General features: G+C 66.1%; 110 protein-coding genes, 2 pseudogenes and 1 riboswitch (2 of these 113 only partly in view). Of the genes and pseudogenes, 55 read left to right on the top strand and 57 right to left on the bottom strand.

The genetic code is table 11. The features are described 5' to 3' along the window. The 6 genes from QM707_RS03060 to QM707_RS03035 all read right to left on the bottom strand — a co-directional run. A protein-coding gene (locus QM707_RS03060; protein WP_415000402.1) for an isoaspartyl peptidase/L-asparaginase family protein crosses the window boundary here: on the bottom strand, positions 1-933 show its 5' portion. Its footprint begins 72 nt before the window's first position; 933 of the gene's 1,005 nt are visible here — the first part of the coding sequence; the start codon lies at positions 931-933; its stop codon lies off the left edge, out of view. A gap of 46 nt (positions 934-979) precedes the next feature. Continuing rightward, positions 980-2,215, bottom strand: a complete 1,236-nt coding sequence (locus QM707_RS03055; protein WP_415000401.1) for an ABC transporter permease — start codon at positions 2,213-2,215, stop codon at positions 980-982. Further along, complete coding sequence (locus QM707_RS03050; protein ID WP_415000400.1) at positions 2,212-2,910, bottom strand: ABC transporter ATP-binding protein; 699 nt, start codon at positions 2,908-2,910, stop codon at positions 2,212-2,214. Before QM707_RS03050 ends, QM707_RS03055 begins: the two co-directional genes overlap by 4 nt. Next, positions 2,907-4,400, bottom strand: a complete 1,494-nt coding sequence (locus QM707_RS03045) for an efflux RND transporter periplasmic adaptor subunit (RefSeq protein ID WP_415000399.1) — start codon at positions 4,398-4,400, stop codon at positions 2,907-2,909. The genes QM707_RS03050 and QM707_RS03045 overlap by 4 nt, the downstream gene beginning before the upstream one ends. A gap of 134 nt (positions 4,401-4,534) precedes the next feature. Beyond that, a complete protein-coding gene (locus tag QM707_RS03040) occupies positions 4,535-5,839 on the bottom strand; it encodes a sensor histidine kinase (protein ID WP_415000398.1) in 1,305 nt (434 codons plus the stop codon). Then, the gene (locus QM707_RS03035; RefSeq protein ID WP_415000397.1) at positions 5,836-6,549 is read right to left on the bottom strand and encodes a response regulator transcription factor; all 714 of its coding nucleotides are present in this window, start codon (positions 6,547-6,549) and stop codon (positions 5,836-5,838) included. The genes QM707_RS03040 and QM707_RS03035 overlap by 4 nt, the downstream gene beginning before the upstream one ends. A 121-nt stretch (positions 6,550-6,670) precedes the next feature. Between QM707_RS03035 and QM707_RS03030 the strand changes: the two genes are divergently transcribed. Then, entirely contained in the window at positions 6,671-7,021 is a 351-nt protein-coding gene (locus tag QM707_RS03030; protein WP_415000396.1) for a DMT family protein, read from the top strand. A gap of 7 nt (positions 7,022-7,028) precedes the next feature. Here the strand turns inward: QM707_RS03030 and QM707_RS03025 are convergent, their stop codons facing one another. Further along, the gene (locus QM707_RS03025; RefSeq protein ID WP_415000395.1) at positions 7,029-7,331 is read right to left on the bottom strand and encodes an Mpo1-like protein; all 303 of its coding nucleotides are present in this window, start codon (positions 7,329-7,331) and stop codon (positions 7,029-7,031) included. A gap of 128 nt (positions 7,332-7,459) precedes the next feature. Here QM707_RS03025 and QM707_RS03020 point away from each other — a divergent pair, with 128 nt between their 5' ends. The 3 genes from QM707_RS03020 to QM707_RS03010 all read left to right on the top strand — a co-directional run bounded on the left by QM707_RS03020 (position 7,460) and on the right by QM707_RS03010 (position 10,846). Next, positions 7,460-10,072, top strand: a complete 2,613-nt coding sequence (locus QM707_RS03020) for an ATP-binding protein (protein ID WP_415000394.1) — start codon at positions 7,460-7,462, stop codon at positions 10,070-10,072. 107 nt (positions 10,073-10,179) lie between these two features. Beyond that, positions 10,180-10,518, top strand: a complete 339-nt coding sequence (locus tag QM707_RS03015) for a DUF4242 domain-containing protein (protein WP_415000393.1) — start codon at positions 10,180-10,182, stop codon at positions 10,516-10,518. Between the two features lie 55 nt (positions 10,519-10,573). Then, positions 10,574-10,846, top strand: coding sequence for a DUF4242 domain-containing protein (locus tag QM707_RS03010; protein WP_415000392.1), 273 nt, complete (start codon positions 10,574-10,576; stop codon positions 10,844-10,846). Between the two features lie 38 nt (positions 10,847-10,884). Here the strand turns inward: QM707_RS03010 and mazG are convergent, their stop codons facing one another. From mazG to nudE, 3 genes are read right to left on the bottom strand one after another with little or no spacing between them, the layout of a single operon-like run. Further along, the gene (gene mazG / locus QM707_RS03005; RefSeq protein WP_415000391.1) at positions 10,885-11,706 is read right to left on the bottom strand and encodes a nucleoside triphosphate pyrophosphohydrolase; all 822 of its coding nucleotides are present in this window, start codon (positions 11,704-11,706) and stop codon (positions 10,885-10,887) included. Next, the gene (cysQ, locus tag QM707_RS03000; RefSeq protein ID WP_415000390.1) at positions 11,699-12,487 is read right to left on the bottom strand and encodes a 3'(2'),5'-bisphosphate nucleotidase CysQ; all 789 of its coding nucleotides are present in this window, start codon (positions 12,485-12,487) and stop codon (positions 11,699-11,701) included. The genes mazG and cysQ overlap by 8 nt, the downstream gene beginning before the upstream one ends. Then, positions 12,484-13,029 (bottom strand): ADP compounds hydrolase NudE, encoded by a 546-nt coding sequence (nudE, locus tag QM707_RS02995; protein ID WP_415000389.1) that lies wholly within the window; start codon positions 13,027-13,029, stop codon positions 12,484-12,486. Before nudE ends, cysQ begins: the two co-directional genes overlap by 4 nt. Positions 13,030-13,103: 74 nt before the next feature. On the opposite strand from nudE, the gene bioA reads away from it, so the two are divergent. After that, complete coding sequence (gene bioA / locus QM707_RS02990; RefSeq protein ID WP_415000388.1) at positions 13,104-14,498, top strand: adenosylmethionine--8-amino-7-oxononanoate transaminase; 1,395 nt, start codon at positions 13,104-13,106, stop codon at positions 14,496-14,498. Further along, positions 14,498-15,232 (top strand): 16S rRNA (uracil(1498)-N(3))-methyltransferase, encoded by a 735-nt coding sequence (locus tag QM707_RS02985; RefSeq protein ID WP_415000387.1) that lies wholly within the window; start codon positions 14,498-14,500, stop codon positions 15,230-15,232. The genes bioA and QM707_RS02985 overlap by 1 nt, the downstream gene beginning before the upstream one ends. 20 nt (positions 15,233-15,252) lie before the next feature. On the opposite strand, the gene QM707_RS02980 is transcribed toward QM707_RS02985, so the two are convergent. The 7 genes and pseudogenes from QM707_RS02980 to pilG all read right to left on the bottom strand — a co-directional run bounded on the left by QM707_RS02980 (position 15,253) and on the right by pilG (position 27,318). After that, positions 15,253-15,723 (bottom strand): chemotaxis protein CheW, encoded by a 471-nt coding sequence (locus QM707_RS02980; protein ID WP_415000386.1) that lies wholly within the window; start codon positions 15,721-15,723, stop codon positions 15,253-15,255. 22 nt (positions 15,724-15,745) lie between these two features. Beyond that, positions 15,746-17,539: a chemotaxis protein CheB gene (locus QM707_RS02975; RefSeq protein WP_415000385.1), complete on the bottom strand. Its 1,794-nt coding sequence runs from the start codon at positions 17,537-17,539 to the stop codon at positions 15,746-15,748. Next, a pseudogene (locus tag QM707_RS02970) lies at positions 17,532-20,369 on the bottom strand (response regulator); the annotation flags it as partial. The pseudogene QM707_RS02970 and the gene QM707_RS02975, both read right to left, overlap by 8 nt. A gap of 1,557 nt (positions 20,370-21,926) precedes the next feature. Further along, a pseudogene (locus QM707_RS02965) lies at positions 21,927-24,197 on the bottom strand (Hpt domain-containing protein); the annotation flags it as partial. 74 nt (positions 24,198-24,271) lie between these two features. Further along, positions 24,272-26,326, bottom strand: a complete 2,055-nt coding sequence (locus QM707_RS02960) for a methyl-accepting chemotaxis protein (RefSeq protein WP_415000384.1) — start codon at positions 26,324-26,326, stop codon at positions 24,272-24,274. Between the two features lie 43 nt (positions 26,327-26,369). Continuing rightward, on the bottom strand, positions 26,370-26,921 hold the full coding sequence (locus tag QM707_RS02955) for a chemotaxis protein CheW (protein ID WP_415000383.1): 552 nt from the start codon (positions 26,919-26,921) through the stop codon (positions 26,370-26,372). A gap of 7 nt (positions 26,922-26,928) precedes the next feature. Then, positions 26,929-27,318, bottom strand: a complete 390-nt coding sequence (gene pilG / locus QM707_RS02950) for a twitching motility response regulator PilG (protein WP_415000382.1) — start codon at positions 27,316-27,318, stop codon at positions 26,929-26,931. A 182-nt stretch (positions 27,319-27,500) separates the two neighbouring features. Between pilG and gshB the strand changes: the two genes are divergently transcribed. After that, positions 27,501-28,451: a glutathione synthase gene (gene gshB, locus QM707_RS02945; protein WP_415000381.1), complete on the top strand. Its 951-nt coding sequence runs from the start codon at positions 27,501-27,503 to the stop codon at positions 28,449-28,451. A gap of 92 nt (positions 28,452-28,543) precedes the next feature. Further along, positions 28,544-29,359 carry an energy transducer TonB gene (locus QM707_RS02940; protein WP_415000517.1) on the top strand — a complete coding sequence of 272 codons (816 nt, stop codon included), beginning with the start codon at positions 28,544-28,546 and terminating at the stop codon, positions 29,357-29,359. A gap of 25 nt (positions 29,360-29,384) precedes the next feature. Here QM707_RS02940 and QM707_RS02935 read toward each other — a convergent pair whose 3' ends face one another. From QM707_RS02935 to QM707_RS02925, 3 genes are read right to left on the bottom strand one after another with little or no spacing between them, the layout of a single operon-like run. Then, positions 29,385-30,335: an aspartate carbamoyltransferase catalytic subunit gene (locus tag QM707_RS02935; RefSeq protein WP_415000380.1), complete on the bottom strand. Its 951-nt coding sequence runs from the start codon at positions 30,333-30,335 to the stop codon at positions 29,385-29,387. A 6-nt stretch (positions 30,336-30,341) separates the two neighbouring features. After that, a complete protein-coding gene (gene ruvX, locus QM707_RS02930; protein WP_415000379.1) occupies positions 30,342-30,797 on the bottom strand; it encodes a Holliday junction resolvase RuvX in 456 nt (151 codons plus the stop codon). Then, complete coding sequence (locus QM707_RS02925; RefSeq protein ID WP_415000378.1) at positions 30,794-31,357, bottom strand: YqgE/AlgH family protein; 564 nt, start codon at positions 31,355-31,357, stop codon at positions 30,794-30,796. Before QM707_RS02925 ends, ruvX begins: the two co-directional genes overlap by 4 nt. A 68-nt stretch (positions 31,358-31,425) precedes the next feature. Here QM707_RS02925 and QM707_RS02920 point away from each other — a divergent pair, with 68 nt between their 5' ends. After that, entirely contained in the window at positions 31,426-33,111 is a 1,686-nt protein-coding gene (locus QM707_RS02920) for a dipeptidyl-peptidase 3 family protein (protein ID WP_415000377.1), read from the top strand. A gap of 80 nt (positions 33,112-33,191) precedes the next feature. Continuing rightward, on the top strand, positions 33,192-33,959 hold the full coding sequence (locus tag QM707_RS02915; RefSeq protein WP_415000376.1) for a glycoside hydrolase family 16 protein: 768 nt from the start codon (positions 33,192-33,194) through the stop codon (positions 33,957-33,959). A gap of 7 nt (positions 33,960-33,966) precedes the next feature. On the opposite strand, the gene QM707_RS02910 is transcribed toward QM707_RS02915, so the two are convergent. The 4 genes from QM707_RS02910 to QM707_RS02895 all read right to left on the bottom strand — a co-directional run bounded on the left by QM707_RS02910 (position 33,967) and on the right by QM707_RS02895 (position 37,892). Next, positions 33,967-34,794, bottom strand: coding sequence for a hypothetical protein (locus QM707_RS02910; RefSeq protein ID WP_415000375.1), 828 nt, complete (start codon positions 34,792-34,794; stop codon positions 33,967-33,969). 161 nt (positions 34,795-34,955) lie between these two features. Further along, a complete protein-coding gene (locus QM707_RS02905; RefSeq protein WP_415000374.1) occupies positions 34,956-35,456 on the bottom strand; it encodes a DUF6623 family protein in 501 nt (166 codons plus the stop codon). A gap of 150 nt (positions 35,457-35,606) precedes the next feature. Next, positions 35,607-36,737, bottom strand: a complete 1,131-nt coding sequence (locus tag QM707_RS02900) for a PilT/PilU family type 4a pilus ATPase (RefSeq protein WP_415000373.1) — start codon at positions 36,735-36,737, stop codon at positions 35,607-35,609. Positions 36,738-36,854: 117 nt separating this feature from the next. Continuing rightward, on the bottom strand, positions 36,855-37,892 hold the full coding sequence (locus QM707_RS02895) for a type IV pilus twitching motility protein PilT (protein ID WP_415000372.1): 1,038 nt from the start codon (positions 37,890-37,892) through the stop codon (positions 36,855-36,857). Between the two features lie 262 nt (positions 37,893-38,154). On the opposite strand from QM707_RS02895, the gene QM707_RS02890 reads away from it, so the two are divergent. From QM707_RS02890 to QM707_RS02870, 5 genes are all read left to right on the top strand, one after another. Continuing rightward, positions 38,155-38,838, top strand: coding sequence for a YggS family pyridoxal phosphate-dependent enzyme (locus tag QM707_RS02890; protein ID WP_415000371.1), 684 nt, complete (start codon positions 38,155-38,157; stop codon positions 38,836-38,838). A gap of 59 nt (positions 38,839-38,897) precedes the next feature. Next, entirely contained in the window at positions 38,898-39,749 is an 852-nt protein-coding gene (gene proC / locus QM707_RS02885) for a pyrroline-5-carboxylate reductase (RefSeq protein ID WP_415000370.1), read from the top strand. 79 nt (positions 39,750-39,828) lie between these two features. Next, positions 39,829-40,272, top strand: coding sequence for a DUF4426 domain-containing protein (locus tag QM707_RS02880; RefSeq protein WP_415000369.1), 444 nt, complete (start codon positions 39,829-39,831; stop codon positions 40,270-40,272). Next, positions 40,269-40,949 (top strand): histidine phosphatase family protein, encoded by a 681-nt coding sequence (locus QM707_RS02875; RefSeq protein WP_415000368.1) that lies wholly within the window; start codon positions 40,269-40,271, stop codon positions 40,947-40,949. The genes QM707_RS02880 and QM707_RS02875 overlap by 4 nt, the downstream gene beginning before the upstream one ends. Before the next feature lie 16 nt (positions 40,950-40,965). After that, positions 40,966-41,991, top strand: coding sequence for a phosphotransferase family protein (locus QM707_RS02870; RefSeq protein ID WP_415000367.1), 1,026 nt, complete (start codon positions 40,966-40,968; stop codon positions 41,989-41,991). A 16-nt stretch (positions 41,992-42,007) separates the two neighbouring features. Here the strand turns inward: QM707_RS02870 and QM707_RS02865 are convergent, their stop codons facing one another. Genes QM707_RS02865 through pdxH form a run of 3 tightly spaced genes read right to left on the bottom strand, consistent with a single transcriptional unit; the run spans position 42,008 to position 43,643 of the window. Then, the gene (locus QM707_RS02865; RefSeq protein ID WP_415000366.1) at positions 42,008-42,805 is read right to left on the bottom strand and encodes a cobalamin-binding protein; all 798 of its coding nucleotides are present in this window, start codon (positions 42,803-42,805) and stop codon (positions 42,008-42,010) included. 30 nt (positions 42,806-42,835) lie between these two features. After that, a complete protein-coding gene (locus QM707_RS02860; RefSeq protein ID WP_415000365.1) occupies positions 42,836-43,009 on the bottom strand; it encodes a hypothetical protein in 174 nt (57 codons plus the stop codon). 22 nt (positions 43,010-43,031) lie between these two features. Beyond that, positions 43,032-43,643: a pyridoxamine 5'-phosphate oxidase gene (gene pdxH, locus QM707_RS02855; protein ID WP_415000364.1), complete on the bottom strand. Its 612-nt coding sequence runs from the start codon at positions 43,641-43,643 to the stop codon at positions 43,032-43,034. A gap of 30 nt (positions 43,644-43,673) precedes the next feature. Between pdxH and QM707_RS02850 the strand changes: the two genes are divergently transcribed. Next, complete coding sequence (locus QM707_RS02850; protein WP_415000363.1) at positions 43,674-44,501, top strand: kinase; 828 nt, start codon at positions 43,674-43,676, stop codon at positions 44,499-44,501. A 13-nt stretch (positions 44,502-44,514) separates the two neighbouring features. On the opposite strand, the gene QM707_RS02845 is transcribed toward QM707_RS02850, so the two are convergent. Together QM707_RS02845 and QM707_RS02840 are read right to left on the bottom strand one after the other, a co-directional pair. Further along, a complete protein-coding gene (locus QM707_RS02845; RefSeq protein ID WP_415000362.1) occupies positions 44,515-44,724 on the bottom strand; it encodes a dodecin family protein in 210 nt (69 codons plus the stop codon). A gap of 40 nt (positions 44,725-44,764) precedes the next feature. Beyond that, positions 44,765-45,586 (bottom strand): NAD-dependent epimerase/dehydratase family protein, encoded by an 822-nt coding sequence (locus tag QM707_RS02840; RefSeq protein ID WP_415000361.1) that lies wholly within the window; start codon positions 45,584-45,586, stop codon positions 44,765-44,767. Positions 45,587-45,628: 42 nt separating this feature from the next. Here QM707_RS02840 and QM707_RS02835 point away from each other — a divergent pair, with 42 nt between their 5' ends. The 5 genes from QM707_RS02835 (at position 45,629) to QM707_RS02815 (ending at position 50,091) form a co-directional block, all read left to right on the top strand. After that, entirely contained in the window at positions 45,629-46,168 is a 540-nt protein-coding gene (locus tag QM707_RS02835; protein ID WP_415000360.1) for a shikimate kinase, read from the top strand. Next, entirely contained in the window at positions 46,168-47,235 is a 1,068-nt protein-coding gene (gene aroB, locus QM707_RS02830) for a 3-dehydroquinate synthase (protein WP_415000359.1), read from the top strand. Before QM707_RS02835 ends, aroB begins: the two co-directional genes overlap by 1 nt. Positions 47,236-47,265: 30 nt before the next feature. Next, entirely contained in the window at positions 47,266-47,520 is a 255-nt protein-coding gene (locus QM707_RS02825) for a WGR domain-containing protein (RefSeq protein WP_415000358.1), read from the top strand. Positions 47,521-47,548: 28 nt separating this feature from the next. Further along, positions 47,549-48,619, top strand: a complete 1,071-nt coding sequence (gene hemE, locus QM707_RS02820) for a uroporphyrinogen decarboxylase (RefSeq protein ID WP_415000357.1) — start codon at positions 47,549-47,551, stop codon at positions 48,617-48,619. 83 nt (positions 48,620-48,702) lie between these two features. Further along, entirely contained in the window at positions 48,703-50,091 is a 1,389-nt protein-coding gene (locus QM707_RS02815) for a S28 family serine protease (RefSeq protein ID WP_415000356.1), read from the top strand. A 48-nt stretch (positions 50,092-50,139) separates the two neighbouring features. On the opposite strand, the gene QM707_RS02810 is transcribed toward QM707_RS02815, so the two are convergent. Then, entirely contained in the window at positions 50,140-53,691 is a 3,552-nt protein-coding gene (locus tag QM707_RS02810) for a two-component regulator propeller domain-containing protein (RefSeq protein ID WP_415000355.1), read from the bottom strand. 89 nt (positions 53,692-53,780) lie between these two features. Between QM707_RS02810 and QM707_RS02805 the strand changes: the two genes are divergently transcribed. From QM707_RS02805 to QM707_RS02795, 3 genes are read left to right on the top strand one after another with little or no spacing between them, the layout of a single operon-like run. Beyond that, positions 53,781-54,413 (top strand): YceI family protein, encoded by a 633-nt coding sequence (locus QM707_RS02805; protein ID WP_415000354.1) that lies wholly within the window; start codon positions 53,781-53,783, stop codon positions 54,411-54,413. Then, positions 54,397-54,963, top strand: coding sequence for a cytochrome b (locus QM707_RS02800; protein WP_415000353.1), 567 nt, complete (start codon positions 54,397-54,399; stop codon positions 54,961-54,963). Before QM707_RS02805 ends, QM707_RS02800 begins: the two co-directional genes overlap by 17 nt. A gap of 1 nt (position 54,964) precedes the next feature. Continuing rightward, positions 54,965-55,519 (top strand): YceI family protein, encoded by a 555-nt coding sequence (locus tag QM707_RS02795; protein ID WP_415000352.1) that lies wholly within the window; start codon positions 54,965-54,967, stop codon positions 55,517-55,519. 9 nt (positions 55,520-55,528) lie between these two features. Here QM707_RS02795 and QM707_RS02790 read toward each other — a convergent pair whose 3' ends face one another. Beyond that, positions 55,529-55,756: a glutaredoxin family protein gene (locus QM707_RS02790; protein ID WP_415000351.1), complete on the bottom strand. Its 228-nt coding sequence runs from the start codon at positions 55,754-55,756 to the stop codon at positions 55,529-55,531. Between the two features lie 69 nt (positions 55,757-55,825). On the opposite strand from QM707_RS02790, the gene QM707_RS02785 reads away from it, so the two are divergent. Both QM707_RS02785 and QM707_RS02780 read left to right on the top strand, forming a co-directional pair. Then, on the top strand, positions 55,826-57,208 hold the full coding sequence (locus QM707_RS02785) for an L-serine ammonia-lyase (protein WP_415000350.1): 1,383 nt from the start codon (positions 55,826-55,828) through the stop codon (positions 57,206-57,208). A gap of 112 nt (positions 57,209-57,320) precedes the next feature. Next, positions 57,321-59,486: a putative bifunctional diguanylate cyclase/phosphodiesterase gene (locus QM707_RS02780; protein WP_415000349.1), complete on the top strand. Its 2,166-nt coding sequence runs from the start codon at positions 57,321-57,323 to the stop codon at positions 59,484-59,486. Here the strand turns inward: QM707_RS02780 and QM707_RS02775 are convergent. The 3 genes from QM707_RS02775 to metX are packed head-to-tail and all read right to left on the bottom strand — an operon-like array spanning position 59,483 to position 62,744. Then, positions 59,483-60,541 carry a homoserine dehydrogenase gene (locus tag QM707_RS02775; RefSeq protein WP_415000348.1) on the bottom strand — a complete coding sequence of 353 codons (1,059 nt, stop codon included), beginning with the start codon at positions 60,539-60,541 and terminating at the stop codon, positions 59,483-59,485. The genes QM707_RS02780 and QM707_RS02775 overlap by 4 nt on opposite strands. Continuing rightward, entirely contained in the window at positions 60,538-61,725 is a 1,188-nt protein-coding gene (metB, locus tag QM707_RS02770; protein WP_415000347.1) for a cystathionine gamma-synthase, read from the bottom strand. Before metB ends, QM707_RS02775 begins: the two co-directional genes overlap by 4 nt. Then, positions 61,722-62,744, bottom strand: coding sequence for a homoserine O-succinyltransferase MetX (gene metX / locus QM707_RS02765; RefSeq protein WP_415000346.1), 1,023 nt, complete (start codon positions 62,742-62,744; stop codon positions 61,722-61,724). Before metX ends, metB begins: the two co-directional genes overlap by 4 nt. Before the next feature lie 88 nt (positions 62,745-62,832). Further along, a riboswitch (SAM riboswitch) is annotated at positions 62,833-62,950 on the bottom strand. A gap of 108 nt (positions 62,951-63,058) precedes the next feature. On the opposite strand from metX, the gene QM707_RS02760 reads away from it, so the two are divergent. From QM707_RS02760 to trhA, 6 genes are all read left to right on the top strand, one after another. Then, positions 63,059-63,946 (top strand): M23 family metallopeptidase, encoded by an 888-nt coding sequence (locus QM707_RS02760; protein WP_415000345.1) that lies wholly within the window; start codon positions 63,059-63,061, stop codon positions 63,944-63,946. 87 nt (positions 63,947-64,033) lie between these two features. Then, positions 64,034-65,638 carry a peptide chain release factor 3 gene (locus tag QM707_RS02755; RefSeq protein WP_415000344.1) on the top strand — a complete coding sequence of 535 codons (1,605 nt, stop codon included), beginning with the start codon at positions 64,034-64,036 and terminating at the stop codon, positions 65,636-65,638. 129 nt (positions 65,639-65,767) lie between these two features. Next, positions 65,768-66,898: a proline iminopeptidase-family hydrolase gene (locus tag QM707_RS02750; protein WP_415000343.1), complete on the top strand. Its 1,131-nt coding sequence runs from the start codon at positions 65,768-65,770 to the stop codon at positions 66,896-66,898. Positions 66,899-66,902: 4 nt separating this feature from the next. After that, positions 66,903-67,292, top strand: a complete 390-nt coding sequence (locus tag QM707_RS02745; RefSeq protein ID WP_415000342.1) for a hypothetical protein — start codon at positions 66,903-66,905, stop codon at positions 67,290-67,292. Beyond that, positions 67,289-68,266, top strand: a complete 978-nt coding sequence (locus QM707_RS02740) for a lysostaphin resistance A-like protein (RefSeq protein ID WP_415000341.1) — start codon at positions 67,289-67,291, stop codon at positions 68,264-68,266. Before QM707_RS02745 ends, QM707_RS02740 begins: the two co-directional genes overlap by 4 nt. Positions 68,267-68,291: 25 nt before the next feature. After that, positions 68,292-68,933 (top strand): PAQR family membrane homeostasis protein TrhA, encoded by a 642-nt coding sequence (gene trhA / locus QM707_RS02735; RefSeq protein WP_415000340.1) that lies wholly within the window; start codon positions 68,292-68,294, stop codon positions 68,931-68,933. Between the two features lie 12 nt (positions 68,934-68,945). Here the strand turns inward: trhA and QM707_RS02730 are convergent, their stop codons facing one another. From QM707_RS02730 to QM707_RS02705, 6 genes are all read right to left on the bottom strand, one after another. Next, complete coding sequence (locus QM707_RS02730; protein WP_415000339.1) at positions 68,946-69,536, bottom strand: aspartyl/asparaginyl beta-hydroxylase domain-containing protein; 591 nt, start codon at positions 69,534-69,536, stop codon at positions 68,946-68,948. Between the two features lie 2 nt (positions 69,537-69,538). Then, on the bottom strand, positions 69,539-70,165 hold the full coding sequence (locus QM707_RS02725) for a sulfotransferase family 2 domain-containing protein (protein WP_415000338.1): 627 nt from the start codon (positions 70,163-70,165) through the stop codon (positions 69,539-69,541). Positions 70,166-70,238: 73 nt separating this feature from the next. Further along, a complete protein-coding gene (locus QM707_RS02720; RefSeq protein WP_415000337.1) occupies positions 70,239-70,667 on the bottom strand; it encodes a CBS domain-containing protein in 429 nt (142 codons plus the stop codon). 86 nt (positions 70,668-70,753) lie between these two features. Continuing rightward, entirely contained in the window at positions 70,754-71,689 is a 936-nt protein-coding gene (locus tag QM707_RS02715; RefSeq protein ID WP_415000336.1) for a glycosyltransferase family 2 protein, read from the bottom strand. 64 nt (positions 71,690-71,753) lie between these two features. Next, a complete protein-coding gene (gene mtgA, locus QM707_RS02710) occupies positions 71,754-72,476 on the bottom strand; it encodes a monofunctional biosynthetic peptidoglycan transglycosylase (protein WP_415000335.1) in 723 nt (240 codons plus the stop codon). Then, the gene (locus QM707_RS02705; RefSeq protein WP_415000334.1) at positions 72,477-73,316 is read right to left on the bottom strand and encodes a YybH family protein; all 840 of its coding nucleotides are present in this window, start codon (positions 73,314-73,316) and stop codon (positions 72,477-72,479) included. Between the two features lie 47 nt (positions 73,317-73,363). On the opposite strand from QM707_RS02705, the gene QM707_RS02700 reads away from it, so the two are divergent. From QM707_RS02700 to QM707_RS02680, 5 genes are all read left to right on the top strand, one after another. Then, a complete protein-coding gene (locus QM707_RS02700) occupies positions 73,364-74,272 on the top strand; it encodes an Hsp33 family molecular chaperone HslO (RefSeq protein ID WP_415000333.1) in 909 nt (302 codons plus the stop codon). A gap of 124 nt (positions 74,273-74,396) precedes the next feature. Beyond that, positions 74,397-75,344 (top strand): hypothetical protein, encoded by a 948-nt coding sequence (locus QM707_RS02695; RefSeq protein ID WP_415000332.1) that lies wholly within the window; start codon positions 74,397-74,399, stop codon positions 75,342-75,344. Positions 75,345-75,451: 107 nt separating this feature from the next. Continuing rightward, positions 75,452-76,861: a wax ester/triacylglycerol synthase family O-acyltransferase gene (locus QM707_RS02690; RefSeq protein ID WP_415000331.1), complete on the top strand. Its 1,410-nt coding sequence runs from the start codon at positions 75,452-75,454 to the stop codon at positions 76,859-76,861. Then, a complete protein-coding gene (locus QM707_RS02685) occupies positions 76,858-77,673 on the top strand; it encodes an esterase/lipase family protein (RefSeq protein WP_415000330.1) in 816 nt (271 codons plus the stop codon). Before QM707_RS02690 ends, QM707_RS02685 begins: the two co-directional genes overlap by 4 nt. A gap of 145 nt (positions 77,674-77,818) precedes the next feature. Further along, entirely contained in the window at positions 77,819-78,721 is a 903-nt protein-coding gene (locus QM707_RS02680) for a hypothetical protein (protein ID WP_415000329.1), read from the top strand. 28 nt (positions 78,722-78,749) lie between these two features. Here the strand turns inward: QM707_RS02680 and putA are convergent, their stop codons facing one another. After that, the gene (gene putA, locus QM707_RS02675) at positions 78,750-81,905 is read right to left on the bottom strand and encodes a bifunctional proline dehydrogenase/L-glutamate gamma-semialdehyde dehydrogenase PutA (RefSeq protein WP_415000328.1); all 3,156 of its coding nucleotides are present in this window, start codon (positions 81,903-81,905) and stop codon (positions 78,750-78,752) included. Between the two features lie 195 nt (positions 81,906-82,100). Between putA and QM707_RS02670 the strand changes: the two genes are divergently transcribed. From QM707_RS02670 to QM707_RS02645, 6 genes are all read left to right on the top strand, one after another. Continuing rightward, the gene (locus QM707_RS02670) at positions 82,101-82,607 is read left to right on the top strand and encodes a DUF2244 domain-containing protein (RefSeq protein ID WP_415000327.1); all 507 of its coding nucleotides are present in this window, start codon (positions 82,101-82,103) and stop codon (positions 82,605-82,607) included. Positions 82,608-82,613: 6 nt separating this feature from the next. Continuing rightward, positions 82,614-83,558: a cytochrome c oxidase subunit II gene (gene coxB, locus QM707_RS02665; protein WP_415000326.1), complete on the top strand. Its 945-nt coding sequence runs from the start codon at positions 82,614-82,616 to the stop codon at positions 83,556-83,558. Positions 83,559-83,620: 62 nt separating this feature from the next. Next, positions 83,621-85,249, top strand: a complete 1,629-nt coding sequence (gene ctaD, locus QM707_RS02660; protein WP_415000325.1) for a cytochrome c oxidase subunit I — start codon at positions 83,621-83,623, stop codon at positions 85,247-85,249. A 51-nt stretch (positions 85,250-85,300) separates the two neighbouring features. After that, positions 85,301-85,429 (top strand): hypothetical protein, encoded by a 129-nt coding sequence (locus tag QM707_RS02655; protein WP_415000324.1) that lies wholly within the window; start codon positions 85,301-85,303, stop codon positions 85,427-85,429. Next, entirely contained in the window at positions 85,426-86,004 is a 579-nt protein-coding gene (locus QM707_RS02650; RefSeq protein ID WP_415000323.1) for a cytochrome c oxidase assembly protein, read from the top strand. The genes QM707_RS02655 and QM707_RS02650 overlap by 4 nt, the downstream gene beginning before the upstream one ends. A 31-nt stretch (positions 86,005-86,035) precedes the next feature. After that, positions 86,036-86,908 carry a cytochrome c oxidase subunit 3 gene (locus QM707_RS02645; RefSeq protein WP_415000322.1) on the top strand — a complete coding sequence of 291 codons (873 nt, stop codon included), beginning with the start codon at positions 86,036-86,038 and terminating at the stop codon, positions 86,906-86,908. 173 nt (positions 86,909-87,081) lie between these two features. Here QM707_RS02645 and QM707_RS02640 read toward each other — a convergent pair whose 3' ends face one another. After that, positions 87,082-87,300, bottom strand: a complete 219-nt coding sequence (locus QM707_RS02640; RefSeq protein ID WP_415000516.1) for a twin transmembrane helix small protein — start codon at positions 87,298-87,300, stop codon at positions 87,082-87,084. Positions 87,301-87,357: 57 nt separating this feature from the next. On the opposite strand from QM707_RS02640, the gene QM707_RS02635 reads away from it, so the two are divergent. Genes QM707_RS02635 through cyoE form a run of 4 tightly spaced genes read left to right on the top strand, consistent with a single transcriptional unit; the run spans position 87,358 to position 90,801 of the window. Further along, a complete protein-coding gene (locus QM707_RS02635; RefSeq protein ID WP_415000321.1) occupies positions 87,358-88,062 on the top strand; it encodes an SURF1 family protein in 705 nt (234 codons plus the stop codon). Then, on the top strand, positions 88,059-88,622 hold the full coding sequence (locus QM707_RS02630) for a hypothetical protein (protein ID WP_415000320.1): 564 nt from the start codon (positions 88,059-88,061) through the stop codon (positions 88,620-88,622). The genes QM707_RS02635 and QM707_RS02630 overlap by 4 nt, the downstream gene beginning before the upstream one ends. 41 nt (positions 88,623-88,663) lie before the next feature. Beyond that, the gene (locus tag QM707_RS02625; RefSeq protein WP_415000319.1) at positions 88,664-89,797 is read left to right on the top strand and encodes a COX15/CtaA family protein; all 1,134 of its coding nucleotides are present in this window, start codon (positions 88,664-88,666) and stop codon (positions 89,795-89,797) included. Then, complete coding sequence (gene cyoE / locus QM707_RS02620; protein WP_415000318.1) at positions 89,794-90,801, top strand: heme o synthase; 1,008 nt, start codon at positions 89,794-89,796, stop codon at positions 90,799-90,801. The genes QM707_RS02625 and cyoE overlap by 4 nt, the downstream gene beginning before the upstream one ends. A gap of 12 nt (positions 90,802-90,813) precedes the next feature. Here cyoE and QM707_RS02615 read toward each other — a convergent pair whose 3' ends face one another. The 5 genes from QM707_RS02615 to rpsU form a co-directional block, all read right to left on the bottom strand. Next, on the bottom strand, positions 90,814-91,878 hold the full coding sequence (locus QM707_RS02615; RefSeq protein ID WP_415000317.1) for a DUF4892 domain-containing protein: 1,065 nt from the start codon (positions 91,876-91,878) through the stop codon (positions 90,814-90,816). 76 nt (positions 91,879-91,954) lie between these two features. Further along, positions 91,955-93,682: a DNA primase gene (gene dnaG / locus QM707_RS02610; protein WP_415000316.1), complete on the bottom strand. Its 1,728-nt coding sequence runs from the start codon at positions 93,680-93,682 to the stop codon at positions 91,955-91,957. Positions 93,683-93,708: 26 nt separating this feature from the next. Further along, positions 93,709-94,047 (bottom strand): hypothetical protein, encoded by a 339-nt coding sequence (locus QM707_RS02605; RefSeq protein WP_415000315.1) that lies wholly within the window; start codon positions 94,045-94,047, stop codon positions 93,709-93,711. A 63-nt stretch (positions 94,048-94,110) separates the two neighbouring features. Continuing rightward, complete coding sequence (locus QM707_RS02600; RefSeq protein WP_415000314.1) at positions 94,111-94,557, bottom strand: GatB/YqeY domain-containing protein; 447 nt, start codon at positions 94,555-94,557, stop codon at positions 94,111-94,113. Positions 94,558-94,680: 123 nt separating this feature from the next. Next, complete coding sequence (rpsU, locus tag QM707_RS02595; protein ID WP_002808376.1) at positions 94,681-94,896, bottom strand: 30S ribosomal protein S21; 216 nt, start codon at positions 94,894-94,896, stop codon at positions 94,681-94,683. A 129-nt stretch (positions 94,897-95,025) separates the two neighbouring features. Between rpsU and tsaD the strand changes: the two genes are divergently transcribed. From tsaD to QM707_RS02575, 4 genes are all read left to right on the top strand, one after another. Next, positions 95,026-96,039: a tRNA (adenosine(37)-N6)-threonylcarbamoyltransferase complex transferase subunit TsaD gene (tsaD, locus tag QM707_RS02590; RefSeq protein ID WP_415000313.1), complete on the top strand. Its 1,014-nt coding sequence runs from the start codon at positions 95,026-95,028 to the stop codon at positions 96,037-96,039. 26 nt (positions 96,040-96,065) lie between these two features. Beyond that, on the top strand, positions 96,066-96,419 hold the full coding sequence (gene folB, locus QM707_RS02585; protein WP_415000312.1) for a dihydroneopterin aldolase: 354 nt from the start codon (positions 96,066-96,068) through the stop codon (positions 96,417-96,419). Further along, on the top strand, positions 96,419-96,913 hold the full coding sequence (gene folK, locus QM707_RS02580) for a 2-amino-4-hydroxy-6-hydroxymethyldihydropteridine diphosphokinase (RefSeq protein WP_415000311.1): 495 nt from the start codon (positions 96,419-96,421) through the stop codon (positions 96,911-96,913). The genes folB and folK overlap by 1 nt, the downstream gene beginning before the upstream one ends. Positions 96,914-96,978: 65 nt before the next feature. Next, on the top strand, positions 96,979-97,809 hold the full coding sequence (locus QM707_RS02575) for a DUF6159 family protein (RefSeq protein ID WP_415000310.1): 831 nt from the start codon (positions 96,979-96,981) through the stop codon (positions 97,807-97,809). Positions 97,810-97,845: 36 nt separating this feature from the next. On the opposite strand, the gene QM707_RS02570 is transcribed toward QM707_RS02575, so the two are convergent. Further along, complete coding sequence (locus tag QM707_RS02570; RefSeq protein WP_415000309.1) at positions 97,846-98,586, bottom strand: pteridine reductase; 741 nt, start codon at positions 98,584-98,586, stop codon at positions 97,846-97,848. A 46-nt stretch (positions 98,587-98,632) separates the two neighbouring features. On the opposite strand from QM707_RS02570, the gene QM707_RS02565 reads away from it, so the two are divergent. Both QM707_RS02565 and QM707_RS02560 read left to right on the top strand, forming a co-directional pair. After that, complete coding sequence (locus QM707_RS02565; RefSeq protein WP_415000308.1) at positions 98,633-99,829, top strand: class I SAM-dependent methyltransferase; 1,197 nt, start codon at positions 98,633-98,635, stop codon at positions 99,827-99,829. Further along, entirely contained in the window at positions 99,826-100,233 is a 408-nt protein-coding gene (locus tag QM707_RS02560; protein ID WP_415000307.1) for a VanZ family protein, read from the top strand. The genes QM707_RS02565 and QM707_RS02560 overlap by 4 nt, the downstream gene beginning before the upstream one ends. Positions 100,234-100,247: 14 nt before the next feature. Here the strand turns inward: QM707_RS02560 and QM707_RS02555 are convergent, their stop codons facing one another. The 4 genes from QM707_RS02555 to QM707_RS02540 are packed head-to-tail and all read right to left on the bottom strand — an operon-like array spanning position 100,248 to position 104,373. Further along, complete coding sequence (locus tag QM707_RS02555) at positions 100,248-101,480, bottom strand: multifunctional CCA addition/repair protein (protein WP_415000306.1); 1,233 nt, start codon at positions 101,478-101,480, stop codon at positions 100,248-100,250. 1 nt (position 101,481) lies between these two features. Continuing rightward, the gene (locus QM707_RS02550) at positions 101,482-102,417 is read right to left on the bottom strand and encodes a complex I NDUFA9 subunit family protein (protein WP_415000305.1); all 936 of its coding nucleotides are present in this window, start codon (positions 102,415-102,417) and stop codon (positions 101,482-101,484) included. After that, the gene (locus QM707_RS02545) at positions 102,414-103,154 is read right to left on the bottom strand and encodes a transglycosylase SLT domain-containing protein (RefSeq protein WP_415000304.1); all 741 of its coding nucleotides are present in this window, start codon (positions 103,152-103,154) and stop codon (positions 102,414-102,416) included. The genes QM707_RS02550 and QM707_RS02545 overlap by 4 nt, the downstream gene beginning before the upstream one ends. Continuing rightward, the gene (locus tag QM707_RS02540; protein WP_415000303.1) at positions 103,081-104,373 is read right to left on the bottom strand and encodes a hypothetical protein; all 1,293 of its coding nucleotides are present in this window, start codon (positions 104,371-104,373) and stop codon (positions 103,081-103,083) included. Before QM707_RS02540 ends, QM707_RS02545 begins: the two co-directional genes overlap by 74 nt. 47 nt (positions 104,374-104,420) lie before the next feature. Here QM707_RS02540 and QM707_RS02535 point away from each other — a divergent pair, with 47 nt between their 5' ends. Beyond that, a complete protein-coding gene (locus QM707_RS02535) occupies positions 104,421-105,212 on the top strand; it encodes a sulfite exporter TauE/SafE family protein (RefSeq protein WP_415000302.1) in 792 nt (263 codons plus the stop codon). Between the two features lie 60 nt (positions 105,213-105,272). After that, the gene (locus QM707_RS02530) at positions 105,273-106,901 is read left to right on the top strand and encodes a tetratricopeptide repeat-containing sulfotransferase family protein (protein WP_415000301.1); all 1,629 of its coding nucleotides are present in this window, start codon (positions 105,273-105,275) and stop codon (positions 106,899-106,901) included. Here QM707_RS02530 and QM707_RS02525 read toward each other — a convergent pair. Then, the gene (locus QM707_RS02525) at positions 106,882-107,784 is read right to left on the bottom strand and encodes a DUF4097 family beta strand repeat-containing protein (RefSeq protein WP_415000300.1); all 903 of its coding nucleotides are present in this window, start codon (positions 107,782-107,784) and stop codon (positions 106,882-106,884) included. The two genes, QM707_RS02530 and QM707_RS02525, sit on opposite strands and share 20 nt — an antisense overlap. 20 nt (positions 107,785-107,804) lie before the next feature. Then, the gene (locus tag QM707_RS02520; RefSeq protein ID WP_415000299.1) at positions 107,805-108,281 is read right to left on the bottom strand and encodes a hypothetical protein; all 477 of its coding nucleotides are present in this window, start codon (positions 108,279-108,281) and stop codon (positions 107,805-107,807) included. Next, the gene (locus QM707_RS02515; protein ID WP_415000298.1) at positions 108,268-108,858 is read right to left on the bottom strand and encodes an RNA polymerase sigma factor; all 591 of its coding nucleotides are present in this window, start codon (positions 108,856-108,858) and stop codon (positions 108,268-108,270) included. Before QM707_RS02515 ends, QM707_RS02520 begins: the two co-directional genes overlap by 14 nt. Before the next feature lie 58 nt (positions 108,859-108,916). Beyond that, positions 108,917-110,482: a sulfotransferase gene (locus QM707_RS02510; RefSeq protein ID WP_415000297.1), complete on the bottom strand. Its 1,566-nt coding sequence runs from the start codon at positions 110,480-110,482 to the stop codon at positions 108,917-108,919. Continuing rightward, positions 110,479-110,482 carry the end of a tetratricopeptide repeat-containing sulfotransferase family protein gene (locus QM707_RS02505; RefSeq protein ID WP_415000296.1) on the bottom strand. Its footprint extends 1,571 nt past the window's final position, so the window shows 4 of its 1,575 coding nt (coding positions 1,572-1,575); its start codon lies off the right edge, out of view; the stop codon is at positions 110,479-110,481. Before QM707_RS02505 ends, QM707_RS02510 begins: the two co-directional genes overlap by 4 nt.

Raw genomic sequence — 110,482 nt, 5'->3', positions numbered from 1 at the left:
ATTGAAGGGCATGGCGATATTGCCTTCGCGGTCCAACGCGATCGCGCCGCCATCGCCGCCGAGTTTCGGCACGATGCCGTTCACCACTTCTTCCGCCGCGACCGCCAGCGCATCGCCGCGATAGGACACGCGCGCGCAGATGTCGTGCGCGACGACGGCGCGGATGTAGAACTCGCCCCAGCCGGTGCCGGAGACGCCGCAGCGGTCGTCGGCATAGGTACCGGCACCGATCACCGGCGAATCGCCGATGCGGCTCCAGCGTTTGTTGGTCATGCCTCCGGTCGACGTGCCGGCGGCGATATGGCCTTGCGCATCGAGCGCGACCGCGCCCACAGTGCCGAAATAGGTGCCGGGTACATCCAACGACGCCTGCGATTTCTCCAGTGCCTTCGCCTTCTCGAGCTGCAGGCGGCGTCGTTCGGTGTCGAAGTACTTCGGATCGACGCGCTCGATCTCGGCGCGCGTGTCGGCGAAGGCCTCGGCGCCATCGCCGGCGAGCATCACATGCGGCGAGTGCTCCATCACCGCACGCGCCAGTTCGATCGGATTCTTCACCGTGCGCACGCCCGCGACCGCACCCGCACGGCGCGTATGACCCTCCATCACCGAGGCATCGAGTTCGTGCCCGCCTTCATGATTGAACACGGCCCCTTTGCCGGCGTTGAACCAGGGCGAATCCTCGAGCACGCGGATGCTGGCCGCGACCGCGTCGAGCGCGCTGCCGCCGCGCGAAAGCACCGCGTTTCCGGCGTCCAGCGCACGATCGAGATCGGAACGGATCGCCGCTTCGTCGGCAGCACCGAGGTCTTCACGCATGATGACACCGGCACCGCCATGGATCACCAGCGCGGTGCGCGGGGTCGATGCGGAGGTCTCAGCCGCGCCGGCACTCATGGCGCAAGCAGCCAGCAAGGCGAGAATCGTCGAACGCATGGAGGGCTCCCGTCGGCATGACGGGAGCATAGCCTTTCGCGCCGCTCTATTGCTGTCGCAGCGCCTCGATCGGATCGAGCTGCGCGGCCTTGCTGGCCGGGTAGTACCCGAAGAACAGGCCGGTGGCGATCGAGAAACCCGCCGCCATGCCGATCACCTGGGCGTTCAATGCCACCGGCAGCGAACCGACCTTGCCGACCAGCAGGGCGCCGAGCACGCCGATGGCGATGCCGAGCGCGCCGCCGATCAGCGAGATCAGCATCGCCTCGGCCAGGAACTGCCGGCGGATGTCGCGCGGACCGGCGCCGACGGCCATGCGCAGACCGATCTCGCGGATGCGTTCGGTCACCGACACCAGCATGATGTTCATGATGCCGATGCCGCCGACGATCAACGAAATGCTGGCCACCGCGCCGAGCAGCAAGGACATCAGCTTCGTCGTCTCGGTGCGCGTGGCGACGATCTGCGCGATGTTGCGCACGTTGAAGTCGTCGTCGCTGCCTGGCTGGATCTTGTGCCGCTGGCGCAGCAGGGCTTCGACTTCGCCCTGGGCGTAGTCGAGATCCTTGGCATCGCCGACGCCGAGCGCGATCGATTGCACCGCGCCGGCCGGCATGTTGTTGGCGCCGCTGAGGCGGCGGCGCGCGGTTTCCAGCGGCACGACGACGAAATCGTCCTGGTCCTGCCCGAATCCGCCCTGGCCCTTGGATTTGAACACGCCAACGACGGTGAAGGGCACGCGACCGAGGCGCACGCTCTGGCCGATGGCCTCTTCGTCGCCGAACAGCTCGCGCCGCACGGTTTCGCCGAGGATCACCGTCTTGGCGGCCGAACCGTAGTCGCGGTCGGTGAAACCTTCGCCGCTGGCCAGTTCCCAGTTGTTGATCCCGAACCAGTCGGGCTGCACGCCCTGCCACTGGCTCGACCAGTTGTTCTCGGCGTAGACGATCTGCGAGCCGCCGCGAAGTTGCGCCGACACGTACTGCACCTCGGGAATCTCGGCGCGGATGGCCTCCGCGTCGCCTTCGCTCAAGGTCCAGTTGCTGCCGGCGCTGATGCGCACGCCGCCGCCGCCGAAACCGGCGCCGGAGAAAACGTCGAGGCGATTCGAACCCAGGCCGGAGACCAGCTTGTCGATCTCCGCCTGCGTACCCTGGCCGACCGAGACCATGACGATGACCGCGGCGATGCCGATGATGACGCCGAGCGAAGTCAGCGCGCTGCGCAACCAGTTGCCGCGCAGGGAGTAGACGGCGGTGCGCAAAACGTCGGAGAGCGTCATGCCGCCTTCTCCTCGTGCAATTCGCCGTCGCGCATGACGAAGGTGCGTCCCGCATGCGCGGCCACGCCCGGGTCGTGCGTGATCAGCACAATCGTATGTCCCTCTGACTGCAGGCGCGAGAACAACGCGAGGATCTCCTCGCCCGTGCGCGAATCGAGCGCACCGGTCGGTTCGTCGGCGAGCAGGATCGGCGGCCGATTGATCAGTGCCCGCGCGATCGCAACGCGTTGTTGCTGGCCGCCGGACAGTTCGCTGGGCCGGTGATCGGCGCGGTTGCCGAGACCGACGGCCTCGAGCGCCTGCCGCGCCTTGTCCAGGCGCTCGGACGGTGCGCTACGCGCGTAGGCCATCGGCATCGCCACGTTCTCCAGTGCGCTCATGCGCGACAGCAGGTTGAAACCCTGGAAGACGAAACCGATCTTGTCGCGGCGCAGGGCCGCACGCCCTTCCTTGTCCAGGCGCGAGATGTCCACGCCGTCGCAGAGGTAAGTGCCCGAAGACGGCGTATCCAGGCAGCCGATCAGGTTCATCAAGGTCGACTTGCCCGAACCGGAGGGGCCCATGATCGCGACGAACTCGCCGCGCCCGATGTACAGGTTGACGCCCTTCAGCGCGACCACCTCCGCCTCGCTGCCGGGCGAATAGACCTTGCCGAGGTTGCGCGTCTCGATCGCGCCGTGGATCGGTGACGTCATTGCGCGGCGCGTCCGCTGCCGGTCACCAGCACGTCGCCTTCGCGCAGGTCGCCGGTGATTTCAGTATGCGTGCCGTCCGATGCGCCGACGCGAACGACGACCGGCGTGGGCTTGCCGTCGACGAGCTTGTAGACCGGCGCACGGCGCGCGCTGATGAGGCCGGCGAGCGCGCTGTCCCATTGCGCCTGCTGCGCGGCGCTGAGCGTGGCGCGGAACGCGGCGAACTGCTGATTGAAGCGTTCCATCATGCGCTGACGCATGGCGCCGTCGTTGCCGCCGCCGCGGTTGCCGCCCTGCGAGCCGCCACCGGGGCCGCGGCCGCCCATGATGACGACGGAACCGCCGCCGCCTTGCGCCTGCGGCGCCGCCATGCGGGCCTGCATGCGCTCGCGCATCGCCGCGACCGCTGCATCCAGCGCGGCCTGCTGCTCGGCATTGAGCTTCAGCTCCGCCGCGATGCGCGGCAGTTCGTCGGTCATGCCGCCACGCATCTGCGGGCCGGCCGGCGTCGCCGCCGTCGAGCCGTTGTCGGCGGGCTTGTAGCGCAAGGCCGCGTTCGGCGCGCGCAGCACGCCGTCGCGGCGACTGACTTCGATCTCGGCGTTCACGGTCATGCCCGGCAACAGGGTCATGTCGCTGTTGTCGACCGAGACGACCACCGGGTAGGTGATGACGTTGGATGTGTTGGTGGCGGCCAGGCGCACCTGCTTCACTTCGCCTTCGAATTTCCGATCCGGGAAAGCATCGACGGTGAAGCTGGCCTTCTGCCCGACTTTCACCTGGCCGATATCGGCTTCGTCGACCGCGAGCACGATCTGCATCTGGCGCAGGTCCTCGGCGATCTGGAACAACACCGGCGTCTGGAAGCTGGCGGCGACCGTCTGCCCGGGTTCGACCGCGCGCGCGAGGATCACGCCGTCGACCGGCGAGAGGATATCGGTATGGCCGAGGTCCACCCGCGCGCTTTCCACCTGCGCCTGTTGCTGGCGGATATTGGCCTGGGCCGAACTGAGTTGCGCCCGCGCCTGATCGAGCGCGGCGACGGCGAGGTCGTAATCGCTGCGGGCGATCAGCTGACGCTTCACCAGGTCGCTCTTGCGCTGGAAGTCGGCTTCGGCCTGCTTGAGCGATGCGCGCGCCTGCGCCAGCGAAGCCTGCGAACTGGCCAGCGAGGCATTGGCCTGCGTCACCCGCGCCTGCACCGTGGCCGGATCGATGCGGGCGATGATCTGCCCCTTCTTCACCGAATCGTTGAAGTCCACCAGCACCGTTTCGACCTGTCCCGACACCTGCGTGCCGACGTCGACCGTGGACAATGCGCTGAGACTGCCGGTGGCGGAGATCGCGACGCGGATGTCGCCGCGATCGACGGTCGCGGTACGGAAGGCTTCGGCGCTTTCCTTGTCGGAGGACATCCAGCGCCAGGCGACAACGAGACCGACGACGACGAGCAACGCGGCCAGCCAGCGGCCGTAACGGAATGACTTCATGTGCGGTAGGGACCCGGATGCAAAGGAGTGAATGATAGTCGGATGCGGCTATGGACAGGCATGCGGAGCAAAGGTTCTCGCCCCTTCTAGGCCGTTAGTCATGGTCGCCGCGGCGAAAAGCCGGGCGTCCGCACTCAACTCTGTAACCGGGATGCGCCAGGGAAGCGAATGGTCGCAAGCGTTCCGTGACCGGGTTGGCTTTCGAGCGTCACCGGCCAGCCATAACGCTCGGACAGGCGCCGCACGATCGACAATCCGATGCCCTGCCCATCCTTCTTGCCGTCGCCGCCGCGCTGGAACGGTTCGAATACGCGCGCCAGTTCCTCTTGCGACATGCCGACACCGGTATCGCTGATGCCGATGCGGCCATGCTCGATCGTCGCGACGATGCGGCCGCGATCGGTGTAATGGCAGGCGTTGCGCAGCAGGTTGCCGACCAGCACGGAAAGCACGCGCGGCGGCGCATGCAGGCCGAAATCCGCCTTCTGCTCGAGCACGAGTTCGACCGGCTTGTCGCCGAGCATCGTGCGCGCCTTGTCCACTTCTTCGAGCACGATCTCGCTGACCGGGAAATCCAGGTCCGGCAATCCGGTATCGCCTTCGCGCGCGAGGATCAGGAACGCCTCGATCAAGGCTTCCATGTCGCGCCCGGCGTTCTGGATGCGCACGAGCGCGCGGCGCGACATCGGCGAAAGCGTGGCATCGGCCGCCATCATGTCGCCGGCGACGCGGATCACCGTCAAAGGCGTGCGCAACTCATGCGAGGCGTCGCGGGTGAAAAGTCGCTCGCGCTCGACGAAACGCCCGAGGCGCGAACCGAATTCGTGCAGCGAGGACGCCAGCGTCAGCGTCTCGCCGGTCACGTCGCTCGGCAGGCGGTCGGGCCGAATGACATCGACATCCGGGTGATCGGGATCCCAGCGCTTGACCTGGTTGGCCAGCCAGATCATCGGCGATACGGCGCGTTTCGATGTCCGGTAGGTGCCCCAGGCAATCACGTACACGACGATCAATACCAAGGCCAGCGGCGCCATGCCGAACCAGAACGCCAGCGAATCGACCTGTTCCTGCTTGAAAAGCAGGAAAAGCCGCTCGCCGCCGCGATCTTCCACCAGCACCAGCGAACCGCCCTGCGAGCGCGGCAGCCCGTGAAAGCCGGGCGCCAGTTCACGCAACGGCTCCGGCAAGGAGCCGGCCGCCGATGCCACCGGCACCAGATAGCTGCTCATGTTGTAGGTGTCGGGGATCTGCGCCTGCGGATCGCGGTCGCGGCGCGCCCAGAAATGCTCGGCTTCCTCCTGCAGGGCGCGCTGGATCAGCACGTGCTTGAGCACCGCCGACGCGCCGTACACGCCCAGCACGGCCGCGAAACTGATCGTCGCCGCCTGCAGGATGAAGGCGACCCAGATCTTGCGACGCAGGCCACTGCGTTCGGTCATGCGCCCGGGGCGCCGTCCAGGTCGGCGATGCGATAGCCGGCCGTCTGCACCGTATGCAGCAGCGCCTTCTGGAACGGGCGATCGATCGCCTTGCGCAGGTTGTACAGATGGCTGCGCAGCGTATCGGAATCGGGCAGGCCGTCGCCCCAGATCTCGCGTTCGATGTCGCGACGGGTGACGACGCGCGGGGATTCGCGCATCAGGATCGTCAACAGCCGCAGGCCGATCGGCGAAAGCTGCAGCTCGGTGCCTGCGCGCGTCGCGCGCAGGCTGGCCGTGTCGAGCACGAGGTCGCCGACCTTCAGCACTTCCGCGCTCACCTGGCGGCGTTCGCGCCGGATCAGGGCGCGCACGCGCGCTTCCAGTTCCTGGATCGCGAAGGGTTTGACCAGATAGTCGTCGGCGCCGGCATCGAGGCCGTTGACCTTGTCCGACAAGGTGTCGCGCGCCGTCAGCATCAGCACCGGCGTCGCCTTCTTGGCCTCGTTGCGCAGTCGCCGGCAAAGATCCAGTCCATCCAGCCGGGGCAACATGAGGTCCAGGACGATGACGTCGTAACCGTTCTCCACGGCGAGCCGGTAGCCATCCAGGCCGTCGCTGGCGTAATCCACGCCGAAACCGCGGGATTCCAGGTACTCGCCCACCATTTCGGACAGGCTGCGATTGTCTTCGACCAGCAGGATCAGGCCAGCAGGGTCTTCATGACGCATGGGAAACCTCCGGTCCTTGGCTCTTCAGCTTTGTGAAGATTACACGCCGACCCGGGTGAGGCCCGCGTGAAAAACCGCGTCCCGGCTAGGATTGAACCTCGCCCGCCCCGGATTCCCGACGATGCCCGCCAGCCTCAACAGTTACCTGCTGCCGATCCTCCTGCTGATCGGTTCGAACATCTTCATGACCTTCGCCTGGTACGGCCACCTCAAGTACACCGACCGGCCGCTGTGGGGCGTCGTGTTGGCGAGCTGGGGCATCGCCTTCTTCGAGTACTGCCTGCAGGTGCCGGCGAACCGCTACGGCGTCCAGGTGTATTCGCCGGCCCAGCTCAAGGGCATGCAGGAAATCATCACCCTGCTGGTGTTCGCGGGTTTCTCGATCAGCTACCTCGGCGCCGCGGTCAAATGGAACCACATCGCCGGATTCGTGCTGATCGTGGTCGCCGCCTTCCTGATCTTCCTCGAATGAGCAAGGCTCAGAAGCGGATCTTGCCCGTCAGCATTTCCTTGTACATGACCCAGTCGCCGACGAAGGAATAGAACGGATGCTTGAAGGTGGCCGGCCGGTTCTTCTCGAAAAAGAAATGCCCGACCCAGGCGAAGCCGTAGCCGCACAACAATGCGTACAACAACCACCACGGGCTGCCGCTGCGCAGCAGCATGATCAGGCAGCCGATCACCAGCGAGGACCCGACGAAATGCAGGCGCCGGCAAATGCGGTTGCTGTGCTCGGCCAGGTAAAAGGGATAGAACTCGCTGAAGTTGGCGAACTGGCTCATCTTTGTTGGCCGGATCGGATCGGAAGTACCGTTCGATTCTGCGCCGAGTCCCCCTCGCCTTCAACGGCGGCGGGCCTGAGGCTTTCCCTCGACCCGTCGCACTCCCGCCGACCCGGACATCCCCGAACGTGAAACTGGTCGAACGCGATCTGCCGCTGAACTCCCTCGAAAACCTGCTCCGGGACGTGGCCGATGGCACGGGCCGCGTCGCGCTGGTTTCGGGCGAGGCCGGCATCGGCAAAACCAGCCTCGTCGCCCAATTCGTCGAGCGCGCCGGCGACGCACGCATCTGGTGGGGGGCCTGCGACGCGCTGCAGACGCCCCACCCCCTCGCGCCGCTGCAAGACATCGTTCGCGAGGCCGATCCGGGGTTCGGTCCCTTGCTCAATGCCGGCGCGGATCGCTCGCGCCTGTTCGAGGCCGTGCTGTCGGAGCTGCGTGCCAGTACGCGGGCGACGTTGTTCGTGGTCGAGGATGCGCATTGGGCGGACGATGCCACGCTCGATCTCCTGAAGTTCCTCGCGCGGCGGCTGCGCAACGTGTCGTGCCTGCTGGTGATTACCTATCGCGACGACGAAGTCGACGCGACGCATCCCTTGCGCCAACTGACCGCGCAGCTGCCTGCACCGCTCGGTACGAGGGTCGAACTCGCGCGACTGTCGCCCAATGCCGTGGCACAACTCGCGCGCAGCGCCCTCCGCTCGCCTGAAGGCATCCACGCAATCACGCAGGGCAACCCGTTCTTCGTCGCGGAGTTATTGCGAAACGAGGCCTACGACGTGCCTCGCGGCGTCCAGGACCTTGTACTGTCCAGGCTGTCGCGCCTGGACCCCGAAGCGCAACAAGTCATCCAGCTCGCTTCGCTGGTGCCCGCGCGCGTCGAGCGCTGGCTGATCGATGCGCTGCTATCGCCTTCGCTGGCGACGCTGGAAGAATGCCTGAACTCCGGGCTGCTGAATTCGACGGGAGCCGACTTCGCCTTCCGGCACGAACTCGCGCGCGTCGCGGTCGAACTGTCGCTGTCCCCGCCGACGTCGGCGACCCTGCATGCCCGCATTCTGGATGCGCTCGAACGGCCGGATGCGCCGACGTCTTCGCTGGCACGGCGGGCGCATCACGCCGCACGCGCCGGAGAACGCGACGCCGTGCTGCGCCTTGCGCCGGAAGCCGCGCGCCAGGCGCAGGCACGTGGCGCACACCGGGAAGCCGCTTCGCACTGGCGCATCGCGCTCGCGCATGCCGGTGGCATTCCGCAGCGCGAACGCGCGGCGATGCTCGATGCCTTGTCCTACGAAAGTTACGTCACCGGACGATCGGAGGAGTCGCTTTCGACGCGCGTGCAGGCGCAGGCCCTGTGGAGTGCGGCGGGCGATGCCCTGCGCGAAGGCGACTCCCTGCGTTGGCTGTCGCGCCTTTGCTGGTACAACGGCCGCAATGGCCCGGCGGAAGCGCATGCCGCGCGCGCCATCGAGTTGCTCGAGACATTGCCGCCAGGACCTGAGCTGGCGATGGCGTACAGCAATCGTTCGCAACTGCACATGCTGGTGGGCCAGTCCGACGAAGCGATCGTCTGGGGGCGAAAGGCGCTGGCGTTGGCCGAACGGCTCGCCGAAGCCGACGTCGAAGTGCATGCGCTCAACAACGTCGGCGCGGCCATGCTCAATCGCGGCGATCCCGACGGCCGGGCCTTGCTGGAGCGCAGCCTCGAGCGCGCGCTGAAGCATGGTTTCGGCGAACACGCGGCGCGCGCCTACACCAACCTTGCCTTCCATGTGCTCGCCGTGCGCGATTTCGCCGCTGCCTGGCCGTTGCTCGAGCGCGGCATCGCCTATTGCGAGGAACAGGATCTCGCCGCCTGGGGCGCTTATATGTCGGGCTATCGCGCCGAAGCCCTGCTGGCTACCGGAGACTGGACGGGTGCCTCCACTCAGGCCGAAGCGGTGCTGCAGCTCGCGAGCGTGCCGCCGATCAGTCGCGTACTGCCGCTGGTGGTTCTGGCGCATGTCCGCGCACGCCGCGGCGAACCCGCGGCCTGTGCGGGGCTGCTCGACGAAGCTCTGTCCCTGGCGCTGCCGATGTGTTCCCTGATGCGCGTGGGGCCAGTGGCGGCTGCACGGGCGGAAACCGCATGGCTGCAAGGAGATCTTGCGACCGTTGCCTCGGAAGCCGAGCGGACTGCGGCCTTGGCCATGGAAGGAAACTATCTACGTTGGACCGCCGGCGAGATCGCCTACTGGCAGTACCGCGCGGGAACGCTGGAAGCAGCGCCGGAGCGCTGCCCCGAGCCGTATTCCCTGCAGTTCGCCGGACGATGGAAGGAAGCGGCCGAGGCCTGGCAACGCATCGGCTGTCCGTATGAGCGCGCGCGCGCATTGGCGGATGGCGACGTGGCTGCCCAACGCGAGGCATTGGTCGTCTTCGAACGCCTCGGCGCCAGCATCGACGCCGAGCGCGTGCGCAAGTCCCTCCACGCCGCGGGCGTACGCGGCCTTCCGCGCGGGCAACGCGCGTCCACCCAAGCCAACCCGCATGCCCTGACCGCACGGGAAATGGAGATCCTGGGATTGCTTTGCGCAGGGCTGCGCAATGCGCAGATCGCCGAACGATTGCATCGCTCGGTGCGCACCGTCGACCACCATGTGGCCGCCGTCTTCGCCAAACTCGGCGTCGCTACCCGCGCCGAAGCCATCGCCACCGCGCATGCCGCCGGCCTCGCCCCGCGCGCCGCCCCCGGAAAATAGGTAGCTCCGACCGGCAATCTGGGTAGTTCCACCGAAGGCGCGAAACTCCCGTTTCCGGAAGATGAGCCTGCAGCTTCAAGGCTGCTTCACCCATCCACGGAGACATCATGAAAGCCCACCTGCTGGTCGCTGGTCTGCTGGTCATCAGCACAATGACCTATGCGGTCGACAGTTCGCCGCAGAACCAAAGGCATCGTTACCTCATCGAGCGCAACTTCGCGAAGGGCGCCATCGACGGGCTCGATGGCAAGGCGAAAGCCCGGGTCAACAGCACGAACGCCCGATACGGCGTGAAGTGGCTGCTGTCCTATTCCACCGCCGACCGCACGCGCACGTTCTGCATCTACGATGCCCCCAGCGAACAAGCTATTCGCGATGCCGCGAATGCCAACCACTTGCCGGTCGACGCGATCACCGAGGTCCCGGTAACGCTGGAATCACATTGATCCCCCACGCGCGGCGCCAACGCGCCGCGCTCAACTCCACCAGAAGGAAACAGCAATGCCCCGCTATCTGATCGAACGCACCTTTCCCACCGGCCTGCACATCCCGATGACCAACGACGGCGCCGCCGCCTGCGCCGGCGTCGTCGCCGCCAATGCCCAGGAGGGCGTGACCTGGGTCCATTCGTACGTCAGCAAGGACAAGAGCCGCACGTTCTGCGTCTACGACGGCCCATCGCCCGAGGCCATCCGTCGCAGCGCCGGCGAAACCAAACTGCCGATCGACCGCATCACCGAAGTCCGGGTCCTGGATCCCTACTTCTACGTCTGATGCATCCGCCGCGCCGTTGCAGAACGGCGCGGCGGCATTCAGGGCGCCTTGTCGGCAACCCGTTCTTCCGCTTTGGCGCGATCCCAGTACGCATCCTGCTGTGCCAGCGTCAGCACGGCGAGCGATACGCCATCGGCCGCAGCCAGGGCTTCCATGCGGCGGAATCGCCGTTCGAACTTCTGGTTGGCGCGGCGCAAGGCGGCGCCGAAATCGACCTTCGCGTGCCGGCTCAGGTTCGCGCAGACGAACAATACGTCGCCGATCTCGTCTTCCAGCGCTGCGTGCCCGGTGCCGCGGGCGAGTTCCTCGCGAACTTCGTCCAGCTCTTCGTGCAGCTTGTCGAACACCGGATTCACGTCGGGCCAGTCGAAACCGACCGCCGCCGCGCGCTTCTGCAGCTTCACCGCGCGCTGCCATTCCGGCAGGCCGCGGGCGATGCCGGCCAACGCGCTGTGATCGCCGCCATTCTTCGTTTCGCGCTCGCGCCGCTTCGTCTCTTCCCACGCCAGCGTCTGCGCCTCGGCGTTCTCGACGCGCGCGGCATCGCCGTCGCCGGCGGGAAACACGTGCGGATGGCGGCGAACCATCTTGTCGCAGATCGCCGCAACGACATCGTCGAAACCGAAATGCCCCGCCTCGCTGGCCATCTGCGCGTGGAACACCACCTGCAGCAGCAGATCGCCCAGCTCGTCCTTCAGATCGTGCATGTCGCCACGGTCGATCGCATCGGCGACTTCGTAGGCTTCCTCGATGGTATAGGGCGCGATGGTCGAGAAGTCCTGCTCGAGGTCCCAGGGACAACCGCCATCGGGATCGCGCAGCTTCGCCATGATGCGCAGCAGCTCGGCGACCTCAGTCATGCAACCAATCCATCCACGGCAAGTCGGGGTCGCCGAGCGCGATGAAATCGGGGTTGAGCAGCGACTCTTTGTGGTTGTAGCTCAAAGGACGCCCGTCCAGCCTCAGTACCGCGCCGCCGGCGGCCTCCAGCACGCATTGCGCGGCCGCCGTATCCCATTCCGAAGTGGGGCCGAAGCGCGGATAGACGTCCATGCGACCTTCGGCGATGCGGCAGAACTTCAACGACGAGCCCAGCCCCTGGCTCTCGACCTCGCCCATGCGGCGCATCGCCGCAGCCGTCCGCTCATCGAGATGCGACCGGCTGGCCGCCACCCGCAGCGGCGGCTGGGCCGGCCGGCGACTGAGGATCGGGACATCCTCGTCGCCATCGCGCACGAAGGCGCCGACGCCGCGCACGGCCCAGTGCAGTTCCTCCAGCGCCGGTGCATAGACGACGCCGAACACCGTCTCGCCGTTTTCGATCAGGGCGATGTTCACGGTGAATTCGCCGTTCTTCTTGACGAATTCGCGGGTGCCGTCGAGCGGATCGACCAGCCAGTATCGCGTCCAGGCACGGCGCTCTTCCCAGGGAATGTCGGCCGATTCTTCCGACAAGACCGGCAGTTCCGGCGTCAGCCGGCGCAGCCCGTCGACGATGAGGTGATGGGAAGCGAGGTCGGCCGCCGTCAACGGCGAACGGTCGTCCTTGTGTTCGACGGCGAAATCCTGCGAATAAATTTCCATGATCGCGGCACCGGCCGCGATGGCGATGTCGACGACAGCACGATGATCGATGCTCATCGACGCATCGCCAGCACTTCGCGCACGACCAACAGACCGGCGAGCGAACGGCCTTCCGAGCAGTCTTCCCGCAGCACCAGCTCGTGCAGGGCATCGAGCTTCCATGGCACCACTTCCAGTTCCTCGGGTTCGTCGCCGGGCAGGCGTTCGGGATACAGATCTTCGGCCAGCACGAGGTGGATCTCGTGCGTCATGTAGGTGGGCGCCAGGGTGATCGCCCGCAGCAGGGTCAGCTTGCGCGCACCGAAGCCGGTTTCCTCCTTCAGCTCGCGATTGGCGGCCTCCAGCACGCCTTCGTCGGCGTTCATGCGACCCTTCGGCAGGCCCAACTCGTAACGATGCGTGCCCGCCGCGTACTCGCGGATCAACAGCACGGTGCCGGGCTCGGGAATGGCGGCGACCATCACTGCGCCATGGCCCCGGCTCTTCAGGCGCTCGTAGCGGCGGCGTTCGCCGTTGGAGAACTCCAGGTCGATGGTTTCGCGCCGATAGGGACCGGCCTCGACTTCCTCGCTGGCGTGGATGGTCGGCAGGACGGGCATCAGTGCTCCTGCCCCGTGCTCGCCGCGTGACGCACGGCATGGACAGGAAGGCGGCGGCTCGGGATCATGGACGCATGCGGGAAGATCGGAACGACAGGACGATGCTAGCAGAGGCCGAGGCCTGGAGGTCGCGGGATCTCGCCGTCCTGTGGCATCCGTGCACGCAGATGGCCGAACATCCGGATACCCTTCCCCTGTTGCCGATAAGGCGCGGCCGGGGCGTCTGGCTCGAAGGCGTCGATGGCAAGCGCTATCTGGACGCGGTATCGAGCTGGTGGACGAACCTGTTCGGCCATGGCGAGCCGCGCATCGCCGAGGCCATCGCCGCCCAGGCGCGCGAGCTCGAACACGTAATCTTCGCCGGTTTTTCGCACGAGCCCGGGCTGAAGTTGGCCGAAGCCCTGCTGCGCATCGCGCCGCGGCAGGCGGGCCGCGCCGCGCTGGCGCGCGTGTTCTATGCCGACAACGGGTCGGCGGCGGTGGAAATCGCGCTGAAGATGAGTTTCCACAGCTTCGCCAACCGCGGACAATCGCGCCGCACGCGCTTCGTCGCGCTGGGCAACGGCTACCACGGCGAAACCCTGGGCGCGCTGTCGATGGGCGACCTGCCGCTGTATCGCCGCGTCTACGCGCCGCTGCTGCTGGAACCGCTGTTCGCGCCATCGCCGGACGCCTACGAGTGCGAGCCGGGCGAATCGGCCGAAGCGGTCGCCCTGCGTCGCGCCGACGAGTTGGAGGCGATCTTCGCCGAACACGGCGAGAGCATCTGCGCCCTGATCCTCGAACCGCTGGTGCAGTGCGCCGGCGCCATGCGCATGCACCATCCGGCCTACCTGCGCCGCGCGCGCGAGATCTGCGACTGGCATGGCGCGCATCTGATCGCGGACGAAATCGCGGTGGGCTTCGGTCGCACCGGCACGATGTTCGCCTGCGAGCAGGCCGGCATCGCGCCCGATTTCCTGTGCCTGTCGAAAGGCCTGACCGGCGGTTTCCTGCCGATGTCGGCGGTGCTGACGACGAACGATGTCTACGAGGCGTTCCTGTCCGAATCGCGCGATCGCGGCTTCCTGCATTCGCACAGCTACACCGGCAACCCGCTCGGCTGCGCCGCGGCGCTCGCTTCGCTGGCGATCTTCGACAGCGAGCCCGTGCTGGAGCGCAATCGCATCACTTCAACGCGAATGGCGGAACTCGCGGCTCCGCTGCGCGAGCATCCGCATATCGCCGATGTTCGCCAGACCGGCATGATCCTGGCGATGGAAATGGCCGCCGACGGACGTTCACGTACCGCGTTTCCCGCGAGCGAACGCCGCGGCCTGCGCGCCTACCGCGCCGGCCTCGAGCGCGGCGCCGTGCTACGCCCGCTCGGCGACGTGCTGTACTGGATGCCGCCCTACTGCATCGACGAACCGGCGCTGCAGCATCTCGCCGATGCCACATTCCACGCACTGAACGAGGCGACCCGCTGATGCGCAGCACCCGCAGCTATCTCGACATGCCGCTGGCCGCCGGACAGCATTTCGCCCTGCCGGAAGCCACGACCAATCACTTGGTGCGCGTGCTTCGGCTGCAAGTGGGCGACAGTTGCCTGCTGTTCAACGGCGACGGGTTCGATTACGAAGCGCGCTTCACCAGCCTGCTCAAGCGCGGCGCGGATGTCGAAATCGTCGGCCGACAGGAAGTCCGCAACGAATCGCCATTGCGCATCACGCTGGCGCAGGGAATCGCGCGTGGCGAGAAGATGGACTGGATCCTGCAGAAGGCCACCGAACTCGGCGTCGTTCGCATCGCACCCGTGGTCAGCGATCGCACCGAGGTCAAGCTCGACAGCGAGCGTTCCGACAAGAAGATGAACCATTGGCGTGGCGTCTGCGCGGCCGCCTGCGAACAGAGCGGGCGCGCGCGATTGCCCGCGATCCTGGAGCCGCAGCCGCTGGCGCAGTTCGCGGCTGGCGACACGAACGGCCGACGCTTGTTGCTCGACCCGGCGGCGGCCCTGCCCTTGTCGTCGCTGGATCTGGCGCCCGACGCGGAAATCACCATCGCCATCGGCCCGGAGGGCGGCTTCAGCGATCGCGACCTCGCCATGCTGAAGGCCGGCGGCTACGAAGGCGTGCGCATGGGGCCGCGCATCCTGCGCACGGAGACTGCGGGACCGGCGGCAATCGCCGCGATCAATGCGCTATACGGAGACTGGCGCTAGATGTAGCGCCGTGAGCGCTATCAGGCGGCTTGGTTCAGCGCCTTGTCGATCAGCAATTCGAGGCTGACGAGGTCGGGAACGATCGCCGGATCGTCGTTGAGAACGACTTTCGAATGGATGCCGAGCGGTAGTTCCTTGATGTCGTGCGATTCGGCCAAGGCGGCACGCGACACGGTGACGAGTCGCGGGAAGCCCTGCGACAGCACCGCGAAATACGGCAGCTTGGGATTGCCGCCGAGCGCCTTCAGCACGGCCACTTTCGCGCCGAGCTGACCCTCTTCCTCGGACCAGCCGGCGAATCGCGAGAACGACAGCAAGGGCAGACGCCAGCCGCGCCAACGGATGCGGCCGAGCAACCAGGTCGGCGCGTTCTCCACGGGCTCCGGTTCGGAGAAGGTAATGACCTCGGCGACCGAGGCGTTCGGCAGCAGGAGACGGCCTTCGCTGACGGCGATCAACACGCCTCGGATATCGCGCTGCGGAGCATTCATGGCATCGTCCTCGACATCTTGTTCATTCCGGCCAGCGTTGCGCGATCTGGCGCGCAAGACCGGTCGCGGGATAGCTGGGTGCGCCCTGCTTCTTCAAAGCCTGGGCGGCGGCGGGATCGAAACAGTTGTCGGGATCCTGGGCCAGGACCAGGGCGCCCGAATCGCGCTGGCGCAAGGCGGCCGGCACGAGATTGGCGTCGGCGCCGCTGAGCATCAGGATGGCACTGCTCGCCGGCGGCATGATGTCGATGATGTCGCCCAGGGCGCCTTCGTGGAAACGCATGTAGGCGCCTTCGTTGTGCACCGTCATGCCGGCGCCGAGCACGGAAACCTGACCGGCGGGCGGGACTTCGCCCGATTTCGCCAACAGAACCGGCAGCTTGCTGATCTTCGCCAGCTGGTCCACCAGGCGATCGTGCTTGCCGACCTCCAGGTGCTGGTAGAGCAGGACGGGCACCGGCAGGGATTCCGGCAGCGACGACAGCAGCTGGCGCACGGCGTCCGGACCACCAATGCCGGCGAGGATGAGCACGATGCCCTTGCCGGCGCTGACCGCGTGATGCCATTCGTCTTCGGGTACCAGGCTCAAACTCGACGTGTCGAAACTCGACGAGATGTCGCCGGCCGATTTCGGCGCGGCGCTCGCACCCACCGGCGCATGCACCGCATCTTCCGCGAGCAGGGAGAGATTGCTCAGGTCGACGGGAGCGGCAGCGGCACTGGCGGCGGCAGGCACCTCCTGCCGCGGTCGCGCCGCCGCAGGCTTCGGCGCCTCGTTGAAGGACATGGTGAAATCGGGCTCGCGTGCGGCCTCGCGCTTGTCGGCCTTTTCGAACGCTTCGAGCTGCGCCGCCAGCGCGGCGACATCGGCATCGAGGTCGCCGATTTCTTCCGGTATCGCATCCTGGTCGAACTGCGAGAAACGCACCGGCTCCACCGGCGGTTCGAAATCCGCGATCGTGCTGCTGGTGTCTTCCAGGTTCAGTCGCGACACCGGCTCCGGTGCCGGATCCGTCGACGGACCCGCCTCGAGATGACTCAGGTCGACATCGAGATCGAAACCGCTATCGAGCGTCAGCTCGCTCTCCGACATCGCCGGCGCAGACATGCCATCGTCGAGCTGCTGCAGCGACTTCTCCAGTTCGGCCGGGTCCATGTTGAACTCGAGGCCATCGTCCGCGGCTGCGGGTTCCGGCGCGGCGGCGACGACAGGCGCGGGCTCGTCGAGCGTAAACATCGCTTCGGCCTCGGCGGCTTCGAACGCCGGCTCCGGTTCTGCCGCAGGCGTAGGCGCAGCCGGTGCGGGCACATCCGTCAACGATGGGCTGCTCGGCACCCATTCCGCGAGCTCAGGCGCGTCCTGGGCGTAGTCCTCGAAACGGGCTTCGTCCATCAACTGCGCCGGCGTCGGCGGCGCGCCCGGCACGGGCGTCATGTCGAGTTCCGGCATCGCGTCCGACCCGCCCGGCGCCGGCGGCAGGACATCGCGGCCGAGCAATTTGGCGGCAAGATGGCGAGCCCAGCGATTGAGGTCCCAGCCATCGAGCTGGCGCGTCACTTCCGCGTCGTCGTACATGATTTCGACGTTCGGCAGCGACATCAATTCGTCGAAACGATCGAGCGCCGGCTCTATCGCCGGCTCGAGACTGACGACGACGAGCGTCGGCGATTTGCCGATGACCTCGGCCGGATCGAGTTCGGCGGGATCGCCTTCGGCCACCAGGCTCGCGCCCAGTTCGCCCAACGCCCGCCGCAACTGATCGCGGGCAGCGCCCGCGCGGGCCAGCAATGCGACCCGGACGTCAGCCTCAGCCATTCACCGGCTCCAGGCCCAGCATCTCGAAGACGTTGCGCATCAGTTCGGGCTCCTGATACGGCTTGCCGAGGTAACGATTGACGCCGATGTCCATCGCGCGCTGGCGATGCTTCTCGCCGGTGCGCGAGGTGATCATGATGATCGGCACGTCCTTCAGGCGCGGATCCGAACGCATGTTCTGCGCGACTTCGTAACCGTCCATGCGCGGCATTTCGATGTCGAGCAGGACGAGGTCGGGCACGCGCTCGGCCATCTTCTCGACCGCGTCCACGCCGTCCTTCGCCGTCAGCACTTCCATGCTGTGGCGCTCGAGCACGCGGCCGGTGACCTTGCGCATCGTGATCGAGTCGTCGACCACCATGACGACCGGGACGCGCTGCACGATCGGTGCCGGTGCCGGCGCGACCGGTGCGACCTGCTGCGCCAGGGCGACGGCGTGGCGACGCACGAGAGGCGCGACGTCGAGGATCACGACGACGCGACCATCGCCCATGATGGTGGCGCCGAAGATGCCCGGGACCGAGTTGACCTGCGGCCCGACCGGTTTCACGACGATTTCGCGACTGCCGAGCACTTGGTCGACGCAAATGGCGGCGCGCAGATCGCCCGAACGCGCCAGCAGCAACGGCATCTGCAGGCTGTCCTGCGCTTTCGCCGATGCATGGCCGATCAAATGGCCGAGATCGTGGATGCTGTATTCCTCGCCGGCGTAATCGAACACCGGCTTGTCGCCGCCGAGCTGCTTGTCGAGTTCGGCGCGCGAGATGCGGCCGACGCCCTGCACCGATGCGATCGGGACCGCGTAGCTGGTATCGCCGATCTTGACGAACACGGCCTGGGTGACCGCGAGGGTGAACGGCAGGCGGATGATGAACTCGCTGCCCTTGCCCTCGTCCGAACGGATCTGCAGCGAACCGCCGAGCTGGCGGATCTCGCTGTAGACCACGTCCATGCCCACGCCGCGGCCGGCGAGGCGGCTCACCGTTTCGGCGGTGGAGAAACCGGTTTCGAGGATCAGGCCGTACAAGGCCTCGTCGGACAAGTCGGCGTCGGCGGCGATCAGGCCGCGTTCGATCGCCTTGGCACGAATGGCTTTCTTGTCGAGGCCGCGGCCGTCGTCGGAAACCTTCAGCACGACTTCCGAGCCTTCGCGGGACACCGCGATGCGGACCGTGCCTTCTTCGGACTTGCCGGCGCGTCGACGATCGGCCGGCGCTTCGAGGCCGTGCGCCATCGAGTTGCGCAGCATGTGCTCGAGCGGCGCCGTCATGCGGTCCAGCACGTTGCGGTCCATTTCGCCGGACGCGCCGTCGACCTTCAGCTGCACCTGCTTGCCGGTATCGCTGGCGGCCTGGCGCAGCACGCGACGCAGGCGCGGCACCATCGCATCGAAGGGCACCATGCGCGTGCGCATCAGGCCTTCCTGCAGGTCCGAGCTGACGCGCGACTGTTGCAGCAGCAGCGTTTCGTACTGGCGGGTCAGGTCGTCGAGCACCACCTGCAGGTTGACCAAGTCGTTGGCCGACTCGGCCAGCGAACGGGACAACTGCTGCTGCGTGGTGAAACGGTCGAGCTCCAGCGGATCGAAGGTCTCGTCGTTGGTCTCGTCCTCGCGCTGGTAACGCGCGACGATCTGCGCTTCCGTCTCGATGTCGAGGCGGCGCAGCTGTTCGCGCAAACGATCGGTCGTCTGGTTGAGTTCGGCCAGGTTGGCGCGGAACGCACCCAGCTGCTGTTCCAGTCGTGCGCGATAGATCGCGACTTCGCCGGCGTAGTTGACGAGTCGGTCGAGCAGATCGGCGCGGATGCGAACCTGTTCCTGCGGCGCGCGCATGCCCGAGGTTTCGTCTTCCTCGGCCATCGCCTCCATCGGTGCCGACAGCGGCTTGAGCGGAGCCGGAGCGGCGGCAGGTGCGGGAGCCGCAGCGCGCACGGGCGCGCTCGGCGTTTCGACGACGCCGGTTTCGGTCGCCTCGGCCGTTTCCGGGGCGGCATCCGTTTCCAGCGGCATGCCAGCGGCAAGCGCTTCGACCTGCGCGATCAATCCGGCCGGAAGGGCGATCGCCTTGCGCTCGCCGATGCGGCCGACCATCGCGTGCAAGCGGTCGAAGCCGCGCTCCAGGACCACGATGCCGGTCTCGTCGAGATCGCGCCGGCCTTCGGCCACGGCCTCGAGCAGGGACTCCATCGAGTGACCGAGATCGCCGACGGCGTAGATGCCCGCCATGCGCGCACCGCCCTTGAGCGTATGCAGATCGCGCTGCAACCCGGTGACCAGCTCGCGATCATTGGCGTCGTCGCGCAGTTTCGCCAGCATGCCGTCCGAATGGTCGAGGATGTCGGTCGATTCTTCGAGGAAGATGTCAAGCAGGTCGGTATCGAGATCGCTGGTATCGAGCGCTTCGTCCGGATCGGCCGGGTCCATCGCCAGGGGAACGACGGCGCGCGGGGCGTGCGCCACCGGCGCGGGTACGGCGGTCTCGGTCTTTTCGGCAACCGCTTCTTCCGGTTCGTCCTGGATGAGCAGCTCTTCCGCTTCGACTTCGTCGACCGCTTCGGGCACCGAAGCGTCCGCAACCGCCTCTTCGACCGCGGGCTCTTCCGCCGGCGCTTCTTCGACCGCGTCGGTCTCGACGGTTTCGAATTCCGCGACGGCGTCGGCGCCATCGACGAATGCCTCGACCGAGTCGGCCGAAGGAACGTCGGCGGCTTCGGCGACCGGCGCTTCCGCATCGGCGCTGATGCTGCCTTCCGGCGTCAGGTCGGCGGCTTCCGGCACCTCGGCGTCCACCGGCGTTTCCATCGCCGGTGCCGTCAGGGCCTCGAGTTCGTCCAGGCTCATGCCATAGAAATCATCGCCAACCGGCGCAGCTACGCCGTCGACCGTTTCCGAAGCGGCTTCTGTCGATTCGGCGACCGCGTCGGACAACAGCGGCTCGGCATCCGCGGTTTCGGGCGCAGCGGGTTCGCTCGGCACGACGGCGGCAGCGGGCTCGCTGGCGAACGCGGCGATCATCGATGCCAGGGCATCGTCGGATTCGAGCGCCGGCAGCGATTCTTCGCTCTCCTGCGCCGACTCGGCAACCACCGGTTCGGGCGCGGCCTCTTCAGGCGCGGCTTCGCTCGACCCAAGTTCGGCGGCTTCGTTTTCGGTCGCTTCTTCCTCGACCGCCGTCGGCGCTTCGACGACCGGCAACGCAACTTCCTCGATGTCGCCTTCGTCGAACGAGAAATCGCCGAGATCGGCCTTTTCCTCGACGGCGAAATCGTCCAGCGAAAGCAATTCCGTCGGCGGCAGCAGATCGGTTTCGGTCAGCTCAAGGCTGCCTTCCTCCGCTGCGGGTTCGATATGTTCGGCGGCGAACGCCGGTTCCGCTTCCTCCGGCTCCACCGGCAACAGGGCTTCTTCGGCTTCCGGCAGCGCCTCGGAAACCACCGGCTCGGCTTCGACCGGGGTTTCTTCCGGAACGGTCGCGACGGGCTCGGCGGCGGCTTCGGCTTCCTGCAGCGGCTCTTCGACCGGGATCGAAACCGGTTCAATCGCGGCGGCCGCTTCGATGACCGGCGTTTCCTCGACCGGCTCGGACGGCAGGCTCAGATCGATATCGACCTCGGTGACGGGCGCGTCGGCGAAATCCGGGATCGCCGATACGTCCGGCGTTTCCAGCACGACCGCCTGCGGCATGATCCCGATCTCGTCCGCATCGGTCGGCACCGGCACCATGGGCGAGGACGCATCGGGCAGCGCATCGCGCAACGCATGCGCACGCGCCGAAAGATCCTCGAACTGGGGCAACTGCGGTCGCGACGCTTCAAGCGCGGAGATCGTCCGGCGGATCGCCGCCGCCGTGTCGGCGATGACCGCGACTCCCTCGGCATTGGGCGTCTGATGGTGCGCCAGCGCACGCTTCAGGTAACCCTCGACCGGGGCGGTGACATCGGTAATGACGGAAATCTCCGTCATCGCGAAAGCGCCGTTCATCGTATGGATGGAACGCAGCAGCGGATCGGTGATCGGCTGCGGACCACGTGCCACGCATTGCGCCAGCCAGGCGTCGACCGTTTCGAGATGGCCGGCGACCTCGGGCTTGAGGATTTCGAACAGTACCGGATCGATCGCGAAAGCCGGCGTGGGTTCGCCGCCCGCATCGACGACCTCGACCGGGGCTTCGACCGCAGCGACCACTTCCACGACTTCCGGCTCCGCCGGCGTACCGCCGATATCGGCACCGGTGGGAATATCGGCCGCCGCGAGGGCAAGCGCCGAGGGCTGGTACAACGCGTCTTCGCCGGCCGCCAGGCGTTCGGCCACCCCCTGGATGCCCTCCAGGTCGGCATGCACCGTTTCCCCTTGCAACGCAGCGCGCAGCAACGGCAACTGGTTGAACGCATGTTCGATCAGGGCGATGACGGCGGGCGATGCCGGGCGCGTGCCATCGAGCACGCGATTGAGCATGTTCTCGACCTTCCAGCTGAATTCGCCGAGCGTCTTCGCGCCGACCAATCGGCCGCTGCCCTTGAGGGTATGGAACACGCGACGGATCGGGCGAAGCAGTTCGCCGTTGTCCGGCGCATTGCGCCACGGGGGCAGCAATTGCTCGAGATTGCCGATCTCTTCCTCGAACTCTTCGAGGAAGACTTCGCGGATCTCGTCGTCGATCTCTTCGCTGCTGGCGCCATCGAAGCCGGGCACGACCGGCAAGTTCGAGGCTGCGGCCAGTGCGGCCGCCACCGGTGCGATCGGCGTCGCGACCACCGGCGCCGCGGCCACGGGAATGGCTACCGCCTCCACCCTCGGCGCGGCGACGGGTTCGACCACGGGCGCGGGCGCCGGAGCGGGTTTCGCAGCTGGCGCGGGCGCCGACTCGGCAGCAACCGACGCCGGTGCGGCGGGCGCCGCGACCGGAGCTGGCGTCGCCGGCTTCGGCGGCAGCGGGGCCGCCGCTTCTTCGGCCGGCAGGGGCCAGTAACCCAGGGATTCGAGACTCTTGCGCGCGACGTCGAGGATCTGATCGCGATTCGGACGCCGGTCACGCAGGGCTTCGAGGAAGTATTCGAGACTCGCCAGGGTGTCGGCGAGACGGTCCATCTGCTGGCCGTTCGGCACGCGATGGCGCTGCAGCAGTTCCTTCTCGGTGAATCGACGCACCGCGGTCAGGTATTGCGAGGGCGGCTGGATATCGAGAATGCGCAATGCACCCGAAACTTCCTCGAGCAGGCGCGGAACGTCGGCCAGCTGCGCATGGTCCCAGTGCGTTTCCACGAAAGCTACGAAGCACTGGCGGGCCTGGGCGAAATTGCCGATGGCTTCCTTCAGCAGCACTTCCATCACCTTGCGCGCTTCGCTGTCCGGCAGCGGCGTCGCGGTGGTTTCGGTGGCGCCGGCGTCGCCCCGGCCCAGGCGTTCGACCTGGTCGTCGAGACTGGCTTCGACGTAAAGCAGCGCGCCGGCGATATCGAGCAGGGTCGCCTCGTCGTTGCGGCGCTGGCCGGTGGTGACGTCATGGATGGCCGTGCGCTGTTCCTGCACCACGCGCCTCGGTACGCCGAGTCCGATCATGCCCAAGGTATCGGCGATGCGATCGAGCGCTTCGACCTGACTCAGCAGATCGGCGGGTGCGGCATCGCTCGTGCGCAGGTGCAGATCGAGCGCGTCCTTGACGCGCATCAGGTCTTCCTTGATCGCGCCGGCAACCGTTTCCAGCAGGGCGCGGTTGTGGCCGGTCAGGCTGCCGCGCGCGTGCGCGAGTTCGGCTTCGCTCGGCACATTGGCGCTGAGCCCGAAGACTTCCCGGATCTCGCCGATGCGGCCGTGGTCGCTCGACTCGTGCGCGACGAAGTAAAGCAGTTGGCGCGTCAGGTCGATCGGCGGATCGGAGCGGAAGGCATTGTCGGCGCCGTCGGCCAGGCGCTTGATCTCGCGCTCGACCTTGGAAAGCGCTTGTTTCAGGGGCGTACTGACCGGGAACGCGTTCTTGCCGAGCGCATCGAGCGTACCGGCCGCGACCCAGAACAGGCGACGCGCCGATTCGGCACTCGTGATCTGGACGAGTTGCTCGCAGACATCGGTCAGGTCGCGTACCGTGGCCGCGCTGTTGTCGTCCTTCAGCCAGCGCAGCAACGCGCCCTGATACAGATTGCGCAGCGCTTCGGCGCGGCGGCGCAGTTCGTCGTGCGGCATCGGCGTGGCCGGACCGCTGGCCGAGGCAGGCAGGGGGCGCGAAAGATCGGGCGAGAACAGAACATCCTCGGCCAGGCCCTTCTCGCCGCGCGCATCGCGCAGTTGGTTGAGCAGGGGCAACAGGACGATCGGGATATCGCGGTGGCCGCTCTGCAAACGCTCGAGATAGTCCGGCAGCTGCACGATGCCCTGCATCAACACGGCATAGGCGTCGTCGCGCTTTTCGACCTTGCTGTCCACCAGCGCCTTGGAAAGTTGCTCCATTTCCTCGGCGACCATGGCCGCGCCATACAGCTCTACCATGCGCAAGGTGCCCTGCACCTGGTGCAGGAGACCGGCGCAGGCCTTGAGTTCGGCGGGGTTCTCGCCTTCCTCGACGTAGGACTGCAGCGCGTTCCGCGCCTGCCTGAGCGTCTCGTCGAGCTCGGGCTTGACCCAGGTCAGCGTGGTGAAATCGATGTTGTCTTGCGGCCTCATGCCCGGATCCTGTCAGTGCCGGGCTGCCGTCGCCGGCAGCCTTGCCAAACCATTGCCCATCAAACCCGCAACGATCACTCCGACGGCAGCTTGAAGTCGGCGACCGAACGACGGAGGTCGGCGGCGAGCTGCGCAAGGTTTCCGATCGACTCCGCCGTCTGGCTGGCGCCCTGCGACGTCTGCGTGGTGATTTCCTGAATCACGGACATCGTCGCGGTGATGTTGGTAGCGGCGGCCGACTGCTGGCGGGCCGCGGTGGAGATGTTCTGAATGAGGTCGGCGAGGTCGTTCGACACCTTTTCGATCTCGCCCAGCGCCAAGCCCGCGTCCTCGGCGAGTCGGGCACCGGCCACCACTTCCGCGGTGGTCTGTTCCATCGAACTCACCGCTTCGTTGGTATCGGACTGAATCGTCTGCACCAGCGCCTCGATTCGCTTCGTCGCGTTGGACGCGCGTTCGGCGAGTCGCTGCACTTCGTCGGCCACGACCGCGAAGCCGCGGCCCGCTTCGCCGGCGGATGCCGCCTGAATAGCGGCGTTAAGCGCGAGAATGTTCGTCTGTTCGGCGATGTCGTTGATCAGTTCCACGATCGAGCCGATTTCCTGCGAGCTTTCGCCGAGGCGCTTGATTCGCTTCGAGGTTTCCTGGATCTGGTCACGGATGTTGTCCATGCCCTGGATCGTCTGGCGCACCACGTCGGCGCCCTTGGCGGCGATTTCCACCGATCGATGGGCCACGTCGGCCGACTCGGCCGAGTTCTTCGACACCTGGTCGATGCTGGATGCGATTTCGTTGATCTTGGCGGAAGCGGAGGTGATCTGCTGCGCCTGGTGTTCGGCGGCGTCGGCGAGGTGCATGGCGGTCGCCTGCGATTCCTGCGCCGAGGCGGCTACCTGCACGGCGGTGTCGTTGATCGTACCCACCAGTCGGCGCAGCTCGTCGACGGTGAAGTTGATCGAGTCCGCGATCGCGCCGGTGATGTCCTCGGTGACGGTGGCCTTGACGGTCAGGTCGCCCTCGGCGAGCGATCCCATTTCGTCGAGCAGTCGCAGAATGGCTTCCTGGTTACGCTGGTTCAGCTCTTGCGTGCTGATGAGGCGCTTGCGCTGGTCGCGGTTGATCGTCCAGAGCAGGCCGGCGATGGCCAGGATGGCGACGATGCCGGAGCCGATCGCCCAGAGGTTGTTCGGGAAGACGCGCTTGAGGCTGGAGCCGAAGCTGGAGAACAGCGCCTGGCTGTCTTCCAGCAGGACGTTCGAATCGCCGGAGATCGTGCTGGCGGCCTGCTGCACTTCGAACAGGTCGGTGGACGCCTGCAGGATGTTGTCCATGTTCTTCTGCAGGTCGGCGTACAGCTTTTCGACCTCGCCTACCGCGTTCAGGGCCGCCGCACTGCTGACCTTGGTCACGCCGAGGTCGGGGTTGCCCTGCTTCAGGCCGGTGAGCACCTGGCTGAACACCGCGGCGTCGCGCTGGAGCGCGTCGGCCGCCATCACGGCGCGGTCGCCGCCGGACAGGATTTCCGTCACGCGGCGCGACATACGGTCGGCGAGCACGATCTGGCGGTTGGCGAAGTTGATCTGCGAGGCGGAGGAGCCGCTGTCCGACATGGCTCGCACCACTTCGTCGAGTCGGGCCGAAATCTTCGGGATGTTGCCGGTGAAGTTGGCGGCAGTGTCGGTCAGGTTGAGGATCTGTTCCTGACTCTTGCTGATGCGGTCGGCGTCCTGCGACATCTTGCCCCAGGTCGCCGTCACCTTGCCGAGCGCCGTTTTCACGCCAGGCTGCATTACCGCCTGGGTGCCCGATTCGTAGCTGGGCACGCCCTCGGTCACGCTGCCCTTGCGCAGCGCGTTGACGATGGCGTCGATGCGCGTCTTGGTGGCGGTGAATTCGCCGAACGAGTCGGCGTTTCCTTCGACCGCTTCCTTCGCGTATTTCGCCAGCTGCTGCGAGAGCACCTGCATTTCCGCCGAGAGGCCGCGGGCATTGTTTTCCTGCCCGGACAGGTAGGTCGCGTAACCGAAGTTGGCTGCGAACACCAAAGCCGACAGGATCAGGATCATGGTCCATGCCCTGATGCCGAATTGGCTGACTTTGCCGGTGATCCCGCTGGACGTCGTGCTCATTTGAAACCTCACCCCTGATATGAGAATGCTGCCTGGACTGCCGTTACGCCGTTGCCTGTCGGAACTCCGGAGTGCGGGTCAGCGTGGACATGCTGAAGACACTCCAGTTGATGTCGGCCAGGCGATACATCTGGCTGACGAAATGGCCGTAACGGCCGTCGTTATCGCCGGACAGTTCGGTCCGGTGCGAATCGTTGAACGTGCGCTGGCCGAACAGCTCGTCGATGATGACCGCGACGTTGCCGCCGGACTGACGCACCACCAGCACGCGCTGGCCTTCGTGCACGAGGGTGCGTTCGCCCTCGAGGAATTGCTTGAGATCGACGACCGGCAACAGGTTGCCGCGCACGTTGGCGACGCCGAGCATCCAGGGCTGCGAGCCCGGCACCGGCGTGACCGGCGGCAGGGGCAGGATCTCGACGACTTCGTCGAACGAAGACACGAGCCGGCGTTGCCCCAGGCGGAAACCGACGCCGCGCCAATGGCCGGGCGCCTCGATCATTTCCGGGCTGCCAGCCACGTGGGCCAGCGAGCGCTGCTCGTAATCGATCAGGGTGTCGAAGGAGGAGATCCGCTGGCTGGCCGACTTGCTCATGCGTTCCTCAACCGGCCGGTACGAACTTGCGGATCGCGACGAGCAATTCGTCGCGGGTGAACGGCTTGGTCAGGTACTGCTCGGACCCGACGATGCGGCCCCGCGCCTTGTCGAACAGGCCGTCCTTCGAGGACAGCATGATCACCGGCGTGGCCTTGAACATCTGGTTGTTCTTGATCAGCGCGCAGGTCTGGTAGCCATCCAGGCGCGGCATCATGATGTCGACGAAAATGATCTGCGGCTGATGGTCGGCGATCTTCGCCAGGGCCTCGAAACCGTCCGTCGCGGTCACGACGTCGCAGCCTTCCTTCTTCAGGAGGGTTTCGGCGGTACGGCGAATGGTCTTCGAGTCGTCGATGACCATGACCCGCAAGCCATTGAGATTGCTTTCTTCCATCGCTCCCCCGTTGCTCGGCCAAAAAGCGCCATCCGCTGGCGCCCAGCCACGTAGCTTATATCCCAGCGGCGGGCAAATGTGTCAAGCAAAAGCACGGCGCATAAGGAAATCCGTGACACCCTGCACGGCGGGGCGGTGGCCCTGCTAGTCTTAGGCTCATTCGCGCGCTACCGGAAGTACGAATGTCGCTGCACGTCGCCGTGGTGATGGACCCGATCGGCGCCATCAAGATTGCCAAGGACAGCAGCTTCGCCATGCTGCTGGAAGCGCAACGGCGCGGGCATCGGCTCGAATACGTGCTGCCGGGCGGCCTCGGGGTCGATGGCGCCCACCCCGTTGCCAGGATGGCCCCCCTGCAGGTCGCCGACGACCCGGCCGGCTGGTACCGCCTTGGGGAAGCCCGCACCCTGCCCCTGGCGGAACTCGATGTGATCCTGATGCGCACCGACCCGCCGGTCGATGCCGCCTATCTGCATGACACCCATATCCTGAGCCTGGCGCAGGACGCCGGCGTGCTGGTGGTCAACGACCCGCGCGGTCTGCGCGACCTGAACGAGAAGCTGGCGGCCCTGCTGTTCCCCCAATGCATCCCTCCCACCATCGTCAGCCGCGACGGCGCGGCGCTGCGCGCCTTCGTGGCCGAGCACAGTCATTGCGTGCTCAAGCCCCTGGACGGCATGGGGGGGCGGTCCATCTTCCAGGTCCGGCACGGCGACCCGAACCTGAACGTGATCCTGGAAACGCTGCGCGGCGATGGCCGCCAGCTGGTCATGGCGCAACGCTATCTCCCTGAAATCGTTGCGGGCGACAAGCGCATCCTGCTGATCGAAGGCGAACCGGTCCCCTACTGCCTCGCGCGCATCCCCCAGGGCGAGGAGTTCCGCGGCAACCTGGCGGCCGGCGGCAAGGGCGAGGGACGCCCGCTGTCCGAGCGCGACCGCTGGATCGCCGCCCAGGTCGGTCCCGAGCTACGTCGCCGGGGCATGATCTTCGTCGGTCTCGACGTCATCGGCGACTACCTGACCGAGGTCAACGTGACCAGCCCGACCTGCATCCGGGAACTGGACCAGCAGTTCGGGCTCAATATCGCTGGCCAGTTGTTCGACGCCATCGAGGCCCGACGCCCGCAGTGAACTCCACCGCTTCCCCCGAAAGCGCCCCGCCGCCCCCCAACTCCCTCGGCCCCGGTCCGGTGATCGGACCGCGCGAACGCCTGTCCGCCACGATGACGCTGTCGTTGGTGTGCTTCGGCGTCGTGATCCTGGGCGTGGGCTTTGCCCGCAACGACGCGGCGCCGGTGGTGCCGACGCTCGACGTAATCCTGACCCAGACCTCGACCCAGGACCCGCCGAAGCAGGCCGACTTCATCGCCCAGGCCAACAACCAGGGCGGTGGCGAGAGCGACAAGGCTCAGCGCCCGCGCGACGCACAAAGCGCGATGGTGCCCAAGCCCGATCCGGGCATCGCGCCGCAGCCGGTCACGGCGCAAGCCCCGGCGCCGGCGCCCGACCCGACGCAACGCCTGCTGACCACGGTGGGTGCCAGCGATCGCCTGGCGCCGCGGCCGGAGGAGCAGCCGCGCACTAGCGAAACGCCGCTGCCCCTGGGGCGCGAACTGATGCAGCAGAGCCTGAAGATGGCGAGGCTGACGGCCGAGCGAGACCGCATGCAAGCCGCCTACGCCAAGCGACCGAAGCGCAAATTCATTTCCGCCAGCACGCAACAATATGAATACGCCGCCTACATGCGCGCCTGGGTCGAGAAGGTGGAACGCGTCGGCAACCTGAACTATCCGGACGAGGCACGCCGCCGCAATCTCGGCGGCCGGCTCGTCATGACGGTCGTCGTGCGCCCCGATGGCAGCGTCGCCGACATCCTGCTGAACACGCCGAGCGGCCAACGCCTGCTCGATGAGGCCGCGCAACGCATCGTGCGCCTGTCGGAACCCTTCGCGCCCCTGCCGAAAACGGGCGAGAGCGTCGACGAGCTGCACATCACCCGTACCTGGGATTTCCAGAACGGTGGCATCGAAACCGAGTGAAGTAAGGCCGCGGCAACGCCCTGCTTCAACCCGCCAGCAGCGCCTGCATCACCGCCATGCGGACCGCCACGCCGTTGCTGACCTGATCGAGGATGACCGACTGCGGACCATCGGCGACGGCGTCGCTGATCTCGACCCCGCGGTTCATCGGTCCCGGGTGCATGACGATCGCATCGGACTTCGCGCGGCGCAGCCGCTCCGGCGTCAGGCCGTAGTCGCGGAAATACCGTTCGAGCGAAGGCACCAGGCCTTCCTCCATGCGCTCGCGCTGCAGGCGCAACATCATGACCGCATCGACGCCATCGAGAGCGGCATCGAAGTCCTGCGTGACCGTGCAGTCGCGCAGCGTGCCGTCGTCGGGCAACAGGCTGGCCGGACCGCAGACGCGGATCTCGCCGGCACCGAGCGCGCGCAGCGCGTGCAGGTCCGAACGCGCGACGCGCGAATGTTTGACGTCGCCGGCGATCAGTATCTTCAACCGGGAAAAATCCCCGCCCTTTCGCTGGCGCAAGCTCAGCATGTCGAGCAGGCCCTGGGTCGGATGATTGCTGCGTCCGTCGCCGGCGTTGATGAATCGCGTTGCGGCGCCCGCGCCCGCCGCCAGGGCGGCGACGGCGCCGTTCTCGGCGTGGCGCACGACGAAACAGTCCACGCCCATCGCTTCCAGATTACGCATGGTGTCCATCGCCGTCTCGCCCTTGCTGGAGGACGATGTGGCGACATTGAAGTTGAGCGTATCGGCGCCGAGGCGCTTGGCGGCAAGTTGGAACGAACTGCGCGTACGCGTGCTCGGCTCGAAGAACAGGGTGCAAACGGTACGGCCGGCCAGGACGTTTCGCTGGGACAAGCCCGACATCGCCTGCGGCCGCAATGACTCGGCGGCATCGAGCAAGCCGCGCAGCATGGCCGCGTCCATTCCTTCGAGCGTGAGCAGGTGGCGCAGGCGGCCATCGGAGTGCAGTTGCGGGGAACTCATGCGGATTCAGTCCGAAGGAAGGGCGATGCGGGCATCGGGTTCGCTTAGCCAGCGCTCGAGGATGATGACGGCAGCCAGAGCATCCAGCGTAGAAGCCTGGTGGCGCTTGCGCGCACCGGCGGCGCGTCCGGCGGCGAAACGCTGAGCCGCCTCGATCGAGCTGGTGCGCTCGTCGACTTGTTCGACCGGCAGGCCGTAACGCCTTCGCACCTCGCGGGCGAAAGCGCGTGCGCGTTGGCGAATGGGCTGGTCGCCGCCATCGAGCGTGGCGGGGTCGCCGACGACGAGGCCGTCAGGTCGCCATTCGCGCATCCAGCGATCGAGGGCCGGCCAGTCGGGACCCGCCTCGAACACGTCGAGCACGCCGACTTCGCGCGCGCTCATCGAAATGGTATTGCCCACCGCCACGCCGATGCGGCGAGCGCCAACATCGAAGGCCAGCAGGGTGGATGCCTGCATCATGCGTGCCCGGCGCCGTCCGAAAGCAGGCTGAGGTCGACGCCGAGCGAACGCGCCGCAGCCGACCAGCGCGATTCCACCGGCGTGTCGAAAATGATGGCCTGGCTCGCCGGCACGGTCAGCCAGGCGTTCTCGCCGAGCTCCTGCTCCAGCTGTCCCGCGGTCCAGCCCGCATAGCCGAGGGCCAGCAGGCAGCGCGCCGGCCCGTCGCCGCGCGCGAGCGCCTCGAGGATGTCGCGGGAGGTGCTGACCGCCAGTCCCTGGCCGAAGCGCAGGGTCGACCCCCACTCCCGCGGATCGTCATGCAGGACGAATCCACGATCCGGTTGCACCGGCCCCCCCAGCAGGACGGGCCGACCGGACAGCCCCTGCACTTCGGTGCGCAGATCCATCTGCTCGAACACGTCGCCGAAGGTGAAGTCGGACAGGCGATTGATCGTCAGTCCCATCGCGCCGCTCTGGTCGTGTTGGCAGATCAGCGTGACGCCGCGCGCGAAATTGGGATCCGCCAGCGCGGGCATCGCGATCAGGAAATGGTCGGCCAGGTAAGTCGGTGCGGACATGGGACTATTGTAACTCCCGGCCCATGTGCCCGCCGCGCTAACATCGGCCTCCCCTGCCGGAGCCCGTCATGCGCCTCAACCCCCTCGCCCTGCTGATTCCTGCCCTGCTGCTCGGCTTGGGCGCCTGCAAGAACGCCGACGCGCCGACCGCCCAAAGCAAGTCCGTGCCCACTGCCGAGTCGTACGCGACGACCCATTTGCGCGACTACGTGACCGTGCCGCTGAAAGCCGATCTCTCCGCGTTCGACGAACAGGAAAAGCAGATGATCGCCCTGCTGGTCCAGGCCAGCGAAGTGATGAACGACATCTACTGGCAACAGAGTTGGGGCGACAAAGCCGCCTTGCTTGGCAAGATCGAAGATGCCGATACGCGTCGCCTGGTCGAAATGAACTTCGGCCCCTGGGATCGCCTGAACGGCGACACGCCCTTCGTCGATGGCGTCGGCGCCCGTCCGGCGGGCGCGCAGTTCTATCCGGCCGACATGACGAAAGAAGAGTTCGAAGCCGCCGAGCTGAAGGACAAGGCGAGCTGGTACACCCTGCTGCGCCGAGACGAAGCCGGCAAGCTGGTGACGGTGCCTTTCCATGAAGCCTACAAGGCCGATCTCGAACGCGCGGCGGCCCTGCTGCGCCAGGCCGCGCCGCTGAGCAAGGACAAGGCCTTCGGCGACTACCTGCGCATGCGCGCCGACGCATTGTTGTCCGACGATTTCCAGCCCAGCGATCTGGCCTGGATGGACATGAAGGGCAATCCGGTCGACATCGTCATCGGCCCGATCGAAACCTACGAGGACCAGATCTTCGGCTACAAGGCCAGCTACGAAGGGCTGGTGCTGATCAAGGACCTCGAATGGAGCGAAAGGCTGGCGCGATTCGCGACCTTCCTGCCGGAACTGCAACGCGGCCTGCCGGTGCCGGACAAGTACAAGGCGGAAAGGCCCGGCACCTCCGCCGACCTCAACGCCTATGCGGCGGTGTACTACGGCGGCAATGCCAACGTCGGCGCCAAGACCATCGCCATCAACCTGCCGAACGACGAAGTGGTGCAGCTCAAGAAGGGCACGCGGCGCCTGCAGCTGGAGAACGTCATCCACGCCAAGTTCGACAACATCCTGCTGCCGATCGCCAAGGTGCTTATCGCCGAGGACCAGCTGCAGCACGTGACCTTCGACGCCTTCTTCGAGGACACGATGTTCCATGAGGTCGCGCACGGTCTCGGCATCAAGAACACGCTCGACGGCAAGGGCACGGTCAACGATGCGCTGAAGGAGTACGCCTCCAGTTTCGAAGAGGGCAAGGCCGACATCCTGGGCTTGTACCTGATCACCAAACTGGCCGAGAAGGGCGAACTCGACAAGACCAAGCTGATGGACAGCTATGTCACCTTCCTGGCCGGCATCATGCGTTCGGTGCGCTTCGGCGCAGGCGACGCCCATGCCAAGGCCAACATGCTGCGCTTCAATTTCTTCGAGCAGCAGGGCGCTTTCAGCCGGGACCCGGCGACCGGCCGCTATCGCGTCGAATTCGACAAGATGCAGGCGGCGATGAACGCGCTGAGCGAGAAGCTGCTGACCGTGCAGGGCGACGGCGACTATGCGACCGCCAAGCAGATGACCGACAGCATGGGCGTAATCCCGCCGCAGCTGGCGGCCGATCTCAAGCGCCTGGAAGCCGCGAAGATTCCGGTGGACGTAGCCTTCGAGCAGGGATTGAACGTGCTCGGCCTGCAGGCCCCGCCCCCGCCGGCCGACTGATCCTCGCCGCAGCGTGCGATTGCCGGCGCGCCACGACCGGCCTAACCTGCATCGAAGAATCCGACCCGCTGGAGCGTCGCATGAAGACCGCATTGTCCCGCCTCGCTATCGCACTCGCCCTCGGCAGCGCTTCCGTCGCCCAGGCCGCCGGCACCGTGGTGTTGCGCGACGACTTCAACGGCGTGCGCCTGGATCGCAAGCGTTGGGAGGTCGCCAACTGGACGCTCGGCCGCACTGACCTGAAGAACGCGCCGGTGGTCTCGGGCGGATTCGCGCAGCTGCGTTTCGACACGTTCCAGTTCGCCGGCACCGAGATGTTCACCAAAGCCAGCTACGCGCGCGGCAATGGCATCGAGTTCGAGGCGCGCGTGCGCATGAACCAGCTGCCCGACGGCCTCGTCACGGCCATGTTCACCTACCAGGCGAGCAACGGCACGTCGGACGAGATCGACTTCGAAGTACTGAGCAAGCAGGTGAACCTGAGCAGCGGCGGCGCCCCCCTGTTGCTGAGCACCTGGAACAACTGGGACGAGGCGAATCCGACCTACGACGACGGCATCCACCATTCCTCGCGCACGGTGAAGGTGAACGGGCTGGACGTGAACGCCTTCCACACCTATACGGTGCGCTGGCTGCCAACACGCACGGAATGGCTGGTGGACGGCGTGCTGATCGCCAGCTCGACGCAGGCGCAGCCCGATCTCGCCACGCCGTTCCGGATCAATCTCTGGGCGCCCGCCTCGGGCTGGACCGATGCCTACGCCGCCAGCCTGCAGCCGGCGACGCAGCGGCGCAAGAACGTCAGCTACTACGTCGACGTGGACTGGGTGGAGATCCGCAAGCTTTGACGCGCGATCAACGCACCTGCTTGCAGTTCTCCAGCCAGACCATCTTCTTGAAGTCGTCGTAGCGGTAGAAGGTTCCGGCGAAGGTAACGCTCTGCTTCTCGCGCAGGGTCAGCACGGTGGCGAGTTGGTTCGGTCGGAACAAGCAGGCGACGCCGACGCGGAAATTCGCCTGGCCCGGCAACGGGCCGAGCGGGCGTTCGCTCATTTCGGGAATATGGAAGGAGACGTTGTAGTCCTCGCCGTCTTCCTGGATGTTGTCGATCTTGCCGCTAAGCGTGTACTGCCGGCCCTTGTGCCTGGCGTTGAGCGCGACGGCATTGGCCTTGGCTTCGCGCGCGATCTCCATCGAGAAGATGTACGCGTCCTTCTTGCCGGCAGCGAGGTTGTTCTTGGCCTGCGCGCCGCTGGCCCCGGCCGCCTTGCCGGCCGCGCCGCCCTTCACCTTCGCCAGCAGTTCGCACATGTAGGTCCTGATGTTCTCCTGCTTCGCGAACACGCCCTTGTCGGTCTTCACCGCCATCTCGACTTTGGCGTCGGCGCCTTCCGCCGTGACGGTGATGATGGTCGGGATGGCGCGCGTCGTGCCGGTCGAGGGCTGCTCGACCAGCAAGGTGCCGGCCTCGGCGTCCTCGGCGATCACCTGCATTTTTTCCGCCAACATGATGCCGCGCATCTGGCCGAGCGCATCCTGTTGCGACAGGTTCGCCACGCGCACGTGGCTGGAATACCGCGTGCCGCTGAACGCGCTGCCGTCCTTGCCGAAATTGCTTTCGCATTCGCCGGCCGCAGCCATCGCCGGAACCAGCAGCATCGTCCATGGCACCCATCGCTTCATCGCTTCTCTTCCTCTAGCTCGAACGGAAGCTACGATTGTGTCCGAAGCGCCATTGCGACCGGAAGCCCGACGCCCCGCCCCTCATCGCATTCGGGACGAACGCATCGAAAGGCGGGACGAAAAAAACGCCCGGCGCTGAAGAATCGAGGACCCTGGCCGCCTCAGGGCATCGTCCAGTCGGCGCCGGCGGCGAAGAACTCGATCTTGCCGAGGTCGCGCCTGGCTTCGAATTCGCCGCGCGAATCGAAGCGCACTTTCACCGAGACGCTGAGTCCCCGCGGCGTTTCCATCGGCCCCGCGAAGGCCGGCACCAGGTCGAATTGCGTCTTGCCCGGGAGGAAGGAGTTGCGGTCCACATCCGGCTGGTTGCGTACCGATCCGGCCTCCTGGATGACGTTGAACACCGCCAATCGCGAACTTCCGCTCCAGACATGCACCACTTCCACCGCCGCGAACTGCATCCGGTACAGGACGAAGACGCGTTCGAGCCGGGTCATGGCGCCGTCGTAAACGACGGGCGCGCAGATCGGGAAATGGAACCAGTTGAAGCTTTGGTCGATGCCGGTGAACCAGGCCGAGCCGGCCATGCGAAGTTGCGCGATAGGTGGGAACTCGGGCTGCACGCCATTGCCTTGCAGCCACATGGCCAGCTTGGTCGTCATCTGCGTTCTCCATGGGGGACTGGAAGCATCCGCGGGGGCGGGCTGCTTTCAGGCTTACGCAGGCGCGCACGGATTTCGGACAGGCGCGGGGGGCCAGAAAGAAAAACCCGGCCGAAGCCGGGTTTTCGCATCGCCAGCCGCCGGAGCGGCTTACTTCACTTCCGAAATCTCCACGCCGTCCATGCCCTGCGCCAGCGTCCGGGCGTCGCCGCCCTGGGCCAGCTTGATCTTCAAGCGCACTTCGTTGGCGGAGTCGGCGTAGCGCAGCGCGTCCTCGTAGGAGATCTCGCCGGCCTGGTACAGCTCGAACAGGGCCTGGTCGAAGGTCTTCATGCCGAGGTTGGTGGATTCCTTCATCACTTCCTTCAGCTTGTGGATCTCGCCGTCGCGGATGTAGTCCTGCACCAGCGGCGTGCCGAGCAGGATTTCCATCGCCACGCGGCGCGACTTGCCGTCCGGGGTCGGGATCAGCTGCTGCGCGACGACGCCCTTCAGGTTCATCGACAGGTCCATCAGCAGCTGGCTGCGACGGTCTTCCGGGAAGAAGTTGATGATGCGGTCCATCGCCTGGTTGGCGTTGTTGGCGTGCAGCGTGCAAAGCACCAGGTGGCCGGTTTCGGCGAACGCGATCGCGTGGTCCATGCCCTCGCGGGTACGCACCTCGCCGATCATGATCACGTCGGGCGCCTGGCGCAGGGTGTTCTTCAGCGCGTTTTCCCAGGAGTCGGTGTCGATGCCGACTTCGCGCTGGGTGATGATGCAGCCCTCGTGCTTGTGCACGAATTCGATCGGGTCCTCGATCGTGATGATATGGCCCGACGAATTCATGTTGCGGTAGCCGATCATCGCCGCCAGCGAGGTCGACTTACCGGTACCGGTCGCACCGACGAAGATGATGATGCCGCGCTTGGTCATCGCCAGCGTCTTGATCACCGCCGGCAGGCTCAGCTCTTCCACCGTGGGAATGCGCGTCTCGATGCGACGCAGCACCATGCCGACCTGGTTGCGCTGGTAGAAGCAGCTGACGCGGAAACGACCGACGCCCGAGACGCCGATGGCGAAGTTGCACTCGTGCGTCTTTTCGAACTCCTCGCGCTGCGAGGGGCTCATCACGTTCAGCACGAGGTCGCGACTTTGTTGCGGCGTCAGCGGGTTCTGCGTGATCGGCGAGATCTTGCCATGCACCTTCATCGACGGCGGCACGCCCGCCGTGACGAACAGGTCCGAAGCCTTCTTGTGCGCCATCAGCTTCAAGAAGGAGGTGAAATCGATGCTGCTCATTGCAAGGGCTCCGAAACGGTACTCGGGAAACAGGGGGAGGGTCGGCCTCGACCTCGGATACTACGCGAACCCGGCCGCGGACGACGCCCGGCCCCCTGTGGCCGCTTGTGCCGATGATCAGTCGAACAGTCGCTTGTCCTTGGCGTATTCGCGCGCCTGGATCTTCGTGATCAGACCGCGCTTGACGAAGTCCTGGAGGTTCTGGTCCAGGGTCATCATGCCGTACTGCTGGCCGGTCTGGATGGCCGAGTACATCTGGGCCACCTTGTCCTCGCGGATCAGGTTACGGATCGCCGGGATGCCCACCATGATCTCGTGCACGGCGATACGGCCGCCGCCCACCTTCTTCAGCAGGGACTGCGAGATCACCGCGCGCAGCGATTCCGACAGCATCGAACGCACCATCGGCTTTTCGCCGGCGGGGAACACGTCGATGATGCGGTCGATGGTCTTGGCGGCCGAGCTGGTATGCAGGGTCGCGAACACCAGGTGACCGGTCTCGGCGGCGGTCAGCGCCAGGCGGATCGTCTCCAGGTCGCGCAACTCGCCGACCAGGATGTAGTCGGGGTCTTCGCGAAGGGCCGAACGAAGCGCTTCGTTGAAGCCGTGCGTGTCGCGGTGCACTTCGCGCTGGTTGATCAGGCACTTCTGCGAGGTGTGCACGAACTCGATCGGGTCTTCGACCGACAGGATGTGCGCGAACTCGTTCTTGTTCACGTGGTCGACCATCGCCGCCAGCGTGGTGGACTTGCCAGAGCCGGTCGGACCCGTCACCAGGATCAGACCCTGCGGCTGCGCGATCAGTTCGGTGAACACGCGCGGGCAACCGAGCTCTTCCAGCGTCAGGATCTGGCTGGGAATGGTACGGAAGACGGCGCCGGCGCCGCGGTTCTGGTTGAAGGCGTTGACGCGGAAACGCGCCAGGCCGGGAATTTCGAAGGAGAAGTCGACCTCGAGGAATTCTTCGAAGTCGCGGCGCTGCTTGTCCGACATGATGTCGTACACCAGCGAATGCACTTGCTTGTGGTCCAGCGCCGGGATGTTGATGCGTCGCACGTCGCCATCGACGCGGATCATCGGCGGCAGGCCGGCGGAGAGGTGAAGGTCGGATGCTTTGTTCTTGACCGAGAAAGCCAGTAGTTCAGCGATATCCATGGCGGTATACCCCCTGGTGCGCAACGGTTCTGCCGTCGCGCGAGTCGTCGTTACCGCGCCAGGGCGATCCGGCCCCATCGCGACGCGTCGAGCCCCGGACCGTTCCCCCCTAGGATCGGGCCCGTTCTCGCTTGCCCGCACGCCGGCGCCGGAGCGACGGATGCAGGCGGGTGCAGCCTCCCTGCAGCACCCTTGAGCCCGCTGTCCCATGACAGGGGGCCGAGGGCAGTATAAACCTCCCGCAGTACGCGACAATCCCGGCATGAACCCGCCCCGCCAGGCCTATTCCCGCGTCCTTCAGACCCTGAACAACGCGGCCTCCGATGCCGGACGGCCACCCCCCGCGCTACTGGCCGTATCCAAGACCCAGCCTCCCGAGGCCGTGGCCGCGCTGGCCCGTCTCGGCCAGCGCGCTTTCGGCGAAAACTACGTGCAGGAAGGGGTGGCGAAGATCCTGTCCTTGGCCGACGCCGGGCTGGAATGGCATCTGATCGGGCACCTGCAGTCGAACAAGGCCCGCGAGGCCGCCGAGCATTTCGACTGGGTGCAGACGGTCGATCGGCCGAAACTGGTCGAGGCGCTGGACCGCCATCGGCCGCCGGCGCGCGGGCCGCTGAACGTCCTGCTGCAGGTGAACATCGACGACGAGGCGAGCAAGTCCGGCTGTGCCGCCGAAGACGTCCCGACGCTGGCCGAACTGGTCGCACAGGCACCGAGGCTGCGACTGCGCGGCCTGATGAGCATCGGTGCGCCGCATCCCGACTTCGAACGACGACGGGCGACGTTCCGGCGCATGCGCGAATTGTTCGACGACCTGCGCCAACGTCATCCGGAGGCCGATACCTTGTCGATGGGCATGAGCGAGGATTTCGCGCTGGCGATCGCCGAAGGCGCGACGATGGTGCGGGTCGGCAGCGCCCTGTTCGGGCCGCGCACTTCCCGCTGACTTCCGCTCGCTGACGCACCCAGCGCTTACACTTGCCGCATCGCTACTGGAAACCCGCCATGTCATCGTCCGCTTCACCGCAAGATACGAACGCCACCGACGCCATTGCTTTCGTCGGCGGCGGCAACATGGCGCGCAGCCTGATCGGCGGATTGGTGGCGCGCGGTCGCGATCCCGCTTCCATCCAAGTGGCCGAACCGAACGAAAGCCTGCGTGCCGCGCTGGTCGCCGACTTCGGCGTGATCGCGCATGCGGACAACGCCGAGGCCGTGACCACGGCCCATACCTGGGTGTTCGCGGTGAAGCCGCAGGTGATGAAATCCGTCTGCCAGGCCCTGGCGCCGATCGCGCAGAGCAGGCGACCGATGATTCTTTCCATCGCCGCCGGCATCACTGGCGAACAACTCGACCGCTGGCTGGGCGGCGGCCTCGCCGTGGTGCGCAGCATGCCGAACACGCCCGCCCTGCTCGGCGCTGGCGCGACGGGACTGCATGCCAATGCGCGCGTGACGAAATCACAACGCCATGTCGCCGAATCGCTGATGCAGGCTACCGGCATCACCGAGTGGATCGATGACGAACGCCTGATGCATGCGGTCACTGCGCTGTCCGGCAGCGGACCGGCCTACGTCTTCCTGCTGGCCGAAGCGATGCAGGCCGCGGGCGAAGCCCAGGGGCTGCCGCCCGAGTCGGCGCGCAAGCTGGCACTGCAAACCATCCTGGGCGCGGCACGCATGCTGACCGAATCCGGCGAACCGGCCGCCGTGCTGCGCCAGCGCGTCACGTCGCCGAACGGCACGACGCAGGCCGCCCTGGAGAGTTTCGAAGCCGGTGGATTCCGCGCCCTGGTCGACCAGGCCGTCTCGGCGGCGACACGCCGCGGGCGCGAACTGTCGGCGGCGAACGATTGAAGCGCGACGGCCGGATGACAGCTCCGCCCGATGGCGCGATGATCGCGGCGAACGACCTCTGCCCAGGAGCGATCGCGTCATGAACCTATTTCTTCGCCTGCTGACGCATGGCTTCGTGTTCCTGCTGTTTGGGTGCGGTGCGGCCAATGCGCAATCGGTCAGCTCGGGCGATATCACCGTGCACTACAGCGTCGTGCCGACCACGAGCCTGACGCCGGAGGTCGCGCGGCAGTACGGCCTCACGCGCTCGGCCAGCCGCGCCTTGGTGAATGTCGCGGTAAGGAAAGGCAAGCCCGGCGTCGATGCGGCAGTGCCGTCGCAAGTGACGGTCGGCGCCACCAATCTCAACGGACAGCGCCAGGCGCTGATGATGCGTGAGGTCAAGGAAGGCGGCGCGATCTATTACCTGGGCGAAGCGCGTGTTTCCGGGCAGGAAACCCTGAGTTTCGAGATCGAGGTGCGTATCGCCGGCCGCGCCGAACCGATCCGCGCTGCGTTCCGGCAGGAGTTCTTCCCGAAGTGAGCCTGCTCTTCGTACGCCACGGCCAGGCCAGCGCCGGCACCGACGACTACGACGTTCTCTCCGAACGGGGCTTCGCGCAATCGCGTCGTCTCGGCCAGTGGCTAGCAGCCACCGGGCATGAGTTCGACGAAGTGGTGATGGGCGGCATGCGCCGGCATCGGCAAACATTCGAATCGATCGCGTCGAGCTACGCCGAACAGGGCAAGGCCCTGCCCGCCGCGCGCATCGAACGCGGATTCGATGAATTCGACCATCACGCGGTGTTCGACGGCTTCATGCGCGGCAATGCCGATCATCCGGCGGTGGTCGGCAGCCATGCCGGTGGACTGATGGCCCTGGGCGCATTGATCCATGCCGCGCTCGGCGCCTGGGCCGAGGATCGCATTGCGGGCGTCCCCGAGAGTTGGTCCGACTTCGGCGCGCGCGTGCGCGATGCCGGCGAACGCCTGGCGGGTGGCCGCGAGCGCAAGGTGCTCGTGCTGACCTCGGGCGGCGTGATCTCGCGCCTGGCGCAACACGCTATGGGCCTGAACGATCGCGGCGCGATCGACCTGAACCTCTCGCTGCGCAACAGCGGCCTCTGCGAATTCCACCTGCGCCCCTATGGCATGGCGCTGGGCAGCTGGAATGCACTGCCGCATCTGCACGACGATCGCGGGCTGTGGACCTATTACTGAGGAAAAAGGACGCGGCATGCGCGAATCGCTGGAACTCGATCCTGTGGCGCTGGCCGCCTACCTGGAAACGCAGGTCGCTGGTTTCCGCGGACCGCTGACGGCGACCAAGTTCAAGGGCGGTCAGTCGAACCCGACCTATCGCATCGACGCGGCGAGCGGCAGCTACGTATTGCGGCGCAAGCCGCCCGGCAAGCTGCTGGCCTCGGCGCATGCGGTGGATCGGGAATTCCGCGTACTTCAGGCACTGAGCGCGCAGGCCACGGGCGTTCCAGTCGCGCGACCGCTGCACCTGTGCAGCGACGAGTCGGTGATCGGCTCGATGTTCTACCTGATGGAGTTTGTCGATGGCCGCATCTTCTGGGATCCTGCCCTGCCGGATGTCGCGGCGGAAGATCGCGGCCGCTACTACGACGCCATCGTCGATGCGATGGCAGCCCTGCACCGCGTCAATCCGGGTGCCGTCGGCCTCGCCGACTACGGCAAGCCGGGCAACTATTTCGCCCGCCAGATCGCCCGCTGGAGCGAGCAATACCGCGCCAGCGAAACGCAATCGATTCCGGCGATGGAAGCGCTGATCGAACGCCTGCCCGCGCGTTGCCCGGAAGACGACGGGCGCATCGCGCTGGCGCACGGCGATTTCCGCATCGACAATCTGATGTTCGATCGCGACGAAGCGAAGCTCGCGGCGATCGTCGACTGGGAGCTGTCCACGCTCGGCCACCCACTGGCCGACCTGGGCTATTTCTGCATGGCGCTGCGCCTGCCGCGCAATCCCGCCTTGCCGGGCCTGGCGGGTATGGATCGCGCTGCGCTCGGCATTCCCGACGAAGCGGCCGTGCTGCGCCGCTACGCGGAAAAGACCGGCTTCGGCATCCCGGGAGATTGGGACTTCGTCATCGCTTTCAGTTATTTCCGCCTCGCCGCGATCGCGCAGGGCGTGGCCAAGCGCGCGCAACAGGGCAACGCCTCCAGCGAACAGGCGATGCAGGCCGGCGCAATGACGGCATTGCTGGCGAAATCGGGTTTGAGCGCGCTGGGCTGATCGGCGTTGCGCGTCCTTACGCGCAACGGCCGGCCCAAGCACGGATGTGCGCGGCCATCTCGCGCACGCCTTCGGTCAGCGCGGCCGGGCCGGGCTGCAGGATGATCGGTGACTTGATCTCGAACAACTGTTCGTCGCTCACGGCCGGAACGTTTTCCCAGCCGGGGCGCGCGGCGACTTTGCCCGGCTGGAATTTCTTGCCGCACCAGGAACCGAACACGATGTCCGGCGCGCGCGCGATGATGTCGTCGTCGTTGGCGAGGATGCGGTCCTTGGCCAGCGATTTTTCCGCGCGCTCCGGGAAGATGTCGTCGCCGCCGGCGATGCGCAGCAGCTCGGCCACCCAACGGATGCCGGTGATGCGCGGCTCGTCCCATTCCTCGAAATAGACGCGCGGGCGCCGAGGCAAGGTCGACGCCTGCAATGCGATGTCGTCCAAGCCACGGCGCAGGGTATCGGCATAGTCCGACGCCTTGTCGGCCGCGCCGACCAGCGCGCCGAGCCGGCGGATGTAGTCGAGGATGCCTTCGACGCTGCGATGATTGCTGATCCAGACCTCGATGCCGTGGCGGATCAATTCGGCGGCGATATCGGCCTGGATGTCGGAAAAGCCGACGACGAAATCCGGTTCGAGTTTCAGGATCTCGCCGATCTTCGCGCTGGTGAAGGCGCTGACCTTGGGCTTTTCCCGTCGCGCGATCGGCGGGCGCACGGTGAACCCGGAGATGCCGACGATGCGATCCTGCTCGCCGAGCGCGTACAGCGTCTCGGTCGGCTCTTCGGTCAGGCAGACGATGCGGCGGGGCCCCGGCATGGACGCCACGCCCTCAGGCGCACACGCGGTTCAGGCCCAGAGCGTGCCCCGGCGATCCTCTTCGTTGCGGCGATCATGCTGCCGGCGGTCGCCCTGGCGGCGCTCGAGCACATTCCAGGCGATATCGGCACCGCGGCGCTCGCCCTGCCGGCGGTCTTCGCTGCGACGGTCGTTGCTGCGTCTTTCGAACAGACGTTCGGCCATGATTCGGCTCCCACCCCAAGGATCAGGGGTAGAGCATACGCCGATGCCAGCCGCCGTCCAGCCGCTCGTAGCGTTGGCGTTCGTGCAGGCGGAACCGGGCTCCATACCAGAACTCGATCAGCTCGGGCACGACCCGGAACCCGGACCAGTGCGGCGGCCGCGGCACGGGAGCGTCGGCGAATTTCGCTTCAAAGGCGGCGAACCGGGTCTCGAAGACCTCGCGCGACTCCAGGGTCTGGGATTGCAGCGACGCCCAGGCGCCCAGCTGGCTCTCGCGCGGCCGGCTGGCGAAGTAGGCATCGGCCTCGGCCGCCGACACCGGCTCGACCGTGCCCTCGATCTTGGCCTGGACGTGTTCGCTACCGCGCAGGCCCTTCCAGAGGAACAGCAGGGCTGCCTGTGGATTGGCGGCCAATTGCCGCCCCTTGCGACTGTCGAAGTTCGTATAGAAGACGAACCCGCGCCGATCGAACGCCTTCAGCAACACCGTGCGCGCGGAGGGTCGACCGCCCTGCCCGACCGTCGCCAGCGTCATGGCGGTGGGTTCGCAATCGCCTGCCGCCTTCGCTTCGTCCAGCAATTGCGCGAACGTGGTCAGCGCTTCTTCGTACAGATCCGGGCTCGCTGCGGTCATCGGCGCTTCCTTTTTCGCTATTGTCGCGCGATGAAAGCGCGCTTGCATCCGGCTCGTGGCGTCGGCTTCCCGCCGGCCTTCGTCGAACGATGCCTGGACGAGGCGTTGGCGGTTCGGCGCGGCATGCCGACGGCGCTCGCCATCGCCGGTGCCCAGGGCAGCGGCAAGTCCACGCTCGCGGCACAGCTCGTAGCCGCGGGCGCACATCGCGGCCTCGCCGTCATCGCTCTGTCCATCGACGATTTCTACCTGACGCGGCGCGAACGCCAGCGCCTCGCACGCGAAGTGCATGCGCTGCTGGCCACTCGGGGACCGCCCGGTACGCACGACATCGCGCTGGCCAGCGCCACGCTGGCCGCGCTCGAAGAGGGCGAGGCGCGCCTGCCGCGCTTCGACAAACTGGCCGACACGCGCCTGCCGCCGTCGCGCTGGCGCCAGGTCCTCCGCCGGCCCGACCTGATCGTGTTCGAAGGATGGTTCCTGGGTCTGCGGCCGCAATCGGATGCGCAACTGCGATCGGCCATAAATACGCTTGAACGCAGCGAAGACCCCGATGCCGCCTGGCGCCGCTGGTGCAACGCACGACTGGCCGACTATGCGCCGCTATGGCAGCGTTTCGATCGGTTGCTCTACCTGCAGGCGCCGTCGTTCGACGTCGTGCCCGGCTGGCGCGCGCGACAGGAGCGGAACCTCGCGATGAAGCGTTCGCGCCCCGGCATGGCACGCGCTGCCATCGATCGCTTCGTGCAGCACTTCGAGCGACTCACCCGGCATGGGATGAAAACGCTGCCGGGCATCGCCGATCGCGTCGTCCGGCTCGACGCGACGCACCGGATCGTGCACGACCCGATGCGGTGAACCCAAGGTCGGCTCAGGCGACGACGAAGCTGACGTTCATATGCACGCGCCACTCGGTGACGCTGCCGTCTTCGTCCGTCACGACCTTGATTTCCTTCACCCAGGCGCCCTTGATGTTCTTCACGCTCTTCGAAACCTTCTTCAAGCCGCCTTGCACGGCGTCCTCGATGCCCTTCTTCGAAGACGAGGAAATCTCGATCGTTTTCGCCACCGTGGTCGCCATGGTCCTGCTCCTGTGAGGTTTCGCCGGGTCGGCCGGGCGACTATACGCCCGGCTTCGCCAGCAGGGGCAGGTAGCCGCTGGCATAGTCGGGGAAACGCGGCGCCCAGCCGCCGATGCGCAATCGCGCATTGCTGACGCGACGGCCGCTTTGCGCTTCGTTCGCGACCGACAAGGCCTCCCGGCCTTCGTGCCGCCGAACCCAGGCGATCACTTCCGATTCCAATGCCGGCAAGTCATCGTTGCCGAGGTAATGGGTTTGCAGTTCTCCCAGGTCGAGCAGGTGCGACAGCGCGGCGGCGGCGTCTTCGACATGGATGCGATTGCTCCAGCGCGGCCGCGGCGACGCGCCGCTGCGCGCGCGTTCGAGCAAGGCGGTACGCCCTGGCCCGTACAAGCCGGACAGGCGCAACACCGCCGCTTCGCCATGCGCGGCGAGCTCGTGTTCGGCTTCCAGCAACACGCGGCCGTTGAAGGCCGAAGGTCGCGCCGGCGTGGCTTCGTCTATCCATTCGCCGGCGTCCTCGGAATAGACGGCGGTGGAAGACACGAAAAGAAAGCGTTCGGCGTCCACACGGTCAAGCAGGCGCCGCAGGCCATCGACGAACAAGGCACGATAAGCCGACTCGTCGCGCCGATCGGGCGCAGCGCAATACACCACGGCATCCGGGCGGCGCGGCAAGCGTTCGAAGCCCTCGCCGGTCACCAGGTCCACACGTAGGCTCCGTACTCGTCCGGACAGTTCGGCGTCGCGACGACGCAGCGCGATCACATCGTCTCCGAGCGCCGCGCGCAGGGCCGCGAGCCGTCCACCGACATCGCCGGCGCCGGCAATCAGCACGGTGCGCGCGCTCGTCATCGCCATCCTCGGCTCCGTCACGACCTTCGGCGATGCTAGCATTCGCCTATGAATCCCGCGCCCAACCTCGTGCTCGTCGGCCCTATGGGCGCCGGCAAGACATCGATAGGAAAACGCCTCGCGCAGCAGTTCGGGCTGGACTTCGTCGATGCCGACCACCGGCTCGAGGAAATCACCGGCGCGGCCGTGCCCCTGATCTTCGAATGCGAGGGCGAAGCCGGGTTCCGCCAACGCGAAGCGGCCCTGATCGCCGAACTGATGCGCGGCGAAGGACAACTCGTCGCGACCGGCGGCGGTGCCGTGCTGGCGGAAGGCAATCGCGACGCATTGGCGGCCCGCGGTTTCGTCGTGCATCTGCGCGTGGGCGTCGAGCAGCAACTCGATCGACTCGCTCGCGATCGTAGCCGGCCTTTGCTGGCTACCGGCGATCGGCGCGAAAAACTCGAGTCCCTGGCCCGCATCCGCACGCCCCTGTACGAGGCCGTGGCCGACCTGAGCTTCGATTCGAACGGATTGTCGGTCGGCCAGGCGGCCGAGCGCCTGGGCCAGTTGCTGGCGACGCATTGGCATCGCGCGGAGGCGGCCTGATGCGCGAGATCGAGGTCGAGCTCGGCGAACGTCGCTATCCGATCCGCATCGGACCGGGCTTGCTCAGCGGCGCGGACTGGAGCGCCGTGTTGCCGGGGCGACACGTATTGATCGTCAGCGATGGCAATGTCGCGCCGCTCTACCTGGCTCGCGTCGAACGCGCGTTGCACGACAGGCAGGTCGGCATCCTGGTGTTGCCCGCCGGCGAGCAGGAAAAAAACCTGCAACGCTTCGGCGAGGCGATCGACGCGCTCGCGGCGTTGGGCGCCAGTCGCGACGCGACCGTGGTCGCCCTCGGTGGCGGCGTGGTCGGAGACCTGGCCGGATTCGCCGCAGCGAGCTGGATGCGCGGCGTGCGTTTCGTGCAGTTGCCGACCACCCTGCTGGCGATGGTGGATTCATCGGTGGGTGGCAAGACCGCGGTGGACATTCCCGCCGGCAAGAACCTGGTGGGCGCGTTCCATCAGCCTTCGGCGGTGATCGCCGATACCGATACACTATCTACCCTGCCCTTGCGCGAACTCCGCGCGGGCTTGGCTGAAGTGGTCAAGTACGGCGCGATCGGCGATGCCGCCTTTTTCGACTGGATCGAGGCGCATGCCGGCGCCTTGCTGGCGCGCGATGCCGACGCGGTCGGCGAAGCGATCGAACGAAGCTGCCGGCACAAGGCCGGCGTGGTCGCGCGCGACGAAACCGAACAGGGCGAGCGAGCGCTGCTGAACTTCGGCCATACCTTCGGGCATGCGGTCGAAGCGGAACAGGGCTTCGGCGGATTGCTGCACGGCGAAGCCGTCGCCGTAGGCATGGTGCTCGCCGCACGGCTTTCCACGCACCTGCAGCGCGCGCCGGCGGTCGATGCCGACCGACTGCAGGCCTTGCTCGAGCGCTTCGGCCTGCCCGTGGCCATTCCCACGGGCCTGGACGCTTCGTCGCTGCTGTTCCGGATGAAGCTCGACAAGAAGGCCGTGTCTGGCCGGCTGCGACTGGTCCTGTGGCGAAGGCTGGGCCAGGCGGAAATCGTGGCCGATGTGCCCGAAACCGACGTTCTCGCCATTCTGGCTTCGTAGGGCGCGACTGGCCCGCTACAATGGCGCCCCATGCGCCTCCTGCTCCAGCAAAAGCCGCTAGCCGGCGAAAGCCCCCGTTACGTCCAGCTGATCCTGCAACAGGATCTGCTCGGCGGCTGGGCTCTGCTGCGAGAGACCGGCCATATCGGCGGCAAGGCGCAGCTCAAGCGCGAACAGTTCCTCGACCGCGACTCGGCTTTGGCCGCCTTCGAGAAAGCACGGGATGCCCAGGTCAAGCGCGGCTTCCTGGTGATGTTCACCCAAGGCGCGGACGCGCCGCGATGAAAACCCGCGCCCGTCACATGAAAACGCAATGACTTCGAAGAACGATCGTTTCCTGCGCGCGCTGCGCCGCGAACCAGTGGACTGCACGCCCGTCTGGCTGATGCGCCAGGCCGGTCGTTACCTGCCGGAGTATCGCGCCACGCGGGCGAAAGCCGGCAGCTTCATGGGACTGGCGACGAATCCCGAGTTGGCCTGCGAAGTGACGCTGCAACCACTCGAGCGTTTCGATCTCGATGCCGCGATCCTGTTCTCCGACATCCTGACGATTCCCGATGCGATGGGCCTGGGCCTGAGCTTCGCCGAAGGCGAAGGCCCGCGCTTTGCGCGGCCAGTGCGCAACGCAAGCGATGTGGCCAAGCTCGCCGTGCCCGACATGGAAACGGAATTGCGCTACGTGATGGATGCCGTGCGTCTGATCCGTCGCGAGCTCGGCGGGCGCGTGCCCTTGATCGGTTTCTCCGGCAGCCCGTGGACGCTGGCCTGCTACATGATCGAAGGCGGCGGCAGCGACAATTTTTCCCGCATCAAGGCCATGGCTTTCAGTGAACCGGCCTTGCTGCATCGCCTACTGAGCATCGTCACCGATGCGGTGATCGCCTATCTGTCGGCGCAGCGCGCCGCTGGCGCCCAGGCCCTGCAGGTATTCGATACCTGGGGCGGCGTGCTGGCGCCGCACCACTACCGCGAATTCTCCCTGCCCTACCTCGCCCGGATCGCGCGTGAACTGGCGCGGGGCGAAGGTAGCGAACGCACACCGCTGATCGTGTTCGGCAAGGGCAATGCTCCATATCTGGAAGAACTCTCCGATTGCGGGGCCGAAGCGGTGGGCGTCGACTGGCTGGTCTCGCTGGGCGAAGCCCGGCGGCGAACCGGCGGCAAGGTCGCGCTGCAGGGCAACCTGGATCCAGCGACGCTTTATGCCTCGCCGGAATCGATCCGGGCCGAGGCTCGGCGAGCGCTGGACAGCTATGCCGAGGTCGCGGGTTCGCGCTTTGGCCATGTCTTCAATCTCGGTCATGGCATGTCCCCGGACATGGATCCAGCGCATGTCGGCGTACTCGTCGACGCCGTGCACGAGTTCAGCCGCGCTGCCACCTGAGGTCCGCGCCGCCGGGAAGCATCCGCTTAACATTCGCCGTGTATGATCGGTCGCTCCATGACCGACCTCAGGGGAGTGTTCGCATGAAGCCGCTGCACGCCGTCCAACGTTTCCTGTTCGCGCTGGCCGTTTTCCTCGTCGCGGGTCCGCTGTTCGCGATCGATCCCGTGACCCTGCGCAACCAACTGCTTGCGCTGCCGAATGTCACGGCGGTCACCCAAGTCACCTCGCCCGCGCCGCCCGCCGGCACGTATTTCTATCGCATCAGCTTCCGCCAGCCGGTGGACCACAATAATCCGCTGGGTCCGACCTTCACCCAGCGCGTGACGCTTTTGCACCGGGATGAAACCAAGCCGATGGTGCTGGTCACCGACGGTTACAGCACCTCGATCAATCCGACCCAGACCGAGCTGACGTTCTATCTGCAGTCGAACCAGGTCCGCGTCGAACACCGCTTCTTCCTCGCATCGACACCCAACCCGGTCGACTGGAGCAAGCTCGACATCTGGCAAAGCGCCTCCGACCTGCATGCCATCACGCAAAGCCTGAAAGGCATCTACTCCGCCGGCTGGGTGTCGACCGGCGCCAGCAAGAGCGGCATGACGAGCACGTACTACCGCTACTACTTCCCCGACGACGTGGTGGCCACGGTGCCCTATGTCGCGCCGAGCAGCCACGGCACCAGCGACGCGCGCTATGTAACCTTCCTCAACAACGTCGGGCCGGCCGATTGCCGCCTCGCGATCCGCAACTTCCAGAAGGCCGCCCTGCAGCAACGCGAAGCCATCCTGCCGCTGATCCCGGACAGCGACGGCTATACGGTATTGGGCAAGGACCGCGCCCTGGAGTTCGCCGTTCTCGAGCTGCCGTTCGCGTTCTGGCAATACCAGGACCAGAGCATCTGCCCCTACGTGCCGTCGCCGACGGCGACGCCGCAGGAATTGCTCGACTTCATCGACGCGATCGTCGGCGTCGCCTTCTTCGCCGACCCGACGCTGGACTTCTACAAGGCCTACTTCTACCAGTCGGCCACCCAGCTCGGCGGGCCGAAGTACGACGAGCGCAACATCCGCGCCCTGCTTCGTTACCCGGGCCAGGACATTCCGGAGAACTACCCGCCGCTGGGCGTGACGAAGACCTTCGACCCGAACATCATGACCAAGGTCGAACAGTGGGTGCGTGCCAAGGGCAAGCGCTTCGTCTTCGTCTACGGCGCCAACGACCCCTGGTCCACCGGACCGTTCGACGTGAAACCGGCGAACGATTCCTACCGCTATTTCGTCTACGGCGATCTGGGCAACCACGGCGCCAACCTGACCAGGCTCTCGCAGCCCGAGCGCGACTTCATCCTGGCCAAGCTCAATACCTGGCTGGGCGTGCCGATGCCGCTGCAGAACGCCGCACGCGCGGCGACCGCGGGCAAGAAGCCGGCGTTCGACGAACCGACGCGCGAAGAACTGTTCCTGCGCTGACATGCAAGACACCAACGCGCCGATCGGTCGAACCGGTCGGCGCGTTTTTTATGGCGCAACCGGGGGCGACTCGGCGATAGCGTGCCGGGCTCGCGCTGGCGACACGGCCGCGCGGATCGCCGTATCCAGCGTTTCCGCCAAGGCAGGCTTGCGCACGAAACCATTCATGCCGGCCGCGAAAGCCTGGGGCTCGGCATCGGCATCGGCGCGCGCGGTCAGCGCGACCATCGGCAAGGTATGTCCGTTAGCGCGGATGAGTCGCGCGACTTCGAATCCGTCGAGTCCGGGTAGGTCGAGGTCGACGAATGCAAGGTCGGACTCGGTTGTCGACAATCTTGCCAACGCATCCAGGCCATGGGCGGCCTGTTGTGTTTCATGCCCGAGGTTCTGCAGTAGCCCGGTCACTACTTCGGCCACGATCGGATCGTCCTCCACGATCAGGATGCGAAGCCGGCCCGACGGCATGTGCGTAACCTCGACTGGCGCGACGATATGGGCGGGCTCGGCCACCGGAAGCGGCAGCAGGACATGGAAGGTCGCCCCTTCCCGGGGACGGCTGCTGATCTCGATGCGCCCGCCCATGGCGGCAGTGAGTTCGCGACAGATCGCCAAGCCCAATCCGCTGCCGCCGTAACGGCTCATCGTCTTGGCGCCCTCGGCCTGTTCGAAGCGCTGGAACAGCCGCGATTTTTGTTCTTCGCTAAGGCCCGGTCCGGTGTCGCTGACTTCGATCGCCAAGCCTTCTGTCGTCATGCGTCCGCGTATCGCCACTTCGCCACGCTCGGTGAATTTGATGGCGTTGTTTCCGAGGTTCAACAGGATCTGCCTTACCCTGTCCGCGTCTCCGCGCAATGCGCCGGGCAGCCCTGGATCAGTTTGCAGCGTGAATGCGATTTCTTTCGCCGCGGCCAGCGGAGACAGCATCTCGGCGCAGTCTTCCAACAACGAACGGGGATCGAAGGGCGCGTCGAGCAGATCGAGCTTGCCTGCTTCGATACGCGACAGGTCGAGCGAATCGTTCATCAGACGCAACAGGTGTTGACCGGACCGTCGGATCGCTTCGGCCTGCGCTTGCTGCCGTGCCGGCAACCCGGCGGCGAGCAGCAACTCGGTCATGCCGAGCACACCGGTCATCGGCGTTCTGATCTCATGCCCGAGCGTTGCCAGGAAATGCGTCTTGGCCTCGGAGGCGCGCTCGCTGAGTTCCCGTCGTTGTTCGCGCAGGGCATTGGTCTGCTTTTCCCGCGCGCGGGCGCGGTAAGCGCTTGCCACGGCCCAGAACACCACCAGCACAAGCAATGCCGCCAAGGCCCTGGCCCAGTTTGTGCGCCACCAGGGCGCTCGCACGGCGACTTCGAAGCCTTTGGGCTCCGACCATTCACCCGAGGTGCCTGTGGCAGAAACCTCGAGCCGATAATTGCCCGGCTCAAGACTGGAGAAGACGCGTTCGCCCTGTGAACCGGTTTCGACCCAATCGTTGTCGTAGCCATGCAGGCGGAAACGATAACGATGCGCGCCGGGATTGGTGTACGACAACAAACGGGCTATCACCGAAAGGTCGCGATCACCTGGCAGCCACTCAATACTAGATGATGAAGGAGAGAAGTCGTACGTATCCTCTCCACGATCAATGGAAATGGAATCAATTGCGAGACGCGTGGCGCTATACGCATCACCCATTTTAGATGGATCAAAGAACAGCATCCCGGCTCCGCTGGAAGCGAAGCCAAAGCCGTTGGCCACCATAGGTGGCTGCACCGTCTCAAACTCTTGACTTTGCAGCCCATCGCTGATGCCGTACATCCGTAGTCGATTGCTAGTCGGGTCGAATCGAAGCAATCCCCTAGTCGTCGTTAGCCACAAGTTTCCAGCGTAGTCGGCTGCCAATCCTCCAGACTCTACCGCCGGCATTCCCTGGCGGCTCGTAATCCTTCGCACCAGGCTGATGCGCTCGCCATCCCAGCGATATGCCTCTAGTAGACCCATACGATGCAACCACAGGGAATTGGGTTGGAGAAAAGTAAACCCAAAAACGCGATCTTTCGGCGCACCTGGTACTGGCTCAAAACGCCCGGCCGCGCCGTTCCATCGCCACAGCCCCCGTTGGGTCGATACCCACAGGAGTCCGTCTGGCCCTAGGCCAAGCTGTTCTGGCAGCGAATTGTCGATACCGCGTCCGTTGCCGGGGAGAATCGTCTGAATTACTTCTCCACCAATATCAATTGCTTGCATGCCACGGCCATAAACCACCACCCAGAGCAATCCATCGCGGGTCTCCAACATCTGATCGATTTCCCCTTCAAGGAGTTCACCGCCCCTCGTGTGGTCGTACCACCAGCTAACCTCGCCCGATACTGGATCAAAACGCTGCAGAACCCCTTGTCCACCGCTCCAGACAGTGCCGTCTTCGCGCTCGATGACCTGATAAACGCTACTGGGAAACGCCTTCTCGTTCCCTGGGTAAACACTCCTGTTAAGCTGGTTAACTGGATCCCATTGCTCAAGAAATCCTGCAGGTCCTGCCAACCAGAACCCTCGATCTAGGTGTGGGGTCACTGCAGTACGCTTTCTCCCATCGATCATGGGAGACAGGTTGCCCAGCTTGGAAAATGCCCGCCAACCAGGTGGCAAGCGTCTTATTCCTTCAGCTGTGGTGGCGAACCAAATACCACCCTCCTCATCTTCTTTCATCGCAAGTACAGACAATGGCGTTTCTCGCCCGCCTAGGACTGAGACCACCTCTTCGTCTACCCGCAGCACTCCCTTCAAAGTTGAAACCCAACGAGTCCCCTGCCGATCCCTCAACACGGCTGTCACCAGCGGGTGTGGCAACTCTTCTTTCCAAAGCCCTCGCGTGAGGACCCCATTTGGCAAGCGATGATCCAATCCACTACTCGTGCCTATCCAAAGACTGCCGTCTGTGTCGGCATAGAGGCTATGAATCACTGAATCACTGAGAGGTGCAGCAATCCGCTCAAAGCCCCGTACGCCCCACTGCGCCAGGCCAGCGTCGGTACCCACCCATAAACTACCGCGCGCATCCACTGCCAGCGAAACGACGTTGGCGGACGGCAGGCTATTCGGATTGCCGGTTTTCGGCACGAATCTCGTCAACCCACCGCGCCTGTCGATCCGGTACAAGCCGCCGCCGTAGGTTCCGAACCAGATATTTCCACGCCGATCTTCGACCACCGCCATGACATCAGCGTTCGTGATCAGCTTGTGGGTGTCGGGACGGTAATGCCTGAAGGCACGACGATCCGTGTCCAGCATGCTCAGGCCCTTGCCTTCGGTCCCGACCCAGATGCGATTCTTCGAATCCACCCACAGCGCGAACACATAGTTGCCTTGCAAGCTCCCCTCGTCGCCAGGCACGTAACGGTAGACGCGGTAGCTGACGCCGTCGTAACGGGCGAGGCCATCGCGCGTGCCGATCCACAGATAACCGTCCCGATCCAGGGCGAGGGCCGAGGTCGCGTTCGCGGGCAATCCGTCCATCACGTCGATGCGACGGAAGATCGGTCCAGCGTTCTGCGCCAGGGCATCGAAGGCGATCGCCGACCCGAGCACCAGGCCCAGCCAGAAGAACAGACTACGCATGGTTTTCCCCTTTCCCTGCCTGAATCCTCGCAACGATGAGTTCCGGCCACAAGCGCACGGGTAGGAAAATTGCGGCATAGAATGTAGGCATGCCCGGCTACCGACTCCCCGCTTTCTTCCTCGCGTCAGCGCTGCTGCCGTTATGCGCCGAAGCGAAACTAGAGCAATACCGGCTCGACCCGGTGCACACGCGCGTCGCGTTCCAGGTTAGTCATGCTGGCTTCTCGAATCCGGTCGGGAGTTTTTCCGGCGTGCAGGGCGAGTTGCGATTCGATCCCGACGATTGGGCCAGCAGCCGTGTCGAAGTGCGGATCCCGCTGGCGACGCTGTCGCTCGGCGATGCCGACTGGCAGAAGCGCATCCTCGACCCGACCTTCTTCGACGCCGAACGCTATCCGACGGCGACATTCCGCTCGCTGCGCGTGGAAAAAATCGACGATACGCACGGGCGCCTGCACGGCGAGCTGACGTTGCATGGGAAGACCCAGCCGGTTTCTCTCGATTTCGTCTTCAACGCACTCAAGCGCCACCCGCTGACCTTCCGACGCACCGCCGGCTTTTCGGCCTCGGGTACGCTCAGGCGCGGCGATTTCGGCATCGACGCCTGGAAGAACCTGGTCGGCGACGAAGTGAAACTGATCATCGAGGCCGAGGCGATCCGCGGCGGCCCGGACTCCAACGACAAAGACGGCGAGGAGATGCGCGATGCGAGTACGCAATGACGACGATCATTGGGGCCTGGTGAGCATCGGCCTGCATTGGCTGACCGTCGCGCTGGTGCTGGGCCTGGCCCTGGTCGGCCTGATCATGACCGAATTGCCCACCGGCACGTTCAAGGTGCAGGTCTACGCCTTGCACAAGAGCTTCGGACTGACGGTGTTAGGCCTGACGACGCTGCGCCTGCTCTGGCGCCTGGTTGCCGGCGCGCCGAAGCCCGTACCGGAAACGCCGCGTTGGCAGGATGTCATCGCCAAGCTGACGCATGGCGCGCTTTACGTCCTGCTGCTGCTGATACCGTTCAGCGGCTGGCTGTTCAATTCCGCGGCGGGTTTTCCGCTCAAATGGTTCGGCCTGTTCAATTTGCCGGCGCTGAGCAAGTACGATCCCGACTTGAAAGCGTTCGCGCACGACATGCACGAGACTCTGTTCTATGTGCTGGCTTTGCTCGTGCTGGCGCATGCGGCGGCAGCGCTGTTCCATCATTATCGGCTGCGCGACCGTACCCTGGCCCGCATGTGGCCGCGTATCGAACCGCCCAAACCAGGAGCCTGACGTGCGCAATCTGCTTTTCACCCTGGCACTGCTGGCCGGCAACGCGTCGGCGGCCGACTGGGCCATGCAGCCGGGCTCCAGCCTGGGTTTCAGCGCCAGCTATCAGGGCGAGGCCTTCAACGGAAGCTTCGGCAAGTTCGTGCCGACGATCCGTTTCGATCCGGCGAAGCTGGCCGAAAGCCGCTTCGACGTGCGCATCGTGCTCGCCAGCGCGGACACGAAGAACAGCGAACGCGACGACCTGCTCAAGAGCGGCGACTTCTTCGACAGCAAGCGCCAGCCGGAAGCTCGCTACATCGCCAGCAAGTTCCGGGCGCTCGGCGGCAACCGGTACGCCGCCGACGGCATGCTGAGCCTGCGCGGCGTCAGCAAACCCGTGGTGCTCACCTTCACCTGGACGCCAGGCGCCAAACCCGTGCTCGACGGCACCGCCTCGCTCAAGCGGCTGGACTTCGGCGTCGGCAGCGGCGATTGGACCGACATCGACCTCCTGCCGAATGAAGTGAAGGTCAAGACCCGCCTGGTCCTTGCGCCGGCGCCGATGAAGAAACCCTGAGCCTGCCGCTCAGCGACCGAGGAACGCGCTCACGGCGGCCGCGTCGAAAGGCCAGTCCAGCTCGTCGCCGTTGTCTTCCCGGCGCAGCACTGGAATGCGCAGGCCGTACCGGGCTTCCTGCGCCGCCAGCCCGTCGATCCAGACGGGCTCGAAGTCCGGGACACCGGCCGCCACGAGTACTTCGTAGGCCATGTCGCAGAGATGGCAATGGTCGCGCTGGAAGAGAGTCAGGCGCATGCGCCGGCGTACTGCTGGGATTCTGTCGTCAGGGACTAGAATACAACCTGCCTAACGGATCGTGCCCCCATGGCTGTCAGCACTTTCGACCTGTTCAAGATCGGTATCGGCCCTTCGTCTTCGCATACCGTCGGCCCGATGCGGGCGGCTGCGCGTTTCGTCAGCCGCTGGCTGGAAGAGAAAGGCGAACTGACGCGCACCGCGCGACTTCGCGCCGAGGTCTTCGGTTCGCTGGCGTTGACCGGACGCGGCCATGGCACCGACAAGGCTGTGTTGATGGGGCTGGAGGGTCATTGGCCGAACCAGATCGATCCCGACATCATTCCTGCCGCGCTCGAGCGTATCCGCAGCGAGAAGAAGATCCGCCTGCTCGGCAAGCACGAGATCGCTTTCGACGAAAAGAACGACCTGATCATGAACAAGCGGCAGAAGCTGCCGTTCCACACGAACGGCATGCGCTTCACCGCTTACGACGGCGAAGGCCGCGAGATCGCCACGCGCGATTACTATTCGGTCGGCGGCGGTTTCGTCGTCAACCAGGACGAAGCCGCCGAGGATCGCATCGTCGCCGACACCACGGACCTGGCGTATCCGTTCCATAGCGGCGCCGAGTTGCTTGCCCTTTGCGAAAAAACCGGGTTGAGCATCGCGCAGGTGATGGCGGAGAACGAGCGTGCCTGGCGCCAGCCCGAAGACGTGCGCAGCGCATTGCGCGAAATCTGGCAGGCGATGCAGGACTGCACCGCTCGCGGTATCCGCGAGAAGGGCACCTTGCCCGGTGGCCTGCATGTCGCGCGTCGCGCGCCGGCGCTGCACCACGAGCTTTCGTCGCGACCGGAAGCGGCGATGCGCGATCCGCTCACCGTGCTCGATTGGGTGAACCTGTATGCCTTGGCCGTCAACGAGGAGAACGCCGCAGGCGGCCGCGTCGTCACCGCACCGACGAATGGCGCCGCCGGCATCATCCCGTCCGTGCTGCATTACTACGACCGTTTCTGCCCGGGCGCGGACGAACAGGGCGTGTTCGATTTCCTGCTGACCGCCGCCGCCATCGGCATCCTGTACAAGGAGAATGCGTCGATCTCGGGCGCGGAAGTCGGTTGCCAGGGCGAAGTCGGCGTGGCCTGCTCGATGGCGGCCGCCGGGCTGACGGCGGCGCTGGGCGGGACGCCGGGCCAAATCGAGAACGCAGCCGAGATCGGCATGGAGCACAACCTCGGCCTGACCTGCGATCCGATCGGCGGCCTGGTGCAGATCCCCTGCATCGAACGCAACGCGATGGGCGCGGTCAAGGCCATCAACGCCTCGCGCATGGCGCTGCGTGGCGACGGCAAGCACAAGGTATCGCTGGACAAGGTCATCAAGACCATGCGCGACACCGGCCGGGACATGCAGGACAAATACAAGGAAACCAGTCGCGGCGGCCTGGCGGTCAACGTCATCGAATGCTGATCCCCTGAGGGCCGAACACCTGCGTTCTCCACCGGATCGCGGCCGGCATCACGCTTCCCCCTGACGAAAGCGCCCGGCCAGGGCGTACACTCGGTGCTCTGGGGGGCGCTCGATGCTGCGATTCATCCTGCTGACAGGTTTCTACCTGCTCGGAGCCTGGTACGCGACCGCGTTCATCAGCTCACCGAACCAGGTCACCCTGTTCTGGCCCGCCTCGGGCATCGCCTTTGCCGCCGCCTTGCGCTACGGCCCGCGCTGGGCCCTGTTCCCCATCGTCCCGATCCTGATCACGCATTACACCTTCAGTCCGGTACCGCCCGCGTTCCTGCCTTTTTCGGCCCTGAGCAACGTGATCGGCGCCCTGGCCGGCTACTACGCCGCCAATCTGCCCGACCGTCAGGCAAGGATGAGCGTGCGCAGCGGCTTCAGGCAGCTGCGCGGCGCCGTGGTCATGGGTACGGTCTCCGGCCTGATCGGCAGTACCGGCCTGGTCTGGTCCGGCATGTTGCCCCTGCACGAGTTCTGGCCCGCGTTCGCCAAGTGGGGCATGGGCGACCTGCTCGGCATCCTCTGCGTCGGCCCGAGCATGTTGTTGCTGTCCTCTCCGACCATCCGGCATCCCGACCTGCCGCGCGAGAGTGACTACTCGTCGATGCGCGAAAAGATCTTCTGGGTGGTCGCACTCGCGTTCTGCTACTCCGTTTTCTACGTCGGCGGCATGCGCAACAGCCTGTACTCGCTGGGCCTCGTGGCCCTGCCCCTGAGCCTGATGATCTGGAGCGCGGTGCGCTTCGAACCGATCTGGACCGTGCTCGGCACCGCCTTCGCGATCCTGTTCCTGACCTCGGTGATCGGACTGGGCCTGGCGGGATTCCAGCCACCGGAACAGCCGCAGGATGCTGCCGTGCTGCTCGGCTTCATGTGCCTGTTCGCGATCATCCCGCTGGTACTGGTCGCTTCGGTGCTCGAGCAACAGTTCGCTTCGCGGAAAGTATTGCGACGCGCGACCACCGATGCGGCCACCGGCCTGCCGAATCGCGCCGCCTTCGAAGAAGCGACGATGCGCGCACTGCTGATGTCGAACGGGCAGCATGGCCTGGCCTATCTCGATCTGGACCATTTCACCCTGATCAACGACACCGCCAGTCATGCCGCTGGCGACGCCCTGATCCATGGCATCGGCTCGCTGCTGAAGGCTCGCGGCGGCGGCGAATCGCAGGTGTTCCGTATCGGCGGCGACGAATTCGCGATGCTGCTGCAGGGCGAACCCGAAGCCATCCGACGGCAGATGGACGAAGTCCGGCACGCGATCGAGAGTTATCGCGTCGGCTGGCAGGATCACGTGCTCAATACCACCGTCAGCGTCGGTCTCGTCGTGTTCTGGCCCGGTCAACTGGATTTTTCCCGCCTGCTCTCGCTCGCCGACGCCGCCTGCTTCACGGCGAAGGAACTCGGCGGCAATCGCGTTTTCCTCGCCAGCCAGCAGCCGGGCGAACTGCAGGAGCGCACCGAAGCGATGCGCTGGGCCGTGCGCATCCGCGAAGCGCTGGACCGCGGCCTGTTCGAACTCGACTGCCAGGACATCGCGCCGTTGCGCGGACAACAGCTGGAGGGTCGGCATTTCGAGGTGTTGCTGCGTATGCGCGACCCCGCGACCGGCGAGCGCCTGGCGCCCGGCCACTTCATCCCGGCCGCCGAACGCTTCCAGCTCGGCGTCGCACTCGACCGCCACGTCGTGGAACTGGTGATGAGCTGGCTCGAATCGCGACCGGACGCGGCGGCGCAGGTCGGGCTCTGCGCGATCAACCTGACGGCCGCCTCGCTGGTCGATGAAGCCTTCCGTCATTTCCTGATCGAACGGGTGAAACGTAGCGAACTGCCGGCGCGCAAGCTCTGCTTCGAGATCACCGAAACCAGCGCCGTGCGCGACCTCGCGCGCGCGCAGGAGCTGATCATGCGCATGCGCCGCCTGGGCTGCGCCTTCGCGCTGGACGATTTCGGCACCGGCTTCTGTTCGTTCAACTACCTGCGCACGCTGGATGTCGACTACTTCAAGATCGACGGCAGTTTCGTCCGCGACCTCGACAATTCGCCGCTCTCCAATGCGGTGATCCGTTCGATCACGGACATCGCCCACGTCCTGAAGAAACGCACGATCGCCGAGCACGTGGAGAACGACATGATCTGCGAACAGCTGCGCGATCTCGGCGTCGACCTCGCGCAGGGTTTCGGCTTGCATCGCCCGGAGCCGATCGACGATTTCTTCCGACGCGGTTAGGCGCGACGCGTCAAGCGCAGCGCATCGTCGAGCAAGGCTGCCGCCGTGACCTCGGCGCCGGCGCCCGGCCCTTGTATCACCAGCGGTCGCTCGCGGTAGCGGCTGCTCCAGATCGCCACGCGGTTGTCGCAGCCGCCGCCTAGGGCCAGAGGATCGTCGGGGGCCATGGCCTCCAGACCGATGCGCGCGCCCTGCGCGTCGAAACGCGCGATGAAACGCAGACGGCGCCCGAGGCGGTGCGCAGCCTGGAAACGCTCGCGCAACGGAGTGTCCAGCAGGTGCAGGCCCGCATCGACATCGCGGCGACTCAACGCGCCCAAAGGCGATGGCACCAGCGACTCCACGACCACCTGCGCCGGTTCGAGCGGCGATCCGGCCGCACGCGCAAGGATCAGCAATTTCCGGCGAACGTCTTCGCCCGACAGGTCGAGGCGAGCGTCGGGCTCGGTGTAGCCGAGGCGCCCGGCCTCACGCACCAGCGCCGAAAACGGTCGCATGCCGTCGTAGGCATGAAACAGCCATGCCAACGACCCCGACAGCACGCCGGCGATGGCGATGACCTCGTCGCCGCCTGCGCGCAACTCGCGCAGACTGCGCAACAGCGGCAGACCGGCACCCACGGTCGCGCTGTCGCCGTAGCGATCAGAATGACGCGTGATGGCGCGGTAGCGCGCGAATTCGCCGCCGATGCCCGACTTGTTCGCCGTCACGACGTGCAGTCCTGCCGCCAGCCACGCGGCATGCTGCGCCGCCGTGTCGTCGCTGGCGGTAGCATCGATGACGATGCCGCCTTCGCCCAGGGCAGGAGCATCGAAAGCATCTTCTCGCGCGGGCGCCGGCGCCGTCGCGACCAGGGCCGCTGCGTCCAAGCCAGCAGCCGATTTCCAGCGCAAGCGCGTATTGCGCACCTCCTGCAGATCGAAGTCGCCCAACGACGAAGCGCGTTGCAGCCGTGCCCAGCGTGCCAGCAATGCCGTGCCAACGGTGCCGGTGCCCAGCAAGGCCACCTTGCGACGATGCACGCCCGAGGCGCGCGACTGCAGCAGCGCGCTCACGCCTGTTTCTCGCGGCAGCGATCGGCGCTGGCTTCGGCCCGCGCCAGCGCCGACAACAGATCGTCGGCGAGGTCGTTGAGGGCCTCGATGCCGACCGACAATCGCAGCAGACCGTCGCCGATGCCGGCCGCCCGCCGTGCTTCCGCGCTCATCGCTGCGTGCGTCATGGTTGCCGGATGCGCGACCAGGCTCTCCACGCCGCCGAGCGATTCGGCCAGCGTGAAGCAGGACAGACCGTCGAGGAAGCGCTTCACCGCCTCGACGCCGCCATCTAGTTCGATCGACAGCATCGCGCCGAAACCGCGCTGCTGGCGCGCTGCCAGCGCGTGCCCCGGATGCTGTGCCAGGCCCGGGTAATGCACGGCGCGCACGGCGGGGTGGGCAATCGCGAGTTCGGCCAACGCAATCGCGTTTTCCTCATGCACGCGCAGACGAGCGCCGAGCGTGCGCAGCCCGCGCAGCGTGAGGAAGCTGTCGAACGGACTTCCGGTCAAGCCCAATGCGTTCGCCCACCAGACCAGGCGTTCGTGCAGGGCCGCGTCGGCGGCGATGACGGCGCCGCCAACGACATCGCTATGGCCGTTGATGTATTTCGTCGTCGAATGCACGACCAGATCGGCGCCAAGCGCGATCGGCGTCTGCAGCGCCGGCGACAGGAAGGTGTTGTCGGCAACGACCAGGGCGCCGACGCGATGCGCCGACTCGGCGACGAAGCGGATGTCGGTAACGCGAAGCAGAGGGTTGGACGGCGTTTCGATCCAGACGATCTTCGGATTTTCGGCCAGCGCAGCGGCCAACGCGCGCGGTTCCGTCAGATCGATGGTCAGCAGGCGGAAATGGTTCTTCGTCGCCAGAGCATTGAAAAGACGCCAGCTGCCGCCGTAGCAGTCGTGCGGTACGACCAGCGTATCGCCGGGTTCCAGCAAGGCCAGCACGAGGGTCACCGCCGCCATGCCGGTGGCCGTCACGACGCTGCCGGCACCGCCTTCCAGCTCCGCCAGCGCGTCGGCCAGCAGGTCGCGCGTCGGGTTGCCGCTGCGCGTGTAGTCGTACTTACGCTTCTGTCCGAATCCGGCGAAGCTGAAATTGCTCGACAGTACGATCGGCGGCACGACCGCGCCGTACGCCACGTCGCTGTCGATGCCGGCACGCACGGCCAGAGTGGTAGCGGATTGGCGGCTCATGCGGCGGCTCCGCGCAGCGCATCGTTCAACACGCCGGCAATGCGTTGGGGCTCGGCGAGGAAAGCGTCGTGGCCTCGAGACGAGCGCAGGCGATGCAAGCGACATCGCGAGCCCAGGCGTTCGGCCAGCGCCTGCAAGGTCTCGACCGGCACCAGCCTGTCCTCTTCTATCGCGACCAGTTCCGTCGGCACCGTGATCCGCGCGGCATCCACCGCATGCAGGTCGATCGATTCCGACAGCCGCAGGAACGCGGTCGAGGATGTCTTCGCCACGTAGCGCTGGCCGCAGGTTTCGAGATAGTCGCGCGCCGCGCCGCGGGCCCGGTCGCCGATCAGCGCCACGGGGGCGTCGAAACGCTCGGCGAATTCTTCCGGCGTGCGATAGCTCAGCATGGCCAACTGGCGAGCGAGCGACAGGGCTTCGCGTCTACCGCCTTCGCTGCTGCCGAGATCGACGATGCGCCGTTGCAGTTCACGCCAGGCGGTCGCGAACGGATGCGGCCGGTCGGCGCCGCTGATCGCCACGAGGCGGGACAGCCTTTCCGGATGGCGCACGGCGAACTGCAGTCCGACCATCGCGCCATAAGAGCAGCCGACGAAGGCGGCGATGCGCACGATGCCGAGGCGATCGAGCACGAAAGCGATCGCATCGGCCTGGTCGCTACTGTCGATCGGTGCATCGAGGCTGCCGTCGCCACCGATCCAGTCGATGGCGACCAGGCGATAGCGGTCCGTGTCCAGCGCCTTGCCCGGCCCGGCTTGCTCCTCCCACCAGCCGGGCTCGGGATAGGCCTGGCTGGACGCGACATGGCGATGCGCCGAAATGCCGCCGGCAACGACGATGGCCGGGGCCCAGGACGGCCCCTGCCATTCGCACGCGATGCGAACCTCGCGTTCGCCGGCATGGCGCAAGGACTGCGCACGCCGAAACACGGCACGCCCGGAGTGCGAGGCCGTTTCAGCATAGGAGGGGAGGTTGCAGACGGCAGCGGCAGCGTGTCGGTCGTCGATGAAACTCATGTCGGTCTCCGCAGGGGATCGTGGATCACCCAGCTCTTGCGGAACGCGACAGCAGACGCCGCGGCGAAGCCAAGGCCTCGTCGCATGCGTTCCATCTGCCGGTGGGCCGAAGCCCGCCGCAGGAGTTGGCACCTTGCCAACGGATTGCTCCGTTGTCGGTTGCCCCGGCGTCATCGGGCCTGTCCCTCTGCCGGTCTGGATGGATTGCGGAGCAAGCATATCGATCACCGATCGTTTCTGTCAACACTTTCATCGCGATGAAGAGATGCGTTTGCGTATGGCCCTTCGGGACCGGTTCGACGCATACTTGCGCCATGAGGCTCCCCCCGGCTCTCCTGACCCTGGCGGCTGTCGGCATCGCCGGCGCCCTGTATCTCAACCCGCCCGCCGCACCGCGAGATCATGCGGCCCGGGTCGACGCCCGCGTGGGCGCCGGTTCGATCCGCTCCACGATCGCGCCCACCGAGGCCGATTCATTGGCCGAACTCGAACTCGTGCCGAACGGCGATGCGACCGACATCTACGTCAGCAACCGGCTCGCCGGCCCGGTGCAGGTCGAATTGCGCGCCTTCGACGCCGTGGACGTACGCTTCCTGCCCGAGCTGCCGCTGCGGCAACTGATCGCCGCGCGTACCCGCGTGCTGGTCAGCCGCGTCGACGGCACCGGCCCCGGCGCGTACTACGGCGTGAACATGATCATCGTCCCGGGCGACCCGAAGGCGCGCGTCGATGAAGTGTCGTACGCCTTGCCGGTGGACGAAAACAGCGACTGGCAACTGGGCCAGGATTTCCATGGCGGCTTCTCGCACAACGACGTGCAGAACCGTTACGCCGTCGATCTGATCGTTCCGGTCGGCACGCCGGTTCTCGCCGCCCGCGGCGGCATCGTCATGCAGGCCGAGAACGGATTCGATCGCGGCGGTACGAACCGCGAGAAGTATGTCGACCGCGCCAACTTCATCCGCATCCTGCACGACGACGGCAGCATGGGCCTGTACGCGCACCTGCAGGAGAACGGCGTACTCGTGCGCGTGGGCGAACGGGTCGAGCTCGGCCAGTTGATCGCCTACAGCGGCAACACCGGCTATTCCTCCGGGCCGCACCTGCACTTCAGCGTGCAGGTCAACGGCGGCATGACGTTGGCGTCGATCCCGTTCCGCATGGTCGGCCCCCAGGGTTACCTGCCGCTGCCGGGGCGTTGAAGGGCGGCGATACGGCGGTCGCAACAGTTTCGCCTGCTACAATCGCGCCTTCCCAGAGTCCCCTCGCGCGTTCCGCGCCGCCGTCCCATGTCCGAGCACCTGCGCGAAACCCATCGCCGCCGCACCTTCGCTATCGTTTCCCACCCCGACGCCGGCAAGACCACGCTGACGGAGAAACTGCTGCTGTTCGGAGGCGCGATCCAGATGGCCGGCTCGGTCAAGGGCCGCAAGGCCGCGCGCCACGCCACCTCGGACTGGATGGCGCTGGAAAAGGAGCGCGGCATCTCGGTCACATCGTCGGTGATGCAGTTCCCGTACGAGGGCCGCATCGTCAACCTGCTCGACACGCCGGGCCACGCCGACTTCGGCGAGGACACCTATCGCGTGCTGACGGCCGTGGACTCGGCCCTGATGGTCATCGACGTCGCCAAGGGCGTCGAGGAGCGCACGATCAAGCTGATGGAAGTCTGCCGCCTGCGCGATACGCCGATCATGAGCTTCATCAACAAGCTCGACCGCGAAGGCAAGAACCCGATCGAGCTGCTGGACGAAGTCGAATCGGTGCTCGGCATCCAGTGCGCGCCCGTGACCTGGCCGATCGGCATGGGCAAGCGCCTGAAGGGCGTCGTGCATCTGCTGACCGGCGAAGTGCATCTGTTCGAGCCGGGCCGCAATTTCACCCGACAGGACTCGACGATCTTCCCCTCGCTCGATGCGCCCGGCGTGGAAGAGCGCATCGGCGCCGAGATGCTGGCCGAGGTGCGCGAGGAACTCGAACTGGTCGAGGGCGCGTCGCATCCCTTCGACATCGCCAAGTATCTGGCTGGCCAGCAGACGCCCGTCTTCTTCGGCTCGGCGGTCAACAACTTCGGCGTGCAGCTGCTGCTCGATTTCTTCGTCGAACACGCCCCGCCGCCGAAGCCGCGCGCGACCACCGGGCGCGAAGTCGCGCCTGAAGAGGAGAGCTTCTCCGGCTTCGTGTTCAAGATCCAGGCGAACATGGACCCGCAACATCGCGACCGCGTCGCCTTCCTGCGCGTGTGCTCGGGCAAGTACGAGGCCGGCATGAAGGCCTTCCACGTGCGCAGCGGCAAGGAGCAGAAGCTCGCCAACGCGCTGACCTTCATGGCCAGCGACCGCGAGATCGTCGAAACCGCCTATCCGGGCGACGTCATCGGCCTGCACAACCACGGCACGATCTCCATCGGCGACAGTTTCAGCGCCGGCGAATCGATCAGTTTCACCGGCATCCCGAACTTCGCCCCCGAGCTCTTCCGCCGCGCGCGCCTGCGCGATCCGCTCAAGCTCAAGCAGTTGCAGAAGGGCCTGGCCCAGCTCAGCGAGGAAGGCGCGACGCAGTTCTTCCGGCCGCTGATGTCGAACGACCTGATTCTCGGTGCCGTCGGCATGCTGCAGTTCGACGTGGTGGCTTATCGCCTGAAGGACGAATACGGCGTCGACGCCATTTTCGAACCGGTGACCGTCGCCACCGCGCGCTGGGTGCGCGGCGACAATGCGAAAAAGCTGGAGGAGTTCCGCGAGAAAGCCGCGATCAACCTGGCGATCGATGCCGCCGGCGAGCTGGTCTACTTGGCGCCGACGCGCGTGAACCTGCAGTTGACCGAAGAGCGCTGGCCCGATCTGGTCTTCGCGGCCACGCGCGAACACGCGCACGCGCAATCCCTGGACTGACCGCCAAGGGTCGGTTGCCGGCTTCCCGACCCTCTGCCATGCTCCATCGATGCTAGGAAAGGCATCGAGCATCCGATCGGGTTCCGGGCTTCGTACAGCACGCGGACACCCGACTTCCTGGAGACCGGCATGAAACCCGATATCGAACTCGCGGGCGGCGCTTACGTTGGCCGCTGGACCACAGGGCTGTGCAGATTCGTCCTGATCGCCGCCTCGAGTGCGGCTCTCCTGGCGGGCTGCACTTTCAGCCTGCCGGGACCGGACGAATCGCAGGCCGCGAAGCCGCCGGCGATGCCGACAACGACGCCGAACGCCTACTTCGACAGCAGCGGCCGCGACGACGTGCTGTCCGGCGGCGTACGGATGATTCCGATCGACACGCCGAAGGGCAAGTTCCGCGTCTGGACCAAGCGCATCGGCAACAACCCGCGCATCAAGGTCCTGCTGCTGCACGGCGGCCCGGCGGCGACGCACGAGATTTTCGAAGCCTTCGACAGCTATTTCCCCGGCGAGGGCATCGAGTACTACTACTACGACCAGCTGGGCTCCACCTACAGCGACCAGCCGAAAGAGCCCTCGCTTTGGGAGATCGACCGCTTCGTCGACGAGGTCGAGCAGGTGCGCCAGGCGCTGAAGCTCGACAAGCAAAACTTCTACCTCTACGGCCAGTCCTGGGGCGGCCTGCTGGGCATCGAATACGCGCTCAAGCACCAGGACCATCTCAAGGGCCTGATCGTTTCGAACATGATGTCGAGCATCCCCGCCTACAACGAGTACGCGAAGACAGTGCTGATGCCGCAGATGGATCCAGCGGTCCTGAAGGAAGTGCTGGCGATCGAGGCCAAGGGCGACTACGCCAATCCGCGCTACGAAGAACTGCTGATCCCGAACTTCTACACCAAGCATTTCCTGCGCATGCCGCCCGAGCAATGGCCCGAACCGGTGATGCGCGGCTTCTCGCACCTGAACAAGGACATCTACGTTCCGATGCAGGGCCCGAGCGAAATGGGCGCCAGCGGCAAGCTGGTGAACTGGAACCGCAGCGCACAACTCAAGGACATCCGCGTACCCACCCTGGTCATCGGCGCACGCTACGACACGATGGATCCGGCGCACATGGAATGGATGTCGAAACAGTTCCCGCACGGGCGCTATCTGTATTGCCCGGAAGGCAGCCACCTCGCGTTGTACGACGACCAGGAGACCTACATGGCCGGGTTGATCGGCTTCCTGAAAGACGTCGACGGCGGGAAGTTCTGAGCCGATGCTGCCGCGTTTCGAGAAGAAGCATCACGCCTTGCTGAGCTGGCCGGCCTTCGTCCGCCGCATGCTGCTCAGCGCCCTGATCGGGCTGCTGCTGGTGTTGATCTCGCTGGCCGTCGGCATGCTCGGTTACCACGCCCTGGAAGGCCTTGGATGGATCGACAGTTTCCTGAATGCATCGATGATCCTGTCCGGCATGGGGCCGTTATGGTCGCCGCGTAGCGAGGCCGGAAAGATTTTCGCCGGCATCTACGCGCTTTACTCCGGCCTGGCCGTGCTGGCCATCGCCGGCATCACCTTCGCGCCCATCGTGCATCGCCTGCTGCACAGCTTCCATGCCGACGAAGCCGACATGAACGACAGCGCCAACGTCCACAGGAAAAAACCATGATCGACGCCACGGCCGCCACACCCGTGTGGTTGCGCATCCTGCGCAACCCGATCAGCCGAATCCTGTTGTTTTCGCTGCTTGCCTTTGGCCTCTACGCATTGATGTATCGGCTATTGCCGCCTCCGAAGATGACGATGAGCGAACTCGTGCGCATGGACGGCGCGGAGCTGTGGCGCTACTCGCTCCGCTCGCTCGTTCCCATCGCTCTCGCGTACTGGTTGATGGTCCGCGTCATCGAAGGCAGGAAAGTTTCGGAGCTGTCGCCGAGAAAACTGCCGCTGGCTGGCATCGGCTGGCTGGTGGGCATGGGCCTCATGCTGGCAGCCGCAGCACTGCTGGCCGCGTTCGGCGCCTATCGCGTGCATGGCATGAACGAGAGCGTCGAACTGCTCGCGCCTCTGGTCGTGCTCGGACTGTTGCCCGGCATCACCGAAGAAATCATCGTGCGCGGCGTACTGTTCCGCGTCGTCGAGGACGGACTTGGCAGTTGGGCAGCGCTGGTTCTTTCCGCGGCCATCTTCGGCGGCATGCACCTGGCCAATCCGAATGCGACGACCTGGAGTTCGATCGCGATCGCCGTCGAAGCCGGCCTGCTGCTCGGCTTCGCCTACGCGTGGACGCGATCGCTGTGGTTTTGCATCGGCCTGCACGCCGCCTGGAACTTCACCCAGGGCCCGCTGCTCGGCATCCCGGTCTCCGGTATCGAACAACGGGGCTGGCTCGATGCCACCCTGTCGGGCCCGACCTGGCTCAGCGGCGGCGAATTCGGTGCCGAAGCTTCGGTCCTGACGGTAGTCCTGTGCACATCGCTCGCCCGCCTGGTTCGGGTGGCGCGCGCATCGCAGCGGTCGCCTCCGTCGGCCGTTCTGGGCTCGCACCGATGCCACGCGCGAACGCCTCGAAGTCGAACCATCGGACCTGCTCGAAAGCAAGGTCGTTTAGAGTGCCGGCTCGGTCCGGTGCAGGCAGTCTGATGCGCTGGCGGAGAAATCGAGAGTGATGGAAGAAACCCACGACTGGCGCGAAGAGATCTGGAACGGCGCGAGCCACGGCATCGGCTTCCTGCTGAGCCTGATGGCGGGCGCCGTGCTGATCACGCTCGCCTCGCTGCGCGGAAACGGCTGGCAACTGGCCGGCGCCATCGTATTCGTCACTTCGCTGGCCCTGCTCTACCTGGCCTCCACGCTCTACCACTTCACGCCGCACCTGGGCGCGAAATCCCGGCTGAAGGTACTCGACCACTGTTGCATCTTCCTGCTAATCGCAGGCACCTACACGCCGTTCACGCTCATCAGCCTGCGCGGCCACGGCGGCTGGTGGCTGTTCGCGGCCATCTGGTCGCTGGCGGCGCTCGGCATCGTGTTCAAACTGTTCTTCACCGGCCGGTTCAAGGGCGCTTCGACCCTGATCTACCTGGGCATGGGCTGGATGGTGATCACGGCGATCAAACCCTTCCTGCAGCTGGTGCCGACGGCGACGATGCTGTGGCTATTGGCCGGCGGCCTGTCCTACACGCTGGGCACCGTCTTCTACATGAGCGAACGCCGCTACGCGCACGCGATCTGGCATCTGTTCGTGCTGGGCGGCAGCATCTGCCATTTCGTCGCCGTCAGCATGCAGGTGCTGACCAAGGTCGCCTGAGGCGAGTCAGGCTCAGGCCGCGGGTTGGGCGTCGAGCCAGCTCGGCTGGTCGCGGTCGAAATACTCGAAGATCAGGTGGATGCGATGGCTGGCGCCTTCGTTGGCGACCGCGTGCACGTCCAGGTTGTTGACCTCGACCGCTTCGCCGACCTTGAAGTGGTAGGTCTGCGGCTTGATGTAGAAACGCACCTTGTCGTTGGTGGTCAGCGGCACGTGGATCTTGTGCGGCCATTTCGCCGACGGCGAGGCATCGGTATGCGGGTGGATGATGCCGCCCGGGGCCATGCGCGCCAGCATGATGCGCGGGAAGCCGCCGTTGGCGTAGCCATACGGCCGCGTCGCCTGTTCGATCACCGGCAACAGACGATCCTTCCATGCGGCCCACATCGGCCGATCGTGCGACTCGCGCCAGTCGTTGAGCTTGTTCACGAAGCGGAAAACGATGTGCTGGGTCTTGTCGAGCGCCTCGAACCGGTTCGGCTTGTCGGTGTTTTCCTGGTCCCACACGTCCTGCGGGATGGCCAGCACGTCCTCGACCAGGCTGCCGAGTTCGATCGGACCGAGGTATTTGACGGAAGTGGTCTTGCGCGGATTGGCGTACATGATCATTCGAACCGGTAGTCGAACATCTCGAGATCCTTCTGGTACAGCTCGCCCACCCAGCCGACCAGTTCCTTATCGTAATACTCCTGCCAGGGCCGGTGTTTGGAGCTGTTCACCTTTTCCAGCACCGCCGAGGGCATGCCCAGGCGGCGGCAGACCTCGTCGTAGGAAGCCTGCATCGTCTCGTTGCGCCCGACGAAGTCCATCGCCAGGCGACCGTCGGCGTCGGTCAGGAAGCTGTGCTGCGGCCGGTAGAGCATTTCGTTGACCGGCTTGAGCACGCGTATCACGTGCTTCATGAACTGCACCGGCGCCACGTCCATGTAGTTCGTGTCGCGCGCCATGAAGGCGCAGTAGGACACGAATCGGTCGAAAGGATTGCGCACGAAAGCGAATTTCAGGTAGCTGCCGTACACCTCTTCGCCAAGCACCGGCCGGATCTCGCGCGCGCTGATATGCCCGTGCTGGATGTTGGCGAACTCGGGGAAAGGGAAGCGCTTCTTCACGAACAGGCCGACCTGCTCCAGGTCCTGCTCGCCCATTCCCGCACGCAGGGCGTGACGGATCGAATGGGTTCCTGTCTTGGGTACCGCGAAGAAGATGTAACGATGCTGGTGCGAGATGATCATCGGGGACGGCGGGACGGCAAACCGCGCCATCTTCCCATGCCCGGGACCCCCGGCGCCAACCGCAGGGGCCGGTTCAGCTGGCGATGTACTGCTGAAGTTGCTGGATTTCCTGCTGCTGCTCTTCGATGACCATGCGCACCAGATCGCCGATCGAAATCAGGCCGACGACCGCATCGCCCTCCCTGACCGGCAGATGGCGGATGCGGCGTTCGGTCACCAGCTCCATGCAGGCGGTGATGCTGTCTTCGGGCGAAACGCAGACCACCGGGCTGGACATGATGGTGCTTACTGGTGTTTCGGCCGACGAGCGCCCCTGCAGGATGACCTTGCGGGCGTAGTCGCGTTCGGTGGCGATGCCGATCAGTTCCGGCCCGCGCATCACCAGCACCGCGCCGATGTGATGCTCGGCCATCAAGCGGATCACTTCCAGCACCGGCGCTTCCTGCGGCACAGAGATGACCCGGCGACCCTTGCTGTCGAGGATATGGCTGACCTTGCGCATACGCCCTCCTGGCTGGAGCTTTCGCGGCCATCATAAACCCATGCGGGCAAGCCGGCGCGACCCGCGTAGCAAGGAAGCGACAGGGTTCAGGGCGCGGGTCGGAACTCGCTGACCAGATAAAGCGGTCGCTGCTTGGCTTCGAGGTACAGGCGGCCCAGATACTCGCCGATCACGCCCAACGCCATCAGCTGTACGCCGCCGAGGAAGAGGATCACCACCATCAGCGTCGGCCAACCCTGGACGTTCTCGCCCCAGAGCAGGGTCTTGGCGACGATCCAGGCGCCGTAAGCGAAGGCCGTCAGCGAGGCCGACAGGCCGAGATAGGTGGCGACGCGCAGCGGCATGGTGGAAAAACTGGTGATGCCTTCGAGGGCGAAATTCCACAGTTTCCAGTAACTGTACTTGCTGCGTCCCGCCAGGCGCGCCTCGCGGCGATAGGGGATTTCGACCTGCCGGAAACCGACCCAGGCGAACAGGCCTTTCATGAATCGCTGCCGTTCGCGCAGGCCGCGCAAGGCTTCCAGCGCCCGTGGCGACACCAGGCGGAAATCGCCGGCGTCGGCCGGCACCGGCGTCTGCGACAGGCCGTTGATGACGCGATAGAACATCGCGGCGGTCGCACGCTTGAACCAGCTGTCGCCCTCGCGGGCGACGCGTCGGCCGTACACGACATCGTGCCCTTCGCGCCAGCGAGCGACGAACTGCGGGATCAACTCGGGCGGATCCTGTCCGTCCGCATCGAGCACCAGCGCCGCGCCCTCTTCCACGCGATCGAGCCCAGCCGTCAATGCCAGCTCCTTGCCGAAGTTGCGCGCCAGCCGCAACGCCGACACGCGCGGATCGCGTTGCGCGATCTCCTGCAATACAGCCCAGGTGTCGTCGCGGCTGCCGTCGTCGACATAGAGCACGCGCGCGCGGAGATCCAGGCCGTCGAGCACCGGCGCCAGGCGCGCATGCAATGCGGGCAAGGCCTCCTGCTCGTTGAAAGCCGGGACGACGATAGTCAGCATCGGATCACTCATGCTGCGATGGTAGCCGGGAACACCGGGGCGACAAGCCGGCGATCCGCCGCCGATCGAGCCCTGCTCAACGCGTGGCTTCGGCCAGGTAGGCCGGACCGCCGAGCCGGCGGACCTGTCGCTCGATCCAGCGGGCGCGCCGCTGGACATAGGGCCCGGGCTTCTGCGCGCTGTATTTCTTCGGGTTCGGAAGCACGGCGGCGAGACGCGCGCATTCGCCCGACGACAGGGCCGAGGAAGACTTTCCGAAGAAACGCCGCGAGGCCGCTTCGGCGCCGTACACGCCATCGCCGAACTCCACGATGTTCGCGTATACCTCGAGAATGCGTTGCTTGGGCCAGAACAATTCGATCAGCACGGTGTACCAGGCTTCGAGTCCCTTGCGCACATAGCTGCGCCCGCTCCACAGGAACAGGTTCTTGGCCAGCTGCTGGCTGATCGTGCTGGCGCCGCGCACCTTGCCGCCGCGCTTGTTGTGCGCCATCGCCTTGTCGATCGCTTCGAAATCGAAGCCGTTGTGCTGTGGGAACTTCTGGTCCTCGGCCGCGACCAGCGAAATGGGAAGGCAGCGCGCGATGGAGGACTGCGCGCGCCAGTTGTACGCCGGCCGGAACCGCCAATCGCCGGCCACCCAGGCTTCGAATTGCCGGTCGGCCATGAAAGCGCTGCCGAGGGGCGGCACCCAGCGCAGGACCAACACCTGCAAGGACGTGAAAATCACGAAGGCGAGCGGCAGCCAGAGGAACAACCATCGCAACAGGCGCCGACGGCGCGATCGGGAAGCGGACATTCAATCGCCAGTGGTGGGAGCGGCCTGACTCATGTCCACCGCGAGGCGCCATCCTAACCCGGGCGGATCGCCGGCGACCGGCCGACGCCAGATGCGCAACCAGCTCGGCTCGCCTTTTCCGCCGCCCCAGGTCACCGCCATATCGCCTGCCTTGGCGATCACCGCCACGGATTCGACGCGACCGGCGATAGGCGCGGGAATCGCTTCGCCTTCGCCACGCGAATCCGGCAGACGGCCGTTGCGCAGGCGCAGGAAGTCCGAGGCGATCATGCTGTCGGTCACCAGGCCCGGCGCGACCAGATCGGCCTTGCGCAATTCCGCCATGCCTACCGGCCAGAGCGGCGCGGCGCCTGCGCTGATCGAACCGCGCCGTACCACCTTGTCCGGCATCGGCTGCTCGGCATGGCTGATGCCGTGATCGACCAGCACTTTCCATTGCCCGTCCGCCTGTTTCTGCCAGACCGACAGGTAGTGCCCGAACACGGTGGGCTTGTCGCTTCCTTCGGGCGTGTAGCGCCAGGGGCCGCTGGTGTAGCCGAAATCGCCGCCGGCCGAGACCTCCGCCCATTCCGGCGCCCATTCGAGTTTGGCCGTCGTAGCGGTTCGCGCTTCCCAGACGAGCTTGCCCGACGCTGGGCCCGGCGCGAACACGACCCCATCCGGCGCCAGCGCCGCGAGAAAGGCATCGCGCGTATTGCGCGCGACCGAATCGGCCGCGAACGCACGTTCGGCCGCGACCAGGTCCTCGAAGTCGCCGGCCACGGCAACCAAGGGCAGCATCGCGGCCAGTGCCGCCAACGGCTTGCGCAAACGGGCGGGAATCACCATATAAAGGTCCATGCGAAGGCGCGTTGCGCCGATTCTGACCCATCCAACAGGTTTTGCCGATGTCCGATTCCCAGCCTGCGGTCGCCGACCGCGACACGCTGACCCGATTCATGCTCGAGCGCTCCGGCGTGCGTGGCGTGCTTGTCCATCTCGACGAGACTTGGCGCAATATCCTCGAGCGCAGCCCCTACCCGACCGCGGTCGCGCAGAAGCTGGGCGAGACCTGCGCGGCCGCGGCGCTATTCACCGGCCACGCGAAAGTGGAAGGTCGCCTGAGCGTGCAGTTGCGTGGTACCGGCGCACTTCGCACGCTGTTCGCCGAATGCACGTCCGCCGGCACCCTGCGCGGCATCGCTCGCTACGAGGAGCCGCTGCCCGAACCCCTGACGCCGCGCGCGTTCGGCGAGGGGTCGCTGCTGGCGATCACGATCGAGAACCAGCCGGTGGGCGGGCGCGAGTTGCAGCGCTACCAGGGTCTGGTCGATCTGGCCGCCGACCAGATGGCCCAGGCCTTCGAAAACTATTTCGGCCAATCCGAACAGCTGCCGACCCGACTCCTGCTGGCCGCGGACGGCGAGCGCGCTGCCGGCCTGATGCTGCAGCAACTCCCTGAAGGCCATGGAGATACCGACGGTTGGCGGCGCAATGGCGCCCTGTTCGACACCCTGGGGCCGGGCGAGCTGTTGGCCCTGTCCGGCGAAACCCTGCTCTGGCGCCTCTTCCACGAGGAGCAGGTCCGGATCCTGCAGCAGGCGCCGCTGAGCTTTGCCTGCTCCTGTTCCCGGGCCCGGGTGGAGGACGTCCTGCGCAGCCTGGGGGCGGAGGAATCCCGTGCCTCGGCCGAATCCGGTATGGCCGAGGTCCATTGCGACTTCTGCGGCCAGGGCTATGTGTTCAGCCAGGAACAGATCGAAGCCCTGTTCCATGCCCCCGAGGCCAACGCCCCGGGCTCCGAGCGCCTGCAGTAAGCCACTGGAAATCGGGCCGATTTTTGGTTAAATTCCTGTAAAAGGCGACTCCAGCCAAGGGAACTTTTGCCCCGACCGGAGTTCTATCCGTCACCCTCACCGGATTGCCGAGATCACGAGAATGATGCGCCGCCTCACTGCCTGTCTGCTGTTCGCCGTTACGGCGATGGCTGCGCATGCCCAGACGACGCACAATCCCGCCACCGGCACGACCGTGTTGCCGGTGGTCAACAATCAGAACGGGCAGATCTCGGCCCTGCTCCTGATCGAACCTTCCTCGCTGCCGGCGCTGCCTTCGCAACGCGTCATCAGGCCCGCTGCCACGCCGAATCGCTGGCTCGATTTCGGCAACGGCCTGCAGTTGCGCGCCGGCCTGTCCTTCGAAGCCAATCCCGGCGTCGGCGTGTTGTGCAGCGGCAGCTCGGTGACCAGTGTCGGCGCCCTCGCCGGCCAATGCATGCTGACCGATTTCAATGGCCCGTCGACCTTCGCGCCGGGCAGCAGCACGAGTTCGCAGGCGCTGCTGCAGTTGCGGCGCAGCGGCTCCCAGCTCGATGCCGGCCTGGGCACGCGTCGCGATACCTTCGGCAACAGCAGCGCATCGCTGGGCAACCAGGCGATCGATCAGCGACTGTTGAACAGCTTGCTGGGTGGCGAGACCGCCAGCATCGACCAGCGCAATGCCAGCCTCGTCGGCCAGGTGAAGATCGGTTCGCAAGGTTGGGTCAGCATCGGCGGCACCGTGGCGCGGGCGCGACTGATTCCGGCGGGTCAATTGCCGGGCGGCCTGCCGCCGGAGTGGAACAAGGGCAGCCTGAACCTCTCGGCCGGCAGCGGCAATTTCGGCGGCGAAATCAGCGGTCAGGTGATCGAAGTCCCCGGACAGGGCGATCGCTACAGTTCGGTCGGCGCGGGCATGACCTGGCGTACGCCGTGGCGCGCGAAAGTCACGGTCGGCGCCGACAACATCGTCACCCGCGGCAAGAACCCCTTCACGCTTCCGGACGCATCGTCCGGCAACAAGAAGGACGAGGGCCGCGTGCCCTACGTGCGTTACCAGCAGGACCTCTGAGCTTTTCCGGTCGCAGTCCGGCATCCGGCGCTCCGCGGATGTGCGCTCGCGCACGTAACCGCCATTAGCCGACGTAACTGCCCGGAAACGGCGTATCTTCGGCAGGCATGCCGAAGCGCCTGATCCCCTTGAGCGGCCTCGATGCCGGTTTCCTTTACCTGGAAGCGGCGGGAACGCCGATGCACGTCGGCAGCCTGATGCTCATCGAGCCGCCGAAACGCCGCAATTACGATTTCCACGATGCGCTGCTCGCGCATGTCGCCCAGCGCTTGCCGCGCGCGCCCGCGCTTCGTCGCGTGCTACACGAAGCGCCCCTGGACATCGGCCATCCGCTCTGGAGCGAAGCCGAAACGCTGGACTTGCGTCGTCATCTGCGACGCCGTCGCCTGCCGGGACGCGGAACACGGCAATGCCTGATGCGCCTGGTCGGCCGATTGCATGCAGAGTCCTTGCCGCGCGACGAGCCGCTATGGCGTTTCGTCGTGATCGACAATGTCGAAGGCGGACTAGTCGCGCTCTATTCCAAGGTGCATCACGCCTTGCTCGATGGCCAGGGCGGTATCGCGCTGGCGCAGGCCCTGCTGGACATCGAACCCTCGCCGGCCCGTCGCAAGACGAGCAAGCCGCCTTCGAAGACGGCGAACGAACGCGTGCGACGACGCGACCTGGCCAGCACGGCAGGCCGCGCCAGTCTCGGTCAATTCGCCAAACTGCTGCGTGCCGTGCCGGCGACATTCAAGCTCGCGGGCAGCCTCGGCCAGGCAGCGCGCCTGGCCGGCAGCCTGCGCGAAAACCTATTGCTCGCTCCACGCACGCCCTGGAACCGGCAGATCGGTCCGGGCCGCGGCTTCGCCGCCATGTCGCTCCCGCTGGAGGATTGCAAACGCATGGCACGCACGGCCGGCGTCAGCCTCAACGACATCGTGCTCGCCGTCTGCGCCGGCGCTGTCCGCGAACTGCTGTCGAATTCGGGACAACTGCCGCGCAAGCCATTGGTCGCAGCGATGCCGGTATCGCTGCGCGAAAGCGGTAACCAGGACGTGAACAACCAGGTTTCGATGGTGCAGTGTTCGCTGGCCACCGATGTCGCCGACCCCTTGCAACGCCTGCGCGCGATCCACGCTTCGACCGCGCAGATCAAGCAGCGCGTCGCGAGCGTCAAGGACCTGATCCCGACGGATTTCCCCGGCCTGGCGGCGCCGTTGTGGGCGACCGGGCTATCGCGATTGTGGCGCCGCGGCCGCATCGCCGAACGCCTGCCTCCACTGGCGAACATCGCGATCTCGAACGTACCCGGTCCGCCGATGGACCTGTATCTCGCCGGCGCGCGCCTGCGGCACTACTATCCGGTCTCCATCGTCACGCACGGGCTCGCGCTGAACATCACCGTACAAAGCTATGCCGGCTCGCTCGAGTTCGGCCTGACGACCTGCTCGGACGCGATCGAGCGCCCCGAGCGCCTGGCCAATGCCATCGCCGCGTCCGCGCGCCAACTTTCCGAAGCTCTTTCCGCATGAAGCCAGCCGGTCGCCGTCGCCCCGCCACGCACGAAACCCTCAAGCCGCCTTCGGCCCTGTTGATGGCGATGGAAGGACGCGCGATCTTCGAATGGGCCTCGTTCGCCCTCGCCTGGCCCTTGTTGAAACAAGCGCCGCGCGGCGACGGACATCCGGTGCTGGTGCTGCCCGGGCTAGCCGCCGGCGATACCAGCACGCGCCCGCTCCGGCATTTCCTCGAACATCTCGGCTACGCCGCCTATCCCTGGAATCAGGGACCGAACTTCGGCCCGCGCGACCATGTCATCAAAGGCCTGGTCGATCGCGTGCGTGCGCTGCAGAAGAAGCACGACCGCAAAGTGAGCCTGATCGGCTGGTCGCTCGGCGGCGCGATGGCGAATGCGCTGGCCTTGCGCATGCCGGAACGCATTCGCCAGGTGATCACGCTCGGCTCGCCGCTGACTGGGCATCCGAAAGGCACCAACGTCTGGCGCGTATTCGAACTCGTCAGCGGGTTCCGCCACGACGATCCTCGTCTGATGGAACTCGTCAGCGGCGAAGCGAGCGTGCCGACGACGTCCATCATGAGCAAGACCGATGGCATCGTCAGCTGGCGCATGAGCCTGGCGCGCGAGAGCCGCATCGCCGAGAACATCGAAGTCAGCGCGACCCACCTGGGCATGGGCGCCAATCCGGCGGTGCTGTGGGTCATCGCCGACCGGCTGGCGCAGGCCGAAAATCGCTGGAAGCCGTTCAAGCCCAGCCGGGCCTGGCACAACCTGCTGTATCGCGATCCGCACCGTTTCCGATTGGCCGACCTGATCGCGCCCTGAGCATCCGCTCCAGGCCACTCCGAAAGAGCGCCGGCGTCCTGCCGCGCACGATTCGGCCTGGCAGGGAGGCATCCGCCTGACCGCTACCGGGACCGTGCCGCGTTCAGGCAGATACGGGCGAACGACTCGCCCAGGGGACATCGCCATGAACGCTACTGCCCGCCTGCTTCCGCTCGCTCTGTTGTTCGCCGTGACCAGCGCCGGGGCCGCCGTCAGCGGCCAGTGCAACTACAAGGGCAAACCCGTGCGATTCGTCGACGGCCGTGCCGCGATGGCCCCCGACACCTTCGACGAGAAGGGCCCGAAGTTCGCCACGATCTGGCTGGTTTCGGCCGCGCTCGATCACACGGAAATGAATGCGGTGCCGGTCGACAAGATCGAGGATGCCATCACCCGCCATGCCTTCGACAAGGACAGTGCCGAATTGCGACTGCGCCTCGACGAAACGGCCAAGCTGGTGGAGCAGTTCTATCTCTACCTGCCGCCGGGCACCAACCAGTCGATGTCGAGCAACGAGGTCGGCAGCCTGAAACTCAGCGCGCCGATCAGCAAGCGCGCGAGCGGCCGTTTCCAGCTCAAGGAAGACGAATACAGCTGCGATCTGCAATTCGACCTGCCGATGGGCGCTGTCGCTGCTGCGGCGGCGAAACCCGGCAAGCCGGGCGCAGTAGCGGCGCCGGCCAAGCCGGCCGGCCAGCCCCTGCCCGCAGGCGGCGGCGAACCGGGCAAGGCCTACCTCGCCTTGCGCAAGGCGACACTGGCCGGCGACGTCAACGGCATGCTGGCGCACGTGAAAAAGGAAAACGCCACGCGCATGCGCGCCGACATGGGCAAGCCGGAGTTCCCGCAGATGCTCGAGATGGTGAAAGCGATGGAGCCCAAGGAGGTGCGCATCGTTTCCGGCACCGTCAATGGCGACCAGGCCACGCTGAAGATCGCCGGCAAAGAAGCGGATGGCGCCGCGATGACCGGCGAGGTCCAGCTCGTCCGCGAGAACGGGCAATGGAAAGTCGGCAAGGTCAACACCGAGTCGAAGATCTCGAACTAGGCGTATCCCCGGCCGATCATCAACAATATCAATCGGCCAGCGTCAGCAGCGAAGCGTTACCGCCCGCCGCGGTGGTGTTGATCGTCAGCGTGCGTTCGCTGGCGAACTTCAGCAGATAGTGCGGGCCGCCGGCCTTCGGGCCGGTGCCGCTGAGGCCTTCGCCGCCGAAGGGCTGCACGCCGACGACGGCGCCGATCTGGTTGCGGTTCACGTAACAGTTGCCGACATGCACCGACTTGGCGATGTGCTGCACGGTCGCATCGATGCGCGAATGGATGCCGAGCGTCAGGCCGTAACCGGTCGCGTTGATCGAGGCCAGCACCTTGTCGAGATCGGCGGCATCGTAACGGATGACGTGCAACACCGGCCCGAATATCTCGCGCTGCAGCTGCGACAAGGACTTCAGCTCATAGGCGCGTGGCGCGAAGAAGCTGCCGTGGGCGCAGGAGCCGGGAAGCGGAACTTCCTTGATGAGCTTGGCTTCCTTGCCCATGCGCTCGGCATGCGCGACCAGGATGCCGCGCGCGTCTTCGTCGATCACCGGGCCGACATCGGTGGACAACAGGGCCGGATCGCCGACGACCAGTTCGTCCATCGCGCCGGACAACATGTGGATGACCTTGTCGGCGATGTCGCTCTGCACGAACAGGATGCGCGCGGCGGAACAACGCTGGCCGGCCGAGTCGAAAGCCGCGACCATCGCGTCCTTGACCAACTGCTCGGGCAACGCGGAAGAGTCGGCGATCAGCGCATTCTGGCCACCCGTTTCGGCGATCAGCGTCGCCAGCGGCGCATTGCGCGCGGCCAGGCTGCGGTTGATGGCCCAGGCGGTTTCGGTGGACCCGGTGAACACGACGCCGGCCACGCGCGGATCGCGCGTCAGCGCCGCGCCGACGGTGGCGCCGTCGCCGGGCAGGAACTGCAGCACCGATTCCGGCACGCCGGCTTCGTGCAGCAGCTTCACCGCGACATGCGCGATCAGCGTCGTCTGTTCGGCCGGCTTGGCGATGACGGTATTGCCTGCCATCAATGCCGCCGTCACCTGGCCCATGAAGATGGCCAACGGGAAATTCCACGGGCTGATGCAGACGAACACGCCGCGGCCATGCAATTGCAGTTCGTTCGATTCGCCGGTCGGACCCGGCAGCTTTTCGACGTGCCCGAAAAGTTTGCGGCCCTGCTGGGCGTAGTAGCGGCAGAAATCCACCGCCTCGCGCACTTCGGCGACCGAGGCCGACATCGACTTGCCGGCTTCCTTCACGCACAGCGCCATGAGTTCGGGCATGCGCTGTTCCATCAGATCGGCGGCGTGCTCGAGAATCTTGGCGCGGGCGGCAGCGGGCGTGCGGTCCCAGCCGTCGTAGGCGGCCTGCGCATTGACCAATGCGCGTTCGACCTGCGCGGCTTCGCCCGCCTGCCACTCGCCGACCTTCTCGCGGCGGTCGGCCGGATTGGTCACCGCGCTGACGGTGCCGCTGTTGCTGGAACCCGGTACCAGCGGCGCGGCGCGCCAGGGCTTGATCGCCGCATTGATGCGGTCGGCAAGCGCCTGCAGTTCTTGATCGTTGGCCAGATTGACGCCCATGGAATTTTTCCTTTCGGGGCCGAAGATGTCGGCCGGCTGCGGAATGCGCGGATGCGGTTTGCTATCGAAACCCGAGACGGTGGCGACCGGGTCGGCGACGAGTTCGGCCGGCGGCAGGTTCTCGTCGGTGATGCGGTTGACGAAGCTGGAGTTGGCGCCGTTCTCGAGCAGGCGGCGCACCAGGTAGGGCAACAGGTCTTCGTGCGACCCCACCGGCGCGTAAACACGGCAGGGAATGGCCAGTTGGTCCTTGCCGATCACTTCGGCATACAGGTGATCGCCCATGCCGTGCAGGCGCTGGTACTCGTAAGCGGGCATGCCGACGGCTTTCGCCATGGCGTGGATCGCGGCGATCGTCTGCGCGTTGTGCGTGGCGAACATCGGGTACAACGCATCGGTCGCGGCGAGCATCTTGCGCGCGCAAGCCAGATAGCTGACGTCCGTATTGGGCTTGCGCGTGAATACCGGATAGCCGCCGAGGCCGTCCATCTGCGCCTTCTTGATCTCCGAATCCCAGTACGCACCTTTCACCAGGCGAACCGGCATGCGACGTCCGGTCGTGCGCGCAAGATCGATCAGATAATCCAGCACGAAGGGCGCGCGCTTCTGGTAGGCCTGCACGGCCAGGCCGTAGCCTTCCCAGCCATCGAGCGACTTGTCCGCAAACGCCCCGCCGATGACATCGAGCGACAGTTCGAGACGTTCGGATTCCTCGGCATCGATCGTGAAACCGATGCCCTGCGCCTTCGCCAGCTGAGCGAGTTCGAGTACGCGCGGCGTCAGCTCGGCATACACGCGGGCGCGCTTGGCCAGCTCGTAACGCGGATGCAGGGCCGAGAGCTTCACCGAGATCGAGGGCGCGGCGAAGACATCGGGATATGGGCCACCGGCGCCGATCGCGGCGATGGCCTTGCGGTAGGCCTCGAGATAACGAGCGGCGTCCTTCGCCGTGAAGGCCGCCTCGCCCAGCATGTCGAAGGAATAGCGGTAATCGGCGTTCTCGCCCTTGCGCGAACGCTCCAGCGCCTCTTCGATCGTCCGTCCCATCACGAACTGGTGGCCCATGATGCGCATCGCCTGGCGCACGGCTAGGCGGATCGCCGGTTCGCCCATGCGGCCGATCAGGCGCTTGAACGAACCGAAGACATCGCGCTGGATGTCGCCGGCGAGCGTGACCATGCGGCCGGTCAGCATCAGCCCCCAGGTCGAAGCATTGACCAGCACCGAACTGGAACGGCCGACGTGCGAGTCCCAGTCGGCATCGCCGAGCTTGTCGCGGATCAGCTTGTCGGCTGTGGCCTGGTCGGGAATGCGCAGCAAGGCTTCGGCCACGCACATCAGCAGCACGCCTTCTTCCGACGACAGGTCGTATTCGCGCATGAAGGCTTCGACCATGGCCGGGTCGGCTGCGCGCACCCGCGTCCTGCGAACGAGGTCGACGGCCAGCGATTGGGCCGCAGCCTGATCGGCCTCGGGCAGGCGCGCAACCGCCAGCAGCTCGTCGAGGTGCTCGGTCTCGTCGCGAAGATAGGCGGCGGTGATGCGCTGGCGCAGCGGCGAAACCGCGTGCGGCAGCTCGGGGCTGAGGATGGGCGTCACGGCGTTCCCGGGGCTGTGGGGCGAGCGGCTGGACTCCCGCTGCGCGAGTTCGCGATTTTAGTGCGCCGGCGCACATCGGGCCAGCCTCGGCGAACCCGTGAGGACCGGCCTCCGTGGCTGGGGCTCGGCTTGCCCCCATCCGCCGCGGGGGCGTAAAATTCGGCCGTTTTCTGCCCGCCTTGCGTGGGAGTACGCGTGATTGAGCAGCTTCCGTCGGGCCTGGCCGGTACGGAGTCGCGGCTCTTGCTGCGGCCTCGCTGCGCGCTGACGGGAAGCCAGTTCGCGGGTTTGTTCGCGTTGCTGGCGGCGTTGATCTGGGCCCCGGCCCTGCTCGGCTACCGCCATGGCAATGCCTACGCTCCCGCATTCGCGCTGCTGGACTGCGCGATCGTGGCCGGCGCGCTGTACTGGAGCTGGCGGCTGGGTGGGCGGTACGAGTTGATAGCCTGCGGCAAGGACGGCCTGGAAGTACGCCGTTCCGACCAACGGGAACCGGCGTTCCGGGCGCATCCCTACTGGACGCGGCTGCGGGTGACGCAGGGGGACGGCGAGGCCCGGGTTCATCTGGGTTCGCGGGGAAAGGAAGTCGAAGTCGGCGCGTTCCTCGCCGGCGAGGAGCGACGCGACCTGGCCCGACGTCTGAAGGCATTGCTGGCGACGGCCATCGGGCCGCCGCCGATCACAGATCACTGTTTGAGGTAGGTTCCGATGAATTCAGCTTCCAAAGCCCCTCGCATCTGGCGCCTGGCCGCCGCATTGAGCATCTTCGCCGCACAGGCGGCATGGGCGACGTCCGAGCCCGTGCGCTGGCAGCTGAACATGCCGGAGGGCGTCACCGAAACTTCGAAGCACGCTTACGACGCGCACATGATCATGTTGTGGATCTGCGTCGTGATCGGCATCGTCGTGTTCGGCGCGATGGGCTATGCGATGTTCAAGTTCCGCCATTCGAAGGGCGCGGTGCCGGACAAGGATTTCACCCATAGCACCAAGCTGGAGCTGATCTGGACGGCGATCCCCATCGCGATCCTGGTGCTGTCCGCCATTCCGGCGACCAAGATGGTGATGGCGCAGTACAACGCCGACCACACCGCCAAGCAGGCGGAAATGACGGTGAAGGTCACCGGCTACCAGTGGATGTGGCGTTACGAGTACGTCGGCGAGGACGTGGCCTTCATCAGCCGCCTCGACCGCGAGTCCGACGCCCTGCGCCAGGACAAGAACACGACACAGGCGCAGATCGCCGCCAAGCAGCATTACCTGCGCGACGTCGACAAGCCACTGGTGCTGCCGGCCGACACCCGCATCCGTTTCGTACTGACCGCCGACGATGTCATCCACGCCTGGTGGGTGCCGGCCCTGGGCTGGAAGCAGGACGCCATCCCCGGCGTGATCAACGAGGCCTGGACCGAAGTGAAGACGCCCGGCGTCTATCGCGGCGTCTGCGCCGAACTCTGCGGCAAGGACCATGGCTTCATGCCGATCGTCGTCAAGGTCGTGCCGAAGGCCGAATACCAGGCCTGGCTGGCTTCGCAGAAGCCGCAGCCGGTCGAACCCGCGCCGGCCGCCGAAGCGCCGGCCGCCCCGGCTGCCGAAGAGGCGCCCGCCGCCGACGGCGAGCAGATCCCCGCCGACGACGGCCAGGCCGGTTGATCGGGCCAACACGCCCGTTCTCGCCGCATTAAACGAATCAAGTACGGATAGAGGCAAGCGACATGGCCAACCAAAGCGCCGCCCACGACGACCACGACCACGGTCACCAGCAGAGCTTCTTCCAGCGCTGGTTCAACTCCACCAACCACAAGGACATCGGTACCCTGTACCTGGTGTTCGCGCTGATCATGTTCTTCGTCGGCGGTGCGATGGCGATGGTGATCCGCGCCGAGCTCTTCCAGCCCGGCCTGCAACTGGTCTCGCCCGAATTCTTCAACCAGATGACCACCACGCATGCGCTGGTGATGATCTTCGGTGCGGTGATGCCGGCCTTCGTCGGCCTGGCGAACTGGATGATCCCGCTGATGATCGGCGCGCCGGACATGGCGTTGCCGCGCATGAACAACTGGTCCTTCTGGATCATGCCCTTCGCCTTCACCCTGCTGCTGATGCCGCTGATCCTGGAAGGCTTCGGCATCGGCGGCGGCGGACCGGCCGGCGGCTGGACCCTGTACCCGCCGTTGTCGCTGCAGGGCGGCAACAACACCGCCTTCGCGATCTTCGCCATCCACCTGATGGGCATCAGCTCGATCATGGGCGCGATCAACATCATCGCGACCATCCTCAACATGCGCGCCCCGGGCGTGGACCTGCTGAAGATGCCGGTGTTCGTGTGGACCTGGCTGATCACCGCCTTCCTGCTGATCGCGGTGATGCCGGTGCTCGCCGGCGCGGTGACGATGCTGCTGACCGACAAGTTCTTCGAGACAAGCTTCTTCAATGCGGCGGGCGGCGGCGACCCGGTGATGTTCCAGCACATCTTCTGGTTCTTCGGTCACCCCGAGGTCTACATCATGATCCTGCCGGCTTTCGGCGTGGTGTCGGAGATCATCCCGACCTTCGCGCGCAAGCCGCTGTTCGGCTACCAGGCGATGGTCTACGCGACCGCATCGATCGCCTTCCTGAGCTTCATCGTCTGGGCGCACCACATGTTCACCGTGGGCATGCCGCTGGGCGGCGAGCTGTACTTCATGTACGCCACGATGCTGATCGCCATCCCGACCGGCGTGAAGGTGTTCAACTGGGCGACCACGTTGTGGCGCGGCTCGATCAGCTTCGAGACGCCGATGCTGTTCGCGCTCGGCTTCGTCATCATGTTCACCATCGGCGGCTTCTCCGGCCTGATGCTGGCCATCGTGCCGGCGGACTACCAGTACCACGACACCTACTTCGTCGTGGCGCACTTCCACTACGTGCTGGTGACCGGCGCCGTCTTCGGCATCATGGCCGGCGTGTATTACTGGCTGCCGAAGTGGACCGGCCACATGTACAACGAGACGCTGGGCAAGTGGCACTTCTGGCTCAGCACGTTCTTCGTGAACCTGCTGTTCTTCCCGCAGCACTTCCTGGGCCTCGCCGGCATGCAGCGCCGCGTGCCGGACTACAACCCGGCCTTCGCCGACTTCAACCTGTGGTCGTCGATCGGTGGCTTCGGTTTCGGCCTGAGCCAGCTGCTGTTCGCCTACATCGTCTGGCAGGCCGCGCGTGGCGGTGCCAAGGCCGCCGACCGTGCCTGGGAAGGCGCCAAGGGCCTGGAATGGACGGTGCCGTCGCCGGCTCCGCACCACACCTTCAGCACGCCGCCGGTCATTCGCGACGGCGACCTGGCCCACGGCGACATCACGCACTGAGTCCGCTCGCGTCCCCGGTCCACCGGGGACGCCGCTGACGCGAATATCGCGATGACGACGAACTCCGCCTCCGCCGACCCGACCCGCCGTGCCGCGATCCGCCGCACGGCCTGGGCGATGGGCGTCTGCGCGGTGCTGGTCTACGCAGCCTTCCTCTATGCGGCGATGAGCGGCTCATGACGCAGCCCTTGTCCGGTACGCTGCGCCGCATCGCGCTGATCTCGGTCGGCTCGTTCGTGTTCGCCTTCTCGATGGTGCCGCTGTACAACATCGCCTGTGAGAAGGTCTTCGGCATCAAGCTCGAGAAGGGCCCGACCGGTCAGGCGCAGATGTCGGGCGTGAAGCCCGATCCGAACCGCACCGTGCGCGTGCAGTTCGACGGCACCGTCAATTCGAAACTGCCCTGGGCGTTCTCGCCCAAGCAGCTGACGATGGAAGTGCAGCCCGGCAAGCAGTACGAAGCCCTGTACGTGGCCCGCAACCAGTCCGGCGAGGCCATCGTCGGCCAGGCCGCGCCGTCGGTCGCGCCGGTGCAGGCTTCGAGTTTCTTCAACAAGACCGAATGCTTCTGCTTCACCCAGCAGACCCTGCTGGCCGGCGAGGAACGCCTGATGCCAGTGCGTTTCATCGTCGATCCGGCCCTGCCGGGCGACGTTGCCACGATCACGCTGTCCTATACTTTTTACCTCAACGACACGGCGACGGCGCAGTTGCATGCGGCGCAGCCGGCGGCGGCCAAGGCCTCGGCGCCGTAACCGCAACGAACTCAGGAATCGGGGAATCCCCATGGCTCAGACCCACGACGCGAACCAGTACTACGTGCCGCACCACAGCGGCTGGCCCTTCCTCGGCTCGATCGCCCTGTTCACGACGATGATCGGCGTCGCCAACTGGATGAACGGCCACGCCTGGGGCGAGGCGGTCTTCTTCATCGGCATCTTCATGGTGCTGCTGGTGCTGGGCCGTTGGTTCGGCGATGTCATCGGCGAATCGCTGCAGGGCAAGTACAACGCCCAGGTCGACACGTCGTTCCGCATGGGCATGATGTGGTTCATCTTCTCCGAAGTGATGTTCTTCGCGGCCTTCTTCGGCGCGCTGTTCTACGCTCGCATGTACGCCTTGCCGTGGTTGTCGGGCGAAGGCGACGGCGTGCTGACCAACCAGTTTCTGTATCCGGGCTATTCGGCCGGCTGGCCGGCGAACGGTCCGGCGGCGATCGGCGGCAGCTTCGAGACGATTCCCGCCTGGGGCCTGCCGCTGCTGAACACGATGCTGCTGCTGAGCTCGGGCGTGACGATCACGTTGGCGCACCATGCGCTGCGCGCCAACCAGCGCCGCTCGCTGCTGTTCTGGCTCGGTGCGACCGTCGCGCTCGGCGCGCTGTTCCTGTTCTTCCAGGCGGAGGAGTACATCCACGCCTACCATGAGCTGAACCTGACGCTCGGCTCGGGCATCTACGGCTCGACCTTCTTCATGCTCACCGGCTTCCACGGCATGCACGTGACCCTTGGCGCGATCATGCTGGCGGTGATCTGGCTGCGCTGCGCCAAGGGCCACTTCAGCAAGGACCATCACTTCGCCTTCGAAGCCGTGGCCTGGTACTGGCATTTCGTGGACGTGGTGTGGCTCGGCCTTTTCCTCTTCGTCTACGTTCTTTGATCGAGTTTCTCGCGCTGGCTGCGTTAATCGCCCACTCGCAAATGCTCATTGACGCTTGAGTCAACTCCGCTTTGCTCGTGGGCTCGCGCCTTGCCAGCGCTTCGCCTGAGAGGATTGGCTAGCAATGAAAAAGGCCGGCGATGCCGGCCTTTTTCTTCGGAGTTCGACCCGGCTCAGCCGTAGATGCCGTGCGGCTTGATCACGCCGGTGTAGATGCCGAGGGCGACGAGCAGGATGAGCGCAACCGAGATGCCGATACGCCAGCTCAGCGATTTCACCGTGCGGTTCGTCGTGCCCTTGTCCACCATCATGTAGTACAGGCCCGCCCCCAGGTTCCACAGGATGACGATCAGGAAGGCGATGATGACCAGTTTCTGCAGGCCGGGACTCATGGCGTCGCGCTCTAGCGAAAGTTGGACGGCATTATCGGTCATGCCGGGGCGCCTGTCTTGAAGACTCGCATCGCCCTGTGGCTGCTGACGGCCGCGTTGCTGTCGCTGCTGGTCGGTCTCGGACGCTGGCAGCTGCGCCGCGCCGACGAAAAACAGGTCATGCTCGACGGCGTCGCCGCCGCGCTGGAACAACGCCATGCGCAGCCGCTGGCGCAGGCATCGGCCCGCACCGCACTCGACTACGCCTGGGCACAGGGAAATGGTCGCTTCATCGACGGACCCGCGTTGCTGCTCGACAACCAGCGTCGCGGCGAAGCGGTCGGCGTCGAAGTGTTCCGCATCTTCCAGCCCGACGACGGCAGGCCGCTGCTGGTGGACCTGGGCTGGCTGCCGCTGGACGCGCAACGGCACCTGCCGCACAGCGATGCCCCCGCTTCGCCCTTGCTAGTACGCGGCCTGCTGTTGCCGCCGCCGTCCCCGGGCCTCGCGCTGGGACCCGCCTACGACGCCAGCGATCGACAGCGCTGGTTGCTCACGCGCATCGACATCCCCGCTCTGTCCGGCGCGCTCAACCAGGATCTGGGTCCGCGCGTGCTGCGTCTCGACCCGTCCCTTCCGATCGGCCACACGCGCGATCTCGACATCCTTCCGAACACCTTGCCGCCGGAGAAGCACCGCGCCTACGCGCTGCAGTGGTTCTCGCTGGCGGCGGCACTGCTCGTGCTCGCCCTGATGCAGCAATTCCGCCGGAAATCCGCATGAATCATCCCGCCCCACCCTCCCAATGGCGTTCGCGCCTCGTCCTGCTGCTGATCGTCGCGATGTTCTTCGGATCGTTCGGCGTGGCGGCCTTCCTGCGCTTCACCGGCTGGACGCCGGAGCACACGCGCAACTTCGGCGAGCTGCTCGAACCGCCGATCGACGTGAACGGCGTGAACCTGCTGCTCGCGGACGATACGCGCTGGGCATGGAAGAACGACGAACGGCGCTGGACCGTTCTGCTGCGCCTGCCGGCGCAATGCAGCGCGGAATGCTGGAACCGCGCTGCGATGCTGCCGCGCGTGCGCATGGCCATGGGCCGGCATTCGCCACGCCTGCCTCTGCTGTTGCTCGACGCCGCGCTGCCGGCCGAACAGCGCGAACGCCTGCAACCCCTGCAGCCCGCGCGTGCCGGTACGGCGCTGCCTTCGGCCCTGGCGTCGCCGCCGCAGTCCCTGCCCGAACTGTGGCTGGTGGATCCGCATGGCTTCGTCGTCCTGCACTATGCCGAGGGTTTCGACCCCAACGGCCTGCGCAAGGACCTCGGCCGGGTACTGAAGTGAGCTTCGGCCAAGCCCCCGGCGCATCCCGGTAGAATCCCGGCATGACTTCCCCGCATCGTCACTACCATCGCCTGGCCTGGGCGGCCGTGCTGCTCGCCTTCGCCATCGTGATCTTCGGCGCTTTCGTGCGATTGTCGAACGCGGGCCTGAGCTGCCCCGACTGGCCGACCTGCTACGGCCGCGCGACCTGGCCGGTGCACGATCACGAGATCGCGCAGGCCAATGCCACGTTCGAGCGCGCGGTCGAAACCGGCAAGGCCTGGCGCGAACAGGTGCATCGCCATCTCGCCGGCGGGCTCGGGCTGCTGATCCTGCTGCTGGCCTTGATCGCGGCGCAGAAGCGCCGTTTCGGCGTCGCTCAAATCGCCGGTGCCGCTGCGTTGGTCGCCGCCTCCATCCCGCTGTACATCGGGAAACACTACGAATACGCCGCGGCGATGGCGCTTGCCGGCGAAGCCTGGCTGTTGATCCAGGCGATACGCGGATCGAATTCCGACGCCTCGCGACTGAGCGCGATCGTACTGATGGTGGTCGTGTTCCAGGCCGTGCTCGGCATGTGGACGGTGACCTGGCTGCTGAAGCCCGTCGTGGTCATGGCGCATCTGCTCGGCGGCCTGGCGACGTTCTCGCTGCTGGTCTGGTTGGCCTGGGCGACGACGCCCGGCGCGGCGCTCGTGCAAGCCGTGGCGCCGAAACTGCGACGCCTGCTTTGGATCGGCCTGGCGCTGCTGGCGCTGCAGATCGCGCTCGGCGGCTGGACCTCGTCGAACTACGCCGCACTCGCCTGCGGCAGCGATTTTCCCAAATGCCTGGGACAGTGGTGGCCGCAACACGACTTCCGCGAAGCCTTCGTGCTGTGGCGCGGCATCGGCGTGGACTATGAAGGAGGCGTTCTGGACGGCCCGGCGCGCGTCGCGATCCAGCTCTCGCACCGCATCGTCGCCCTGCTCGTCTTCGGCCATCTGCTTGCCGTCGCGATACGCATGATCCGAACGCCAGGCCTGCTGTTCTGGGGCTGCGTACTCGCGGTTCTGCTGTGCGCGCAGATCGCATTGGGCATCGGCAACGTGCTGCTAAGCCTACCTCTGTGGGTCGCGGTCGCGCATACCGGTGGCGCTGCGTTGCTGCTGTTCGTGATCGTCGGCCTGCTGGCGCGCTTGCGGGCGCCGGAATGAAACTGCACCTGCGCGAGTACTACGAACTGACCAAGCCGCGCGTCGTCGCGTTGATCGTCTTCACGGCGGTGATCGGCATGCTGCTGGCGATGCACGATCCGCGCGGGCCGACCGGTTTCGCCTCGTTCGGCTGGCTGGTCGATCTCATGTTGCACGGCCAGCTGCCCGAAGGCGCGATGATCGCGCCCGACTTCGCCGCCGCCTGGCCTAGCCTGCTGGCCGGTGCGTTGGGCATCTGGCTTGCCGCCTCGTCGGCCGCCGCCATCAACCACCTGCTCGACCAGCGCATCGATGCGCTGATGGCGCGCACCGCGCATCGCCCCCTGCCTACCGGCTCGCTGCGGCCGATGCAGGTGCTGCTTTTCGCCGTCGTCCTCGGCACCGCGTCGATGTTGTTGCTGACGCTCTGCGTGAATGGGCTTACGGCCGCGCTGACCTTCGCTTCACTGATCGGTTACGCGATCGTCTATACCGGCTTCCTGAAGCGGGCGACGCCGCAAAACATCGTCATCGGCGGCCTGGCCGGTGCCGCGCCTCCCGCTCTGGGTTGGACTGCGGTCACCGACCAGCTGCATCCCCACGCGCTGCTGCTGGTGCTGATCATCTTCGTCTGGACGCCGCCGCATTTCTGGGCGCTGGCGATCTTCCGGCGCGACGACTATGCGCGCGCGATGATCCCGATGCTGCCGGTCACGCATGGCGTCGAATACACGCGCTGGCAGATCCTGTTCTATACGGTGCTGCTGGTGCTGGCGACCCTGCTGCCCTGGATCGCGGACATGAGCGGCGTGTTCTACCTCGGCGGCGCGGTCGTGCTCGGTGCCGTGTTCCTGTACTACGCCATCCGCCTGATGAACCCGCCTTCGGAAGCCTTCGCGATGCAGGTTTTCGGCTATTCGATCTGGTACCTGATGGCCTTGTTCGCCTTCCTGCTGATCGATCACTGGCTGCTGCCGGGTGCCGGCGCCGCACCGGCCGGAATCGAATTCCAGCCGGTGCGTTGAGCGCATTGAATCCTATTTCTTGACGAGTTCGACGCGGCGGTTCTTCGCGCGCCCTGTTTCGTCGTCGTTGCTGGCCAGGGGCGAAAGCATGCCGACGCCGGCGGCTTCCATCTGCGCGGCCTTGGCGCCGTAGGTCGAGGTCAGGGCCGCGACCACGGCATTGGCGCGGCGCTTGGACAGATCCATGTTCGCCGCCTGGCTGCCGACGTTGTCGGTATGGCCGACGATGAACACCTTCAGCGCCGGATCGCCCTTCAGCAGCGCGGCGATCTGTTCCAGCGCCTGCGAAGACTCAGGCTTGATATCGGTCTTGTTGGTGTCGAAATAGATGCCGTACAAGGCGATGCGGCCGGTACCGGACAGCGACTTCGCCATCTCCGCCGCCGTGACCGTCACCATCTTCTGCTCGCGCGCCTTCGCTTCGATCACCAGAACCATCGCCACCGTGCGATCGTTCAAGGCCTTGCAGTACAGGTCGTCCTGCACCGTATAGGCCAGCACCGCGACGCTGGCATCGCCATCGGGCGTCGGCAGCTTGAAGGCGACGAAACGCTGCTCCGCGACATCCATCGTGCTGGCGCAGTTGCCGTTGCTGAAGTCCGGCGCCTTCACGCGTTCCTGCGGATAGAGTTTCTCCAGCAGGCCCTGGGTGCCGCCGCCGTGGTCGTTGCCGTGCAGGTCGCCGCCGCAGCCATCGTCCTTGCACGAATACAGCGCCTTGCCGCCGGCGCCTTCGATTTCCTCGACATAATTCCGGATCACTTCGAGCGGCGACCGGCCCTCCGGCGCCACGTAAAGCAGGCGGGTGTAGCGACCTTCGGCGACGAGTTTCTTGTCGGGCGCCATCAGGCGGTTGTTCATGCGATCGGTCTTGTCCGGCACGGCCTTCAGCGTCGACAGCGGGATGACCAGCTGGTCGAAGGCCTTTTGTTCGTAGTTGACGATGAAACTGCCTTCGTAGCGTTTCAGGAAAGCCGGGTCGCGGGCGCCGTCGACGTCCTTGGTCGGAACGGTGGCATCGGCCCAGGCGAATGCGGCGGGCAGCAGCAGCGCGAAAACGAGCAACATCGAACGCATGGTCATCTCCCTCAAGATTCCAACTGGATGAAGTCCAACAGGCTAACGCGGGTGGCGGCGGCCACCGGACAGACCCTCATCGCCGCGATTGCAGGTCGCGCAGTTCGGCCTTTTCGCCGGCGCTGAGGCCGGTCATGCCGACTTCGCCGATGCGCGCGTTCAGTTCGTCCACGCGTTGCCGCCGCGTCTGCTTGTCGAGCTGAACCAGCGCATCGAGGAACTCGCCGCGCCAGGCGGCTTCGTCGCCGGGGAAACTCTGCGATGCCAGCTTCTGCAATGCCGCTCCCTCTTCGCGCTCGGCGAACATTTCGAGGATCGCGCCTGTACCGATGTCCGGCCGCTCGCGCACCAAGTCGATCAGCTCGACCAGCAGCGGCACGCCGGGCTGGTGCAGCACGCCGAACAGATAAGGCGGCTCGATCGCCAACGCCAGTTGTGGCTGCTGCAACAGCAAGGCGATCGCCGTGCGCACGAGGCTGCGCTTGGGCGCCGGCGCCCCTCGCGAAACCCTCATTCCCAGGCCTGGCGACGGGCTCTCGTTCACCGCACGCGCGCCCACCCCGGTCAGTTCAGTCACGCGCTGCTGCATCAGGTCGCGGAAGGCGCCGTCCGGCACGTTCGCGAGATACGGCTTCGCCCGTTCGGCCAAACGCGCCTTGCCCTCGAGCGAGCCGAGGTTCACGTCCTTCGACAGTTCGGTGAAGAAGAACTCGCTGAGCGAGGTCGCTGCGGCTAGACGCGCATCGAAACCGGCCGCGCCTTCCTGGCGCACGATGGTGTCCGGGTCCTCGCCTTCCGGCAGGAACAGGAAAAAAGCCTGGCGCCCATCGCGCATGCGCGGCAACACCGATTCGACCGCTTTCCAGGCCGCGCCACGGCCGGCGCGATCGCCGTCGAAACAGAAATAGACATCGGCGGCGTTGCGGAACAGCAGTTCGGCGTGATCGGGCGTGGTCGCCGTGCCCAGCGTCGCCACCGCCTGGCTGACGCCGTACTGGAACAGCGCCACGACGTCCATATAGCCTTCGACGACGATGAGTCGCGGAATCTTCGCGTGCGCCTGCCGCACCTGCCACAGGCCGTAAAGCTCGCGGCCTTTGTGGAACAGCGCGGTCTCGGGCGAGTTCAGGTATTTCGGGCCGTCGTCCTTTTCCAGCACACGTCCGCCGAACGCGATCACGCGACCACGCCGGTCGTGGATCGGGAACATCACGCGATCGCGGAATTTGTCGTAGGTTCGCCCGCTGTCGCTCTTCGACAGCATGCCGGTCTTGTCGAGCAGGCGCAGGCGACGCTCGTCGGTGCCGAGCGCGTCCTTCAATCCGTTGAAGCCTTCGGGGGCGTAACCGATGCCGAAGCGGGCGCGATTGTCGGCGTCGACGCCGCGCCGCTCCAGGTAGGACTGGGCCTTTGCGCTCTGCGCCAGCTGGTTCTGGAAGAACTTCGCCGAAGCCTCCAGCGCCGCGTACAGGTCGCGCGACTCGCCATCTTCGTTGCGCGCGCGCGTATCGCGCGGCACCTCGACGCCGATGCGCTTGGCGAGCTCCTCCACCGCATCGAGGAACTCAAGGCGGTCGTAGTTCATCAGGAAGGCGAGCGCGGTGCCATGCGCGCCGCAACCGAAGCAGTGGTAGAACTGCTTGGTCGGCGACACCGTGAACGACGGCGAGCGTTCGTCGTGGAAAGGGCAGCGCGCCGAGTACTCGCGCCCCTGGCGCTTGAGCGGCACGCGCGCGCCGATCAGCTCCACGATGTCCGTGCGTGCGAGCAGGTCGTCGATGAAAGCGTCGGGGATGCGGGCCATGGGCCTAGCTTGCCACGCCAGACGCGTCAACGTCGCTTGCCGTGGAACGGCTCGGCGACCACCTGCCAATCGTCCTCGTACACGACATAGCCCGGCCTGTCTTCCCGCAGGATTTCGACGGCATACCCGAGCCTCCGGACAAGTTCGGACATCGCGTGAAGCCGATCGACGATTTCACCGGCATCCGACTTGATCCACGAAAGCCCATGGGTCTCCTTGTGAGAGACGTTTCGCTTGCGGGCAAAGCGAGCGGGGATAGGAAGTCGCTGCTCCATCCACTTGAGGGACTCGCGCAGTTCGTCGCTGTCGGCGACAAAGAGGGAGTCTTCACGGATCAGCTCATACGCGAGCGTGAGCAGGCCCATGGGCTGCCCTGTACGCTGATCTCGGTGAGTGATGACGAACCGCAGGAACACCGTTTTCGGGCTTCAGCCCGCGAGCTTCTTCTTCACCAGACCCGACAACGCACCCATGTCGGCACGGCCGGCGACCTTCGGCTTCAGCACGGCCATCACCTTGCCCATGTCGGCCGGGCCGGTGGCGCCGGATTCGGCGATCGAGGCGACGACGGCCGCCTCGAGCTCGGCCTCGTCCATCTGCGCGGGCAGATAGGCCTGGATCACGCCCATCTCATAGCGTTCGACCGACGCGAGGTCTTCGCGGCCGGCGGCCTCGTACTGGCTGATCGAATCCTTGCGCTGCTTGACCATTTTCTCGAGCACGGCGAGCACGATGGCGTCGGTGATCTCGATGCGCTCGTCCACTTCGCGCTGCTTGATGGCGGCGTTGATCAGGCGGATGACGCCCAGGCGATCCTTCTCGCCGGCCTTCATCGCCGTCTTCATGTCTTCGGTGAGCTGGGCTTTCATGGACATGGGATTCTCCTGGGCATCCGCCGCTTCGATCGCGGCAACGGGGGTCGTTCGGAAATGGGTGGTTCAGAAGCACGAAAAGCCGGCGACGCTTGCGCGCGGCCGGCTTCTCGGAAACACCGCGGCTCAGTACAGGCGCTGGCGCTTGGTGACGTCGCGCGAGCTGCGGCGCAGCTGGCGCTTCACCGCGGCGGCGGCCTTGCGCTTGCGTTCCTGGGTCGGCTTTTCGTAGAACTCGCGCTTGCGGGTCTCGGCGAGCACGCCGGCCTTTTCGCAGGTGCGCTTGAAGCGACGCAGGGCAAACTCGAACGGCTCGTTTTCGCGGACTTTGACAGAAGGCATGGTTATTCCTGACTGGGATACCACCGGCCCGGGTGAACCCGGTTCGGCGAGCCGCGTATGATACCGGCTCCCCGATATTTGGCGCAAGCAAAGGCCGGGCTGGGCTGAACGCCCGCCCCGGAACCCCGGATGAAGGTCCTCGGCATCGAAACCAGCTGCGACGAGACCGGCGTGGCCGTGTACGACACGGACGCGGGCCTGCGCGCGCATGCCTTGTTCAGCCAGATCGACCTGCACGCCCAGTACGGCGGCGTGGTGCCCGAGCTGGCCAGCCGCGACCATGTCCGCCGCCTGCTGCCCCTGGTGCGCCAGACGCTGGCCGAGGCGGGCCTGGCCGTCGGCGAGCTCGATGGCGTGGCCTATACGGCCGGTCCGGGTCTGGTCGGCGCCCTGATGGTCGGCGCGGCGGCCGGCCGTGCCCTGGCCTGGTCGCTGGGCCTGCCGGCGATCGGCGTGCACCACATGGAAGGCCATCTGCTGGCGCCGCTACTGGAAGACCCCGAGTTGCGGCCGCCCTTCGTGGCCCTGCTGGTCTCGGGAGGTCACACCCAGCTCGTCGCCGTCGATGGCATAGGCCGCTACCGGCTACTGGGCGAAACCCTGGACGATGCGGCCGGCGAGGCCTTCGACAAGACCGCCAAACTCATGGGCCTGCCGTATCCCGGGGGGCCCGAACTGGCGCGCCTGGCGGAATCCGGCCGGCCCGGTCGTTTCAAGTTCTCGCGCCCGATGACCGACCGTCCGGGCCTCGATTTCAGTTTCTCCGGCCTGAAGACGCAGGTGCTGCTGGCCTGGCAGGGCAGCGACCGCAGCGATGCCACGCGTGCGGATATCGCCCGCGGGTTCGAAGACGCGGTGGTCGACACGCTGGCGATCAAGTGCGAACGAGCGCTGCGCCAGACCGGCATGCAGACCCTGGTGGTCGCCGGCGGCGTCGGCGCCAACACGCGGCTGCGCGAAAAACTCGCGGCGGCCACGCGCAAGCTCGGCGGCCGCGCCTGCTTCCCGCGCAAGGAGTTCTGCACCGACAATGGCGCGATGATCGCGTTCGCGGGCGCCCTGCGACTGCAGTCGGGGCAACACGAGGAAGCGGCGGTGCACGTATTCCCGCGCTGGGACATGGCCACGCTGCCGGCCGCTTGAGCACGCAAGTCGCATAAGGAAACGCGATGGACAAGGTATTCATCGAGGCGCTGGAAATCGAATGCGTCATCGGCATCTACGACTGGGAACGCAAGATCCGCCAGCCCGTGGTGCTCGACATCGAGATGGATTTCGACAACCGCAAGCCCGCCGCCAGCGACGACATCGCCGACACGCTCGACTACAAGGCCGTCAGCAAGCGCCTGATCCAGTTCGTGTCCGAATCGGAATTCGGCCTGGTGGAACGCCTGGCCGAGCATTGCTGCGCGATCATCCTTGACGAATTCGCGGTGAGTCGCGTCAAGCTGAAACTCAGCAAGCCCGGCGCCGTGCGCGGCGCGAAGGCCGTCGGCGTGATCGTCGAGCGCACGCGTAGCTGATGGGCCGGGCCTGCCTCAGCCTCGGCTCGAACCAGAACCCGCTGCGGCACCTGCGCGAAGCGCTGGACGAGTTGCGCGCGCGCTTCGGTACGCTCGTCGTATCGCCCTTCTACCGGACGAAAGCGATCGGTTACGCGGGCGCGGACTTCGTCAACGCCGCCGTGGTGATCGACAGCGACCTCGATCCGGTCGCCCTCGACGCCTGGCTGCACGCCCTGGAGGACGCGCACGGCCGCCGTCGCGACCAGCCCCGCTACTCCGACCGCCCGCTCGACATCGACATCGTCTTCTACGACGACCTCGTACTGCGCGGTCCCGGACATCTGCAGATCCCGCGACCGGAACTGCAACACGCGTTCGTGCTGCAGCCCCTGGCCGACATCGCGCCGGAGTTCCGGGATCCCGTGTCCGGGACGAGCCTCGGCGAACTTTGGGCGTCGCACCCCGATTTCCCCGGCCTGGCGCCGCTGGCGACCGACGATAGCGGCGGCTGAAACCGGCGATTGCATCCGGCGCAGCAAGGACCGACACTCTGCCCGTCCATCCCGGAGGCAAGACGATGTTCGAGAAGTTTTCCCGCAGCTGGTCCCTGGTCAAGGCCAGCGCCGCCGTCCTGCGTTCCGACAAGGAACTCATGCTCTTTCCGGTGATCTCGACCTTCTGCACCCTGCTCGTGCTGGCGACCTTCGCCGTCCCGGCTTTCGCCCTGCAACTGTTCGCCCGCGACGTGGGCGTCTTACACGCCGTGTTCGGCTTCCTGTTCTATTTCTGCCAGTACGCGGTGATCATCTTCTTCAACTGCGCCCTGGTCGGCGCCGCGATGATCCGCCTGGAAGGCGGCGATCCGACCTTGTCGGACGGCATCGCGATCGCGAAGTCGCGCATCGGCTCCATCCTCGGTTACGCCGCCATCGCCGCGACGGTCGGCATGCTGCTGCAGGCGCTGAAGAACAAGGACAACAATTTCATCGTGCGGCTGATCGGCAGTGGCCTGGGCGTGGCCTGGACACTGGCGACCTTCCTGGTCGTGCCGGTGCTGGTCAGCCAGAACATCGGCCCGATCGATGCGCTCAAGCGCAGCCTGGAACTGCTCAAGCGCACCTGGGGCGAGAACGCCATCGGCAATGTCGGCATCGGCGCGGCCTTCGGCCTGATCACGGTCGCCGTCATCCTCGTCGGCGCGGCACTGACCTTCGGCGCGGCGATGATCGCCTGGCAATTGGCCGTCGTCGTCGGCGTGCTCTGCCTGATCCTCGTGCTGCTGCTGGGCGTTTACCAGTCGGCGCTGAGCGGCATCTATTCGGCGGCTTTGTACCGCTACGCCACCGACGGCCATGCGCCGGCCGGTTTCGAAGGCATGGGCCTGCAGACGGCCTTCGCTGCGAAGTAAACGCACAGCGACCGCGGCTTCACGCCGCGGTCGCCTTCAGATGCGCAGGAAACGACCGCCATCCACGCGCAGGATCTGACCTGTCGTGTAATGCGCGTCCTGCAACAGCCAGCGCACGGCCTCGGCCACCTCTTCCGGCGTTCCGGTCCGCTGCAGGGCGGTGCCGGCGATCATCGCCTCCCGCTCCGCCGGCGTCCTGCCCTCTTCCGGCCACAACACGGCACCGGGTGCGACGGCATTGACGCGGATCTCGGGCCCGAGCTCCTTCGCCAAGGAAAGCGTCAACATCGCCAGCGCCGCCTTGGCCATGCAGTAGACGGTATGTCCTGCCAGCGGTCGCTCGGCATAGACGTCGGCCAGATTGACGATCGCGCCGCGCGCCTTGCGCAGATGCGGCACCGCTGCCTGCGACAGGAAGAACGGCGCGCGCGCATTCGACGCGAACAGTTCGTCCCACTGCGCCGGCACCGTCGTACCGATCGGCGTGGGATAAAACGCGCTGGCATTGTTCACCAACGCATCCAGACGGCCATAGCGGCCGATGGTGTGCGCGATGAGTTCGGGCAGACGATCGAACTCGGACAGCTCGGCCTGCAGCACCAGGGTGCTGCCGGGACGCTCGCGCTCCAGTTCCACTTGCAGCGCCGAGGCAGACTCGGCGGACCGGCGATGATGCAGGACCAGATCGTACCCGGCAGCGTGGAGTCGCCGCGCGATGACCGCGCCGACGCGGCGGGCGGCGCCGGTGACCAAGGCGACGGGAGCGGTTTCGGGCATGCGTCCTCCGGGCGAATACCGGTATCCTGAGGCCAGTGCGCCATCGATGTCATCCATGAACCAAGTTTCCCTGCCGGCGCCCGAACCCGAGGCGCGCGAGCACAGCGAGCGCCTACGCGAATTCATCGGCGGGCAGATTCGCGCCGCCGGCGGCGCGATCCCGTTCGCGCGTTACATGGAGCTGGCCCTGTACGCGCCCGGCCTCGGCTACTACAGCGCCGGCGCACGCAAGTTCGGCGCGGAAGGCGATTTCGTCACGTCGCCGGAGCTGGGACCCCGCTTCGCCGAATGCATCGCCCACGCAACCGCACCCTTGTTCGATCAACTCGGCGACGAACGCTGGTTCTTCGAGCTCGGCGGCGGCAGCGGTGCCTTCGCCGAAGCGGTGCTGAAGCGATTCGCTGCGCTCGGCAGCCTGCCCGATCGTTATGTCCTGCTCGAACCCAGCGCGGACTTGCGCGAGCGCCAGCAACAACGCCTGCATGCGCTGTTGCCGCCCGAGCTGTTCGCGCGTTGCCAGTGGCTGGACGGCCCGCCGGAGCGCGAATGGACCGGTGTGCTGTTCGCCAACGAGGTACTCGATGCCTTGCCGACTTCGCGCTTCCTGATGCGCGGCGGCGAAGTCTACGAGGAGTTCGTCGCGCTCGATCCGCAAGGGAACTTCCTGCGCGTCGAGCAACCGGCCGACGCGCTGCTGCATGCCGCCGTGCGCCATGTCGAACACGATCTCGGCACGCCGTTCCCCGAAGGCTATCGCTCGGAGGTCCTGCCGCAGTTGCCGTACTGGATACAGGCGGTAGGCGGCCTGCTGCGCCAGGGTGCGATGCTGTTCGTCGATTATGGCTATCCGCGTCGCGAGTTCTACCTGCCTGAGCGCAGCGACGGCACGCTGGTTTGCCACTATCGCCACCGTGCGCACGGCGATCCGTTCCATCTGCCGGGGCTGCAGGACATCACCGCCTTCGTCGATTTCACCGCACTGGCCGAAGCGGGCATCCATGCCGGCTTCGATTTCTCCGGTTACTGCACGCAGGCGAATTTCCTGATCGGCAACGGCCTGGCGCAGCGACTGGCCGAGGTCGAGAGCATCGGCGACGAAGTCGAACGCTATCGCCGGCACCAGGAAGTGAAGAAACTCACCCTGCCCGGCGAAATGGGCGAGCGCTTCCAAGTCATGGGCTTCCAGCGCGACGTGGATTTCCTCGGCGCTTTCGCGCTGGGCGACCAGACGAGGCGGCTGTGAGCGCGGCGATGCGGGAGTTCCAGCATCCGCGTCTCTGGTTCGGCATCTGGATCTTCGGCTGGCTGCTGTGCATCGCCTTGTCCCTGGTGCATCCGCCGGAACTCGGCATCGACGTGCCGGACGGCGACAAGATCGGCCACCTGCTCGCTTACGCGACGCTGTCGGCCTGGGCGGTGTCGATCTTCGCGCGCCGCCGCGCGCATTGGCTGGCGGCGCTGGCCTTGTTCGCGCTCGGCGCGACGATGGAGATCGCACAGGGAGAGCTGACCACCGATCGGATGATGGACGCGCGCGATGCGATCGCGAACACACTCGGCATCGTCGTCGGCCAGATTCTCGGCTTCCTGCCTTGGCAGACCTGGCTGCAGACCTTCGAGCGGCGTTGGTTGCCCCATTCGGCCTAGCCGACGGGTTCCGTTCACTCAGACGAATGCTGCCGAACGCGGCGGATCGCGACGATGCGGGCGCGCCGCAGGGCTTCGCCGATCTGTGGGCCCTCGAGTCCGGCCAGGTCGAGCTGCGCGGCATCCACCGCACAGGCGGCGCGGTGCGCCGCCAGCAACTTCGCCGCCTGCGGATACTCGCTCTCCTGCAGCCCTTTGCGACCGCGCTTGTCGGCCTCGCAAACGAGGGCGAGTTCGGCGATGCGCGCAGGCTGGCGAAACCCGTCGCAACGGGCGATCAGATCGTGCACCGTCTCGTCGCGCAGTTCGTCGAAGCGATGCACGTTCAGGTGTTCTCGACAGGCGATCACGGCCAGTTCGCGATAATCGTTCGGCACCTTGTAGCGCGCGCACACGGCACGCACCGGGTCGAGGCCGCCATGTTCGTGGTTGATGTGCTTCGGCCATTGTTCGGGCGGCGTCAGCGCCTTGCCCAGGTCGTGCATCAACGCGGCAAAACCGACGCGCGCATTGCCCGGCGCCAGTCGCGCGGCCATGTCGCAGACCATCTGGGTATGCAGGCCGGTATCGACCTCCGGATGGAACTCTACTCGCTGCGGCACGCCGAACAGCGCGTCCACTTCCGGCAGCAGGCGCTGCAGCGCGCCGCAATCGCGCAACAGGCCCAGGAAGGCCGACGGCGTCGCCTCTTCCAGTGCGCGCTTCAGCTCCTGCCAGACGCGCTCGGGCACCAGCGCATCCACTTCACCGGCCGCCACCATGGCGCGCATCAGCTCCAGCGTGTCCGGTGCCATGCGGAAACCGAGCCCGGCGAAACGCGCCAGGAAACGGGCGCCGCGCAGGATGCGCACCGGATCCTCGGCGAATGCCGGCGAGACGTGCCGGAGCAACCTCGCTTCCAGATCGCGCAGGCCGCCGTGCGGATCCACGATCGCACCGGATTCGTCCTCGGCGATCGCGTTGATGCTGAAATCGCGGCGCGCTAGGTCTTCGTCCAACGTCACCGAAGCATCGGCGTGCACGACGAAGCCGCGATAGCCCGGCGCCGTCTTGCGCTCGGTGCGCGCGAGTGCGTATTCCTCGCCAGTCTGCGGATGCAGGAAAACCGGGAAATCGCTACCGACCTGCTTGAACCCGGCGGCCAGCATCTGCTCCGGCGTCGCACCGACGACCACATGATCGCGATCGCCGCCGGACCGGCCGAGCAGCCGGTCGCGCACCGCTCCGCCGACCAGATAAGTCTTCATCTCAGCGCCGGGCGCGATAACGCGCGTAACGCGTCTGCTTGTCGTCGGCGTGGCCGAGGATATCCGAAAGCACTTCCGCCACGCGTACCGGCACGATGCCAAGCCGGTGCAGGCCATCGACGCCACCGACCGAATCGGTCAGCAGCGAGCGGTAGTTGTCGGAAGAGAACGGCTTGCCCGGCACGAAGTCCATCGCCAGCGCCTGCATTCGACCGAGCGCATCGGGCAAGGGGAGCACCCAACGCTGCAGGCCGAGCTGACGCGCCGTGATGCGTACGATGTCGGCCAGGGTGAACACGTCGGGCCCGTACAGCTCGTACACCTCACCGATGGTCCGATCGTCGGCGAGCGCGCGTTCGAAGGCCGTGACCACGTCGCCGAGGTAGACCGGCGCGAACTTGCAGCCGGCCCGTGCCAGCGGCAACACCGGCGCCAGCTTCAGCACTTCGGCGAAACGACAGAACAGCCCGTCGCCCTGCCCGAAAATGACCGAAGGTTCGAAGATCGTCCATTGCAGTCCCGACGCCTTCACCGCCGCCTCGGCTTCGCCGCGCGACTTCAGGTAGTGACTGTGACCACGACCGGCGTTCAACGAACTCATCTGCAGCAGGCGATTCACTCCGCCCAACTGACAGGCCGCGATCACCAGTTTCGTCAGGTGCACGTGCGCGCGCTGGAACCCGCGACCGCTGTCGCCGGATTCGTTGAGGATGCCGACCAGGTTGATCACCGCATCATGCCCGGCGATGGCCTGCTGCAGGGCTTGCGGATCGTAGACGTCGAGCTCGTGCAGGACGACGCCTGGCGGCAGCAGTCTTTGCGAATGCGTATTGAGGTTTCGGCTCAGCACGGTGACGGCATGGCCGGCCCGCGACAAGCGCTGGACCAGCGCGCGCCCGACGAATCCACTGCCGCCAAGGATGAGCAATCGACTCATGACTGTTTCGGATCCGGCACGGGGCAGATGAAGGGGCGACGCTGGGCCGCCGACTCGTTGAACCGACCGACCAGTCGGTCGCTCAACGCGGCGGCCTTGCCGTTCAGGCGCCAATCGTAAACCACGCTGAAGGCGAGCACGCGCGCGACGTATTCCCGCGTTTCCTTGTACGGGATCGCCTCGACGAAGAAATCCGCATCCATCTGCAGGCGCGCCTGCATCCAACGGTCCACCGGCGCGGGGCCGGCGTTGTAAGCGGCGATGGCGAGGTAAGGCAGCCCGTTGTAGCGATCCAGCATCTGGCGAAGATAGGCGGTGCCGAGGGTCAGGTTCGTCACCGGCTCGTACAGGCTCTCGCCGCCTCGCCAGTCCATGCCGATGCGTCGTGCGGTCAGGGCGCCGGTGCCGGGCAGCAGCTGCAACAGGCCACGCGCATCGGCCGACGAGCGCGCCTTCGGCATGAACGCGCTTTCCGCGCGCGTCTGAGCCGCTACCCAGGCCGGATCGAGGCTGTTGATCCTGGACTGCGCGCGGATCGTGTCCTGGTTCGTCAACGGGAACCGCAGGCTGTAGTAACGCACGTCGTCCGGCGACAGGTTCATGCCGAACACCGCGCGATCGAACCAGCCGGCTTCGATCGCCAGCTGCACCGCGATGCGGCGCTCATCGTCGTTCAGGGCCTTCACGACATCGCCCCATTCGCGCGCGGCCGGCCCCGACCGCTCGAGTGCGAACAACTGCAGGGCGCGTACCAGCGCCGCGTTGCCGGCGACGCGCTTGCGCAGCGCGGCATCGGAGGTCGGCTCCTGCGAGCACAAGGCATAAGGCCTGCTTGAGGCGATCGGCCGCCAGCCAGCCATGGAACGCCGGGCTGTTCGCCGCCTCCTGGTAGAGCTTGCGCGCGGCCTCGCTCTGCCCGAGCCGTTCGCGCAGGCGCGCCTCGAAATATTCCCAACGCGAATCGCTGCGCTGGGTCGCGCCCATCTTTTCGATCGCGGCGAGCGCGGCGGCATCGTCGCCCCGGTTGATCGCCTCGCGCACGCGCCACTCGTGCAGCTTTTCGTCGTAAGCGACGGCTGGCACGGCGTTCAGGCGCGCCGCCGAGCCCGGCGAATAGGACGCGACGGTCCACAACGCGATTTCGTAAAGCACGCGACCGCGCTGGCGATCGTCCATGCCCAGACGCGATGCGATCGCCGGCAGGATGCGCTCGGCCCGATCGGGATCGCGCTTGCCCAAACGCGCCAGCGCGAACGCCGCGACGTCGCGGCTGCGCTCGTCCTTCGGCCAGTTCGCCGGAATGTTCTCGCCCGGCGCATCCATGTAGCTTGCGTAGGAAGTCGCCAGCGCGCCGTCGCTTCCGCCCATGCTCTTGGCGAGGAAACGCATCAGCCCGCTCTCGCTCTTGGCGGCCGCGAGGTCCAGGCGCTGCCAGCGCAGTGCGTTATCCAGCTTGCCATTCGCGGCGAGGCGCGCGAACGGCGCATCGCATTCGGTCGGCAGCGATCCGCCGGTCAGCCAGAGGGCCCTGGCATCGGTCGCCCACTGCGCATCGTCGCGTCCGGTCTGCAATCGGGCCTGCAGATCCGCGCAACGCAGGAGTTCGTCGTCGCTGCCCTGGTAAGCGGCGCGGAAGCTCTCCCAATCGCCGCGCTTCACCAGTTCACGCAGCCAACCTTCCCGCAGCCAGCGACCCGCGGCCTGGTTGCCGAGGCGCTCGAGCGCCGGCCTCACTTCGCCGGGGGTCGCCTTGGCGATGCGGTCGCGCAGATCGGTCGCCAGCAGCCAGCCGGACAAGGGATGGTTCGACAGGCGGGCGGCCGTCGCGGCATCGAGGCGCCCCTGGTCGGCGGCGGAGAACGCGGCAAGAAGTTCGCTGCGCGTGGCCGTGACGGGCTGGGCAGCGGCGTCGCCAGCGAGGACAATGAGCAGGAGAGCGAATGATTTCAAAGGCATGCGGCGAGTTTATCCGATGACGGGGACGGTCAAGACAGGAATGCCCGATGCCGCTTGAATGGCTGCTTTATCCCTTGCTCGGCCTCGTGGCCGGCGTCCTGGCGGGCCTCTTGGGTGTGGGCGGCGGCCTGGTCCTGGTGGCGGCCCTGGCCTGGCTGCTGCCGCTGCAGGGCGTACCGACCGCCGACGCCATGCATGCGGCGCTGGCCACGTCGTTGGCCAGCATCATCATCACTTCGACCGCCTCGGCGCGCGCACATCATCTTCGTGGCAGCGTCCTTTGGCCCAGCGTCTTGTGGTTGTTGCCGGGCTTGCTGGTCGGCGCTTGGCTTGGCAGCCGCTTCGCCAGCTTGCTCAGCGGCGAATTCCTGCGCGGCTTCGTCGCGATCTATTGCCTGATCGCCGCCGCACAGCTGAGTCTGGATTGGCCGCGTCCACGCGCCGAAGCCGTCGAAGCCCCGCGTGGTGCGGGCCTGAGTTTCGCCGGCGTATTCATCGGCGCGATCGCCTCCCTCGTCGGCATCGGCGGCGGCAGCATGACCGTGCCCTTGCTCGTCTGGCGTGGCGTCGCGCCGGTGCGTGCCGTCGGAACGTCCAGCGCCTGCGGCATCGGCATTGGTTTGGCGAGTGCGCTGGGATACGCCACGCTCGCGCCTGCAGGCACCATGCCGCCCGGAAGTCTCGGCTACGTCTTCCTGCCGGCCGCGATCGGCATCGCGCTGACCTCGATGCTGGCGGCGCCATACGGAACCCGCCTGGCGCATCGCCTCAGCGGCAAGGCGCTCAAGCGCGTTTTCGCGGCCTTTCTGCTGGCGGTTGCGCTGTCGTTGGCGATCTAGCCGCTGCTCCTGCACGGGGCTATCGGCCTTCCGGTGCGTCACTCGCTTTAGAATCGCGCCATGACATCCGTTCCGAACGATCCATCCCGCGGCCAGGCAAACCCGACTTCGATCGCCTGGCAGCAGGCGGAGCGCGCGTACAACGCCGGCGATTTCGACGCGGCGCTGCGGGCCGGCGAGCGTGTGCTGGACAAGGAACCGCTGCATTCGCCCGCCCATCTGATGCTGGCCAACTTGCGCAGCCATCGCGACGAATATCGTCTGTCGACTCGGCACGCCCTGCAGGCCGCCGAAAAGATGGGCGTGCAATCCTTGCAGCATATCGCCGCGGTAACGCTGCGCCTGATCACCGTCGGCGAATACGAGCGCGCCTTCGCCGTGATCCGCAAGATCGATCCGCGCGCGGTGAAGGCTCCGCCTTTCCTGGTCGAGTTCGCTCAGCAGCTGAGCCTGATCGAACAGCATGAAGATGCACTGCGCTATCTCGACGCCGCCATCTCTTACGGTATCCAGGCCGATTCCGTCGGCTACATCCGCGGCAACTACCTGAAGTTCCTCGGCCGCCTCGACGAAGCCGCGGCCGAATACGAGCGCGCGCTGGCGATCAATCCGAACTTCGCCTATGCGCACTGGGCGCTGGCCTATCTCGGCGCCGGGGGCGACCCCGCGCCACGCATCGACCGCATCCGCCGCACGCTGGCGGCGACGGCCGACGATCATCCTGATCGCGCCTACCTGCAGTACGCGCTGTTCCGCGAACTCGACGGCATCGACGCGACACGGGAAGCCTGGCAGGCGCTGGCGGCGGGCGCGGCCAGCAAGCGTCGCCGCGTCGAATACGATGCCGCCGCCGAAACCGCGCTCCTCGATCGATTGGCCGCCGCCTGCGGCGCGGATTTCCTGCGCGCTTCCGTCATCGACCCGTCGGCCAAGATACCGATCTTCGTGCTGGGCATGCCGCGCACCGGCACCACCTTGCTCGAACGCATCCTGGGCGGGAACCGCGACGTCACGCTATGCGGCGAATTGAACGATTTCCGCATGCAGTTCAAGTGGGCCAGCGACCATCACTGCCTGGGCTTCATCGACGAAACCGGCATCGCCCGCCTGGCGGACGTGGATTTCGACGAACTGGGGCAGCGCTACCTTCAGCACGTCGGTTGGCGCACGCCAAGCACGCGACACTTCAGCGACAAGAATCCCGGCAACTTCATCCTCGCGGGACTGATCCTGCGCGCCCTGCCGCAGGCGAAGATCGTGCACCTACGTCGCGGCGCGATGGACAGTTGCTTTTCCAATCTGAAGGAACTGTTCGCCGCCAATGCGCACCCTTACAGCTACGATTTCCAAGACCTGGCGGCGCACTACCGGAACTACTCGCGGCTGATGGCGCATTGGCATTCGATCGCACCAGGCCGCATCCTCGACGTGCATTACGAAGCCATGGTCTCGGATCCGGATACGGAGGCGCGGCGCGTGATGGACTATTGCGGCCTCGACTACCGGCCGGAACAGATCCGGGTCGAGGACAGCGCGCTGCCGGTATCCACCGCCAGCAGCGCACAGGTGCGACAACCGATCCATCGCCGCAACATCGGCGGCTGGAAACGCTATGCCGATGCTCTGGCGCCGCTCGAGCGACTGCTCGAGGGCGCCGACTCGTCGGAGTTTACTTCAGCTCGACGTTGACGTTGCCGGAGAAGGATTCCAGCCGGATCTTGCCCTGACCCTGGCCGAGGCGCGCGTTGAGCGACTTGCCCGGGCCGTACTCTTCGCGATCGACCTTGCCGACCGGGCTGTTGATGTCGCCGCTGAAGGTCTCGATGCTCAGTTGCGCGCTGGTCGCCTTCGGCAGGCCGAGCCGCAGCGTACCGCTCACCGTTTCGCTGGTGACGACGCCATTGGTCGCGAGCGCGGCCTGCAGGTCGGCGTCGCCGGACACCGAACTGAACTGCAGTTTGCTCAGGGTCTTGGCCAGTACCGTCGCATTGCCGGACACCGTTTCCACCGAGACGCGCCCGCTCAGGCCGCCCTGGATGTTGATGTCGCCGCTGACGTTCTCGACGTCGACGCTGTCGGTGGTGATGCGCAAGGTGATGTCGCCGCTGACGTTCTCGACCGTGGCCTGACCAGGCGACGACGCCGTCACCACGACATTGCCGCTGACGCTGCTGACGTCGAGCTTGCGGCCCGCCATCTGCTGCACGTCGACGTCGGCGGCGACCGATTCGATATCGAGCGACGCTTTCTGCGGAACGGTGATCTCGAGCGTGGTCGGCTCGAAGTCGTTGCGATTCCAACTCCAATTGCCCTTGTGATCGGGATACTTGACCTCGATGCTCAGGTCACGGCCGTCGCCGTCCACCTCAAGCTTCTCCGCACCCTTGCCGAGCGAGCCGGTGATCCTGACCTGGGGCTGGGCCCAGGTGCGGACGATGATGCGCCCCTTGATGTTCTCGATGCTGACGCTGCCGTCGGCGGCCAGCGCGCGGGTTTCGTTGATCGGGGTGCCGGCGAACGCCGGCAGGGCTGCAATGGCCAGGGCGAGCGGCGCGAGTTTGATGAGTGACATGCTACTTCTCCTTGAATGGTTCAGCTGGTGAGCGCGCGTTGCGTCAGCGCCAGCCGGCGTGAATAGGTCTTGCGCAACTGCTGCAGCAAGGCGGGGGAATCGGGATTGACGGCGATCGCGGCACGTATCTGCCTGGCGCTGTCGTCGAGCACGCGCAGCCCGGGTTCGAGGCTGCCCGGCACCGGAGCGCCATCGAACTCGCGCAGGGCGGCCTGGTACTCGCGCGTCATCGCGGTGGCTTCGCGTTCGAGGACGCGCGCTTCCTCGTCGGGTTGCGCGGCCGTCGTCATCGGCATCACCGGCGCCGGCGCGATACGCCAGGCGAGCCCGAACGCCAAGGCAATCGACGCAGCCATCGCCAGCGAATGCATCCATGGCCATCGCCGTTTGGCCGAAGCGCGCGTTGCTGCCGCAGCGATGTCGGGCCACAGGTCGCGCGCGGGTTCCATTTCCCGCGGCAGCTGGCGCAGGCGCCAGCGCAGATCAGTCTCGTTCATGCTCTTCTCCCAATCGCGTGCGCAACAGATTGCGTGCGCGATGCAACTGCGCTTTCGAACTTCCGACCGCCATGCCCAGTTCGGCGGCGATCTCCTCATGCTTCCAGCCTTCGATGTCGTACAGCACCAGGACCGCGCGGGCGCGCTCCGGCAAGGTCGCGACGGCCCGCTCCAGATCGAGCTGTTCGCGCGTGCGCTGGCCGGCGGTGTCGGCCGAGGCCTGCCACTCCAGCGCCGCATCGTCCGTCTCCAGCTCCTGCCCGCCGCTGCGGCTGCGCAATTCCATCAGCGCGGTATTCACCGCCAGCCGATGCAACCAGGTCGAGAAGGCGCTCTGGAAACGGAAGCCCGGCAGCGCCTGCCAGGCTCGCAGGAACGCCTCCTGCACCAGGTCTTCGGCTCGCGCCGCCTGCCCGCCGCACAAACGCCAGACCACGGCGTAGATGCGACGCGAATGCCGGCGATACAAGGCCTCGAACGCCCGCATGTCGCCCCGGCCGGAGGCACGAACGAGCTCGTGGTCCTCGTCCGCCGCAAGGGCGGGCGCGAGCAGCGCGTTTTCCGATTCGGGGCTCATGGCGACATTCAGCATACGAGGTCTGATGCCGCGTGCGCCGCAATGGTTTAAGCCCGTCTCAATCGAGCTCGCCCAGGGCGGCCAGCCGGGCGCGCAGGGGCGCCAGTCGCGTCTCGTAGCGGCGCCAAGCCTCGACACTGCGGCGGTGGATCGGTTCGCGCACCTGGGCGCTGCTGGCGGTATTCACGGCACGGGCATTGTCGCGGCTGCCGGCACAGGCCGGCTCCCAGGGCAGGCCGCAGAACTCGAGCACCCGTCGCGCTTCGGCTTCCGGATCGGCGGTCAGGGCTTCATAGGAAACATCGAGCACGTATTCCGGCAGCGAGGCGTGCCAATGGCGCATCAATCGCCGGTAATCGGCGAAATATTCGGCCAGCTCGTTCTGGTCGTAGCTGTAGGCGCAGGCGTTGGAGAACAGTTCTTTCAGATTCGAGAAGCAGGTGCCCATCGCGCTACGGCGCATATGCAGGATCTTCGCCTGCGGCAACGCGGCGCGCAGGAACCCGATGTTGAGGAAGTTCGAAGGCAGCTTGTCGACCAGGAAATTTTTTCCGCCGGCGCGCCAGCGAACGCGCTCGACATAGCCGCGTCCGAGCGCGGCGAAATCGATCCGATCGACGCGATCGAGCACGCGTACGTCGGAAGGCCCGGCGAAATGCGCGTCGATCGCCAGGCGCAGTTGCGCGGGGAAATCGTAGAGCTCGCCCGCCTCCGCCACCTGACTGTGGTTTCCCAGCACGTGTTCGAGCAGGGTCGTGCCGGACCGGTGCATGCCGACGATGAAGATCGGCGTGGGCCCGTCGTCGGCGTCGTTGCCGCCGCTGGCCGCCGGCATCGGCGTGGACATCAACCGTTGCAGGTGCGCATGCGTGGCAGCCGCATCGTAGGCGGTCTGGGCGCGCTTGCTGCGGCAGGCCTGCTCCAGGCTGATCCAGGCCTCGTCCACGCGGTCGCCGCGATCGAGCAGGTTGAACTGGGCATAACGCAGGAAGCTTTCGTCCGGCGAGTTCGCCGGCAAGCGTGCAGCGAGCACGCGCATGCTTTCGAGGTCCGCCTGTTCGGCACGCACCTGCGTGAGCTTGCTCAAACCCCACCAGGCCTTGGCCATGCCGGGTTGTTGCCGCAGGCATTCGCGCAGGTCGATTTCGGCTTCGGCCAGGCGCCCGGCGTAAAGCAGCATCTGGCTGCGGTTATAACGTCGCACCGGATCCAGGCCGACCGAGGCGATGGCGCGATCGAACAACTGACGCGCCAGTTCCTGTTCGCCCGCCATGCTCACCAATGAAGCGAAATCGCATTCTGCCGCCGCATGCCAGACGGGCCGTTGCAGCAAGCGGCGCGTGAATGCCGCGAGGGCCTCGGTCTGATTGAAGTACATCAGGCGCTTGCCGAGTTCGATCAGTTCGGCCGGCTGCTCGGGCCAGAGCAATGCCGCACCGGGCATCTGCGCCGCGGCATCGCGATAGCGCCCCTGCTTGAGCAGGGCGAGGACCAGGCGAAATACCAGCGCCATGCTGCTCGAGCCGGCGATGGCCTCCTGCGCCAGCGTCGCGGCCTGCCTGGCGTCGCCCTGGGCGAGCAAGGCATCGACGCGCGCGATCGTATGCGCATCGCCGCCCGTCAC

This window comes from Arenimonas sp. (assembly GCF_047602345.1).
Classification (GTDB): domain Bacteria; phylum Pseudomonadota; class Gammaproteobacteria; order Xanthomonadales; family Xanthomonadaceae; genus Arenimonas.
This window is presented reverse-complemented; position numbering and strand designations above follow the sequence as displayed.

What these genes read in the sequence shown, in the direction of transcription:
- QM707_RS03055 (WP_415000401.1), bottom strand. Translation starts at nt 2,215, where the DNA reads ATGACGCTCTCCGACGTTTTGCGCACCGCCGTCTACTCCCTGCGCGGC.
- QM707_RS03050 (WP_415000400.1), bottom strand. Translation starts at nt 2,910, where the DNA reads ATGACGTCACCGATCCACGGCGCGATCGAGACGCGCAACCTCGGCAAG.
- QM707_RS03045 (WP_415000399.1), bottom strand. Translation starts at nt 4,400, where the DNA reads ATGAAGTCATTCCGTTACGGCCGCTGGCTGGCCGCGTTGCTCGTCGTC.
- QM707_RS03040 (WP_415000398.1), bottom strand. Translation starts at nt 5,839, where the DNA reads ATGACCGAACGCAGTGGCCTGCGTCGCAAGATCTGGGTCGCCTTCATC.
- QM707_RS03035 (WP_415000397.1), bottom strand. Translation starts at nt 6,549, where the DNA reads ATGCGTCATGAAGACCCTGCTGGCCTGATCCTGCTGGTCGAAGACAAT.
- QM707_RS03030 (WP_415000396.1), top strand. Translation starts at nt 6,671, where the DNA reads ATGCCCGCCAGCCTCAACAGTTACCTGCTGCCGATCCTCCTGCTGATC.
- QM707_RS03025 (WP_415000395.1), bottom strand. Translation starts at nt 7,331, where the DNA reads ATGAGCCAGTTCGCCAACTTCAGCGAGTTCTATCCCTTTTACCTGGCC.
- QM707_RS03015 (WP_415000393.1), top strand. Translation starts at nt 10,180, where the DNA reads ATGAAAGCCCACCTGCTGGTCGCTGGTCTGCTGGTCATCAGCACAATG.
- QM707_RS03010 (WP_415000392.1), top strand. Translation starts at nt 10,574, where the DNA reads ATGCCCCGCTATCTGATCGAACGCACCTTTCCCACCGGCCTGCACATC.
- mazG (WP_415000391.1), bottom strand. Translation starts at nt 11,706, where the DNA reads ATGACTGAGGTCGCCGAGCTGCTGCGCATCATGGCGAAGCTGCGCGAT.
- cysQ (WP_415000390.1), bottom strand. Translation starts at nt 12,487, where the DNA reads ATGAGCATCGATCATCGTGCTGTCGTCGACATCGCCATCGCGGCCGGT.
- nudE (WP_415000389.1), bottom strand. Translation starts at nt 13,029, where the DNA reads ATGCCCGTCCTGCCGACCATCCACGCCAGCGAGGAAGTCGAGGCCGGT.
- bioA (WP_415000388.1), top strand. Translation starts at nt 13,104, where the DNA reads ATGCGGGAAGATCGGAACGACAGGACGATGCTAGCAGAGGCCGAGGCC.
- QM707_RS02985 (WP_415000387.1), top strand. Translation starts at nt 14,498, where the DNA reads ATGCGCAGCACCCGCAGCTATCTCGACATGCCGCTGGCCGCCGGACAG.
- QM707_RS02980 (WP_415000386.1), bottom strand. Translation starts at nt 15,723, where the DNA reads ATGAATGCTCCGCAGCGCGATATCCGAGGCGTGTTGATCGCCGTCAGC.
- QM707_RS02975 (WP_415000385.1), bottom strand. Translation starts at nt 17,539, where the DNA reads ATGGCTGAGGCTGACGTCCGGGTCGCATTGCTGGCCCGCGCGGGCGCT.
- QM707_RS02960 (WP_415000384.1), bottom strand. Translation starts at nt 26,326, where the DNA reads ATGAGCACGACGTCCAGCGGGATCACCGGCAAAGTCAGCCAATTCGGC.
- QM707_RS02955 (WP_415000383.1), bottom strand. Translation starts at nt 26,921, where the DNA reads ATGAGCAAGTCGGCCAGCCAGCGGATCTCCTCCTTCGACACCCTGATC.
- pilG (WP_415000382.1), bottom strand. Translation starts at nt 27,318, where the DNA reads ATGGAAGAAAGCAATCTCAATGGCTTGCGGGTCATGGTCATCGACGAC.
- gshB (WP_415000381.1), top strand. Translation starts at nt 27,501, where the DNA reads ATGTCGCTGCACGTCGCCGTGGTGATGGACCCGATCGGCGCCATCAAG.
- QM707_RS02940 (WP_415000517.1), top strand. Translation starts at nt 28,544, where the DNA reads ATGACGCTGTCGTTGGTGTGCTTCGGCGTCGTGATCCTGGGCGTGGGC.
- QM707_RS02935 (WP_415000380.1), bottom strand. Translation starts at nt 30,335, where the DNA reads ATGAGTTCCCCGCAACTGCACTCCGATGGCCGCCTGCGCCACCTGCTC.
- ruvX (WP_415000379.1), bottom strand. Translation starts at nt 30,797, where the DNA reads ATGATGCAGGCATCCACCCTGCTGGCCTTCGATGTTGGCGCTCGCCGC.
- QM707_RS02925 (WP_415000378.1), bottom strand. Translation starts at nt 31,357, where the DNA reads ATGTCCGCACCGACTTACCTGGCCGACCATTTCCTGATCGCGATGCCC.
- QM707_RS02920 (WP_415000377.1), top strand. Translation starts at nt 31,426, where the DNA reads ATGCGCCTCAACCCCCTCGCCCTGCTGATTCCTGCCCTGCTGCTCGGC.
- QM707_RS02915 (WP_415000376.1), top strand. Translation starts at nt 33,192, where the DNA reads ATGAAGACCGCATTGTCCCGCCTCGCTATCGCACTCGCCCTCGGCAGC.
- QM707_RS02910 (WP_415000375.1), bottom strand. Translation starts at nt 34,794, where the DNA reads ATGAAGCGATGGGTGCCATGGACGATGCTGCTGGTTCCGGCGATGGCT.
- QM707_RS02905 (WP_415000374.1), bottom strand. Translation starts at nt 35,456, where the DNA reads ATGACGACCAAGCTGGCCATGTGGCTGCAAGGCAATGGCGTGCAGCCC.
- QM707_RS02900 (WP_415000373.1), bottom strand. Translation starts at nt 36,737, where the DNA reads ATGAGCAGCATCGATTTCACCTCCTTCTTGAAGCTGATGGCGCACAAG.
- QM707_RS02895 (WP_415000372.1), bottom strand. Translation starts at nt 37,892, where the DNA reads ATGGATATCGCTGAACTACTGGCTTTCTCGGTCAAGAACAAAGCATCC.
- QM707_RS02890 (WP_415000371.1), top strand. Translation starts at nt 38,155, where the DNA reads ATGAACCCGCCCCGCCAGGCCTATTCCCGCGTCCTTCAGACCCTGAAC.
- proC (WP_415000370.1), top strand. Translation starts at nt 38,898, where the DNA reads ATGTCATCGTCCGCTTCACCGCAAGATACGAACGCCACCGACGCCATT.
- QM707_RS02880 (WP_415000369.1), top strand. Translation starts at nt 39,829, where the DNA reads ATGAACCTATTTCTTCGCCTGCTGACGCATGGCTTCGTGTTCCTGCTG.
- QM707_RS02870 (WP_415000367.1), top strand. Translation starts at nt 40,966, where the DNA reads ATGCGCGAATCGCTGGAACTCGATCCTGTGGCGCTGGCCGCCTACCTG.
- QM707_RS02865 (WP_415000366.1), bottom strand. Translation starts at nt 42,805, where the DNA reads ATGCCGGGGCCCCGCCGCATCGTCTGCCTGACCGAAGAGCCGACCGAG.
- QM707_RS02860 (WP_415000365.1), bottom strand. Translation starts at nt 43,009, where the DNA reads ATGGCCGAACGTCTGTTCGAAAGACGCAGCAACGACCGTCGCAGCGAA.
- pdxH (WP_415000364.1), bottom strand. Translation starts at nt 43,643, where the DNA reads ATGACCGCAGCGAGCCCGGATCTGTACGAAGAAGCGCTGACCACGTTC.
- QM707_RS02850 (WP_415000363.1), top strand. Translation starts at nt 43,674, where the DNA reads ATGAAAGCGCGCTTGCATCCGGCTCGTGGCGTCGGCTTCCCGCCGGCC.
- QM707_RS02845 (WP_415000362.1), bottom strand. Translation starts at nt 44,724, where the DNA reads ATGGCGACCACGGTGGCGAAAACGATCGAGATTTCCTCGTCTTCGAAG.
- QM707_RS02840 (WP_415000361.1), bottom strand. Translation starts at nt 45,586, where the DNA reads ATGGCGATGACGAGCGCGCGCACCGTGCTGATTGCCGGCGCCGGCGAT.
- QM707_RS02835 (WP_415000360.1), top strand. Translation starts at nt 45,629, where the DNA reads ATGAATCCCGCGCCCAACCTCGTGCTCGTCGGCCCTATGGGCGCCGGC.
- aroB (WP_415000359.1), top strand. Translation starts at nt 46,168, where the DNA reads ATGCGCGAGATCGAGGTCGAGCTCGGCGAACGTCGCTATCCGATCCGC.
- QM707_RS02825 (WP_415000358.1), top strand. Translation starts at nt 47,266, where the DNA reads ATGCGCCTCCTGCTCCAGCAAAAGCCGCTAGCCGGCGAAAGCCCCCGT.
- hemE (WP_415000357.1), top strand. Translation starts at nt 47,549, where the DNA reads ATGACTTCGAAGAACGATCGTTTCCTGCGCGCGCTGCGCCGCGAACCA.
- QM707_RS02815 (WP_415000356.1), top strand. Translation starts at nt 48,703, where the DNA reads ATGAAGCCGCTGCACGCCGTCCAACGTTTCCTGTTCGCGCTGGCCGTT.
- QM707_RS02810 (WP_415000355.1), bottom strand. Translation starts at nt 53,691, where the DNA reads ATGCGTAGTCTGTTCTTCTGGCTGGGCCTGGTGCTCGGGTCGGCGATC.
- QM707_RS02805 (WP_415000354.1), top strand. Translation starts at nt 53,781, where the DNA reads ATGCCCGGCTACCGACTCCCCGCTTTCTTCCTCGCGTCAGCGCTGCTG.
- QM707_RS02800 (WP_415000353.1), top strand. Translation starts at nt 54,397, where the DNA reads ATGCGAGTACGCAATGACGACGATCATTGGGGCCTGGTGAGCATCGGC.
- QM707_RS02790 (WP_415000351.1), bottom strand. Translation starts at nt 55,756, where the DNA reads ATGCGCCTGACTCTCTTCCAGCGCGACCATTGCCATCTCTGCGACATG.
- QM707_RS02785 (WP_415000350.1), top strand. Translation starts at nt 55,826, where the DNA reads ATGGCTGTCAGCACTTTCGACCTGTTCAAGATCGGTATCGGCCCTTCG.
- QM707_RS02780 (WP_415000349.1), top strand. Translation starts at nt 57,321, where the DNA reads ATGCTGCGATTCATCCTGCTGACAGGTTTCTACCTGCTCGGAGCCTGG.
- metB (WP_415000347.1), bottom strand. Translation starts at nt 61,725, where the DNA reads ATGAGCCGCCAATCCGCTACCACTCTGGCCGTGCGTGCCGGCATCGAC.
- metX (WP_415000346.1), bottom strand. Translation starts at nt 62,744, where the DNA reads ATGAGTTTCATCGACGACCGACACGCTGCCGCTGCCGTCTGCAACCTC.
- QM707_RS02760 (WP_415000345.1), top strand. Translation starts at nt 63,059, where the DNA reads ATGAGGCTCCCCCCGGCTCTCCTGACCCTGGCGGCTGTCGGCATCGCC.
- QM707_RS02755 (WP_415000344.1), top strand. Translation starts at nt 64,034, where the DNA reads ATGTCCGAGCACCTGCGCGAAACCCATCGCCGCCGCACCTTCGCTATC.
- QM707_RS02750 (WP_415000343.1), top strand. Translation starts at nt 65,768, where the DNA reads ATGAAACCCGATATCGAACTCGCGGGCGGCGCTTACGTTGGCCGCTGG.
- QM707_RS02745 (WP_415000342.1), top strand. Translation starts at nt 66,903, where the DNA reads ATGCTGCCGCGTTTCGAGAAGAAGCATCACGCCTTGCTGAGCTGGCCG.
- QM707_RS02740 (WP_415000341.1), top strand. Translation starts at nt 67,289, where the DNA reads ATGATCGACGCCACGGCCGCCACACCCGTGTGGTTGCGCATCCTGCGC.
- trhA (WP_415000340.1), top strand. Translation starts at nt 68,292, where the DNA reads ATGGAAGAAACCCACGACTGGCGCGAAGAGATCTGGAACGGCGCGAGC.
- QM707_RS02730 (WP_415000339.1), bottom strand. Translation starts at nt 69,536, where the DNA reads ATGTACGCCAATCCGCGCAAGACCACTTCCGTCAAATACCTCGGTCCG.
- QM707_RS02725 (WP_415000338.1), bottom strand. Translation starts at nt 70,165, where the DNA reads ATGATCATCTCGCACCAGCATCGTTACATCTTCTTCGCGGTACCCAAG.
- QM707_RS02720 (WP_415000337.1), bottom strand. Translation starts at nt 70,667, where the DNA reads ATGCGCAAGGTCAGCCATATCCTCGACAGCAAGGGTCGCCGGGTCATC.
- QM707_RS02715 (WP_415000336.1), bottom strand. Translation starts at nt 71,689, where the DNA reads ATGAGTGATCCGATGCTGACTATCGTCGTCCCGGCTTTCAACGAGCAG.
- mtgA (WP_415000335.1), bottom strand. Translation starts at nt 72,476, where the DNA reads ATGTCCGCTTCCCGATCGCGCCGTCGGCGCCTGTTGCGATGGTTGTTC.
- QM707_RS02705 (WP_415000334.1), bottom strand. Translation starts at nt 73,316, where the DNA reads ATGGACCTTTATATGGTGATTCCCGCCCGTTTGCGCAAGCCGTTGGCG.
- QM707_RS02700 (WP_415000333.1), top strand. Translation starts at nt 73,364, where the DNA reads ATGTCCGATTCCCAGCCTGCGGTCGCCGACCGCGACACGCTGACCCGA.
- QM707_RS02695 (WP_415000332.1), top strand. Translation starts at nt 74,397, where the DNA reads ATGCGCCGCCTCACTGCCTGTCTGCTGTTCGCCGTTACGGCGATGGCT.
- QM707_RS02690 (WP_415000331.1), top strand. Translation starts at nt 75,452, where the DNA reads ATGCCGAAGCGCCTGATCCCCTTGAGCGGCCTCGATGCCGGTTTCCTT.
- QM707_RS02685 (WP_415000330.1), top strand. Translation starts at nt 76,858, where the DNA reads ATGAAGCCAGCCGGTCGCCGTCGCCCCGCCACGCACGAAACCCTCAAG.
- QM707_RS02680 (WP_415000329.1), top strand. Translation starts at nt 77,819, where the DNA reads ATGAACGCTACTGCCCGCCTGCTTCCGCTCGCTCTGTTGTTCGCCGTG.
- coxB (WP_415000326.1), top strand. Translation starts at nt 82,614, where the DNA reads ATGAATTCAGCTTCCAAAGCCCCTCGCATCTGGCGCCTGGCCGCCGCA.
- ctaD (WP_415000325.1), top strand. Translation starts at nt 83,621, where the DNA reads ATGGCCAACCAAAGCGCCGCCCACGACGACCACGACCACGGTCACCAG.
- QM707_RS02655 (WP_415000324.1), top strand. Translation starts at nt 85,301, where the DNA reads ATGACGACGAACTCCGCCTCCGCCGACCCGACCCGCCGTGCCGCGATC.
- QM707_RS02650 (WP_415000323.1), top strand. Translation starts at nt 85,426, where the DNA reads ATGACGCAGCCCTTGTCCGGTACGCTGCGCCGCATCGCGCTGATCTCG.
- QM707_RS02645 (WP_415000322.1), top strand. Translation starts at nt 86,036, where the DNA reads ATGGCTCAGACCCACGACGCGAACCAGTACTACGTGCCGCACCACAGC.
- QM707_RS02640 (WP_415000516.1), bottom strand. Translation starts at nt 87,300, where the DNA reads ATGAGTCCCGGCCTGCAGAAACTGGTCATCATCGCCTTCCTGATCGTC.
- QM707_RS02630 (WP_415000320.1), top strand. Translation starts at nt 88,059, where the DNA reads ATGAATCATCCCGCCCCACCCTCCCAATGGCGTTCGCGCCTCGTCCTG.
- QM707_RS02625 (WP_415000319.1), top strand. Translation starts at nt 88,664, where the DNA reads ATGACTTCCCCGCATCGTCACTACCATCGCCTGGCCTGGGCGGCCGTG.
- cyoE (WP_415000318.1), top strand. Translation starts at nt 89,794, where the DNA reads ATGAAACTGCACCTGCGCGAGTACTACGAACTGACCAAGCCGCGCGTC.
- QM707_RS02615 (WP_415000317.1), bottom strand. Translation starts at nt 91,878, where the DNA reads ATGCGTTCGATGTTGCTCGTTTTCGCGCTGCTGCTGCCCGCCGCATTC.
- dnaG (WP_415000316.1), bottom strand. Translation starts at nt 93,682, where the DNA reads ATGGCCCGCATCCCCGACGCTTTCATCGACGACCTGCTCGCACGCACG.
- QM707_RS02605 (WP_415000315.1), bottom strand. Translation starts at nt 94,047, where the DNA reads ATGGGCCTGCTCACGCTCGCGTATGAGCTGATCCGTGAAGACTCCCTC.
- QM707_RS02600 (WP_415000314.1), bottom strand. Translation starts at nt 94,557, where the DNA reads ATGTCCATGAAAGCCCAGCTCACCGAAGACATGAAGACGGCGATGAAG.
- rpsU (WP_002808376.1), bottom strand. Translation starts at nt 94,896, where the DNA reads ATGCCTTCTGTCAAAGTCCGCGAAAACGAGCCGTTCGAGTTTGCCCTG.
- tsaD (WP_415000313.1), top strand. Translation starts at nt 95,026, where the DNA reads ATGAAGGTCCTCGGCATCGAAACCAGCTGCGACGAGACCGGCGTGGCC.
- folB (WP_415000312.1), top strand. Translation starts at nt 96,066, where the DNA reads ATGGACAAGGTATTCATCGAGGCGCTGGAAATCGAATGCGTCATCGGC.
- folK (WP_415000311.1), top strand. Translation starts at nt 96,419, where the DNA reads ATGGGCCGGGCCTGCCTCAGCCTCGGCTCGAACCAGAACCCGCTGCGG.
- QM707_RS02575 (WP_415000310.1), top strand. Translation starts at nt 96,979, where the DNA reads ATGTTCGAGAAGTTTTCCCGCAGCTGGTCCCTGGTCAAGGCCAGCGCC.
- QM707_RS02570 (WP_415000309.1), bottom strand. Translation starts at nt 98,586, where the DNA reads ATGCCCGAAACCGCTCCCGTCGCCTTGGTCACCGGCGCCGCCCGCCGC.
- QM707_RS02565 (WP_415000308.1), top strand. Translation starts at nt 98,633, where the DNA reads ATGTCATCCATGAACCAAGTTTCCCTGCCGGCGCCCGAACCCGAGGCG.
- QM707_RS02555 (WP_415000306.1), bottom strand. Translation starts at nt 101,480, where the DNA reads ATGAAGACTTATCTGGTCGGCGGAGCGGTGCGCGACCGGCTGCTCGGC.
- QM707_RS02550 (WP_415000305.1), bottom strand. Translation starts at nt 102,417, where the DNA reads ATGAGTCGATTGCTCATCCTTGGCGGCAGTGGATTCGTCGGGCGCGCG.
- QM707_RS02540 (WP_415000303.1), bottom strand. Translation starts at nt 104,373, where the DNA reads ATGCCTTTGAAATCATTCGCTCTCCTGCTCATTGTCCTCGCTGGCGAC.
- QM707_RS02535 (WP_415000302.1), top strand. Translation starts at nt 104,421, where the DNA reads ATGCCGCTTGAATGGCTGCTTTATCCCTTGCTCGGCCTCGTGGCCGGC.
- QM707_RS02530 (WP_415000301.1), top strand. Translation starts at nt 105,273, where the DNA reads ATGACATCCGTTCCGAACGATCCATCCCGCGGCCAGGCAAACCCGACT.
- QM707_RS02525 (WP_415000300.1), bottom strand. Translation starts at nt 107,784, where the DNA reads ATGTCACTCATCAAACTCGCGCCGCTCGCCCTGGCCATTGCAGCCCTG.
- QM707_RS02520 (WP_415000299.1), bottom strand. Translation starts at nt 108,281, where the DNA reads ATGAACGAGACTGATCTGCGCTGGCGCCTGCGCCAGCTGCCGCGGGAA.
- QM707_RS02515 (WP_415000298.1), bottom strand. Translation starts at nt 108,858, where the DNA reads ATGAGCCCCGAATCGGAAAACGCGCTGCTCGCGCCCGCCCTTGCGGCG.